Source organism: Pseudoclavibacter sp. CFCC 13796 (assembly GCF_008831185.1).
GTDB lineage: Bacteria > Actinomycetota > Actinomycetes > Actinomycetales > Microbacteriaceae > Pseudoclavibacter_A.
Window position 1 is genome coordinate 1718061 of record NZ_WBKD01000001.1, and the last position, 115343, is coordinate 1833403.

The following is a 115343-nucleotide window of genomic DNA, read 5'->3' on the forward strand; positions in this document are numbered from 1 at the left end:
GACCAGCACCGGCACCATGATGATGCCGCCGCCGACGCCGAAGAGCCCGGAGAGCACCCCGGCGAACGCTCCGAGCACAGCGCCCTTGACCATCAGCGATCGCGTAATCTTCACCGAACCAGCCTAGACCAGCCGACGGCGTCTCGAATCACTTCGCTTGGGTCGCACTCAGCCGAGCAGGGTCTCGCCGACGTAGCCGCCCACGTCGCAGCCTGGAGGAATCGCGAATGTGGCGGAGCCGATCGGCACGGTCCACTGGTTGAGCAGATCCATGTCGGCGAGCGACTGCTGCACCGGTACGAACTGCTGCATGATGTCGGCCTGCCAGGCACCGAACAGCAGACCGACGTCGGCGACGCCCTCGGCATCCACACCGTCGTCGTAGCTGTAGCCGCGACGCAGGATGCGCACCCGGCCGTCGGCCTGACGGGCGCGACGCATATGTGCGGCAAGGTCGATGACCGGAAAGCCGACGGAGTTCTTGGCGTCGAAGTCCGGCTCGTCGAACTCATCGGTGCCGGTCAGCGGGGCGCCCGAACCGAGACGGCGTCCGATGCTGTTCTCTCGGCCGACGGGGTCGACCTCGTCCCAAGTCTCCAGATTCATCCGAATCCGACGAAGAACGAGCGTGGTGCCGTTCTCTGCCCACGGGGCGAATCCTCCCGATGCGCCCCACACCTGCTGCTCGAACGCGTCGGTGCCGGGACGGGGGTTCACCGTGCCGTCTTTCTGCCCGAAGAGGTTGCGCGGCGTGGCCGTCGGCGGCTCGCTGTGCCGGGCGCGTTGAAAGCCCTGCTGACGCCAGGCCACCGTGGCGAAGAAGCGCATGTTCTTGATCATGACTCGTTCGGTGTGCGAGAGGGTGATCGGATCGTCGCTGCCGATCATCAGCAGAAGGTCTCCGCCGCTGAACTCCGGCCGCAGACGGTCGATCGAGAAGGCGGGCAGGCTGCCCACGCCGGGCGGCGGGGTACGACCTGCGAGTTCGAACACGCGCGCTCCGAAGCCGATCGTCACCGTGAGCCGCGCGGCAGGCGTCGCCAGATCGGGGTCGCTCATCGCCAGCGACGGCACGCCCCGAGTCAGACGAGAGGCGTCGTCGCTGATGATGCGCAGTGCACGCCGCAGCTGCTCGACGCCGGTCTCCGGACGCAGTGTGAAACCGAGGTAGCCGACGTGCGCCGGTGCCGGGGCCTCTACGGCCGCCTGTCGACGACCGTAGAAGGCGACCGTCTCGTCGCCGGTGACCACGGCATCCGCCGAGGGCGGCCCGGCGGGCATGAGACGCTCGCGAACCGCCCAGCCGCCCCCGGCGCCGACGACCAGACCTGCCGCAGTCGCCCCGGCGCCGGTCAGCAGACCGCGCCGGGTGAATCGACCGGCGCCGCCGGAGGGGTGAGTCGCCGAAGCCGACGAACCGTCAGACCTCGACGGCTCGCTCTCCACGGGGTCGTGGTCAGCCATGGTGGTGCTCCGACATGCCGTCGCCGTTCGTGGCAGTCGGCCCGTCGTCGTCCATCTTCATGTTCGGGTCATCGGTGTAGCTCTCTTTGGCGCCGGTGTACTGACGCACCGGTGCCGCGAACTGTGCTGAAGTCCCGTCTTCGAAGTGCAGAGTGATCGAGACGCTGTCACCAGGCTGCAGAGACTTCTGCAGCGACATGAGCATGATGTGGTTGCCGCCGGGCTGCAGATCGAGCGCACCGTCGGTCGGAACCATGAAGCCGCCCTCTTTCTCGCGCATCGTGGTCGAGCCTCCGTCGGCGACGGTCTCGTGCAGCTGGGTCATGCCAGAGGCATCTGACTCCGCAGAGACCAGATGCAGGCTCTGCGGAGTCGTCGAGTGCAGAGAGGCGAATGCGGCCGTCATCGGATGCGCGTCGCCCTCAGCGTCGACCGCTTTCACCCAGGGATCGCAGATCTGCACCTCACCCGCGGTCTCGCACTGCTGTGCGGCCGCCGAGCTCGAGGCACTGTCGGAGGCGTTCGAGCTGTCCGAGCTCGACGAGGCCGCGCAGCCGGAGAGCATGCCGGCGGCCAGCGCGAGGCCGCTCACGGCCACGCCCCACCGCCTGCCGAGGCCGCCGCGATGCAGCGTCTCCGCCGTCTCGATCGCACGCTGATCTGCCGTGATGCGTCGGGTCTGTGCCGACGACTGTAGGTTGTCGTTGTTCTTCATGATGAGTTCTTTCGGGTTCGCGGAATGCGCGAACCGCAGTTCGCCCGTTCCGCTGTGTCTGTTTCTGAGGGAGGCGGAGCCGAGAGTCGCTCGACCCCACACCGTCACTTCTTGGTGCGGCGGCTGCGCCGAACGCCCAGCACGATCGCTGCCACGCCGATCACGACGACGATGCCGGTGATCACCCAGGCGACGATCGCGCCGCTGTGGTCGACGTCGTCGCTCTGGCCGTCGGCCTGCGCCTCGGCTGATGCGCTTGGTGCGGCGGATGCGCTGCTCGCGCTCGCCTGACCGCTCGCGTCGGGTGTCTCGTCGGCTGCTGGGGCGTCTGGCGACGCGAGGTCGAATGTGAACGTTCCTTCGACGGGATGCCCGTCACTCGAGACCACATGCCAGGCCACGGAGTAGGTGCCGTTGGCCGTGCTCGTCACCGGCACGGTCACGACCCTTCCCTCGACGGCCGCCAAGCCGTCGCCGGCGACCGAGGCGCCGTCCGGTCCGTGCACCTGAATCTGGTTCGCGACGCCGGTGAGCACATCGTTGTTGAAAGTCAGTGCGACCTGAGTCGGCGCGGTCGTCAGCGCCGCTCCGGCTGCCGGGTCAGACGACACGAGAACGTCATGGGCGTGTGCGCGGCCTGTCGCCCACGGCTGCAGTGTGAGCAGCAGACCGACGAGCAGCGCGATCGCCGCAGTGAGCGTGGTTCGCGTGCGCGCAGGCGCGATGAATTGATTGTGCATTGAGTGGGTCTTTCGTCTGAGTTCTGAGAACCGATGCCGCATCTCACCAGGAGGGAGCGGGCTGACGCGCGAGACGGCGTCAGCGTGCGGCGCGGCGATGTGCTGAATTCAGAGAAAGACGGGTGGTCCGCGCAGCGTGCGCACACTGCCGAAGCAGCGACGGCGCAGGGTGTGTGCAGCGTCGGCGAACGACACCTGCAGCAGGCGCGCTGTCGCACCCGCAGGCTGCAGGGCGAGCGTCAGCCAAGCGACGACGCCGCTGAGCAGTCGAGTCACGAGGCGTTCCGTGCTGGGCAGCATGCCGAGCCAGAGCAGACAGAGAACGACGGCAAGACCGTGGGCGACCAGCATGGTGGGATCCATCGCATGAGCCGGCACGGATGCGATCGAATGCGAGAGTGCCGTGCCCGACATCGACGTCGTCAACGCCGAACCGGCACCGTGATGGTGGGCGCCAGCCACGGCGACAGCCGGCGGCAGCCCTCCCCCTGAGAGACTCGAGGCGCTCTGATCGAGGCTGAGCAGCACATGAAGGATGCCCTGCCCGAGAGCGACTGCGAGCACGGCGGAGCCCCATTGGCCCACGCGCCGCAGAGCGAGCAGCAGAATGGGCGCCGTGAGCACGACGGCAATGACGAGGGTGAACGCAGTCGGGGCACGGTGTTCGACCGCTGTGTGGGCAAGCCACCCCACAGAGACCGAGAACACGGCACTGAGGTAGGCGCGCAGCACTCTGTGCGCGCTCGACTGCCTCTGCCTGTGCATGATGGGCTCAGTCTATCGGTTCTCACGGATGATGTGAGCGGCGCAGGCGGAGACAGGGGCGTGAGCCGTACCCGGCGCACGCCCCTGTCGTCCAAGGTGCTGCTGTGCGGATCAGTCCTGCTTCATCGATCCGGTGTCGAGGAAGCGCTGGTGCCAGCTGAGCGCCTCGGGCAGGATGTGCGGCGTCTGGCCCGCGTTCGGCTGTGCGTTGGCACGGTCAAAGTAGTCGCGCAGCTGGTCGCGGTAGTCGGGGTGCGCGATCGCGATCATGGCCTCCGCGCGCTGACGAGGCGTCTTGCCGCGCAGATCAGCGAAGCCGAACTCCGTGACGACCACCATGGTGTCGTGCTCGGTGTGGTCGATGTGCGACGCGAACGGAACGATCGCCGAGATATTGCCGTTCTTCGCCGTCGAGGGGCTCAGGAAGATCGAGATGTAGCCGTTGCGAGCGAAGTCTCCCGAGCCGCCGATGCCGTTCATCATCTTGGTGCCCATGATGTGAGTCGAGTTGACGTTGCCGTAGATGTCGGCTTCGAGCATGCCGTTCATCGCGACGACGCCGATGCGACGAATGAGCTCGGGGTTGTTCGAGATCTCTTGAGGCCGCAGCAGAATGTGCTTGTTGTAGAAGTCGATGTTGTCACGGAACTCGTCCACTGCATCGGGGCTCAGTGAGAGCGCCGTCGCAGAGGCGAGCTCGACGGTGCCTGACTTGATGAGGTCGAGCATGCCGTCCTGGATCACCTCGGAGTAGCATTCCAGCCCTTGGTATCCGGCGCGCTCCAGACCGGCGAGCACGGCGTTGGCGACGTTGCCGATGCCCGACTGCAGCGGCAGCAGCCGCCCCTCGGGCAGATGACCCGCGGCCTCCTCCTGTTTGAAGAACTCGACCACGTTGTCGCCGATGGCCTTCGAGCATTCGTCCAGCGGAGTGAACTTGGTGTTGCGGTCGCCGCCCTCGGTCTCGATGACCGCGACGACTTTGTCAGGGTCGACCCGAAGACGACCGATACCGATGCGATCGTGCGCCGTGTTGAGCGGAATCGGCTGACGATTCGGCGGAGTGCCGATCGAGTAGTAGACGTCGTGCACGCCGTCGAGCTGCTCGGGCTGCCACTCATTGACCTCGAGGATCACCTTGTCGGCCTGCTCGATGTAGGTCTTGTTGTTGCCGAGCGAAGTCGAGGGAATCAGGTCGCCGTTCTCGTCGATGCCCGAGATCTCGATGACCGCGAAGTCCAAGTGGTCGAAGAACCCCTCTTCGACCTGCTGTGCCAGATGTGAGAGATGCGTGTCGATGTAGCCGACCTCGCCCGAATTGATCTGCTTGCGCAGAGCGCCGTCGGTCGAGAAGGGGGTGCGAAACGAGATGGCCTCCTCTTCTGCGAGGATGCCGTCGAGCGCATGGTCGGTCGATGCCCCCGTGTACACCTTGATGCTGAAATCCTGCTCGTTCGCATGCAGTGCATGCGCCCGCTTTGCGAGAGCCTCGGGAACCGCCTTCGGATACCCGGCACCCACGAAGCCGCTGAATCCGACGGCAGCGCCATCGTGAATCAGGGCCGCAGCGTCGTCGGCCGTAACGATCTTGCTGCGGAAGATCTCGCTACGGATACGGTCTGTGTTCTTAACGTCATTGGTAGCCACGCTTCTCATGCTAGCCCACTGGGATGAGGGTCCCCGACCGCCGCAGAGGAATCGTATACAGAGTCTGCGGATACACTGTTTTCGGCTCATTCAGGATCGTTCGTCCAGAGTCGAGCGACGGACGCGCGTGCGGCGGGAGGCGAGGAAGGTGCTCATGAATACGACCCTGTGTCTGGTCAGACACGGAGAGACCGACTGGAATGCGGAGCACCGCATCCAGGGAGGCACCGACATTCCGCTCAACGACACCGGCCGTGCTCAGGCGCTCACCGCGGCACAGAGCCTCCGGCGCCATTCGTGGACCGGGATCTACTCCAGCCCGCTGTGCCGAGCCTTCGAGACCGCCGAGATCATCGCGGCCGAGCTCCGTCTGCCTGCACCGCTGCGCATCCCTGCAGTGCATGAGCGCAGGTTCGGCGAGATCGAGGGGCTCACCCTCGAGGAGCGCATCGCCCGCTTCGGCGACGAGACCGAGGTGCCCGGACTCGAGAGCCGTGCGGACGTCGTCGCTCGCGCACAGCCAGCGCTCACGGCGCTCGCTCACCAGCACCCCGGCGAGCAGCTGCTGATCGTCTCGCATGGCGGCGTGATCGGGTCGCTGATGCGCTTCGTGACGGATTCTCGGCGCCCCCGCCCACAGGAGTACATTCACAACGGAAGTGCGAACGAGTTCAGCGTCTCACCGACCGGTCACTGGTCGCTGAGCCGCTATGACGCCCGCCCAGGACGCACGGAGTACCGCCCGGTTCCCTGAACCTCCACACCCGAGAAGATGAGAACGGCCCCTGCAGATCGTATGGATCCGCAGGGGCCGTTCACCTCACCGCTGCTCAGCCGCTCATGCAGCAGCAGCCTCACCCGCACCGTCGAAGAGGATGACTTGACGCACGGCACGGCCGTCGGCGAGTTCGTCCATCGCTTCGTTGATCTGGTCGAGCGTGATGATTCGAGAGATCAGCTTCTCGACGGGCAGCTTGCCGCTGCGCCACCAGTCCGCGAACTTCGGGATGTCGCGTGAGGGCACTGCGGAGCCCAAGTAGCTGCCGATGATCGTACGGGCCTGACCGGTGATCACCGTCGGCGAGACCTCTGAGCGCGCGTCAGGATGCGGCAGACCGACCGTCACGGTGCGTCCGCCCGGCTTGGTCGCCCAGAACGCCGTCTCGAATGCCTTGGGGTGTCCGGCGCACTCGATGACGTGGTCGGCCTTGATCCCCTGCTCGGCGACCTCGGCCGGCGTGTAGGCCGCCGTCGCGCCGAGCTCCAGAGCGCGCTCGAGCTTGTCGGGCAGAGCGTCGACGGCGAGCACGTCGCCCTTGCCGACCGCGAGCGCCGAGATGAGCGCCGACATGCCGACGCCGCCAAGTCCGACGACCATGACGCTGTCACCGTCATCAGGCTGCACGGCGTTGAGCATGGCTCCTCCGCCGGTCAGCACGGCGCAGCCCAGCACTGCGGCGATCTCGGGCGGCACGTCGTTGCCGACCGGCACGACCGAAGCGCGGTCGACGACGGCTCGCGTGGCAAACCCGGAGACTCCGAGGTGGTGCTTGACCTCTTCGCCGTCTCGGGTCAGATGATGTGTGCCGTGCAGCAGCACGCCGGCTTCGTTCGCCGCAGTGCCCGGAACACAGGGCAGACGCCCGTCAGTGGCGCATCCCTCGCACTCGCCGCAACGAGGCAGAAAGGTGAGCGTCACTCGGTCGCCGATGCGCAGGTCGGTCACCTCGTTGCCGAAGGCCTCGACGATTCCGGCTGCCTCGTGTCCGAGCAGCATCGGCACCGGGCGGGGGCGATTGCCGTCGACGACGGAAAGGTCTGAGTGGCAGATTCCTGCGGCCTCGATGCGCACGAGCACCTCGGTGGGCCCCGGATCGGTGAGTTCGAGTGTGCTGACCGTGATGGGCTTCGATTCGGCGTACGGACGGCTGCGTCCGATCTCTTCCAGCACTGCTCCGGTGATCTGCATGATGGTGCTCCTCTGCTCGCCGTGACACTGCACGCTGGCAGTTCAGGGGACTCCGTTGTCTTGGTGTCGGTCTGCCCCACTGGGGAAGCAGATCACTACTGACAGTACGAAGATCGAAGAACTGCAGCGATGGCAGGCAGACCATATTTGAGGCAGAATCATATGCGTGACGCACAATCTTGCGCAGGGCAGAGAACAGTTGCAGCAGGTGCTGCTCGACACCGCGGCAGATCTCACCGAGCTGCGCGATCTGGAGGCGGTGCTGCAGGCGATCGTGCATCGCACACGGGTGCTTCTCTCGACCGATATGGCCTATATCAGTCTGACCGATTTCGAACACAGTGAGACGTACATCCGTCATGCCGAGGGGGTGATCACGCAGGCCTATCGAACGATCCGACAGCCGTTGGGCACCGGCGTGCTCGGGCAGGTCGCCACGGGTCTCGCACCGGTCCAGTCCTCGAACTACGCCGAAGACCCAGAGATCGAGCATCTCGCCGAGATTGACGAGATCGTGCAGGGCGAGGGCGTCCAGGCCGTCATGGGCGTGCCCCTCACCGTCACCGGACGCGTCATCGGCGCTCTGCTCGTGGCCGAACGGCACAGTCGTCTCTTCTCAGCCGCTGAGATCGCGGCGGTGGACTCACTCGGACGGTACGCCGCGATCGCGATCGACAACTCCATGCGTTTCGAATCGCTGACCAGGCTCGTCGAGCAGCTCTCCAGCAGACAGCGCCGCGACGCCGACGAGCTCGCCCTGACCACTCACGTGCTCGATCTGGATCGGCGGCTCATGGAAACGGTCATGGGCACGCCGGACGCCGAACACCTGCTCATGATCGGCCGGTCGGCTCTGGCAGTCGATCTCGCCTTCTACGACGCTGACGGCTCGATGGTCGCCGCCACTTCTGGCCGTGCGCCCGAGGCTGACGCGCAGTCGTACGTCTCCGTGGTCGCCGCAGGTGAGACGCTGGGACGAGTCGTTGCAGATCGACTGCTCAGTGAGACAGAACGCACTCTGCTCGAACGGGTCGCCGTGCACCTGGCCCTCGCGGTGCTCTTCGAACGGGCCGAAGAGGATGCCGACCTCCGTCGTCAGTCTGAGGTCGTCGAAGACATCATCGACGGTCGCGAGCACTCCCGTGAGCGCATCGAACGCCGTCTGAAGCACTGGGGCATCCGTTCTGGGGAACCGCTGCTGTGCGTCGCGATCGAAGTGCCCGACCAAGACCGTCGCCGTCTGCTGCAGCTGCTGAGCGGCCTGCGAATGCGCTGCGTGCTGATGTCGTCGCATGCGGGCCATGTCTGCATGGTGACGGTCGACACGCAGTGGGAGCAGCGCGTCCGCGACCTCTTCGCAGCACGCGGTTGGACGCTGAGAGCCGGCGTCGAGGGCCCCTTCGACGACCCGCGGCTCATCGGCAGCGGGCACGAGCGAGCTGAGCTGGCATTGCATTCCTTGGACACTCTGCAGCGCGACGGCATCGTGCACGGCGAGCAGCTGGGGCTGCTGGGCGTCGTCCTCGGACTGGCTCGACGCGGGCAGACGCCGCAGTCGCTGACGGCGCCGATCGACGGCTTGATCGCCTACGACCACACGCACCACACAGATCTCACGAACACGGCGTACGTCTATCTGGAGTCCGAGGGCAACACGGCGCTCACCGGTGAACTCCTCAGCGTGCACCGCAACACCGTTCGCCAGAGGCTCGAGCGCATCAGCACGGTCCTCGGCGCAGGTTGGGACGCCTCGCCTCGCAGGCTCGGAGTGCATCTGGCCCTGCGCATCCGTGACGCCCAGGTGACGCTCGATCGCTGACCGATCAGGCTCACGCCGGTGCGCACACGAACGGTCGAACCCAGCTGTCAGCCTGGCGCCAGGCCTCATAGTGAACAAGATGACCGACGCCCTCGACGACCTCAAGACGAGCGTTCGGGAGAGCCTCGACGAACGTGCGCTGCGACGTGAGCGGCACGATGTCGTCGCGGTCGCCGGCGATGACGAGCACAGGCATGGTCAGTTTGTCGGCATACTCCCCCGTGTCATGTGTGATCGAGGTGTGGAAGGCCTCGAGCAGACCCGACGGAGAGTCGAACACCGAGAAGTACGCCTGGTGCTGAGCATGGATCCACGCTCGCAGCCGAGGGTCATGCGTCTTCGCCATGATCTCACTCATAACCCGCACGACGAGTCGCATCGAGAGCACCCGACGCGCGGCGCCCTCGGGGAGCAGTGCGGTGAGCCGGTAGTAGCCGAGCGCGGCAAGGCTGCCGAGGCGCTGCGGCCCCTGCAGCGCCGGCTGACTGATGGGGTTGATCAGCACGACTCGGCTCGGCTGCAGACCGGATGCGACGGCGGCGCAGACCACGATCGACCCGAACGAGTGACCCAGCACCGGCGCTTCGGGCAGTCCGATGGCAGCGGTGAAACGTCTCAGCCAGGTCGCATACGCATCGATCGTGTTGCCGGCGGCGAGATTCTCGGACTGCCCGAAACCGGGCAGATCCGGCGAGATGACCCGCGTGTCGGGCGCGAGGCCCTTGGCGATCAGGTCGAGGCCTTCATGGGTGCCGCGAAATCCGTGCACAAGCACGATAGTGGGCGTATCCGTGCTGTGCGCGCGCGACTGGTCATTCGACCGGTCGGATGCCGTCTCGCCGTAGACCCAGTACGTCGTGGTCGTGCCGTCGATCACCGTCTGCTTGCGCTCAGCCATCCGCTCAGTCTACGTCGCACCCGCGGGCGTTCCGCTCATGTCACAGGTCGCCGCTAGACTTCAGCACATGGAAAACACCCCGAAACTGCCTGAGTGGGCACGCGACCTCTTTGTCTTCGACACCGAGACGACAGGGGTGAACACCGACACCGCGCGCATCGTCAGCGCCTATATCGGCAGACTCGACGCATCTGGAGCCGTCACCGCAGAACGCTCATGGCTGATTGATCCAGGAGTCGAGATCCCCTGGCAGGCTCAGAAGGTGCACGGCATCAGCACCGAACAGGCTCGGGCCGAGGGTCAGCAGGCCGCCGAAGCCGTGGCCGAGATCGTGGCCGCTCTCCGTGCGGCACTCGAACGGGGGCCGGTGGTGGCGTACAACGCCCCGTATGACTTCTCGATCGTGCACAGCGAGGCGCTGCGCTACGGCATCGCCCCGTTGGTCAACCCGAGCCCCGTCATCGATCCGCTGGTCATCGACAAAGCCGTCGACACGTATCGCCGTGGCAAGCGCACACTCACAGTCACGACCGAGCACTACGGAGTGCGGCTCGACGATGCGCATCATGCCTCCGCCGATGCGCTCGCCGCCGGCCGTCTTGCGCAGGCCATCGCCCAGGCATACCCGGAACGGCTCGATGTGAGCGCCCAGCAGCTGCACACCGACCAGATCGGCTGGGCTCAAGAGCAGGCCGACAGTTTCATCGACTACATGCGCAAGACACGCGGAATGACCGACTTCTGGACGAGTGGCAGCTGGCCCGTCCGTTGACTGCAGCCGACGCCTGGGGCGCACCGGGCAGACAAGTGTGGAAACACAGCTTGCAGCCCAGAAGACACAGAAAGAGGGACGCCATCTCTGGCGTCCCTCTTTCTGCTATCGCGTGCGAGTGGCTCAGGAAAGCTTGCCGAAGCCCTTGTACCGCGAGTTGAACTTCTCGACGCGACCGGCCGAGTCCATGATGCGCTGCTTGCCCGTGTAGAACGGGTGCGACACCGACGAGATCTCGACGTCATAGACCGGGTAGGTCTTGCCGTCGGTCCACTCGATGGTCTTGTCCGACTTCACCGTCGAGCGGGTGAGGAAGGTGTCGCCGCTCGCCAGGTCGCGGAACACGACCGGAGCGTAGTCGGGGTGAATGCCTTTTTTCATTGAGTGATCCTTTTGTTCGTACTCAGACGATTCTGCACGCGATGCGCATAAGCCAAGCTGACACTATACCAGATTCGCGCGCGCTGCGTAGCGTCCCTCGTTCTCGGTCACAGTCAGCGGCAGCCCGTACAGCTCGCTGAGCCTCTCGCTGATGACGACCTGGTTGATGGGCCCCTGCCGCATGACCTTGCCGTCTTTCAGCAGCAGAGCGTGCGTGAAGTTGCGCGGAATCTCCTCCACGTGATGTGTCACCGACACCAGGGCGGGCGCGCCGGGGGCGACGGCGTACTCCCCGAGTAGCTGCAGCAGCTCTTCGCGTGCGCCGAGATCGAGATTGGCCGTGGGCTCGTCGAGCAGCAGCACCTCAGGGTCGCTCATCACCGCTCGAGCGATCTGCACACGCTTGCGCTCGCCATCGCTCAGCGAGCCGAAGCGACGGTGGCTGAGCGGCTCGAGCTGCCAGTCGCGCAGCATTGAGTGCGCACGGTCGAGATCGAGTTCGTCGTACTTCTCGTTCCAGCGCCCGGTCACGCCATAGACGGCCGTGAGCACGGCGTCGAGCACCGATTCATTCGCCGGGATGCGCGCTCCAGTGGTCGACGATGCGACGCCGATGCGGGGTCTGAGGTCGAAGACGTCGACACGCCCGAGCTGCTCGCCCAGCACGCGCACCTCCCCCTTGCTGGGGTGCAGCTGAGCGCTCGCCACGTTCAGCAGCGTGGTCTTGCCTGCGCCGTTCGGGCCGAGCACCACCCAGCGCTCGTCGCCTTCGACGCGCCACGAGACGTCGTCGAGCAGGGCACGGCCAGAGCGCCGCACGCTGACATGCTGAAGATCGAGCACTGTAGTCATGGGCTCCAGCCTAGAACATGCCTTCGACTTCTTGGAACGCCGCACCGTGCGTTGACGTCACCCGACGAGCCTGGGGTGACGTCCTGCCGGTAGACTGAGCCGGTGACCGTCTCAATGCTCGTCGTGACCGATGTCGACTCCACGCTCATCCAGGACGAGGTGATCGAGCTGCTCGCCGATGCGGCCGGCGTCCGTGCCGACGTCGCGGCCGTGACCGAACGGGCCATGCGCGGTGAGATCGACTTTCGTGAGAGCCTGACCGAGCGTGTCGCCACTCTGGGCGGTCTGCCCGAATCTGTGGTCATGGATGTGGTCCGCCGCGTGCGGGTCAGCCACGGCGCCGAGCAGCTCATTTCGGCAGTGCATGCGCACGACGGCCGCATCGGGGCGGTCTCCGGAGGCTTCAGCCAGATTCTCGAGCCGCTGGCCGACCGTCTCGGCCTCGACCTCTGGGCGGCCAATGTGCTCGAGATCGTCGACGGGCGACTGACCGGGCGGGTCAGCGGTGAGATCGTCGACGGTCAGCGCAAGGCCGATCTGCTGACCCAGTGGGCCGCGGAGCTCCAGGTTCCGCTGGCACGTACTGTGGCGATCGGCGACGGCGCCAACGATCTGGTCATGATGCGCACGGCCGGCACCTCGATCGGCTATCGCCCGAAGCCGGTGGTGGCGGCGCGGGCCGACCATGTCATCCTGCCGCCCGCCGGGCTGGACTCAGCCGTGCCGTACCTGCCGATCGGCGACTGACTCCCGCCGCTGCCGCAGAAGGCCGGAGCCGCGGGGCGTCAGTGCCCCATCCCGAGGCCGCCGTCGACCGGGATGACCGCCCCGCTGATGTAGCCGGCGTCGTCTGAGGCCAGCCAGGCAATCGTGCGCGCCACGTCGTCGACCGAACCGAAACGCCCCGCAGGAATCGCTTTCAGGTACTCGGCCCGCTGCTTCTCATTGAGCTCTGCCGTCATGTCTGTCTCGATGAAGCCCGGGGCGACCACGTTTGCCGTGATGCCGCGTGCCCCCAGCTCGCGCGTCACCGAGCGTGCGATGCCGATGAGGCCGCTCTTGGCCGCGGCGTAGTTCACCTGGCCGGCTGAGCCGTAGAGGCCGACGACGCTCGACAGCAGGATGATGCGCCCCCAGCGCGCCTTGATCTGCCCCTTGACCACGCTCTTGATCGAGCGGAACACCCCGGTGAGGTTGGTGTCGATCACCGATGAGAAGTCGTCCTCGCTCATCCGCAGCAGCAGCGTGTCGTGCGTGATGCCCGCGTTGGCGACCAGAATCGCCACCGGACCAAGCTGCTGCTCGACCTCGGACACCGCCGTGTTCAACGACGCCTGATCGGTGACGTCCGCATGCACTGTCAGTGTGCCCTCGGGCCCGGAACCGTGCCGAGCGGTGACGGCGACGGGATACCCGCGGCGCACGAACTCCTCGGCGACCGCTCGGCCGATGCCGCGATTGCCTCCGGTGATCAGAACGACGCGTGCTTCGGCTGCAGACATGAGGGGCTCCTTGTGATGATCGATTCGGCGAGAGGGATGCGACATGGCCGAGACTGATCGGCCCATGCCCGCTGCATCCGTCTTAGACTATAGTCACGGGCGTGTGTACGCTCGCGTCACCGGCTTCTCAGGTCGGTGCAGCGCAACGGGAGCATCTCTGACCCGATGCGTTCGTCAAGCCCGCAGGAGGTGATCGACATGCCGAACCGCCAGGTCGCCGTCGTCACCCACGCCCCGAACTCTCCCAGAGACGACCGCGTGCGACGCATGGTGCACTACTCGATCGCCATGGGCATTCGCATCGTCTGCCTGCTCGCACTCTTCGTCGTACCGGGCTGGTGGAAGCTCATCCCTGCGTTCGGTGCGGCGTTTCTGCCCTACTACGCAGTGGTCATCGCGAATCTGCCCAAGCGCGTCAATGACGACGGCTTTCAGTCGATCGTGCAGCAGGCCATCAGTCAGGACACGCACGCGCACAGTGCAGCCGCCGATCGCGCCGAGACAATCACCGTCGACGAGCCCACGTTCGCCGGCGGCGACACGGCGTTCGACTCCAGCCAGGACGGCTCACGGTCGCACTCCGATTCCGTTCGCTCAGACTCACGGGCACTCCGTTCGGTGCCGTCAGGCGTCATCTCATCAGCGAGTCAGCATGATCAGCTGACGCTGCATCACGCATGAGTGCGGCGAAGACGCGGCCACCTCTGCTGGCGGCGCTGGGCAAGCTGCGCCCGTGGGAATGGATCGGCTATCTCGCCGGCGTCGTCGTCTTCGCCGTCATCTGCGTGATGCTGTCTCGCTGGCAGTTCGATCGCCGTGATCAGGCTGTTGCCGAGATCGCCAAAGTCACCAACAACTGGTCGGCGCCGGCTGCAGAGCTGCCCGATCTGGTTCCCGGCCTCGACGACTTCGACGATGCCGACGAATACCGAAAGGTGTTGCTGCACGGCACGTATCTGACCGACGAGCAGCTCCTGGTGCGCAATCGGCCCCTGAACGGGCAGCCCGGGTTCGAGGTGCTTGTTCCGTTGCGACTCGACGATGACCCGGCGTCTGCTGACTCGACGACGACCACAGCCGGCCGCGTCTTCTTTGTGAATCGAGGATGGCTCCCCACGGGGTCTGACGGTGACGCCCCCGCCGACGTGCCCGCGCCGCCGTCGGGTGAGGTCGAGGTGGTCGCCCGGCTGCGTCCGGCACAGCCTCAGGTCGACCGCTCGGCTCCCGACGGGCAGATCGCCAGCTTCGCTCTTCAGCAGGTCGTCGACCGATTCGACCTCTCCCCCGCTTACACGGCGGCCTACGGACAGATGGAGTCTGAGTCGCCTGCCACGGCCGATCGACCGCAGATCATTCCGCAGCCCAGTCTCAGCGAGGGCAGCCACCTCTCGTATGCCCTGCAGTGGATCGCCTTCGCCGTACTCGCCTTCGTCGGATTCGGCTACTCGATCAGGCAGACGCTGCGCCGAATCGAAGAGACCGGCAACGACGAGGTCGTCGCGCAGCAGCGCCGCCGTCAGGGCAGCCGTCGACACGACGACGACACCGACTACGAAGACGCGCTGATCGATGCCGCAGCACGACACAGGGGCACTCCGGGCGAGTGATGCCGGTCGCTGCTGTCGGGCCGCCCAACGCGACAGCAGCGACCGGATGCCGCCGCGAACCGCGGCTTCAGGCCAGCGAGATCAGATCGGCGTACTCGGCGGTCCAGATGTCTTCAGTCGCCTCAGGCATGATGACCACACGCTCTGGGTCGAGCGCGAGCACCGCGCCTTCGTCGTGGCTGACCATGATGACGGCGCCCTCGTAGTGCGAGAGCGCATCGAGGATCTGCTCTCGACTGGCCGGATCGAGGTTGTTGGTCGGCTCGTCGAGCAGCAGCACGTTGGCGCTCGAGACCACCAGTCGGGCGAGTGCGAGTCGCGTCTTCTCGCCGCCGGAGAGCACACCGGCAGGTTTCAGCACGTCGTCACCGGTGAACAGGAACGAGCCGAGCACGCTGCGCGCCTCGCGTTCACTGAGATCGGCGCCGTCGAGCATGTTCTGCAGCAGCGTTCTGTCGCCGTTCAGCGTCTCATGCTCCTGCGCGTAGTACCCGAGCTTGGCGCCGTGGCCGAGCTCGACCACACCGGAGTCCGGCTTGTCGACCCCGGCGAGGATGCGCAGCAGCGTCGTCTTGCCCGCACCGTTGAAGCCCAGAATGACCACGCGCGACCCTCGGTCGATCGCAAGGTCGACCGAGGTGAATATCTCAAGCGACCCGTAGCTCTTCGAGATGCCCTTGGCCATGAGCGGCGTCTTGCCGCAGGCGGCGGGCTTCGGAAAGCGGATGTTCGCGACCCGATCGGCCTGGCGCGGGCCTTCGAGCCCTTCGACCAGTTTCTCGGCGCGCCGCTGCATCTGATGCGCCGCCGCGGCCTTGGTGGCCTTCGCACCGAAGCGAGCCGCCTGCTGCTGCAGCTGGGTGGCCTTCTTCTCGGCATTGGCCCGTTCGCGCTTGCGTCGCTCTTCGTCGGCGATGCGCTGCCTCTGGTAGAGCTTCCAGCCCATGTTGTAGATGTCGATCGTCAGGCGGATCGCATCGAGATAGAAGACACGGTTGACCGTCTCTTCGATCAGTCGCACATCGTGGCTGATCACGATGAGCGCACCCTGATACTTCTGCAGAAACCCGCGCAGCCACATCACCGAGTCGTGGTCGAGATGGTTGGTCGGTTCGTCGAGCACCATGGTGTCGGCGTTGGCGAAGAGAATGCGTGCGAGATCGACGCGGCGTCGCTGGCCGCCCGAGAGCGTGCCCAGAGGCTGGGCGAGCAGACGATCGTCGAGGCCCAGATTGTTCGCGATCACGGAGGCGTCGGCCTCGGCCGAGTAGCCGTCGAGCGCCTCGAAGCGGTCGGTCAGTCGACCGAATCGAGCCATCGCCTTCTCGGCGACCTCCGGGTCGGGCGACCCCATGTCGTCCTGCGCCTGTTTGAGCTGGGCAGAGAGATGCCCGAGCTCACGGGCGTCGAGGATGTGATCGAGCGCCTTCTGATCGGGATGCCCGGCTTTTGGATCCTGCGCCAAGTAGCCGAAAACACCTCTGCGCTCGACCTCCCCGTGAGCCGGCAGCAGCTCCCCGGCCAGCACTTTGGTGAGCGTGGTCTTGCCTGCGCCGTTGCGCCCGACCAACCCTACTTTGTCGCCCTTGTCGACGCGGAAGTTCACTCCGCTCATCAGGGTGCGGGCACCCACTCTGATCTCAAGATCTTTAACGGCGAGCACTCGCGGTCCTTCTTCTGCTGTGATTCTGCGCGGCGTCTGATGCGCAGTGATTCGTTCGCGGTTCTGTGCGGCGGCCGACAGGTGACGTCTGCACGGCTCGGGCGCACGGCGTGTCTGCGCCGACCCGATCAGTCAGTATACGGTACCTGCCTGGCTCCGCGTCAGATGCGCATGACGGGCCGTCTGTCACAGATGCGCCGCAGAGCGGGTCTGGGCGCCCTGCGGCGCCCACGAGACGCGAAGAGCGCGGCCGACGTGAACTGCTCCACGCCGGTCGCGCTCGTTCGAGGGGATGCTGCGGTCGTCAGATCGAGAAACCAAGCGCCCGCATCATGTCGCGTCCCTCAGGTGTGATGCGCTCTGGGCCCCACGGCGGCATCCACACCCAGTTGATGCGAAAGGACGGCACGACGTCTTTCAGCGAGGCGGTGATCTGCTCCTCGAGCACGTCGGTCAGCGGGCAGCCGGCCGAGGTGAGCGTCATGCTGATCACCAGTTCGCCGTCCTCGTCGAACGAGAGGTCGTAGACGAGACCGAGGTCGACGATGTTGACGTCGAGTTCGGGGTCGACGACTTCGCGCAGCGCGTCTTCGATCTCGTCGTACTTCTCTGGCGAGGGCTCAGCCATCAGACCAGGGCCTCGTTGGGATCGAGGAAGCGATCGTAGCCTTCGTCCTCAAGACGGGTGGCGAGCTCAGGGCCGCCTTCTTCGGCCACCCTGCCCTTGACGATCACGTGCACGAACTGCGGTTTGATGTAGCGCAGGATGCGGGTGTAGTGCGTGATCAGGATCAGACCGGTGTCATTGTTCTCATGCACGCGGTTGACGCCCTCTGAGACGATGCGCAGGGCGTCGACGTCAAGGCCGGAGTCTGTCTCGTCGAGCACGGCGAACTTGGGCTTGAGCAGCTCCATCTGCAGAATCTCATGACGCTTCTTCTCTCCGCCCGAGAAGTTCTCGTTCACGTTGCGCTCGAGGAAGTCGTCGCTCATGCGCAGCTCTTTCATCGAGCCCTTGACCTGCTTGACCCAGTCGCGCAGTTTCGGTGCCTCGCCGTCGATGGCCGTCTTGGCGGTGCGCAGGAAGTTGCTCACCGTGACACCGGGGATCTCGACCGGATACTGCATGGCGAGGAAGAGCCCGGCGCGGGCGCGCTCGTCAGCGCTCTTGTCGAGCATCTCTTCGCCATCGAGCTTCACCGAACCGCTCTTGACGATGTAGCCGGGGTGACCGGCGAGCGAGTAGGCCAGCGTCGACTTGCCCGAGCCGTTGGGGCCCATGATGGCGTGCACCTCGCCCGTGTTGATGGTGAGGCTGATGCCGTTGAGAATCGGCTTCTCGCCTTGGTCGGTCTCGACGCTGACGTGGAGATCTCGGATTTCCAGTGATGACATGGTGTTTCTTTCTGTGAGGTTCAGTTGTTCCGAACGCGAGCTCAGCCTTGGGCGAGCGTGCCCTTCGGATCTATGTAGATGTCGCCGTCTCTGATTTCGACCGCGTAGACGGGAACCGGCTCGTAGGCCGGCAGTGTGAGCGGCTTGCCGGTCGTCAGATCGAACTTCGACCCGTGAGCCCAGCATTCCAGTGTGCAGCCTTCGACGAAGCCCTCTGAGAGCGAGATGTCTCCGTGCGAGCAGCGGTCGCCGATCGCATGCACTTCGCCCTCAGCGGTCTTGACCAGAGCGATCGGCTCGTCACCGATGGTGACGCGCAGCGGAGCCTCCGGGTCGAGCTCGTCAAGCGAGCAGACTCTGACGAGATGGTTGGTCTCGGTGTCAGACATGCTCACACCTCCGTATGCAGCAGCTCTGCCTCGACAGCCCGCTCCAGACGTTCCTCCAACGGGGCATAGCCGATGCGCTGGATGACCTCGATCAGGAACCCGCGCACGACCATCCGCTTCGCCTCGTCCTCGGTGATGCCGCGCGACTCGAAGTAGAACAGCTGCTCTTCGTCGAATCGGCCAGTGGCCGAGGCATGACCGGCGCCGATGATCTCTCCGGTCTCGATCTCGAGGTTCGGCACCGAATCGGCACGAGCCCCATCGGTCAGCAGCAGGTTGCGGTTGAGCTCATAGGTGTCAGTGTCTTCGGCGTCAGCCCGGATCAGCACGTCGCCGATCCAGACGGTGCGTGCGCCTTCGCCCTGCAGCGCGCCCTTGTACGTCACCCGTGACACGCAGTTCGACTCATTGTGGTCGACGTAGACCTGCTGTTCCAAGTGCTGATGCGCGTCGGCGAAGTAGATGCCGTCGAGCTCGACGTTGGCGCCCGGCCCGTCGAAGCGAGCCGACGGGTTCACCCGCACGACGCCTCCGCCGAGGTTGACCACGACGTGTCGCAGATGAGCCGAGCGGCCGATCGTGATGAAGTGCTCGGCATCGTGCACTGCCGTGTCGTTCCACTCCTGCAGCGTGATGACGGTGAGATCTGCCTCAGCCTCGACCACGATTTCGACGTTCTCGGCCAGGTTCGCATCGCCCTGGTTCTCAAGCACGACGATCGCCTTGCTGTGCGGCTTGGCGGTGATCACCGTGTGAGCCGCGCGAGGAACGTCGCCCAGCTGGCCTCGCGTGACGAACACCGGGTCGGCGAGCTCTGCGTCGGCCGGAATCGTGATGCTCAGCGCCTGGGCGAAGCCGCTCCAGGCCGCTGCCGAGACGTAGTCTTCGGGCAGCGTCTGCGACGATCCGACGACTTTGTCTGTGCGAGCCACCCACACAGCGGTGACGCCCTCAGGCGCGGTGAACGTATAGTCGTACGTGCTGCCGTCGAGTTCGCCGAACAGCGCGGCAATGCGATCGAGCGGCGTGTTCTTCCACACCAGCTCGCGATTGCTCGGCTTGCTGAACTTCGAGACATCGGTCGAGGCGAAGCGCTGGGAGCGAGTCTGCACCGGCACGTCGTACCCGTGGCTGTGCTCTTTCAGTCCTTGCTGTGTCACTGTGTCAGTCACTTCCTAGCCCACTGATCCTTCCATTTGCACTTCGATGAGCTTGTTGAGCTCGAGGGCGTACTCCATCGGCAGCTCGCGCGCGATCGGTTCGATGAATCCGCGGATGATCATGGCCATCGCTTCGTCTTCTGGCATGCCTCGACTCATCAGGTAGAAGAGCTGCTCTTCGCTCACTTTGGAGACCGTCGCCTCGTGCCCCATGGTGACGTCGTCCACACGGATGTCGACAGCCGGGTAGGTGTCGGACCGGGAGATGTTGTCGACCAGCAGCGCGTCGCAGCGCACCGTGTTCGCCGAGTGGTGAGCGTTCTCGCCGAAGCGCACCTCGCCACGGTAGCCCGCACGACCGCCGCCACGGGCGATCGACTTCGAGACAATCGACGACTGAGTGTACGGCGCGAGATGAATCATCTTGGCGCCCGGGTCCTGATGCTGTCCCTCGCCGGCGAAGGCGACGGAGAGCGTCTCACCGCGAGCGTGCTCGCCGACCAGATAAATGCTGGGGTACTTCATCGTGACCTTCGAGCCGATGTTGCCGTCGATCCACTCCATCGTCGCCCCCTCTTCGGCGATGGCACGCTTGGTGACGAGGTTGTACACGTTGTTCGACCAGTTCTGAATCGTCGTGTAACGCACGCGTGCGTTCTTCTTCACGATGATCTCGACCACTGCGGAGTGCAGCGAGTCCGTCTTGTAGATCGGCGCGGTGCAGCCTTCGATGTAGTGCACGTAGCTGCCTTCGTCGGCAATGATCAGGGTGCGTTCGAACTGCCCCATGTTCTCGGTGTTGATGCGGAAGTATGCCTGCAGCGGAATCTCCACATGCACACCCTTCGGCACGTACACGAACGAGCCGCCTGACCAGACGGCGGTGTTGAGCGCAGCGAACTTGTTGTCGCCAGCCGGGATGACCGTGCCGAAGTACTCTTCGAACAGGTCGGGGTGCTCACGCAGCGCAGTGTCGGTGTCCAGGAAGATCACGCCCTGCTCTTCGAGATCCTGGCGAATCTGGTGGTACACGACCTCGGACTCGTACTGTGCGGCCACACCGGCGACCAACCGCTGCCGCTCGGCCTCGGGGATGCCGAGCTTCTCGTACGTCTTGCGGATGTCTTCGGGCAGCTCTTCCCATGACTCGGCCTGCTTCTCGGTCGAGCGCACGAAGTACTTGATGTTGTCGAAGTCGACGCCGCTCAGATCTGCACCCCACATCGGCATGGGTTTGCGATCGAACATCTGCAGACCCTTGAGCCTGCGCTTCAGCATCCACTCAGGCTCGTTCTTGAGCTTGGAGATGTGGCGAACGACTTTCTCGCTCAGGCCGCGCTGGGCATGTTCGCCGGCGGCATCGGGGTCGGCCCAGCCGAATTCGTACTGACCCAGGCCTTCGAGCTCGGGGTTCTTCTCGAGAATCTCGCTCACGGTAGTGTTTCCTCTCTCGCCCTCGTTCAGCGGTTGTTGCCGCCGGGCACGCTCACTCCTCACAGCGAGCAGTCTCCACTCTAGTCTGTGGTTCTCTTACTGCAACGGATATCTCGGGTGTCGCATTCCTCCGCACCGACGAGGTGCGAGATAATGGAAAACATGCATGCCCACGACCGCACAGACGGAGTCGCAGACGCTGCTCAGACAGCCGATTCCTCCGCTGAGAAGCGCCACTCCCCCGAATCACGCTCTTCCGTCGACCCTCTTCTCCGAGTTCCCGGCGTCGGTGTTCGCGCCGCAGCCATAGCCGCGCTGATCGCGAACGTCGTGATCATCGCGACCGGCGGTCTCGTGCGCCTGACCGGCTCAGGTCTCGGCTGCGACACCTGGCCGAAGTGCACTCCAGACGCGTTCACCACCACACCCGAGCAGGGCATCCACGGCCTCATCGAATTCGGCAACCGCACGCTGTCAGGTGTGATGCTGATCATCGCTCTGTGGGGACTCATCGCGGTCTACCGCGGCGCGAGACGCCGTCGCGATCTGATCACCTTGGCCTGGGTTCAGGCGGCCGGCATCATCGTGCAGGCAGTGGTCGGCGGCATGGTGGTGCTGTTCCATCTCACCTGGAACCTCGTCGGCTTCCACTACCTTCTGTCGATCGTGCTCGTCGCGTTCATGGCGGTCTTCGCTGTTCGCGCGCATGCTCCGGGCGGCCCCCGCGCTCGAGCAGTGCGCCTGCCGACCCTGATTCTCACGCACGTCATGACCCTGGTGCTCGCGGTGACGGTGGTCGTCGGCGTCTTCGCCACGGGCTCAGGGCCGCACTCGGGCGATCCGTCTGAGGTCGTGCGCACCGGGTTCGACGCCGAGTTCGTCTACCACGTGCATGCCTGGTCAGGCTACGTGCTCTTCGCCCTGACGCTCGTGGTCGTCGTGCTCTCGCTGCGCGAGTACGTCGGATTCCGCAAATGGGTGGTCGCTCTGGTCTGCGTGCAGATCGTGCAGATCGTGGTCGGCGTCACGCAGGCCAGACTGCACCTGCCGGGCAGTCTGGTTCTCGTGCACATGGTGCTGGCCGCCGTGCTCACGGCCGCCGCCGTCGCGACCGTACTGGCGCTGAAACGACCGACCTCCGAGGTGGACGGGGATGCCGCAGGCAGGCCCGCGGGAGCCATCGCCTAGCGCATCCTCGATCTGACGTCCCGTCAGACCCGTGTCAGATCGTGGCCGGGATCGGCGCCGTTCAGTCGCCCTTCTGCCACTGGAGCCGCCACGGCTGCCGCCTCAGGGGCGCCACCGGGCTGCGGCAAGGTCGACCGTGCCGTTCGCACGCATCGGTGTCTGCTCCCGTTTATAGTGCAGCCGAGCCCGTTCTTCGAGTTCCGCAGGAAGAGAGCCCGTCGACGAGACGACACGCCACCACGGCAGGTCGGCTCCGCTGTCGCGCATGACCCGGCCGACGGCCCGAGAGGCGCGGGATCCGAGCAGCGCAGCGACGTCACCGTATGAGAGGGCCCGACCTGTCGGGATCGTCGACACCAAGGCGAAGACCTGTTCAGAGAACGGCAGCGCCTCGAGGTCACGAGTCACGCCCGACATCGGTGAGCTCACCCGCCTCAGAATGGCAGGTACAGCAGCGGATCGACCGCGACGGCGAGAAAGAGCAGGCTCAGGTAGGCGATCGAACCGTGGAACACGGTCATCGATCGGCTGCCGTCGCCGCGCAGGCTCTCGGAGTACAGCGCGTGCGTCTGCCACATGAACCAGCCGCCGCTTAGCACCGCGGTCACAGTGTAGATCCAGCCCATGCCGCCGATCGGGACGAGCAGCAGCGAACAGGCCACCAGAGCCCACGTGTACAGGACGATCTGCAGACCGACGACGCTGCGGCCGCGTACGACGGGAAGCATGGGCACGTCTGCGGTCGAATAGTCGTCTCGGTATTTGACCGCCAACGGCCAGTAGTGCGGCGGCGTCCACAGAAAGATCAGCCCAAACAGAATCAGCGATTCCCAGCTGAGCGACTCAGTGACCGCGGCCCAGCCGATGAAGACCGGCATGCAGCCTGCGATCCCGCCCCAGACGATGTTCTGCGAGGTGCGGCGCTTCAGCAGCATCGTATAGACGACCACGTAGAAGAAGATGGCGAAGGCCGACAGAAACGCGGCGAACCAGTTCGTGGTGGCCCAGAGCCAGCCGATCGAGATCAGACCGGCGATCCATGAGAAAGCGAGCGCCTGGCGGTCGGTGAGTTCGCCGGTGACGAGCGGACGATGCTGCGTGCGCTTCATCAGCCGATCGATGTCGCGGTCGAGGTAGCAGTTGAAGGCGTTCGCACTCGCAGCGCTCAGCGTGCCGCCGATCAGGGTGTTCAGCACGAGCCAGATGTTCGGGATGCCGTGGGCAGCGAGAATCATCGTGGGCACGGTCGTGACCAGCAGCAGCTCGATGATGCGCGGCTTGCTCAGTGCGAGATAGGCATGGAACCGACCGGCGAACCAGTCACGCCGCGTGCCGCCGGCGGCGAGCGCGGCCTTCAGACTGTGGTCGGCGGCAGGATGCGCTGTCTGGGGCGCGTCAGACGCTCTCGCCACGACGTCTGCACCGGTCTCGTCTTCGACCACAGCTGCGGGCTTGGACTCTACCTCGGACATACACCCTCATTCGGCAATCGTGGGAACGTGCACTCAGGACCCGCTGGGCAGGCGCAGACGCACAGGTTCTTTACAGTCTAAAGCAGGCGCCTGACAAGCGCCATGCTCGCTCCGCGCGCGTTGCGGGGCTCGCCGCGCGGGGCGTGCAGGCCTCTCGGCTCGTCGACGAGGGCTTCTCTATACTTGTTGCTGTCGTGCGTGCACGGCCGGGTCTGTGCCCGCGCCGGTGTCAGCACATCTGTATCCCGAGATACCGAGGAGACCCCGAGTGGCGACTTTGCAGTGGAATGACACGGACCGAAAGGCAGTCGACACCGCGCGCGTGCTCGCCGCCGATGCCGTTGAGAAAATCGGATCAGGGCATCCGGGCACGGCGATGAGCCTCGCCCCCGTCGCCTATCTGCTCTATCAGCAGTTTCTGCGGCACGATCCGTCAGATCCGAACTGGATCGGCCGTGACCGGTTCGTTCTTTCACCCGGGCACACCTCCCTCACGCTCTACACGCAGCTCTTCTACTCCGGCTACGGCCTCGAGCTGAAAGACCTCGAACAGCTGCGCGCACCGGGGTCGCTGACTCCCGGTCACCCCGAGTACGGTCACACGCCGGGCGTCGAGATCACCACCGGCCCCTTGGGCCAGGGGCTCGCCAGCGCCGTCGGCTTCGCCTACGCGCAGCGCTACGAACGCACTCTGTTCGACCCTGAGGCTCCGGCTGGTCAGAGTCCCTTCGACCATACGATCTGGGTGATCGCCTCGGACGGCGACCTGCAGGAGGGCGTGACCAGCGAGGCCAGCTCGCTCGCCGGCAGCCAGGAACTCGGCAACCTCGTGGTCATCTATGACGACAATCACATCTCGATCGAGGACGACACGAACATCGCCTTCAGCGAAGACGTCCTCGCCCGCTACGCCTCGTACGGCTGGCACACCCAGCGTGTGGACTGGACCGCTACGGGCGAGTACCGCGAAGACATGCCCGCGCTCTTCGACGCGCTGACCAGTGCCAGAGCCGAGACGAAGCGCCCGTCGATCATCGCGCTGCGCACCATCATCGGCTGGCCCAGCCCGAACAAGCAGAACACGGGCGGCATCCACGGTTCGAAGCTCGGCACCGCCGAACTGCGTGCGCTGAAAGAGCACCTTGGATTCGATCCCGAGCAGCATTTCGTCGTCGACGACGACGTGCTCGCTCACGTTCGAGAGGTTCGCGACCGCGGCGCTGAACTGCATCGTCGGTGGAACGCCGACTTCCAGGCCTGGCAGCAGCGCGAGCCAGAACGCGCCGCTCTGCTGCAGCGGCTGCAGCAGGGGCGTCTGCCCAGCGAGCTGCAGCAGGCGCTGCCGGAGTTCGAGGCCGGCACGTCGCTGGCCACCCGCGCCGCCAGCGGCAAGGTCATCAACGCATTGGCTCCTCTGCTCCCCGAGCTGTGGGGCGGTTCCGCCGACCTCGCAGGCTCGAACAACACCACGATCACCGGCGCAGACTCCTTCGGCCCCGTCGATCGCGGCACCGACACCTGGCACACGTCGCCCGGTGGACGAGTGCTGCACTTCGGCATCCGCGAGCACGCCATGGCCTCCATTCTCAACGGCATCGTGCTGCACGGCCCGACTCGGCCGTTCGGTGGCACCTTCCTCATCTTCAGCGACTATCAGCGCCCCGCACTCCGGCTGGCCGCGCTGATGGGCGTGCCGTCGATCTTCGTCTGGACACATGACTCCATCGGCCTCGGCGAAGACGGCCCGACCCATCAGCCGGTCGAACAGCTCGCGTCGCTGCGTGCCATCCCGGGATTCACCGTCGTGCGTCCCGCCGACGCCAACGAGACCGCCTATGCCTGGCTCGGCATGCTCGGCCAGCGCAGCGGCCCGGCAGGCATCGTGCTCACCCGCCAGGGCGTGCCCACGTTCGAACGCGCCGAGAGCCCCGTCGGCGATCGGCTGGCCCCTGCTCGCGGCACGCTGCGCGGCGCTTATGTGCTCGCCGAGGCGCGCAGCGGCAGCCCCGAGGTGATCCTCATCGCCACCGGCAGCGAGGTGCAGCTGGCTCTTGAGGCTCGCCTGACACTTGAAGACGAGGGCATCTCGACGCGAGTAGTGTCGGCCCCCAGCCTCGAATGGTTCGAGAACCAGGACGACGACTACCGCGAGAGCGTGCTGCCCGGCAGCGTGCGTGCACGCGTCTCGGTGGAGGCCGGCACGGCACTCACATGGCGCGGCATCGTCGGTGACTTCGGTCGCAGCGTGAGCCTTGAGCACTACGGCGCCTCGGCCGACGCCAAGACGCTGTTCACACAGTTCGGCATCACGGCCTCGGCGGTCGTCGAGGCCGCCCACAGCTCGCTCAACGCCGCACACGCCGGCCTGCATATCTCAGGCGCTGCCGGCGACGAGCAGAATCAGGAGAACTGACATGACCGCATCCTCTGACGCATCATCAGTCGACGCACCGCTCTCGGCGCTCGGCGACCTCTCTGCAGCTGGCGTGAGCGTCTGGCTCGACGACCTCAGCCGATCGCGCATACGCACCGGCGATCTGCAGCGGCTGATCGACACCCGTGACGTCGTCGGCGTCACGACCAACCCCAGCATCTTCGACGCCGCACTGGCCGACGGGGCTGCCTACGCCGATCAGCTCGATCAGCTGGCTGCCGCCGGAGCATCCGCAGACGAGGCGGTGCGGCAGCTGACCACGGTGGACGTCGCCGAAGCGGCCGAGCTGCTGCGCCCGATCTACGAGCAGTCGAACGGAGTCGACGGCCGGGTCTCGATCGAGGTCGACCCGTTTCTCGCGCACGACACCGAGGCGACGCTGACGCAGGCACGAGACCTCTGGCGGGAGATCGCCCGCCCGAACCTGATGGTCAAGATTCCCGGCACCGAAGAGGGTCTGCCCGCAATCGCCGATGCGACGGCGGCGGGCATCAGCGTCAACGTCACGCTGATCTTCGGGGTCGACCGGTACCGCGAGGTCATCAACGCCTACCTGACCGGCCTGGAGCGCGCACACGCCGACGGCATCGACATCTCGAGCATCCACTCGGTCGCCTCGTTCTTCGTCTCTCGCGTCGACGTCGAGGTGAACAAGCGCCTCGACGCGTTGGGCGTCAGCCACGACGAAGGCCTGCACAACACCGCCGCTCTCGCCAATGCCCGGGCCGCCTATCAGGCGTTCACCGACTCGCTCGACACCGAACGCTGGCGCACACTCGCTCAGCGCGGCGGCAACCCGCAGCGTCCGCTCTGGGCCTCCACCGGCGTGAAAGACCCCGAGCTGCCAGACACCACGTACGTGACCGGGCTGGTCGCAGAGCACACCGTGAACACGATGCCCGAGAAGACCCTCGAAGCCACCTTCGACCACGGAGTCATCGGCCCCGAGCGCATTCCCGACCAAGTCGAAGCCGCGGTCGAGCAGCTCGATCGCCTCGCTGCCGTCGGCATCGATCTGCACGACGTGACCACGGTGCTCGAAGCCGAAGGGGTCACAAAGTTCACCGATGCGTGGACGCATCTGCTCGAAACCGTCGATACCGCTGTCAAGGAGCGCCGATGACCACCGAACCCAGCACACCAGCCGCAACGCCGACCCAGCATCCGCTGCGCGTCGTCACGCCCGGGGCACTCGCCGACCGGGCGCAGCCCGCCCTGCGGCGCCTGATCGACGAGCGCTTCGCTTCTCGTCTCGCCGCAGGCGACGCCACTATCTGGGGTGCCGACGCTCAGCCGGAGGCCGCCAAGCGGCTTGGCTGGGTGCACGCTGACGCCGTCAGCGCGCCCTTGGTCGACGAGATCATCGCACTGCGCGACCATCTGCATGCGCAGGGCGTCGACCGAATCGTTCTCGCTGGCATGGGGGGTTCGTCGCTGGCTCCCGAGGTGATCACCATCGCCGCCGACGTCGCCCTGCACATTCTCGACACGACCGACCCGCAGCAGCTGCGTCGCGTACTCGATCACGACATCGAACGCACCGCACTGGTCGTCTCGTCAAAGTCGGGGTCGACGCTCGAGACCGACTCACAGCGTCGTGCCTTCGCCGCGGCGTTCACAGCTGCCGGCATCGACCCGGCCGATCGCATCGTCATCGTGACCGACCCCGGTTCGCCGCTCGACGCGCTGGCCCGCCAGGCCGGGCACCACGTCTTCAACGCAGACCCGAACGTCGGCGGTCGATATTCGGCACTGACCGCGTTCGGCCTCGTGCCGTCGGGCCTCGCCGGAGCCGACATCGCAGGTCTGCTCGCCGACGCGCATGCGGCACTCCCCGCACTGCTCGCCGATGCCGAGTCGAACCCGGCTCTGCAGCTCGCGGCTGCTCTCGCCGCCGATCCTGAGCATGTCGACAAGTTCGCGGTGGCCTGCGAGGATGCCGGCCGACTCACCGACCTGCCGGCATGGATCGAGCAGCTGGTCGCCGAGTCGACGGGCAAGCTCGGTCGCGGGGTGCTGCCGATCGCCGTGGACACCGGAGAATTCGAGGTCGCCGCCGGAGACCGGCGTGACTCGACGGCCGCTGCGCGACTGGCCGAGCTCACCGGAGCCCCCAGGCCGAACCGCCCGGCCGACGTCGTGCCTGTCGCCGTGGTGGACGCCCTGCCGGATGCCCCTGCCGACCATGCGGTCTGGGTGGCCGGCTCGCTGGGCGCACAGTTCATGACCTGGGAGATCGCTACGGCTGCGCTCGGTCTGCTGCTCGGCATCAATCCCTTCGACCAGCCCGACGTCGAGAGCGCGAAGGCCGCGGCTCGCGACCTCCTCGAGCACCCCGTCGAAGGCGGCGCTCCGCTGCTGGTCGACGACACGCTCGCCCTCTTCGTTCCGGGCACCGACGAGGCGACCTCGGCCATCGCATCCGCCAGCACGCTCGAAGGGGCGCTGCGACGGCTGCTCGGCCAGGTCGACCCGGCGCTCGGCTACGTCGCCGTGCAGGTCTATGCCGACCGTGAGGGGCTGGCCGACCTCGGCGAGCGTCGCGGGCGTCTGGCCGCCGCGCTGCGCCGCCCCGTGACCTTCGGCTGGGGGCCGCGCTTTCTGCACTCGACCGGGCAGTACCACAAGGGCGGCCCCGCTCAGGGCGTCTTCCTGCAGCTCACCCGTGTGAGCGACGATCCGCTCCCCATTCCCGAGCGACCGTTCGGCTTCGCCCAGCTCATCCGGGCACAGGCGACCGGCGACGCCCAGGTGCTCGCAGCACACGGTCTGCCGGTGCTGCGCATCGAGGCGTCCGACGACGCCGGGCTGGCCCGTGCGCTGGACGTCGCAGTACGGGTCGCATCGCAGGTGACGGACGCCCGTGACTCCTCCGGCGCCGGTCTCTCGGGGCGCGACACGAACTCGCAGTCACGATGACCGCCGGTTCTCGGGGTCCGTTCGAGCAGCTGGCGATGCAGCCCGCTGATCTGCAGCTGAACCCGTTGCGCAGCAGCAACGATCGTCGGCTGCTGCGCATCGCGGGGCCGGCCGCCTTAGTGATCTTCGGCGTCACCGGCGACCTCGCCCAGCGCAAACTGCTGCCGGCGATCTACGACCTCGCCAACAGAGGCCTGCTCTCGCCGGCGTTCAGTCTGGTCGGCTTCGGGCGTCGCGAGTGGAGCGATCAGCAGTTCGCCGAATTCGTGCTGACAGCGGTCAGGAACGGTGCTCGCACGCCGTTTCGTCAGAAGGTGTGGGATCAGCTGGCTGCCGGCCTGCGGTTCGTGACCGGTGCCTTCGACGACCCGGACGCCTACATCGCCCTCGACGACACGCTCTCGGAGCTGGCGCGCACGCGCGGCACTCGAGGTAACGCGGCGTACTATCTGTCGATCCCGCCGCGCCACTTCTCGGCCGTCTGCGACCACCTGGCTCGTCAGGGGCTGGCCAACCACGACGACCAGACCTGGCGTCGTGTCGTCATCGAGAAGCCCTTCGGGCACGACCTGCGCAGTGCTCAGGCACTGAACGCGGTCGTCGAGCGGGTGTTCGCGCCAGACGACATCTTTCGCATCGACCATTACCTCGGCAAAGAGACCGTGCAGAACATCCTGGCGTTCCGATTCGCCAACTCGATCTTCGAGCCGCTCTGGAACGCCAACTACGTCGATCACGTGCAGATCACCATGGCCGAAGACATCGGCATCGGCGGCCGTGCGGGCTATTACGACGGCATCGGCGCAGCGCGCGACGTCATCCAGAACCACCTGCTGCAGCTGCTGGCTCTGACAGCGATGGAAGAGCCCACGTCGCTCACCCCGTCTGCCCTGAGAAGAGAGAAGATCAAGGTGCTGGGCGCGCTCGGTCTGCCCGACGATCTTGCGGTGCACACCGCACGCGGGCAGTACTTGGGCGGGTGGCAGGGCGGCCGACAGGTGCGCGGCTATCTGGACGAGGAGGGCATCGCGCCCGACTCCGTCACCGAGACCTACGCCGCCTTCCGCGTCGACGTGCACACGCGCCGCTGGGCCGGTGTGCCCTTCTACCTGCGAGCCGGCAAACGACTCGGCCGCCGCGTGACCGAGATCGCCCTCGTCTTCAAGCAGATTCCGCAGCAGCTCTTCGGCACCCATCAGACCGCCGCGCTCGGCCCGAACGCCCTGGTCATCCGCGTGCAGCCCGACGAGGGCATCACGCTGCGCTTCGGCTCGAAGGTGCCCGACACCAACATGACGGTGCGCGACGTGAGCATGGACTTCACCTACGGCCACTCGTTCGCCGAGGCCAGCCCTGAAGCCTACGAACGGCTGATCCTCGACGTGCTGCTCGGCGACCCGCCCCTGTTTCCGCGACACCGCGAGGTCGAACTCGGCTGGCAGGTGCTCGACCCGATCGAGCAGTTCTGGGCCTCGAACGGCCGCCCAGAGGGCTACCGAGCCGGCACATGGGGGCCCTCCAGTGCCGATCGCATGCTGGCCCTCGACAACAGAGAGTGGCGTCGCCCATGATCATCGATCTCACTGACACAGACACGCCGTCGATCTCGAAGCGGCTGAGTCGGGAGCGCGAGGCCACCGGCTTCAGCGCTCTAGGACGCGTGCTCACACTGGTCGTGATCGCACGAGCCGACGACGAGGCACGAGCGATCGCCACCGCGGTCGCCGCGTCTCAGGAGCATCCGATGCGGGTGCTCGTGCTGATCCCGCAGCCCGAGGCCGACGCCGACCGGCTCGACGCACAGCTGCGCCTCGGCAACGACACCGGCGCCAGCGAGGTCATCGTGATGCGCGCCCTCGGTGCGGTCGCCTCGGCCCTTGACACGATCGTGATCGGTCTGCTGCTGCCCGACGCCCCGGTCGTGCTCTGGCTGGCCAACGGCGATGTGGATGCCCCGCTCGGGTCGCTCGCAGAACTCGCGGCTCGGCGTGTCTCAGACGTCGGCCGCTGCAGCGATCCGGTCGGTTCTCTGCTCGACGCCGCCCGCGCCTATCGACCGGGCGACACCGACCTGGCATGGTCGCAGATCAGCGTGCTGCGCGCCCAGCTCGCGGCGACTCTCGACCAGCCTCCGCATCTGACCGTGACAGCCGCTGCGCTCACCGGCAGCCCGAACTCGCCGGAGTTCCTGCTGCTCTCGGCGTGGCTGGCGCTGCGTCTCGGCGTTCCCGTCGCCATGCACGACTCGACGTCGTCACTGCCGGTGTCCGAGGTCCGACTCACCCGCCCCGACGGAGACATCGTTCTCTGCGGCGATCCGGCCGCAGGCATGAGCCGGCTCACGCTCCCGGGGCTCCCCGAGCAGCAGCTGCCCCTCACCCAGCGCACCGAAGCGGAGTGTCTCTCTGAGGAGCTGCGCCGACTCGACCAGGACCGCGTCTTCGGCGAAGTGCTGCGCTCAGGACTGCCGCTGATTCTCGAAGCACAGGGCGACGATGATGACGCCTGAGCCCGAGTCAGCAGCCGGCGTCACGCGACCGCCGCTCACCCATCTGCAGGTGCCGAACGTCCAGGCGGGCGTTTCCGCGGCCGTCGAAACGGTGCTGCAGCGTCTCAGCGCGTTCGCAGCGAGACGCCGCACCGAGAATCCCTTCGCCGACTCACCGGGGCTGTCCGGCGAACAAGCGGTGTCGGCTCGTGCGTTCAATCTGGCGCTGACCGGCGGCGGATCGGGCTCGGCTGTGACTCAGGCACTCGCCGAGCACGCCGAGATCGACTGGTCGATGGTGCACCTCTGGTACGGAGACGAACGGTGGGTCGACCGAGGCTCGGCCGATCGCAACGACGTGGTGGCGCTCGACGCACAGCACCGTCGAGCAGCCTTCGCCGAAGCCGAGCTGCATCGCATCGCCGCTGCAGACGACGGGATCTCCGTCGAGGCCGCCGCCTCGGCCTATGCCGTCGATCTCGCCACCAATGTGTCGCAGCGCGATCCGGAGTCAGCACTGCCGGCGCTCGACCTCGTGCTGCTTGGTGTGGGCCCCGACGGACACGTCGCCTCGATCTTTCCCCACCATCAGAGCGCTGTTGCGGGTTCGAGCGACAGCCCCGCCAGCACCATCGCCGTGCGCAGCAGTCCGAAGCCTCCCCCGACTCGGGTGTCGCTGACGCTCAGCACGATCCGCGCCGCCAGCCATGTCGTGCTCATCGCCTGCGGCGACGAGAAGCGTGCGGCCGTTCGCGAGATCCTCGCAGGCGAGCCTCTGCCTGCAGAATTGGCCCGGGGGCGTCGTTCGACTCTGCTCATCAGCACTCCACAGTGCTGACGCGGCTGTACTCCGGCTGATGCGGCTGTACTCCGGCTGACGCGTCGTGGCTCGGTCAGCCGAAGTGCAGGGTGCGGGACTCCTTCGTGCAGAGCAACGCTGCGAAGGCAGCAACCAGCGCGCAGGCGAGCATGACCGCCACGACAGTGTGAAGCGAAATGCTCCCAGTGATCGTGACCATCGGGGTGACCGCAGCTGCCAGTGCATACTGCGAAGCGCCCATGAGCGCGGATGCGATGCCTGCGCCACGCCGCTGTCGGCCCAGTCCCAGCGCCGTGCTGTTGGCGATGATGACGGGGAACGGCGCCCCTGCGAGGCTGACCAGCACGAGCAGAGCCCAGAGAGCCGGCGCGCTCGATCCTGTGCCGGCATCCGTCGCCGACACGACGACGAACAGGACCACGGCGCAGCACGCCTGGAAGACGACGGCGGTCACCAGCAGACGCCACATGCCCAGACGGCGCACGAGGCGCGTATTGAGCACGCCGGAGGCCAATGTGCCGACCGCGAAGATCGCCATGCAGAGAGAGAACTGGCGTTCGTCGAGGCCGTAGACGAGCTGAAGCACGACAGAAGAGCTCGAGATCCAGGTGAAGAGCACGCCGAAGCCGAAGACCTGCATGAGGGTGAACCCGATGAACGACCGGTCGCGCATGACAGAGCCGAGCATGCTGCCGACCTCTCGGAGCCCGCCACGCACCCGTCCGGTGGCCGGCAGAGACTCCCCCAGCACGAAGACACTCGCGAGCAGCATCAGCACGGCCACGCAGGTGAGCACCCACAGCACGCCTCGCCAGCCGATGTGAGGAATGAGCAGGCCACCGGCGACCGGAGCGAGCACAGGCGCGAGACCGTTGACGATGCCGATGAAGCCGAAGAGCCTCGCCAGCTGCACGCCGTGACTGACGTCACGAGCGATGGCGCGACCGATGACAACGCCGGCACACCCGCTGAACCCCTGGATGAAACGCCAGATGCAGAGCCACACGATGCTCGGTGACATCGTGGCGAACAGGCTCGAGACGACGAAGAGCGCTCCGGCCGCGAGCAGCGGCCGACGCCGACCGAGCATGTCACTGGCCGGCCCCCAGAACAGCTGCCCGCCGCCCATGCCGAGCATGAAGAGCGAGAGAGTGAGCTGCACCGACGCCTGTGAAGTCTGCAGGTCGCCTGAGACCAGGGGGAACCCCGGCAGGTACATATCGGTCGCCAGAGGTGCGACCATGCTGAGCAGGCCGAGGGCGCCGATCAGCGCCGGCCCGTACTTCGGGGTCGTTGTGTGGGTCACTGTGGAGCTGAGTGTGCGGTCAGATCTGGCCGAAACGAATCATCAGACCGATTCCGACGATCGAGACGAACCAGAGCACTGAGACCACGACGGTGATGCGATTCAGGTTGCGCTGGGCCACGCCCGACGCACTGAGGCTGCTGGTGGTGCCGCCGCCGAACATGTCGCTCAGGCCGCCGCCACGCCCCTTGTGCAGCAGGATGAGCAGTGTCAGCAGGATGCTGGTCACTGTCAGCAGCACATTGAGCACGATGATGAGAGCAGTCACGATGGCCTTTCGTCGTCAGGATGCCCAGCACGGAGCCGGGCAACATCCGCCAGTATACCGGGGATGTCACCCGACGGCATCTTCCGCACGGCGGCGGGTCGCCAGACGTCAGGCGGTGCGCACGTGACGACGAAACTGAGCGATGCCCGCAAAGCTGGCGGCATCGAGGCTCGCGCCGCCCACCAGGGCACCGTCGATGTCGGGCTGAGCGAGGAAGCCCGCGACGTTGTCGACGGCGACCGAGCCGCCATAGAGGATGCGCGTGGCCGCTGCGACGGCGTCGGCACGCTCGGCCCCCAGCGGCGCGCGCAGCGCCTCTCCGAGGGCTCCGCGCAGACGCCCGATGACTTCTTGGGCCTGCTGCGCAGTCGCGGCCTTCCCGCTGCCGATGGCCCACACCGGCTCGTAGGCGATGACGATCTCGGCCGTCTCGCCGGCATCCGCACGCTTGGCCAGTTCAGCTGCGAACTCGGCCACTGCCCCCTGAAGCTGCTGGACGGGAACCGCCGCCGGGCCCTTCGCCTCAAGATCGGCTGCCGTCTCACCGACGCAGATCAGCGGAACCAGCCCGTGGCGGATTGCCGCCAGAGCCTTGCGTCCGACCTGAGCGTCGTCTTCGTGGTGGTACGACCGTCGTTCAGAGTGCCCGACGATCGCGTACTTGGCGTCGAGGCGGTTCAGGAAGGCACCCGAGATGTCTCCGGTGAATGCTCCGTGGTCGTGTTCGGAGACATCCTGCGCGCCGAAGGTGATCGGCAGTTTGTCAGCCGCGACCAGCGACTGCACCGACCGCAGGTCGGTGAACGGCGGGAAGACGGCCACTTCGACGTCGTCGAAGTCGTGATCGGCGTCACGCAGCGTCCAGGCGACCTTCTGCACCAGCGCGATGGCGTGCAGATGGTCGATGTTCATCTTCCAGTTGCCCGCGATCAGCGGAGTGCGCTCCCCCACGGGGTGCGCTCCTGCGGAACGGTCCTCGGTTCGTTTGCTGTTGCGCAGACTCATTCGGCCGACCACCCCAGCACGTCGAGGCCGGGCAGAGCCTTGCCTTCGAGCAGTTCGAGGCCGGCGCCGCCGCCGGTCGAGATATGGCCGAAGTCACGCTCGGTGTAGCCGAAGGAACGCGCGGCCGCAGCCGAGTCACCGCCTCCGACGACGCTGTACCCCTCGGTCTCGGTCAGCGCACGCGCGACGGCACGGGTACCGCCGGCGAACGCCGCGAACTCGAACACGCCCATCGGGCCGTTCCAGAACACGGTCTTCGACTGCCGGATGACCTCGGCGAACTGTTCGGCGGTCTTGGGACCAATGTCGAGTCCCATGACGTCGGCGCCGAGATCGCTCGCTTCGATCGCATCGACCGCGGTCACGCGGTGGGCGGCGTCTTCTGCGAAGCGGTCGGCCACGATGATGTCGACCGGAAGCTGCAGGTGCACGCCGAGGCGCTCGGCCTCGTCGAGATAGCCGCGCACGGTGTCGATCTGATCTGCCTCGACCAGGCTCTTGCCGATCTTCTCGCCGCGTGCGGCCAAGAAGGTGTACACCATTCCTCCGCCGATGAGCAGGTGATCGACTTTGGGCAGCAGATTGTCGATGACGGCGAGCTTGTCTGAGACCTTCGCTCCGCCGAGCACGACAGTGTAGGGATGCTCCGGCAAGCCGAGCAGATGGCCGAGGGCCTGCAGCTCGGTCTCGATCAGCAGCCCCGCGGCGTGCGGCAGCAGGGTGGCCAGCTCGTACACGCTGGCCTGTTTGCGATGCACGACGCCGAAACCGTCTGATACGAACGCGTCGCCGAATGCGGCGAGCTGTGCGGCGAACGCACGGCGCTCCTCTGCGTCCTTCGACGTCTCAGCGGCGTTGAAGCGCAGATTCTCGAGCAGTACGACGCCGCCCTCTCCGAGCTCGCCGACCTGCTGACGGGCGGAGTCGCCCACGGTGTCGGTCGCGAACGCGACCTCCGTGCCCAGCAGCTCGCCCAGGCGCACGGCCACCGGCTCGAGTGAGAGCTCGGGAACGACCTGTCCTTTGGGGCGCCCCAGGTGGGCCACGATGATCAGGCTGGCACCGGCTTCGAGCAGCCGACGATACGTCGGCAGCGATGCACGGATGCGGCCGTCATCGGTGATGGCGCCGTCTTTGAGCGGCACATTGAGGTCGCTGCGCACGATGACGCGGCGTCCGGCGAGCGAGCCGAGCGATTCAATCGTCTTGAGAGACATGTGCAGGCTCAGCCCAGCTTCGATGCGACGAGCTTGGTCAGGTCGACGACGCGGCTCGAGTAGCCGAACTCGTTGTCGTACCAGCCGACGAGTTTCACCGTGCTGCCGACGACGCGAACCAGAGGGGCGTCGAAGACGGTCGAGTACTGGTTGCCGACGATGTCGCTCGAGACGATGGGAGCCTCGCTGTACTGCAGGTAGCCCTTGAGCGTGGTGGCAGCCGCCTCGCGGTAGACGGCGAGGATGTCGTCGACCGTGACCTGCTTCGACGACTCGATCGTCACATCGGTCAGCGAGCCGTCGGGCACCGGCACGCGCACGGCATAGCCGTCGAGCTTGCCCTTGAGCTCGGGGATGACGAGGCCGATGGCCTTGGCGGCACCCGTCGTGGTCGGCACGATGTTGATCGCGGCCGCGCGGGCACGGCGCAGGTCTTTGTGCTTGGAGTCGACGAGACGCTGGTCGCCGGTGTATGCGTGCACGGTGGTCATGAGGCCGCGTTCGATGCCGAAGGTGTCGAGGAACGGCTTCAGCAGGGGCGCGAGGCAGTTCGTGGTGCACGACGCGTTCGAGATGACGTCGTGTCGCTCGGGATCGTAGAGGTCGTCGTTGACGCCCATGACGAATGTGGCGTCTTCGTGCTTGGCCGGAGCCGTGATGATGACCTTCTTGGCCCCCGCCTCGATATGAGCCCGGGCGTTGTCGGCGTCGTTGAACTTGCCGGTGCCCTCGATCACGATGTCGACGCCCTGATCGCCCCAGCCGAGCTCGCGAGGATCGCGTGAGCTGAGCGCCGTGATCTCACGGCCGTCGACGATGAGCTTGCCTGGTGCCGTCTCGACGTCGTGGTCCCAGATGCCGTGCACGGAGTCGTACTTGAGCAGGTGAGCCTGGGTCTCCAGGTCGCGAAGGTCGTTCGCGGCGACGATCTCGAAATTGGTGTCCTGCTGGTCGAGAGCCGCACGCAGGACAGTCCTGCCGATGCGACCGAATCCGTTGATCCCAACCCGAACTGTCACGAGCGTTCTCCTTCGATGCTTCGATGCGTCACGTATTCGACGGGAGATGTCCCGCCACAGCCATTCTACTGAACTCCGTCAGGCTCCGCCGCTCGGGCGCTCGAAGAGGCCGAACGTCGCAGCGAGATCCATCCCCCGAAACGCAAAGCACCCCACGGCATCCGTCGGATGCGTGGGGTGCTCGGTCGACCGGGAGTGTCTCTCGGTCTGTGCGCTGAGGCGATCGTCCGCCTCTTCGGCCCGGGACGGTCAGAGGGTGATGATGCCCTGAGTGCCGTTCTTGGCGGCTGCGAAGCGCTCGGCGACGTTCTGCCAGTTCGCGATGTTCCAGATCGCCTTGACGTAGTCGGCCTTCACGTTCAGGTAGTCGAGGTAGAAGGCGTGCTCCCACATGTCGACCAGGAACACCGGCACGGTCGCCGCAGCGTGGTTCGACTGGTGATCGTGCAGCTGCTCGATGATGAGGCGCTGGCCGAGGCTGTCCCATGACAGGGCAGCCCAGCCCGAACCCTGGATGCCCAGTGCTGCGGCCGCGAACTGCGCCTGGAAGTTCTCGAACGAGCCGAAGAACTCGGTGATCGCGGCGTCGAGCTCACCCTCGGGACGCTGCGTGTCGGGGCCGAGGTTGGTCCAGAAGATGGTGTGGTTGACGTGGCCGGCCAGGTTGAAGGCGAGATCCTTCTCAAGCTGGTTGATGTCGCCGTAGCTGCCGCCCTCGCGAGCGGCCTCGAGCTTCTCGAGTGCGGTGTTGGCGCCCTTGACGTAGTTCGCATGGTGCTTGTCGTGATGCAGCTCCATGATCTTTCCGCTGATCGACGGCTCCAGCGCCGAGTAATCGTAGGGAAGATCGGGAAGGGTGTAGACAGACATGACAACTCCTCACAGTTCACAGATGTGACGGTCGAAACCGACCGCCCTGTGTGCGAGTGTACTCAGCTGTGGCGGCGAACGACGCAAGAGATGCGCAATGTCATACGACGTTCACTGACCGCGAAATGCTTGTTCGGTCAATTGACCGAAGACGCCGTGCGCACCTGCCCGAGGGTCGATCAGCGCACGCTGTCGGGCACGTTGGCCTCGGTGCCCGGCACTCCCAGCTCTTTCGCACGGCGATCGGCCATGGCCAGCAGGCGACGGATGCGACCGGCGACGGCATCCTTCGTCAGCACGGGATCGGCGAGGCGACCCAGTTCGTCGAGACTCGCCTGTCGGTGCTGCAGGCGAAGATCGCCCGCCTGACGCAGATGATCGGGGATGTCATCGCCGAGGATCTCGAGCGCCCGCTCGACGCGCGCGCTGGCTGCGACGGCTGCCTGAGCCGAGCGCCGCAGGTTCGCGTCGTCGAAGTTCACCAGTCGGTTGACGTTGGCTCGCACTTCACGACGGTGCCGCACCTCTTCCCACTCTTCGAGGGTGTGCGTCGCACCGAGCAGCCGCAGCATCGTCGCGATCGCCTCGGGCTCACGCACCACCACTCGGTGCGACCCGCGGATCTCGCGTGCCTTCGTGACGACGCCGACGCGACGGGCCGTGCCCACGAGGGCCATTGCCGCCTCAGCGACCGGGCACACCACTTCGAGTGCCGAGCTGCGCCCGGGGTCGCTCAGCGAGCCGGCCGCCAGAAACGCTCCCCGCCAGACGGCGCAGGAGATCTCGGGCGAACCGTTGACCAACGCGCTCGGCAGGCCGCGCACGGGACGATTGCGGGTGTCGGTCATCCCGGTCTGGCGGGCCAGAATCTCTCCCCCGCGCGGGATGCGCAGCACGTACTCGCCGGGTGCCCCCACGCTCTCGACGAGCTGTGCCGGGGCACCGTACAGTTCGGCCAGGCCGCGCCGCACCCGTTCAGTGAGTTCGGGAGAGTCGAGCACGACCTCGATGACGATATGACCGGAGATGTGATGCAGACCGCCCGCGAAACGCAGCAGACTGGCGAGCTCAGCTGCGCGCAGTCGACCGGTCGGGTATCGGTGCCTCATGAGCTCCTGTTTGACTTGGGCTGTCAGTGGCACCGCAGGTCATTCCTTTCCAAGGTCTCTGTGTGTGACTTCGACGATGAGATCTGGATGTTTGCGCAGTCTGCGCGCCATCTCGTTCGCCGTGGCCACCGAGCGATGTTTGCCCCCCGTGCACCCGAAGGCGAACATCGCGTGACGCTTGTTCTCACGCAGGTATCCGTCTATCACTGTGCCCAGCACACGCTCGTAGTCACTCAGGAACTCCTGTGCTCCTGGCTGGCCGAGCACATATTCTCTCACATCGTCGTCAGCACCGGTGTGCGCTCGAAGCTCTTCGACCCAGAACGGATTCGGCAGAAAGCGCATGTCTGCCACCATGTCGGCGTCGAGCGGAATGCCGTACTTGAAGCCGAAACTGGTGATCGTCACGGTGACGGTGTCGGCCTGGTCGCCGCCGAAGAGGTCAAAGGCACGGTTGGTCAGCTGATGCACGTTGAGACCGGTGGTGTCGATGATGGTGTCGGCACGACCGCGCAGTCCCGCAAGCAGCTGACGCTCAGCCCGGATGCGCTCGACCAGCGTGCCACCGCTCTGCAGCGGGTGCGGACGCCGCACCTTCTCGAACCGTCGAACGAGTTCGGCGTCGCTCGCCTCGAGATAGACCACCCGCATCGGCACGGCGAGGCCGTTGAGCGCATCGAGCTGCGCGTCGAGATCGCTGAACACCGTGCCCCCGCGCACGTCGATGACGACAGCCAGGCGACGGATGTCGTGCTCGCCGTCTTCGACGAAGTGCGCCAGCGGAACCAGCATCTTGGGCGGCAGGTTGTCGATCACGTACCAGCCCATGTCTTCGAGCGCGTTCGCAACGGTCGAGCGTCCGGCACCTGAGAGCCCGGTCAGGATCAGAAACTCGCTGCGCTCTGCGTTCGGCTGCGCGCCTGCGGACGTCGCAGAGTCCGTCTGCACGGGGTCACTCTGCACTGTCTCGCTCACGCTCGCCTTCATGATCATCAACCTTAGCCCGATTGCGGTGCTGCCATTCAGCGAGTCTCTGGGCAGTCGTCGCGCCGATGCCGGGCACGGCGCAGAGCTCTTCGACGCCGGCCTCGGCGACACGGGCCGGAGAGCCGAAGTGACGCAGCAGATCGCGTGCGCGACGGTCGCCGATGCCCGGCACTGCGGCGAGGTCGGTCTCATAGGCTTTCGTGCGGGAGTTGCGCTGATAGGTGATCGCGAATCGATGGGCCTCGTCACGGATGCGCTGCACCATGAACATCGCCTCGCTGTTGCGCGGGAGGATCACCGGGTAGTCGTCGTCCGGCACCCAGAGCTCCTCGAGGCGTTTGGCGATGCCGGCCAACGCGATGCGGTCGGCGAACCCGTGCTCTTCGAGCGCACGCTTCGCGGCCGCCACCTGAGGTGCACCGCCGTCGACGATGATGAGGCTCGGAAAGTACTGGAACGAGTTCTGCCGAGGATCTCGGGGAGCATCCGAGGGCGATCCCGCCGGACTCTGCTGCTCCCGCAGATGTGCGAGACGACGTGAGATGACCTGGTGGATCGAGGCGGTGTCGTCGTTGGTGCCCACGATCGAGAACTTGCGGTAGTCCCGCTTCTTCGGCAGGCCGTCCTCGAAGACCACCATCGAGGCCACGACATCGGTGCCGCCGAGATGTGAGATGTCGTAGCACTCCATGCGCAGCGGCGCTTCGCTCATGCCCAGCGCCCGCGCGATCTCGGTCAGAGCGCTGCTGCGCGCCACATAGTCGCTGGCACGCTTCATCTTGTACTGCCTCAGCGCCTCAGCGGCGTTCGTGGTGACCGTCTGCTGCAGCGAGAGCTTCTCACCGCGCTGCGGCACGCGAAGATGGACCGGACCGCCCCGACGACGTTCGAGCAGCTCGGTGACGGCCTCGGCATCCGCCGGCATCGCAGGCAGCAGAATCTGCACCGGCACGGTCAGGGGACGATCCGCATCATCGAGATAGACGTGCTGCAGCGCCTGAGCCAGGAACTCGGAGTCAGGCATCTCGAGCTCTTTGTCGATGAGCCAGGTGCGCACGCCGCGAATGCGTCCGCCGCGAACCATGAACACGTGCACGGCTGCGTGCAGATCGTCGTCGCTGATGCCGAGCACGTCGGCGTTCTCGTGGTCGGAGAGCACGACCGCCGTCGAGGCGAGCACGGAGTCCAGAGCCTGCAGCTGATCACGCAGCCGCGCCGCCTGCTCGAACTCGAGGTCGTCGCTGGCGCGCTGCATGCGCTGCCGCAGGTCACGAATATAGGCCTGATCCTGACCTGCCATGAAGCGGATCACGTGCCGAGCGGTCTCTCTGTGCTCGTCGATCGAGACCCGACCGACGCAGGGGGCCGAGCATTTGCCGATGTCGCCGAGCAGACAGGGCTTGCCGGTGCGCTGTGCGCGCTTCAGCGTGGAGGCCTTGCAGCTGCGCATCGGGAACACTTTGAGCAGCGAGTCGATGGTCGAGCGCAGGTCGTAGACCTTGACATACGGGCCGAAGTATCGATCGCCCTTTTTGTGCCGGCCCCGTGTGATCGTGACGCGAGGGATCTCTTCGGACATCGTGAGCGCGAGGTACGGGTACGACTTGTCGTCTTTGAACTGCACGTTGAACGGCGGATCGAACTCTTTGATCCAGGTGTACTCGAGCTGCAGCGCCTCGAACTCGCTGCCCACGATCGTCCACCGCAGCTCACGGGCGGTCGTGACCATGCGTCGAGTGCGCTCGTGCAGCGTGTGCAGCGGAGCGAAGTAGCTGCTGAGCCGTGCACGCAGGTTCTTTGCCTTGCCGACGTAGATCACGCGGCCGTTGGCGTCGAGCCACCGGTACACTCCCGGCTTCGACGGGATGTCACCCGTGCGCGGTCGCCACGAGAGATCTTCGGCCACAGTCAGCGGGCCTTCCCCGCCGAGCGCGTCGCTGCACCCTCAGCCTGCGACTTCGAGGCACTTCGGTCGAAGATCTCGGCCAGGAATGCTCCAGTGTGGCTCTCAGGCACCCGGGCGACCTCTTCCGGGGTGCCCTCAGCGACGACCGTGCCACCGCCGGAGCCGCCCTCAGGCCCCATGTCGATAATCCAGTCGGCGCTCTTGATCACGTCGAGGTTGTGCTCGATGACGATCACCGTATTGCCCTTGTCGACGAGTTCGCGCAGCACGATGAGCAGTTTGCGCACATCTTCGAAGTGCAGACCCGTCGTGGGCTCGTCGAGCACATAGACGCTTCGCCCGTTCGAACGACGCTGCAGTTCGGTGGCGAGCTTCACACGCTGCGCCTCTCCGCCCGAGAGCGTCGTGGCGCTCTGCCCCAAGGTCACGTAGCCGAGCCCGACGTCGACCAGCGTCTTCATGTAACGGTGGATACTGTTGATCGGCTCGAAGAACTCGGCGGCCTGAGCGATGGACATGTCGAGCACCTCGGCGATGTTCTTGCCCTTGTAGCGCACGGCGAGCGTGTCGCGGTTGTACCGAGCGCCGTGGCAGACCTCGCAGTCGACATAGACGTCTGGCAGAAAGTTCATCTCGATCTTGAGCGTGCCGTCGCCGTTGCAGGCCTCGCAGCGGCCTCCCTTGACGTTGAACGAGAAGCGACCTGGTAGGTACCCGCGCGCCTGAGCCTCGGGAGTCTGCGCGAAGAGCTTGCGAATCTGATCGAACACTCCCGTGTAGGTCGCCGGGTTCGACCTCGGAGTGCGGCCGATCGGGCTCTGATCGACGTGCACCACTTTGTCGAGCTGTGAGATGCCGGTGATGCGGGTGTGTTTGCCGGCCACGTTGCGCGCATGGTTGAGCTTCTGAGCGAGCACGCGATAGAGGATGTCATTGACCAGCGTGGACTTGCCCGAACCGCTGACCCCGGTCACCACGGTCATCACACCGATCGGGAAGCTCACGTCGACGTCGCGCAGATTGTTCTCACGAGCGCCCACCACCGAGATCTGTCGCTGCTTCGAGGTGCGGTGTCGCTTCTCGGGCAGCGGGATGCTGCGCCGCCCCGCCAGATAGTCGCCAGTGATCGAGTCACGATTCTGCAGCAGGGCCTCGTAACTGCCTGAGTGAATCACTCGGCCGCCGTTGACGCCCGCACCCGGGCCGATGTCGACGATCCAGTCGGCTGCCTGAATGGTCTCTTCGTCGTGCTCGACCACGAGCAGCGTGTTGCCGAGATCTCGAAGCTTGCGCAGCGTCGCGATCAGACGGCGGTTGTCACGCTGGTGCAGACCGATCGAGGGCTCGTCGAGCACGTACAGCACTCCGGTCAGACCCGATCCGATCTGCGTCGCCAGGCGGATGCGCTGGGCCTCACCGCCGGAGAGCGTTCCAGCAGTGCGCGAGAGCGAGAGGTAGTCGAGGCCGACTTCGAGCAGAAAGTCGAGTCGGGCGCGCACCTCGCGCAGCACCGGCTCGGCGATTGCCGTCTCACGCTGGCCGAGACGCAGGTGACTGAAGAACTCGGCGGTCTGGTCGAGCGGCATCTTGACGACGTCCCAAATGCTGAGGCCGTCGACTTTGACCGAGAGCACCTCTGGCTTCAGTCGGGCTCCGTGGCACACTGAGCAGGGCACCTCGCGCAGGTACGGCTCGTAGCGATCACGCTGCGCGTCGCTCTCGGCTTCGAGCCAGTGACGGTGCACGTAGGGCAGCACTCCTTCGAACCCGCTGGTGTACTTGATCTCGCGTCCGAAGCGGTTGCGGTAGCGCACCTTCACGTTGAAGTCTTTGCCGTTGAGCACCAGCGCCCGGGCCTTCGCGCTGAGCTTGTGCCATGGCGTGTCGAGCGAGAAGCCGTTCTCATCGGCCAGGCCTTCGAGCACGTGCTCGAAGAAGTGCGAGAGCCCTTTGCTCTGCGTGCTCCACGGCAGAATGGCTCCATCATGAATCGACGCCTCGGGGTCGCCGATGACCAGTTCTTCGTCGACGCTCATCGCCGTGCCGAGGCCGGAGCACTCGGGGCAGGCGCCGAAGGGTGCGTTGAACGAGAAGGTCCGCGGTTCGAAGTCGGTGACCGTGATGGTGTGGCCGTTGGGGCACGAGAGGTCTTCGCTGAAGACCCGCTGACGCTCCCCTGTCTCGTCGTCATCGGAGCGATCGACGAAGTCGGCGATCACCAGTCCGTCCGCCGCTTTCAGGGCCGTCTCGACCGAATCGGTGAGCCGCGTGTCGATTCCCGGCCGCGCCACCAGACGGTCGACGACCACCGAGATGTCGTGTTTGAAGGTCTTCTTCAGCTTGGGCGCCTCTGAGAGCTGCACAGTGTCTCCGTCGACGACGGCACGTGCGAAGCCCTGGGCCTGCAGGTTGGCCAGCAGGTCGACGAACTCGCCCTTGCGCTGACGCACCACCGGGGCGAGCACTTGGAAGCGCGTGCCCTCTGGCAGTTTGAGCAGTTCGTCGACGATCTGCTGCACCGTCTGACGCTGAATCACCGCGTCGCACACCGGGCAATGCGGAGTGCCCGCACGGCTGAACAGCAGTCTCAGATAGTCGTAGATCTCGGTGATGGTGCCGACGGTCGACCGCGGGTTGCGGTTCGTCGACTTCTGATCGATCGAGACCGCAGGGCTCAGGCCCTCGATGAAGTCGACGTCGGGGCGGTCGACCTGCCCGAGAAACTGCCGCGCATAGGCAGAGAGGCTCTCGACGTAGCGACGCTGCCCCTCGGCGAAGATGGTGTCGAAGGCGAGTGACGACTTGCCCGAGCCGCTGAGCCCGGTGAAGAGCACCAGTGAGTCGCGGGGAAAGCTCACATCGATGTTGCGCAGGTTGTGCACCCGCGCGCCGCGCACCTCGATACGGTCGTTGGCTCGTTTCTGCATGCGAGCGGGATGTGCGCTGCGAGTCTCAGCGGATTCCGACTGGTCTGCCTCTGCCTGCTTCGAGAGGCGAGCCTGCGCCGTCGTCTCGCTCGCTGTGGGTGCTGCGCCGTTCTGCGCGGTGCTGCTGGCCTGGTGCGTCATGATGATCTTCTTCGTGAGGTCGTCGGTGCTGGGGGATGTCGGAGTCGTATGGTTCTGGCGTCGTACGCGCACTCATGCCGTGTTGCGCTGAGTGCGGATGCCGGAGCGGGTCGCACTCATCGGAGATCGGCTTTCTGCACACTGCGCAGTTCGCTCTTCACGTCTTTGAGCTCATCGCGCAGGCGTGCCGCCAGTTCGAACTGCAGCTCTTTGGCTGCCTGAAGCATCTGCTCGTTGAGCTCGGCCGCCAGCTTCGAGAGCTCTTCGACGCCGTGGGCGTCTTCGAATCGGGGGGCCGGGCCTGCGTCTCCGGTGGAGCCGATCGTGGTCTCGACCCCGACGGCGTCGGCGGTCTTCTGATGGCCGCGGCCGTGTTTTGCCGCCGCGCCTCGGCCTTTGCGACCGTGACCCGACATGAGCTCTTGGGTGTCTTGGTCTTCGCGGATGATCTGGTCGGTGATGTCGGCGATCTTCTTTCGCAGCGGCTGCGGGTCGATGCCGTGGTCGTCGTTGTACTGCTTCTGGATCTCGCGCCGCCGATTCGTCTCATCGATGGCTCGACGCATCGAGTCGGTGACGGTGTCGGCATACATGTGCACCTCGCCGCTGACGTTTCGTGCGGCTCGACCGATCGTCTGCACCAGTGAGGTGGTCGAACGCAGGAACCCCTCTTTGTCGGCATCGAGGATCGCTACGAGGCTGACCTCGGGAAGGTCGAGCCCCTCGCGCAGCAGGTTGATGCCGACGAGCACGTCGAAGGTGCCTCGGCGCAGTTCGGTGAGCAGCTCGACGCGGCGCAGCGTGTCGACGTCGGAGTGCAGGTACTCGACGCGCACGCCGTTGTCGGCGAGGAACTCGGTGAGGTCTTCGGCCATCTTCTTGGTCAGCGTGGTGACGAGCACGCGTTCGCTGCGGTCGACGCGCTGCCTGATCTGTTCGAGCAAGTCGTCGATCTGTCCCTTGGAGGGTTTGACCACGACGAGCGGATCGAGCAGGCCGGTGGGGCGGATGATCTGCTCGACGACGCCGTCGGCGTGCGACAGCTCGTACTGCCCTGGGGTGGCCGAGAGGTAGACGGTCTGCCCGACGCGGTCTTCGAACTCGCTCCACCGCAGCGGTCGGTTGTCCATGGCGCTGGGCAGGCGGAAGCCGTGCTCGACGAGCGTGCGCTTGCGTGAGGCGTCGCCTTCGTACATGCCCCCGATCTGCGGCACGGTGACGTGAGACTCGTCGATGACGGTCAGAAAGTCGTCGGGAAAGTAATCGAGCAGGCAGTGCGGAGGCTCTCCAGGGGCACGACCGTCGATATAGCGGGAGTAGTTCTCGATGCCGCTGCAGAACCCGATCTGCTCGAGCATCTCGAGGTCGTAGCTGGTGCGCATCTTCAGACGCTGGGCCTCGAGCAGCTTGTTCTGCCTCTCGAATTCGTGCAGTCGCACGTCGAGATCGTCTTGGATCTCGCCGATGGCGCGACGCATCGTCTGGTCGCTGGCGACGTAGTGCGATGCGGGGAAGATCGCGACTGCGTCTTCGCTCTTCAATATCTCACCGGTCAGCGGATGCAGCGACGAGAGCGACTCGATCTCGTCGCCGAAGAGCTCGATGCGCATCGCCTGCTCGTCATAGACCGGGATGATCTCGATGGTGTCACCGCGCACGCGGAAGTTGCCGCGCACGAACTCGACGTCATTGCGCTTGTACTGCATATCGAGAAATCGATGAATCAGCTCGTCGCGGTCGATGCGGTCGCCCACGTGCAGCGACAGCATCGCCTGCAGGTATTCGTCAGGGGTGGCCAGACCGTAGATGCACGACACCGTCGAGACCACGATCACGTCACGCCTGCTCAGCAGTGAGCGCGTGGCCGAGTGACGCAGACGTTCGACCTCGGCGTTGACCGATGAGTCTTTCTCGATGAAGGTATCGGTCTGGGGAACGTAGGCCTCAGGCTGGTAGTAGTCGTAATACGACACGAAGTACTCGACGGCGTTGTGCGGCAGCAACTCGCGAAACTCGTTGGCGAGTTGAGCGGCCAGCGTCTTATTGTGCGCAAGCACGAGTGTGGGACGCTGCACTCGTTCGATGAGCCATGCAGTCGTCGCCGACTTGCCCGTACCGGTCGCGCCGAGCAGCACGACATCGCGCTCGCCATCGCGAAGACGATGCTCGAGCTGATCGATCGCCTGAGGCTGATCGCCGGAGGGCTGATAGGGGCTGACGACCTCGAACGGTCGTACTTCACGGGTCGGCTGCACGGTTACAGTCTAGTCGCAGAGTCGCCTGATATCGAACCTATGTTCGAATGGACGTCCTCAGTCGGCGAGAATCGAATTCCACTCGGGATGTCGCTCGAACCACCGCGCCGCATACCAGCAGGTGGGTCGGATGCGCAGCCCGCCCTGCTGGCTGATCAGGGTGACGGCCTGTTCGACTGCCTGGCCCGCATAGCCATGACCGCGCAGCGCCGGCGGCGTGAAGACATGGGTCAGCGCGATGACGGACTGTCGGTTGATGGAATAGTCGACTGCGCTGAGCAGTGCACCGTCTTCATCGCGCAGAACGAAACGCTCGGCCTCGATGTCTTGTGTGAATGTGGTGCTCATGGCCTCAATGGTAGCGGAGCCCTTCTGCTTTGTCAGCGACGATGCCGCCGACCGATCAGAGGTATGCCGCTGCCATCTGGTGCCAGATCTGCAGAGCGTTGCGCTCGGTGTCGGCGATCGTTCCGGAGGCGTCGACCACGAAGTCGGCGATCGCCTCACGCTCTTCGTCGCTGACCTGTGCGGCGACCCGCTGAGACGCCTCGACGACGGTGTACGCACGTTCGGCGATCAGACGATCGATCCGAGTCTGCTCCGGAGCGCTGACGGTCACCACGGCGTCGAATGGCTGGGGCAGGTCGGCTTCGACGAGCAGAGGCACGTCGTAGATCACGATCGACTCGTCCGGAGCCCCGGCGATTCGCTCGGCCACGCGGTCGCGCACCCGTGGGTGCACGATGGCGTTCAGCTGCGCGAGCTTCGCGGGGTCGTTGAAGACCTGTTCGGCCAATGCCTTGCGGTTCAGGGTGCCGTCGGGGTTCATCACCTCGTCGCCGAACGTCTCGTGAATCTCGTGCAGAGCGGGCTGTCCGGGTTCGACGACCTCGCGCGACACCTTGTCGGCGTCGATCACACGGGCGCCTTGTCGGGCGAAGATGCCGGCCACAGTCGACTTGCCTGCAGCGATTCCACCAGTGAGTGCGATGACAGTTGGCATGTGTCCACTGTATCGCCCGCGACCCCAGCCACGGGCTCGAACACGGGCTCGACCAGGGGCGCATCCCATCCCTGCCGCCGCATGCGCACCGTCGCAGGACGCCCCTCGTCACAGTTCACGCGCCCGCACTCGCACACCGGAGCGACGGTCACCGCAGAGTGACGCCAGCGCGCAGAAGACCGCCCCGCACACCGAAGAACGGTATGCGGGGCGGTCTGTCAGAACTCTCGGAACATCTCAGTGCAACGGCACAGGCCGCTGCGTCTCAGACGCTCCGACGAACTCAGTGCTGCTCGAGCTGCTCCTTGAGCGCGGCGAGCGACGCGTCGTCAGCCAGCGTGCCCTCGTGCTCGTTCGAGCTGTACGAAGTCGCCGAAGTCGACTCGCTTGCGCCGAAGCCGGCCTCGGACTCCTTGGCGTTCTGCTCGGCGACCTGCTTCTTGTGGGCCTCCCACAGAGCCTGAGCCTTGGCGTACTCCTGCTCCCACTTCTCGCGGGCCTCTTCGAAGCCGGGCTTCCACTCGTTGGTCTCGGGGTCGAAGCCTTCGGGGTACTTGTAGTTGCCCTGCTCGTCGTACTCGGTCACCATGCCGTACAGCGCGGGATCGAAGTCGGTCGACTCGGGATCGATGCCCTCGTTGGCCTGCTTGAGCGACAGCGAGATGCGACGACGGTCGAGGTCGATGTCGATGATGCGCACGAAGACCTCCTGGCCGACCTGCACGACCTGCTCGGCGAGGTCGATGTGGCGGTTCGAGAGCTCCGAGATGTGCACCAGGCCCTCGATGCCGTCGGCGACACGCACAAACGCGCCGAACGGAACGAGCTTGGTGACCTTGCCGGGGGCCAGCTGACCGATGGCGTGGGTGCGGGCGAAGACCTGCCACGGATCTTCCTGCGTCGCCTTGAGAGACAGCGAGACGCGCTCGCGGTCGCGCTCGACGGAGAGCACCTCGACGGTGACCTCCTGGCCGACCTTGACCACGTCTGACGCGTGCTCGATGTGCTTCCAGCTGAGCTCCGAGACGTGCACGAGGCCGTCGACGCCGCCGAGGTCGACGAATGCGCCGAAGTTGACGATCGACGAGACGACGCCCTTGCGAATCTGGCCCGGGCGCAGCTCGTTGAGGAACGAGGTGCGGGTGGCCGACTGGGTCTCTTCGAGCAGGGCACGACGCGACAGCACCACGTTGTTGCGGTTCTTGTCGAGCTCAAGGATCTTGGCCTCGAGCTCCTGGCCCAGGTACGGCGTCAGGTCGCGCACTCGGCGCAGCTCGATCAGCGATGCGGGCAGGAAGCCACGCAGGCCGATGTCGACGATCAGGCCGCCCTTGACGACCTCGATGACCGTGCCCTTGACGACACCGTCGGCTTCCTTGATCTTCTCGACGTCGCCCCAGGCGCGCTCGTACTGCGCACGCTTCTTCGACAGGATGAGGCGGCCTTCTTTGTCTTCTTTCTGAAGAACCAGCGCCTCGACCTCGTCGCCGACCTTGACGACCTCGTCGGGATCGACGTCATGCTTGATCGAGAGCTCGCGTGAGGGAATGACACCCTCGGTCTTGTAGCCGACATCGAGGAGTACCTCGTCGCGGTCGATCTTGACGACGGTGCCTGTGATGAGGTCGCCGTCATTGAAGAATTTCAGCGTCTTTTCGACCGCTGCCAGGAAGTCCTCTGATGAGCCGATGTCGTTGACGGCGATCTGCTCGGGGGCCTTCTGGTCGATTTCAGTTGACATTGAGTGGGTACTCCAGTGCGTGTGCTGCTCAGGTCGGGCGAGCTCGGCATTGGCCGCACTCTACTGCTCCCGACGATGGATGTTGGTGTGGACCGCACTCGGCTTGAGCATGATCCATTGTGCAACACTACCGGGTCTGATAAGCACCTGGCAAACACATCACTCGCGACACGCCGCAGTTCTCCAGGCTGACCTCAGCTGTGCCGAAAGTGGTCGAAGCCCAAGTACTCCGTGGGTCGACCGCTGAGCAGCACGCCGTGTTCGCCGCGTTCGATCACGGTGCCCACCGCCTCGAAGCCTTCGGGCAGCGCGGCGTCTGCCGCGAACGTGCCGAGCAGGCCGAAGTCCTCCCCTCCTGCCATGACGAGCTCCCACGGGTCGACCCCGAGAGTGTGCCGCGTCCAGCCGAGATCGGCGCAGCGCCCGGCCAGCGCGCCCGAGACGAAGTCGAGGGTGACGTCGGACGCAGCGGCGATTCTGGCGGCGTCGCGCGCGAGCCCGTCTGACACGTCGATGAGAGAGTGCGCGCCGTACGCAGCCGCACGCGCACCCAGCGAGACCGGAGGGTGCGGACGCAGCTGGGCATCCACCGCATGCTGAATCGCGCCGGTGCGCTCGAGGCCGCGCAGGTCAGGATCGTCTGTGCGCTCGCCCATCAGAATGCGCAGACCGGCGGCCGCGAACCCGAGCCGACCGGCATAGGCGACGACGTCGCCGAGCAGCGCGCCGCCGCGGGTCACGGGCTCAGCCACCTCGCCGTAGCTCGTCGCCTGCGAGGTGAACAGGCGGGCGTGTGAGAGGTCGCCGCCCCAGATCGACACCTGTGGAGCGAGTTCCTCCACAGCGTCGCGCACACCTCGCGCATACCCGATGAGGTCGGCAACGGTCGCATCGTGTCCGAGCCCCAGAGCCATCACCAGCCCGGTCGGCTGTGCGCCCATCGCCCCGATGTCCGAGAGATTGACCGCTGCGGTCTTCCAGCCGACGTCGTACGCGCTGAACTCAGGGAAGACGAAGTCTTCGTGCTCGATCAGCATGTCGCTCGAAGTGACCAGGCGCAGTCCGGGGGTCACCGTGATGACCGCGGCGTCGTCGTTCTCGACCTCGGTCGGGTGCTCCCCCGCCGGATACGCCTGACGCAGAATCGCGACGATCTGCTCTTCGGCGAGATCGCCGACACGAGTGGCGAGTGAGACCTTCATCAGTGCGCGGCCTTGTTCCAGCTGGTGCCGGTGCCGATGTGCACGTCGAGTGGAACATCGAGACTGGCCGCGTTCCCCATCGCGTCGGTGACGAGATCGCGGACGGCCTCCAGCTCGCCGTCGGCCACTTCGAGGATGAGCTCGTCATGCACCTGCAGCAGCAGCCGCGAGCGCAGCCCCTGCGTCGCGAGACGCCGGTCGACGGCCAGCATGGCGAGCTTGATGATGTCGGCGGCGCTGCCCTGAATGGGCGCGTTGAGAGCGGCGCGCTCGGCGTTGTCGCGCACCCGACGGTCACGCGAGTGCAGGTCGCCGAAGGGGCGACGTCGCCCATAGATCGTCTCGGTGTAGCCATCGACGCGAGCCTGCTCGACCACGTTGCGCAGATAGTCGCGCACGCCGCCGAACCGCCGGAAGTAGCCTGACATCAGATCTTTGGCCTCATCGCGCGTGATGCGCAGCTGGTTGGCCAGCCCGAAGGCGCTGAGCCCGTAGACGAGCCCATAGCTCATCGCCTTGACCTTCGAACGCATCTCGGGAGTCACTTCGTCGGGAGTCACGCCGAACACCTTCGACCCCACGTAGCGGTGCAGATCCTCACCGGAGTTGAACGCCTCGATCAGGCCTTCGTCGCGCGAGACGTGCGCCATGATGCGCATCTCGATCTGCGAGTAGTCGGCACTGATCAGCGTCTCGTACTCGGGAGCCGAGACGAACTGATCGCGAATGCGCCGCCCCTCTTCGGTGCGCACCGGAATGTTCTGCAGATTGGGGTCGGTCGAGCTCAGGCGGCCGGTCGCGGTGCCGGTCTGCTGATACGTCGTGTGGATGCGGCCGTCGTCTGCGACGGTGCGACGCAGACTGACCACCATCTGGGCGAGCTTGGTCGCGTCACGGTGTGCGGCGAGCAGCTCGAGGAACGGGTGCTGCGTCTGCTCGTAGAGCGCGGTGAGCGCCGCCTGGTTGGTCGAGTAGCCGGTCTTCGTCTTTCGGGTCTTGGGCATGCCCAGCTCGTCGAAGAGCACCTGCTGCAGCTGCTTCGGGCTGGCCAGGTTCGTCTCGTGCCCGATGACTTTGTAGGCCTCTGAGGCGATGTCGCGGGCTTTGTCGGCGAAGCTGTCGCCGAGCTGTTCGAGCCCGTCGACGTCGACTGCGATGCCGGTCGCCTCCATCTTCGCCAACACGGGCGAGAGCGGCAGTTCGATGTCGCGCAGCACCTGACCGCCGCGGGTGGTGTCGAGCGAGCGCACGAGCTCGCGCCCGAGTACGAGGGTCTGCCATGCGGCGAGCGCGGTGTCGCGGTCTGCCCCCGACGGCCCCGCTGAGCCGTCCGCGTTCGACGAAGCCTCCTCGTCTGCCTCGCCCGCAACGTCGAAGAGCGCGTCATCGGCGACCTCGTGCTCGAACTGCGAGGTGAAGAAGAGGTCTTCGCTCGCGCGCAGCGAGTAGTCGCTGCGCGTCGAGTCGAAGAGATACCAGGCCAGCTCGGAGTCGAGCACGATCCCACCGACGGCCTCCCCCACACTGCGCTCCGCCGCATCACGCGGCGCGGTGATGCCTGCACGGTCGAGCTCGTGCAGCATCTGCTTGAGGCCGTGCACCGCTTTGGGGTGCTCGCCTGCCAGCCACTGATGCAGAGATTCGCGGGTCGTCGTGTCAGAGCCGTCGGGCAGCGCGGCGACGCGCGACTCGTCTGCCGTGGCGAGCGCCATGGCGATGGGGCCGCCGTCTGCGATCTCGAATGCCAGGCCGACCGTGGCATCCGCCCCGAGTGACGCAGCCCAGGCGAGCAGCGCCGTCACCGAGGCGGCCTTGGTCGCTACTGGGGGTTCGGCCGTGATGACCGGCACCGGCAGACCGCCGTTGTGCGTCTGCCCGAACGAGGATGCCGTGGTCGCCTGAGCTGGCGCACTCGCGTTCGCACCGGCTCCGTTCGGTCCGGCGTCGATGCCGCTGACCGGCACCGCACGCTGCTTGACCTTGTGCAGCTGCCCGTCGAGCCCCTGCACACGCGCCTTCATGGTGCGCAGCTCGAGTTCGGTGAAGACCTGTTCGACGCGCTCGTGATCGACGCCACGCACTCTGAGGTCATCGAGGGTGACGGGCAGCTCGAGATCGCGGCGCAGCCGGTTCAGCCGACGGTTGCGCTCGACGTCGTCGATGTGTGCCCGCAGGCTCTCGCCCACCTTGCCCTTGATGGCGTCTGCGCTGGCGATGATGTCGTAGACGTCGCCGTACTTGTTGATCCATTTGGCCGCGGTCTTGGGCCCCACGCCGGGCACTCCCGGCAGGTTGTCGCTGGTCTCGCCGACCAGGGCGGCGATGTCTGGGTAGTGCTCGGGCGGCACGCCGTACTTCTCATGCACGGCGTCAGGAGTGAAGCGGGACAGCTGACTGACGCCTTTGACCGGGTAGAGCAGCGTCACGTTCTCGTCGACGAGCTGAAAGGTGTCGCGGTCGCCGCTGACGACCAGCACGCGCTCGCCGGCCTGCTCGGCGACGAGGCTCAGTGTGGCGAGGATGTCATCGGCCTCGAAGTTCTCTTTGGTGATGACCGTGATGTTCATCGCTTCGAGCACCTGCTGCAGGTGCTCGACCTGACCTTTGAACTCCTCTGGCGTCTCGCCGCGCGTGCCCTTGTACTCGGGGTACTCCTCGGTGCGGAACGAGTGACGCGAGAGGTCGAAGGCGACCGCGATGCGAGTCGGACGTTCTTTGTCAAGGAGGTTCAGCAGCATCCCAAGAAAGCCGTGGATGGCGTTGGTGTGCAGGCCCGACTCAAGCTGGAAGCTCTCGGGCGGCAGAGCGTAGAAGGCGCGGAAGGCGAGCGAGTGCCCGTCGATGACCATCAGGGTGTCTCGGGAGGTGTCAGTCACGCCCACCACCTTACCCGGCGAATCACGGAGCGGCCGTGCTCGTCTCATGCGGGCTACCGCGTCGGGTATCGTCTGCTGCACGAGCGATTCCACACGTCACAGACTCGAAGGAGTGCACATGTCGATCATCGATGCGGCCCGAACGGATGCGGCCCGGCGCCTGCTGGAGCAGCGGGGCACGCTGGGCGAGCTCGCCGAGAAACTGGGCATCGCGTTGGTGACCCTCTCAGCCGACGAGGCGGTGGCCACGATGCCCGCCGAGGGCAACCGCCAGCCCTATGGCGTCGTCAACGGCGGAGCCTACGTGACCCTCGGCGAGACCCTGGGGTCGTTCGCGGCGAACGTGCACGCGATCGATCGCGACAAGGTGGCGGTGGGCATCGAGATCAACGCGACGCACACCCGCTCGGTGCGCACCGGCACGGTGACCGGCACCTGCCGGGCGCTGCACCTCGGCGGAACGCTGACCACACACGAGATCACGATCACCGATGAGCAGGATCGTCTGATCTCGACGGTGCGCATCACGAACTTTCTGCGCAACGCGTGACCGGGGACGCGGACGGTGCGGCTGCCCAGCGCAGATGACAGACGCCACACCGGTGTATGTCGGTGTGGCGTCTGAACGGGTCTCTGTCTGATCTCTCTGTCTGATCTCTGTCTGAGACGGCGTCTGCGTGTCTCTGCGACCGTCAGCGGCTATTCGGCGTCGTCATGGTTCGGCTTGGGATGCTCGCTTTTCGAAGCGTGGTGATCGCCCTTGCCATGGTGGTCGCCTTTGCCGTGCTCTTTGCCATGGTCTGGATCGAGCTGCTGGATGACGGCCTGGGCGACCTCGCGCATCGTGGCGCGACGATCCATGCTGGCCTTCTGAATCCAGCGAAAGGCCTCGGGTTCGGTCATACCCATGCGCTGGTTGAGCAGGCCCTTTGCACGGTCGAGCAGTTTGCGGGTCTCAAAACGCTCGACGATGTCGGCGACTTCGTCTTCGAGGGCCTTGAACTGCGCGTGGCGCGAGAGGGCGATCTCGATCGCCGGAATCAGCTCTGCCGGGGTGAAGGGCTTGACCACATAGGCCATCGCGCCCGCCTCGGAGGCCCGCTCGACGAGTTCTTTCTGGCTGAACGCGGTCAGCAGCACGACAGGGGCGATGCCCTCGTCGGTGATGTGCTGAGCGGCGGTGATGCCGTCCATCTCGGGCATCTTGACGTCGAAGACGACGAGATCGGGCTTCAGCTCACGAGCGAGCTCAAGGCCCTTCGCGCCGTCGCCGGCCTCGCCGACGACGTCGAACCCGGCGTCTTGCAGGGTGTCGACGATATCCATGCGGATGAGCGACTCGTCTTCGGCGACGACCACGCGTCGCATCGGTTTGGGGGCTGCGGTTTCATCACTCACACGCCTAGCTTACGGTATGATGACGTCGGCCGTGTGTCGTTGGCCGACCACCGGTCGGTCTTCGATGATGCTGGCCCAAGTGGCGGAATGGCAGACGCGGGGCACTCAAAATGCTCTGCCCGAGAGGGCGTGTGGGTTCGACTCCCACCTTGGGCACTGTTTTCTCTATCTGCCACCGGTTTTCGGCGATGACGCGCCACGTCTACACTCGTGAGGTGACCACCACCCCGCGCCAGACGCTCACTCGAGTCGCGCAGCGGATCTTTCGAGTGCTCAGCAGCAACTTCGACCTCGTCGGTCTGGTCATCGGGCTGAACCTCTTCTGGGCGTCGCTCACGCCATCGCTCATGCCTCGCAGCTGGTACTGGCAGGGGCTGATCAGCGGCATCCTCGTCGTGATCGGCTACGGTCTCGGCGCGCTCCTGGGCCATATCGTGCGCGCACTGATCAGCTGGCGCCCGTCCAAGACCCTCGGGCAGCGCGTCTCGCTGGCATGCCTCACGATCGTGATGGTCGTGAACGTCTACTGGCTGTCGATCTATGTCTGGTGGCAGGACAGCGTGTATCCGCTCAGCGGCTTCACGCGCCCCCAGCTCAGCCTCGTGCAGATCATCGGTCAAACCGTGCTGATCGTGCTCATGACCATCGCCGTCGCCTGGGGCATCCTGCTGATCGTCCGAATCGGACGGCGTGCGATCGGCACGTTCTGGCGCGTCCTGATGCACCGCAGCGGCATACGTCGCATGCCTCCGTTCTTCGGCCGCACGGTGGCCTTCGTCGTGGTCGTCGTGGCGCTGGCCGTGGTGTTCGACACCAGCGTGCGCCCCACACTCCTCGGCGTCATGGACAGCTTCTACACCACGAAGAACGACCGTGACGCCGGGCTCGAACAGCCGACCGATCCGCTGCGATCCGGCAGCGACGCATCCCTCGTCTCGTGGAACTCTCTGGGCTGGCCGGGCAAGACCTTCGTGCAGAGCGGCCCGAGCACCGACGAGATCCAGTCGTTCAACCCGGGACAGCCGACGGTCGACCCCATTCGCGTCTACGTCGGCAAAGAGTTCTCGAACAACATCTCGGAACAGGCTCGCATCGCGGTCAAAGAGCTCGAACGCACCGACGCTTTCGACCGTCAGGCCCTGCAGATCGTGGTCACCACCGGCACCGGCTGGGTCGACACTCAGTCGACCAGACCGCTCGAATATCTCTACAACGGCGACGTGGCGACCGTGTCGATGCAGTACTCCTTTCTGCCCAGCGCGCTGTCATTCGTCTTCGACCGCGACCGCGTGGAGCAGACCGCACGCTCGCTGATCACCGGCGTTCGAGAGGCGGTCGACCGGCACGAGGCGCAGACCGGTCATCGCCCCAAGCTCTTCGTCTACGCGCAGAGCCTCGGTGCGTACGGTACGCAGAACGCCTTTCCCGACCTGAGCGATCTCGTGGCGGGCACTGACGGCATCGTCTTCGCCGGCACGCCCGGCATCAGCGAGACGCACCAGCGTATGACCGCCATGCGCAACGGATCGCCCTGCGTCGAGACCGAGGGCCAGTCGGTGCTGTTCGTCGAGCGTCGCGAAGACATCGACGCGAGCTGTGCGGGGCGGCCGCGCCTGATGTACATGCAGAACGTCTCAGACCCGGTGGTGAAATGGCAGAGCAGTCTGATCTGGCGTGAGCCCGACTGGGTGGCCGCCGAGAAGGCGAAGGGGCAGCTCACCCCGTATTTCACGTGGATGCCCGGGGTCACCTATCTGCAGATGACGCTCGACATGCTCATCTCGGGTTGGGCGCCGGCGCTCTACGGCCACAACTACGGATCGAGCGCCGTTCCGGCCTGGCAGCGTCTCTCCGGGGTGCAGTGGGACGACGCGCGCACCGACCGACTCATGGAAACCATCAGGTGAGTCGTCCGGGTCTCAGCGCATGCCCGCCCACGTCGGCACCGCGGCGACGAGCCACCCGACCGCCGGCCCGATGAGACACATCAGGCCTGCGTAGATCAGCATGCGTCGGTAGTACCAGTCACGGATTCTCTCATCCACGTTGGCCAGCAGCATCGCCCCGTTGGTGGAGAACGGACTGATGTCGACGATGGTGGCCGAGAAGGCCAGCGCCGCGACGAACCCGGCGATGCTCACCTCGCTCTGCTTCAGGAACGGAACGGCCAGCGCGATCACGACGCCGATGATGCCGAGCGACGAGGCCAGTGCCGAGACGAACCCTGCGAGGTAGAAGAGCAGCAGCGCCGCGATCAGCGGTATCGCGATCGCCTGGATCCCTCCAGACACCCACTCCACGGTGCCGGCCGACTCGAGCACGGCGATGTAGGTCAGCACCCCGGTGATCAGCACGAGCACCGACCATGAGACGCGTTTCAGCGCCTGCGTGCCCTCGGACGGGCTGATGCAGGCCAGCACGATCCCGACTCCGAGGCAGACCACGCCGATGTTGAGGTTGAAGATCAGAACCAGGACGACCATGATCGCCAGACCTGTCAGAGTGAGCAGCTGAGACCGGTTGAGGCGCCCGGAGCGGGTGACTGCCCCGGCTGCGGCAGCAGTGCTGCCCACAGCGGATGCGCGAGTCGCATGCTCTGTCATCTCGGGGTCGTCTCTCCCGCGCAGCACGAACCAGGTGACCAGCGCGAAGAGCACGTTGAGCACGAACGGAATGGCGAAGAGCGAGAGCGGAGCGGTCGGCAGACCCTGCTTCTCAAGGTAGCCGTTGATGAACACCCCGTAGACGCTGATCGGAGAGAAGGCTCCGGCCAAGGCGCCGTGAACGACCAGCAGGCCCATCATCAGCTGATTCATGCGGTTTCGCCGGGCCAAGCTCAGCGCCAGCGGAGTGATGATCGCGACGGCGAACAGCGCGCCGCATGCGATCAGCACGGCCGTGAGTGCGAAGAAGATCCACGGGGCCAGGTGGTGACGTCTGCCGATCAGCTTCATACAGCCGCCGACGAGCACTTCGATCGCTCCGTTGTTCTGCGCGAAGCCGAACAGGAACGTCAGTCCCAACAGCGACACGAACAGATCGACGGGGAACCCCGCCCAGATCTCTTTGACGTCCATGCCGAGCATGGTCGATCCGAGGGCGAACGCGGCGACGAATCCGAGCACGCCCATGTTGACGCCTCGCCACGTGGCGAGCACGAACATGACGGCGAGCAGTAGGATTGAGACGACTTCAGGGCTCATGGACGAGTGGCTTTCGGGGTGTCGCACGAGTGACAGGCGGTATCGCCAGCGTCACTGTGCGGAGGTTGGTCTGCGGCGGCTCGTGGCCAGGGCCCGGCGACCGGTGGTATCGGTCATCGGGCCGAGACGATGATACCGTGCTGACGGCCGATGCCGGTCATCCGCGCTGCAGGGCCTCGATGAACCGCCGCTTCAGCAGTTCGTTGCAGGCGAGGTACGCCAGCGAGATCACGATCACGGCGGCCATCAGCATCCCCGAGACCGCATCCAGCCCGAGCACGCCGGCCAGCGGCGAATAGGGCACCCACAGTGTGAACACGCCCACGATCACGCTCAGCACGACCAGCCCACGGCCCGGACGAGTGCGGAAGAGCGGCCGGGCCGAACGCATGGAGAAGAGCACGATGAGTTCGGTGATCGTCGATTCGAGGAACCAGGCGCTGCGGAACGTCACGTCGTCGGTGTGGAACACCTGCATCAGCACGACGAAGGTGATGATGTCGAAGGCAGCCGACAGCAGGCCGAAGACCAGCATGAAGTTGCGGATCGCCGCGATGTTCCACTGACCGGGGCGCCTGACCAGCTCGTCGTCGACGCGATCCGACGCGATCGCCATCGAGGGCAGGTCTGTGAGAAAGTTCAGCACCAGAACCTGACGGGGCAGCAGCGGCAGAAACGGCAGGAAGATGCTCGCGACGGCCATCGAGATCATGTTCCCGAAGCTCGCGCTGGTCGTCACACGCACATACTTCAGAGTGTTCGCAAACGTCTCTCGGCCGAGTCGTACGCCGTCGTTGACCACCCCGAGACTCTTGTCGAGCAGCACGACCGAAGCCGCGTCGCGGGCGACCGGATGCGCCGTGTCGACCGAAATGCCGACATCGGCTGCGTGCAGGGCGGGTGCGTCGTTGATGCCGTCGCCGAGATAGGCCACGCCGTGCTCTCCCCCGCTGCGCTGGTCGCCACGGTCGAGGTTCAGTCGCAGGGTGCGCACGATACGTGCTTTGTGGGCAGGCTCGACTTCGGCGTAGACGTCGGTGTCGGTCACGGCCGCCGAGAGTTCGTCGTCGCTCATGCGATCGATCTCGGGCCCGGTCAGCACGGTGTCGTCGTCGAGCCGAAGCTCACGGGCCACGTGGCCGGCAGCATAGCGGTTGTCGCCGGTGATGACTTTGACGCGCACGCCGGAGTCGCGCAGCGCGGCGATGTCCTGCTGCACATCGGCTTTGATCGGATCATGGAAGCAGAGCAGGCCGCGCAGGGTGAGCCCGTGCTCGTCGTCGGCGGTCATCCGGTGTTCACCCGGCTCAGCGGCATCGGCTCGACGCGTCGCCAGCCCCAGCACGCGGTACCCTTCGCCGCTCAGTGCGCGAAAGCGTTCGTCGAGTTCGCTGCGGTGGGCGTCGAGCGGCTCGTCTCGGCCGTCGATGCGCACGGTGGCGCAGGTGTCCAGCACTTTGTCGAAGGCCCCTTTACAGACCAGCAGCGGGCCGCGCGCCGTGCCTGCCGTGGCATCCGCCGCCGACCCGTCGTCGTCGACGCCGTCGACCAGCACGCTCAGCCGCTTGCGTGAGAAGTCGTACGGAAGCTCCCCCACGGCTCGCGCGCTCGGGGGCACGGTGGCCTGGGCGAGCACCGCCTGGTCGAGCGGATTCGCGAAGCCGGTCTGCAGCCCGGCGTTGAGCACGGCCAACCGGCCGACCGCCTCGTCAGAGCGCCCCGAAGGATCGGCCGCGAGGTCGAGGCCGGCCGACCCGATCGTCACGGTGCCCGTCTTGTCTGTGCAGAGAACCGAGACCGAGCCCAGATCTTCGATGGCGTCGAGCCGCTTCACGATCACTTTGCGGCGGGCCATCTTGCGTGCCCCCGTCGCCAGGCTGACCGAGGTGATGGCCGGCAGCATCTGCGGAGTCAGCCCGATCGCGAGCGCGACCGCGAACATCAGCGCCTCCAGCACCTCGCGACCGAGCACCCAGTTCACGACGAAGATGAATACGGTGAGCACGATCATGAGGCGCAGCAGCAGTGTGCCGAACTTCGTCATGCCTCGCTGGAACTGCGTCGGCCCGGTTCTGCCGGTCAGCTGAGCCGAGAGCCGGCCGAACTCCGTCTGCGTGCCCGTGTGCACGACGAGAGCACGTGCGGTGCCGCTCACGACGTGAGACCCCTGGAAGACGGCGTTGAGACGACCCGAGAGCGCGGCGTCTGCGGCCACGTCGGCATCGGCGTTCTTCTCGACCGGGAAGGTCTCTCCCGTGAGGCTCGACTCGTCGACCAGCAGGCTGTCGGCGTCAAGCAGACGGGCGTCTGCGGGAATGAGCGATCCGGCCGAGAGCACGACGATGTCTCCGGGCACGATCGACGCGACCGGCACTTCGGAGTCGCGCCCGTCGCGTCGGACGATCGCTGTGGTCGCGACTCGACTCATCAGCTCGCGCACGGCGTTGCCGGCGCGATGCTCCTGCCAGAAGCCGAGCAGACCTGAGGCGAGCACGATCAGTATCACGATGAAGCCGTCGACTGCGTCGGCCACGATGAACGAGATGACCGCGGCCACCAGCAGAATGAGCGTGATCGGGCTGCTGAACTGTCGCAGCACTGCCCGAACGACGGCGAATGCTCCCGTGTCTGCGCCGGTTGTGGTGTGTCGCGTGTCGAGACGCTGCGTGGCGGCCTCGGGGGTCAGCCCGGCAACGGGGTCGTCAGTGCCGAGACGCCGAAGCAGGTCTGGAACTGCCACCGCCCACCAGGTGTCTTTGGCCTGGGGAGCATTGGCGGGCGAGACCGAATGAGACCGAGTGCGCATGGCCCCAAGTCTAAGTGCGCTCTCTACCTCGCGGGTTCAGTGCTCGCTGGGCTGCTCAGAGCTTCTTGCCGGGGTTCAGTATTCCGCGCGGGTCGAACGCCGCCTTCACACGAATCTGCAGAGCCAGGAGCTCAGACGAGAACTCGGTGCCGAGCGCGCTGCGCTTGAGCGTGCCCACCCCGTGCTCGCCGGTGATGGTGCCGCCGAGCTCGATGGTGCGAGTGAGGATCTGCTCATAGGCGCGGTGCGCTCGGGCCAGGCTGTCGGCGTCGCCTGCGACATAGCCGACGATCGGGTGCAGGTTGCCGTCGCCCACGTGCCCGCCGGTCGCCACCGGCGCACCGGTCTCGGCTGCGGCCTGCTCGATCACGCGCAGCAGCTTCAGCAGCCGACCTCGCGGCACCGCGATGTCTTCGGTGAGCAGCGTGCCGAACTCCGCGTAGAGGGCCGGATGCAGCTGACGGCGGATCTCAAGCAGCGCATCGACTTCGGCCGCGTTCCGGGCCAGGTCGATGCGCACCGCATGATGGCTCTCGAAGATGCGCTGATATTCGGCGACGTCTTCGGTGGCGCGCCCGATCTCGTCGGATTCGACGATCAGCATGGCGGCGACGTCGTCGGGCAGCTTCGCGTTCGGGTTGAAATGGTTGATCGCCTGAATGGTGCGCTGGTCGAGCATCTCGAGTGCGCTTGGCCGGCGGGCGTTGGACGCCGTCTCGGCGGCTGCGGCGAGCGCGTCCTCCAGCGTGGGAAAGAGCGCTGCAGCGCCGGCGGCCTCACCGGGCAGCGGACGCAGCGCCAGGGTGGCCTGCGTCACGATGCCGAGAGTGCCCTCGGAGCCGACGATCAGACTCGTGAGATCGAGCCCGGCGACGCCCTTCACCGAGTCGTGCCCGGTGCGCACAACGGTGCCGTCGGCCAGCACCACCGTCAGGCTGCGCACTGAGTCGCCGGTGACGCCGTACTTCACGCAGCGCATGCCGCCTGCGTTGGTGACGATGTTGCCGCCGATCGAGCTGATGTGCACCGATCCCGGATCGACTGGATAGAACAGCCCCTGCTCACGCACGGCAGCCGCCAGATCACCAGTGATCACGCCTGGCTGCACGGTGACCAGCTGGTCGTCGACGTCGATGCGCAGAATGCGGTTCATCAGGGTGAGGTCGAGCAGGATCGCACCGGGAACCGCATCGGCACCGCCGACGACCCCGGTACGGGTGCCCTGTGGCACCACGGGAATCACCAGATCGTTGGCGATCGCCATGACGGCTGCGACCTCTTCGGTGCTGGTCGGCAGCACCAGTGCGAGGGCCAGCGCCGGGGAGTCATCGACGCCGGTGTCGTGGCCGTGGTCGAGCAGCTCGGCGCGGCCGGTGACGACGTGATCGGCGCCGAGAGCCTCGGTCAGGCGAGCGACTGCGCTGCGCTGCGCGTCGCTGAGCAGGACGCTGGAGGATGTTGCGAGTGGGTCTGTGGGTGCATCGGCTGCAGTGTTCATGATGGAGTCAAGCTTACCCTCGTCAGCTTCACGACCTGCCTGCGAACCGCTGGGAGCCGATCGAGCGTCCGAGGCGCCCGAGCCCGGCGGCCACGCCGCTGGGGCCGGAAGTGAACGGGTAGTATTGGGAATATTCTTCCCGACGCATACGTTTGAGACCCTGAATGCCCCCGATCTCGTGAGGTGAGTCCGTGCCCGTAGCCTTCGTCGCAGTACTGGTCGCCATGCTCATAGCCTGGCCATCTGTGCGACGTTGGGGATCACGCGGGTTCATGCCGATCGGCACTGTCGTCGCCGTCGCCTTCCTCGCCCTGCTCGCCGAAGCGCCGAAGGTACTCTCCGGAGCGGTTCCGGCGTTTGATCTGCCGTGGATTCCGCAGCTCGGGGTGAGCCTCTCGTTCCAGCTGGACGCCCTGAGCTGGGCGATGTCGCTGGTCGTCACTGGCGTCGGCGCGCTGGTGCTGTTCTACTGCAGCGCCTACTTCACCGACTCCGAGCCCTCTCTCAGCCGGTTCGCCACGCTGCTGACCAGCTTCGCCGCAGTCATGCTCGGTCTGGTCACCAGCGACGACATCGTCGTGATGTTCGTGTTCTGGGAGGTCACGAGCGTGCTCTCCTACCTGTTGATCGGGCACACCTCTGACCGACGGGAGTCGCGAGGCGCTGCGCTCCAGGCGCTGCTGGTGACGACCTTCGGCGGGCTGATCATGCTGGTGGGCGTGGCCATTCTGGTGATCGACAACGGCACGACCTCTCTGACGCAGATCGTCGCAGACCCCGCGATGAGCGCCGGCACGCCCTGGGCGGTGCTCATGATCGTGATCGGCGCACTGAGCAAGTCGGCGATCGTCCCATTCCACTTCTGGCTGCCATCGGCCATGGCCGGCCCCACACCGGTGAGCGCCTACCTGCACTCGGCGGCAATGGTCAAGGCAGGCATCTATCTGGTGCTGCGCTTCGCGCCCGGCTACGCCCAAGTGCCGGGGTGGCACGAAGTGCTGGTTCCGCTCGGCCTCGTCACACTGCTGATCGGCGGCTGGCGAGCCCTGCGTCAGTATGACTTGAAGCTGCTGCTGGCCTACGGCACCGTCAGCCAGCTCGGCCTGCTCATCACCGTCGCCGCGATCGGCACCCACGACGCTGCGGTCGCGGCTCTGGCTCTGCTCGTCGCCCACTCGCTGTTCAAGGCCAGCCTGTTCATGATCGTCGGAGTCATCGATCACAACTTCGGCACCCGGGATCTGCGAGCGCTGCGAGGTCTCGGGCGCGGCCATCCGCTGCTCGCGGTCGTCACCGCGCTGAGCGCGGCATCGATGGCAGGGCTGCCGCCGATGCTGGGGTTCCTGGCCAAAGAGAGCGCTCTGACGGCCATGCTCGACTGGCAGCACGGCTGGTCGGTCTGGGTGACGGCAGTCGCCGCACTGGGTTCCGTGCTCACCGTCGCGTACTCCGCCCGGTTCGCCTTCGGAGCCCTCAGCAGCCGCCCGCGCAAGACCGGATCGTCCAACGTCGACACCAGCACCGTGCACGTGCTCGTCGACTGCAGCCAGCCACAGGCGCACGGCAATGTGGGGCTCATCGGCCCGGTCATCCTCTTGGGGCTCTCGCTGCTGCTGGCGATCTGGCCGACCGGCCTCGACCATCTCGCGACGGCGACCGCCGCGGCGCTGCCCGCCGGTGAGCATCCGCTGCATCTCGCGCTCTGGCACGGCTTCACCCCGGCCCTGGGCATCAGTGTGATCGTCATCGCACTCGGAGCGCTGCTCTTCGTGCTGAGACGACCCGTGGCGAAGCTCCAGGCCAGGGTGCCGGACTGGATCGAACTCTCCCGGTGGTATTCGGCGACGCTCGCCGCAACCGACTGGATCTCGGCTCGGGTGACGCTGTTCGCACAGCGCGGCGGTCTGCCCGGCTATCTGGGCACCGTCTTCGTCGCCTTCGTCGCGGCGCTCGGACTGGCCCTGCTGCGCGTGCAGCTCTGGCCCGGCGAGATGGTGCCGTTCCACTCCGTCGCACAGCTCGGCATCGCCGCCCTGATGGCCGTCGCGGCCCTCGCCGCCGTCCGTGCCCGGCGCCGTCTGCTGGCCATGCTCTTGGTCGGAGCCACCGGCTACGGCATGGTCGCGCTCTTCACGCTGCAGGGCGCCCCCGACCTCGCGCTCACGCAGCTGCTGGTCGAGACCGTGACCCTCGTGATCTTCGTGCTGGTCGCGCGTCGCCTTCCGCGGCATTTCGAACGAGCCGAGGGAATCAAGCGGGTCTGGCCCAAGGCCGTCATCGCCGTCGCCGTCGGGGCGGTCATGGCCGGCGTCGCACTCGCCGTCGTGGGTGCGCGCAGCCAGACGCCGATCTCAGCGCAGATGCCCGATCTGGCATATCTCGAAGGGCACGGTCGCAACGTGGTCAACGTGCTTCTCGTCGATCTGCGTGGCTGGGACACCATGGGCGAGATCTCGGTGCTGGTCGCCGTCGCCACGGGTGTGGCCAGTCTGGTCTTCGTCACCCACCGCACCGGCAGAGTCCCCTCGATCAGCGCCCAGGGCCAGCGACGCCGTCGTCTGCAGCGTCTGGCACCCGTCGTCGAACCGGTCACCGGGGCCCTGCCCGTGGTCGACCCGAACACCGGCCGTCCCGTCAGTCAGACGGCGCTGCAGCGCACCATTGACGCGCACGACGAGGTCGACGACGACAGCACTCGCCGAAGCTGGCTGATGGCCGGCCGAACCTTGGCCCCCGATCATCGGTCGCTGATGGTCGAGGTCGTCGTCCGGCTGCTCTTCCTGCCGCTCATGCTGATCTCGGTGATGCTGCTGATCGCCGGGCACAACCAGCCCGGCGGCGGCTTCGCCGGCGGACTCGTCGCCGGTCTCGCCCTGGTGCTGCGCTATCTGGCCGCCGGCCGCTACGAGCTCGGGGAGGCCCTTCCGGTGCCACCAGGTGTCCTGCTCGGCACCGGGCTCGCCACAGCGGTCGGCACGGGAGCCCTCTCGATGCTCTTCGGCGAGCCGTTCCTCACCTCTCTGTGGTGGCAGGCGACGCTGCCGATCATCGGTGAGGTGAAGCTGGGCACCCCCACACTCTTCGACATCGGCGTCTATCTCGTCGTGCTCGGGCTGGTGTTCGACGTACTGCGCTCACTGGGCGCTGGCATCGACGAGCAGTCCGTCTCGGACGAATCGATCGTCGACGACTGGGCGGAGGGCGTGCGATGAGCGTCTCCCTCACTCTGATCGTCTTGATGGCCGTCATGTACGCCTGCGGCGTCTATGCGATGCTCGAGCGCAGCCTCAGTCGAATCCTGATCGGCTTTCTGCTCATCGGCAACGCGACGAACCTGCTTCTCATCATCGTCGCAGGCCCGCCCGGAGAGGCACCGATCGTCGAAGACGGCGTCACCAGCGACCAGATGGCCGATCCCCTGCCGCAGGCCCTCACGCTCACCGCCATCGTGATCACCTTCGGCATCACCGCGCTGCTGCTGGCGCTGATCTACCGAAACTGGCGGCTGTCTCGCCAGGAGCACACCGAGGAGCACACGGCAGTGCCCGGCACAGACCTGCATGCCGATGACGAGACCGCCGTGCTCGTGCGACAGGCCGCGGGCGACGATGCCGCGCTGCACCAGGCCATCGACGCCAGCGACGCGAACGACAGCCGCGACGATGTCTCCGACGCAGACGACTCGAGCACCGCATCCGCACCAAACCGCCACGATCGACAGAGAGGCCATCGATGAACATCGCACAGCTGCTGCCGATCATCGTCGCGCTGCCGCTCGCGGCTGCGGCGACCTCGCTGCTGCTCGGGCGGCGCCCCAAGACACAGATCGTGGTCACCCTCGGCACCCTGCTCGTCGTGCTCGGCATCGGCGTCGCCACTCTGGTGGCCGCCGATCATGACAACGTCGTGAGCATCGTGTTGGGCGGCTGGCAGGCGCCATGGGGCATCTCGCTGGTGGCCGACCGGCTCAGTGCTCTGCTCGTCGTCGTCGCCACGACCATGCTGCTCGGCGTCTTGGTCTACGCCATCGGTCAGGGCATCACCGACGGAGACGCCGAGACGCCCGTGACGATCTTCCAGCCGACCTACTTGGTGCTCGCAGCCGGTCTCTTCAACGCCTTTCTGGCCGGCGACCTGTTCAACATGTTCGTCGGCTTCGAGATCATGCTCGCGGCCAGCTATGTGCTGATCACCCTCGGCGGAACCGGCCCGCGCATCCGTTCGGGAGTCATCTACATCGTCGTCTCGCTGGTCTCGTCGGTGTTCTTTCTCGTCGCGATCGCGCTGCTCTACGGCGCGACCGGCACCGTGAACATGGCTCAGCTCGCACAGCGCATTCCCGAGCTGCCTGCCGAGACGCAGACCATCGTGCATCTGTCGCTGCTGCTCGGCTTCTGCATCAAAGCGGCGGTCTTCCCGCTGTCGTTCTGGCTGCCCGACTCATACCCGACCGCGCCGGCACCTGTGACGGCGGTGTTCGCCGGCCTGCTCACCAAAGTCGGCGTCTACGCGATCATCCGCACCGAGACGCTGCTCTTCGCCCATCACGACGTGAGCACGCCGCTGATGACCCTCGCCTTCTTCACGCTGCTGATCGGCATCATGGGCGCGATCGCTCAGGCGGACATCAGGCGACTGCTCTCGTTCACTCTGGTCAGCCACATCGGCTACATGCTCTTCGGCATCGCCCTGGGCACGCAGGCGGGCATCGCAGCCACGATTTACTACATGGTGCATCACATCACCGTGCAGACCACCCTCTTCCTAGCGGTCGGCTTGGTCGAACGAGTCGGCGGCACCACGTCGCTGACGCGGCTCAGCGGAGTGCTCAACGCCTCGCCGCTGATCTCGGCGCTGTTCCTGGTGCCCGCGCTCAACCTCGGCGGCATCCCGCCGTTCAGCGGGTTCATCGGCAAGCTCGCCCTGATCCTGGCCGGCGTGCAGACGGCCAACTGGCTGACTTGGGTGGTCATCGGAGCGATGATCCTCACTTCGCTGCTGACGCTGTACCCTCTGGCCCGGGTCTGGAACCTCGGTTTCTGGCGACCAGCGATCGACCCCGACCGCCGGCACAGCCGCATGCTCCGATCGCTGCAGGAGAACCCGTTGGCCCCGCCCCGCAGAGTCGCGCAGCGTGACGTGTCGAAGCTGATGATCTCGGCAACCGCAGGCATGGTCGTGCTCACCCTCGCGCTCACGGTCTTCGCCGGGCCTCTGCTGGGCTTCGCCGACCGGGCCGCGACCACCGTGGCAGACCCGCTCTGGATGATCGCCACCCTGCTCGGCCCGCTGAGCGGAGGTGCAGCATGAGACAGAGGCTCAGGGCCGGCTGGCAGGAGCTGCTCACCGTCATCGTGCTCACGGTGGTCTGGTGCCTGCTTTGGGGCAAGCTCGACGCGTTCACCGTGATCGGCGGGCTGGTGATCAGTTGGATGCTGGTCGCGATGTTCTATCTGCCGCCGCTCGAGATCACCGGGCGTCTGCATCCGATCTCGGCGGCCTACGCCTTCGTGCGACTGACCCTCGACATCGTCCGCGCCTCGATGATCGTCGCCGCGCAGGCGCTCTGGCCCTGGTGGCGGCCCACCGGTGCCGTGGTCAAATTCGATCTGCACACCACCGACGACCTCATCATCACTCTCACGGCTGAGGCGATCTCGCTGGTGCCGGGCTCGCTGGTCGTCGAGATCGACCGCAACAACGGAGTGCTGTACGTGCATGCCTTCGGTGTGCGGACTGCGGCCGACATCGAACGCGCCCGCTGTCAGGCGCTCGACCAGGAGGCTCGCATCATCATGGCGTTGGGCAGCTCCGCCGAGCGGCAGGCGGTGCGAGGTCTGGCCGCCCGTCGGCGTGCGGATGCGCGAAGGGGCCCGCATCACGAGAGCGGCTCCGACTCGACGCCGGCTCACACATCACCCGTCGATCTGTCGACGCCGACGTCACGAGAGGAGCGCTGACATCATGCCCACCTGGCTCACGATCCTGCTGGTGGTCGTCTACGGGGCGACTGCTGCACTGTGCATTCTGCGCATCGTGCGCGGACCGAGCGTTCTCGACCGCATCGTCGCCTCAGACGTGCTGCTGGTGACGCTGATGTGCGCTCTCGGCACCGAGATGGCCGTGACCGGACACACGCACACCATGCCGATTCTGATCGTGCTCGCGATGTTCGGGGTGATCGGGTCATTCGCCGTGTCACGCTTTCTGGTCACGGCGAAAGATCCGCTGCGCGACGAAGCACCGGAGGAGGCCGCAGATGGACGGTGACACGATTCGCTTCACGATCGCCGGCGTGCTGCTCGGCCTGGGCGCGCTGCTCTCGCTCTCGGCCGCGGTCGGCCTGCTGCGCTTTCCCGATCTGCTCTCGCGCATGCATGCGGCCACCAAGCCGCAGATTCTCGGGCTCATCTGCGTCACCGCGGCGATCGCCGTGCTGAACCCCACTCCCCTGGTGATCGGCACCGCGATCGTGCTCATCACTCTGCAGATGCTCACCGCCCCCATCGCCGCCCATATGGTCGGGCGCGCTCACTATCGCAGCGACGATCTGCGAGACGATCTGCTCGTGGTCGACGAGCTCGCCGAGCACATCGCCGAGGCCGACGATGAGCACAGCGGCTCCCCGAACGTGCGCTGAACGGTGCCGCGGGGCGATGATCAGCGGATGATCGTCTCGCGACTCTCGGCGACTGCGCTCTGCATCATCTGTGCCGTGGTCTGCCGGTACCCCGGCGCGGCCTGTCCGACCGCCTCGCCGACGGTGAGCACCCGCAGGTCGTTGGTCGACCCGGGGATGCCGGGCGGGCTCCCGGCGGCGACGATGACCCGCTCGCCCGGTTTCGCCCGCCCCGAGTCGATCAGGTAGGTGTCGACGCTCAGCACGATCTCGTCCGTGGTCTGCAGAAACGGCACGAGCACCGACTCCACGCCCCAGATCGGCGTCATCGCACGCCGAGTCGAATCGTCATAGGTGAAGACCAGCAGCGGCAGCTCGTCGCGCAGGCGCGAGACCCGACGTGCCGTGTTGCCGCTGGCGGTGAAGACGCACAGATACTTCGCATCGACATGGTGCGCCACCTCGACGGCCGCGCGGGTGATGGCGCCGGCCAGCGTGTGCGGCTGAGTGCCGAGCGGCGGAATGCGATGAAGGCCGTGCTGCTCGATCGACTCGATGATGTTCGACATCGTCTGCACCGTCTCGACCGGGTGGGCGCCCACTGAGGTCTCGCCGCTGAGCATGAGCGCGTCGGCGCCGTCCAGTACCGCGTTCGCGCAGTCTGACGCCTCGGCGCGGGTCGGGCGTGCGCTGGTGATCATCGATTCGAGCATCTGTGTGGCGACGATCACGGGGCGGGCACACTGGCGCGCGAGCTCGATGGCGCGCTTCTGCACGACCGGCACCTGTTCGAGGGGCAGTTCGACCCCCAAATCGCCGCGAGCCACCATCACCATGTCGAACGCCTCGGTGATCGCGTCGAGCACCTCGACGGCCTGGGGCTTCTCGATCTTGGCGATCACCGGCAGCCGCACGCCATGGGCGGCCATCACCTCGCGCACCGCGGTGACATCGTCGGGGCTGCGCACGAACGAGAGTGCGATCAGGTCGACGCCGAGGTCCAGCGCCCAGTGCAGGTTCTCTTCGTCGCGATCGCTCAGTGCGGGAACATCCACCGCCACACCGGGCAGGTTGATGCCCTTGTGGTCTGAGACACGGCCGCCCACGACCACCTCGCAGGTGACGTCTGTGGCGTCCACAGCGGTGGCGCGCAGCGAGATGTTCCCGTCGTCGATCAGCAGCTGGTCGCCGACGCTCACGTTCTTGGGCAGGTCGGCGAAGGTGGTGCCCACGATGTCGGCGTCACCCGGCACATCGCGCGTGGTGATTGTGAACGTGTCGCCGACGGCGAGGGTCTGCGGCCCCGCAGCGAACTGCGCCAGCCGGATCTTCGGCCCCTGCAGATCGACCAGCACGCCGACCGGTTTGTGCAGTCGAGCGGCGACTTCGCGCACCGTCTCGATGTAGCGCCGGTGCTGCTCATGGTCGCCGTGGCTCATGTTGATGCGGGCGACGTCCATGCCCGCACGAATCATGCTCTCGATGACCTCGGCGTCGTCCGTCGACGGCCCCAGTGTCGCGATGATCTTCGCTCTGCGTCGCATGCCACTCCAATCGGTTCGACAGTTCGTTCTGCCGAGTCAATTCTAGGCCGCTGCGTTGAACGTGAGACGAACGTCGCGGGTCACCGCCGATGTCGGGTCATCGCACGCTCATCGCACGCTCATCGCTCGGTCGTTGGCCGCGACCGGCCGCGGAAGCACGGTCTCGCCCTCGAGGTACTGGTCGACCTGCGCGGCGGCGGCCCGGCCCTCTGCGATCGCCCAGACGATGAGCGACTGTCCGCGTCCGGCGTCGCCCGCGACGAACACGCCGTCGACGTCGGTCGAGTAGTCGTTCTCGCGCTCCAGCGCGCCCCTGCCCGTCGTCGACAGGCCGATCTGCTCGTCTGCGCCGTTGACCTCGGGACCGGTGAAGCCCATCGCGATGAAGACCAAGTCAGCCGGCAGATCGCTCTCGGTGCCGTCTTTCGGGCCTCGCGAACCGTCGGCGCGGTACTCGGTCTCGGCGATGCGCAGTGCACGTACGTGTCCGTCATCGTCGCCGACGAACGCCTCGGTGCAGGCCAGGAACCTCCGCTCGCCGCCGTGTCCGTCGGCCTCTTCGTGCGAGGTCGAGACCTCGAAGAGCTTCGGCATGGTGGGCCAGGGCTCGTGATTCGACCTGGTGATGCCCGGCTGGCGGCCGATGGCGAGGTTGGTCACCGATGCCGCCCCCTGCCGGATCGCGGTGCCGATGCAGTCTGAACCGGTGTCGCCGCCGCCGATGACGATGACGTGCTTGCCACGCGCGTCGATCTGGTCGGCGACCTCGTCGCCGGCCACGACTCGGTTCGCCTGGGTGAGATAGTCCATCGCGAAGTGGATGCCGTGGAGCTCCCGCCCCGGCATCGGCAGGTCTCGCGGCGTGGTCGCGCCCGTGGTCACGACGACGGCGTCAAAGCGCTCACGCAGCTGCTGCCACGAGATGTCGGTGCCGACGCTCACGCCGCTGCGGAAGCGGGTGCCCTCAGCCATCATCTGGTTCAGTCGGGCGTCGAGCACTTTCTTCTCGAGCTTGAAGTCGGGAATGCCGTACCGCAGGAGCCCTCCGATGCGGTCGTCGCGTTCATAGACGACCACAGTGTGCCCGGCACGAGTGAGCTGCTGCGCCGCGGCGAGTCCTGCCGGGCCTGAGCCGACGACGGCCACGCTCTTGCCGCTCAGACGCTCCGGCTGGTGCGGCTCGACCCAGCCGCGATCGTAGGCCTGGTCGATGATCGAGACCTCGATCTGCTTGATCGTGACCGCCGGCTGGTTGATGCCGAGCACGCAGGCCGACTCGCAGGGTGCCGGGCAGAGGCGTCCGGTGAACTCGGGAAAGTTGTTGGTCGCGTGCAGCCGTTCGATGGCATCCTTCGGATGCTGGCGCCAGACGAGATCGTTCCATTCCGGGATCAGATTGCCGAGGGGGCAGCCGCTGTGACAGAAGGGCACGCCGCAGTCCATGCAGCGCGACGACTGCTCCTGCAGCTGCAGCGGATCCTGGCGCTCGTAGACCTCTTTCCAGTCCATGATGCGCACGTCGACCGGACGCCGCTTGGGCAGGGCGCGATTGCGAACGGTGAGAAAACCATGTGGGTCAGCCACGAGTGACCTCCAAGATCGTGTTCCAGACCTCGGCGCCGTCGGGGTCAAGCCCCTGCGCCTCGGCGTCCGACCGGGCACGCAGCACACGAGCGTAGTTGGTCGGCAGCAGTTTGGTGAAGTGCGTGACCGTCTCGTCGAAGTCGGCGAGCATGCGCTCGGCGACCGTCGACCCGGTCTCGATGCGGTGACGTTCAAGCAGGTCGTGCAGCAGCGCGATGTCGTCGGCGTCCAGCTCGAGCAGCTGCAGCTCGTTGCCCGCCAGCGCTTCGACGTTGATGCGATCGCGCTCGAGATCATGCACCAGAGCGATGCCGCCCGACATGCCGGCGCCGATGTTCCGGCCTGTGCGGCCGAGAATGACGGCCACGCCGCCCGTCATATACTCGAGCGCGTGATCGCCCACGCCCTCGACCACGGCGGTCGCTCCCGAGTTGCGCACCAGAAAGCGTTCGCCGACGAGCCCCCGCAGCAGCATCGTGCCGCTGGTCGCCCCGTAGCCGATCACGTTGCCGGCGATGACGTTGTGCTCGGCGACGAAGCGGGTGCCGGCAGGCGGGTACAGCACGAGCTGTCCGCCGCTGAGACCCTTGCCGACATAGTCGTTGCTGTCGCCTTCGAGACGCAGCGTGACGCCGTGCGGCAGAAAGGCGCCCAGTGACTGCCCGGCCGAGCCGTGCAGGGTGACGTCGATCGTGCCGTCGGGCAGCCCTTCGGCTCCGTGTGCCATCGTCACGTGGTAGCCGAGCATGGTGCCGACCGCACGCTCCGTGTTGCGGATACCCAGGTCGATGTGCACTGGTTCGCCGGTCTCGATCGCGGCCTGAGAGAGTGCGATGAGCTGATTGTCGAAGTGCTGCTCGAGCTCGTGATCCTGGTTGACGAGATGTCGTCTCGGTGCGTCGGCGGGCAGTTCCGGTCCGTGCAGAATCGGGTCGAGATCGAGCCCCTGTGCCTTGAGCTCTGTAGCGGCCGGGGCCACATCGAGCAGATCTGTGCGACCGATCAGCTCTTCCATGGTGCGCACACCGAGCTCGGCCATGTACTCGCGCACCTGCTGGGCGATGAACTCGAAGAAAGTCACCACGTGCTCGGCCTTGCCGGTGAAACGCGAACGCAGCTCAGGGTTCTGCGTCGCGACGCCGACCGGGCAGGTGTCTTTGTGGCAGACGCGCATCATGATGCAGCCCTCGACGACCAGTGCCGTCGTGGCGAACCCGAACTCCTCGGCCCCGAGCAGTGCGGCGATGATCACGTCGCGTCCGGTCTTGAGCTGGCCGTCGGCCTGCACGACGACGCGGTCGCGCAGCCCGTTGAGCTGCAGCGTCTGCTGCGTCTCGGCCAGGCCGATCTCCCACGGAGTGCCCGCATGCTTCAGCGAGTTCAGCGGGCTGGCGCCGGTGCCGCCGTCATGGCCTGAGACCAGCACCACGTCGGCCTTGGCCTTGGCGACGCCCGCGGCCACGGCGCCGATGCCGTTCTCGCTCACCAGCTTCACATGGATGCGCGCCTTCGGGTTGGCCCGCTTCAGATCGAAGATGAGCTGTTTGAGATCTTCGATCGAATAGATGTCGTGATGCGGGGGCGGCGAGATCAGTCCGACTCCCGCCGTCGAGTGCCGCGTGCGCGCGATCCACGGGTACATCTTCGCTCCCGGCAGCTGGCCGCCCTCGCCGGGCTTGGCTCCTTGGGCGAGCTTGATCTGCAGGTCGTCGGCGTGCGCCAGGTACATGCTGGTCACCCCGAAGCGCCCCGAGGCCACCTGCTTGATGGAGCTGCGCCGTTCGGGGTCGAGCAGCCTTTCGAGGTCTTCGCCGCCCTCACCGGTGTTGGACTTGCCGCCGATGCGATTCATCGCGATCGCGAGGGTCTGGTGGGCCTCCTGCGAGATCGAGCCGTAGCTCATCGCGCCGGTCGAGAACCGCTTGAACAGCTCGCTGGCCGGTTCGACCTCGTCGATGGGGATGCTCTGGCCGGGCTCGGTGCGCAGACGGAAGAGCCCGCGAATGGTCTTGAGCTCGCGCGACTGGTCGTCGACGAGATCGGTGTACTCCTTGAAGATGTCGTAGCGACGGGTCTTGGTGGAGTGCTGCAGACGGAAGATCGTGTCGGGGTTGAAGAGGTGAGCGGAGCCGTCGCGGCGCCACTTGTACTCTCCGCCGACCGGCAGCTGCTGATGCACGGTGGCCGCAGGTTCGAGAGGGTACGCCAGTGCATGGCGTCGGGCGTTGTCGTGCTCGATCTCGAGCAGGCCGATGCCGCCGAGCTTCGAGACGGTGCCGGTGAAGAACTCGTCGATGACCTCTTGGGAGATGCCGACCGCTTCGAAGGTCTGCGCACCGACGTAGGAGGCCACCGTCGAGATGCCCATCTTCGACATGATCTTGAGCACGCCCTTGCCGAGCGCCTTGATCAGGTTGCGCACCGCGGTGTCGGCCGAGACGCCCTGCACCAGCCCGGAGCGCACAAGATCCTCTGCACTCTCCATGGCCAGATACGGGTTGACTGCACTCGCGCCGTAGCCGAGCAGAGTCGCGACGTGGTGCACCTCGCGCACATCGCCGGCTTCGGCGATCAGACCGACTCGGCGGCGACACTCCTGTCGCACCAGGTGGTGGTTGATCGCGCCGATGGCCAGCAGCGAGGGAATCGGGGCCTGTTCGGCTGTCGAGTCGCGGTCGCTGATCACGATGAACTCGACGCCGCGCTGCACGGCGGCAAGCGCTTCGTCGCACATCTCGTCGAGGCGACGGCGCAGACCGGTGACGCCGTCGTGCACCGGGTAGGTCGAGCGCAGCGTGACGGTGCCGGTGAAGCCGCTGCGGCGACCGACGTGCTGGATCTTCGCGAGCTGGTCGTTGGTGATGACCGGGAAGTCGATCCGCACCTGACGAGCCGAGGCCGGTTCGAGGCTGAGCAGGTTCTGCTCTGGCCCGATGCCCGCAGAGAGCGCTGTCACCAGCTGCTCACGGATCGAGTCGAGCGGCGGGTTGGTGACCTGGGCGAAGGTCTGGGTGAAGTAGTCGAAGAGCAGGCGCGGCTTCTCGCTGAGTGCGGCGATCGGCGTGTCGGTGCCCATCGCGCCGAGCGGTTCGGCGCCGGCCTTAGCCATGGGGCCGATCAGCATGGTCAGGTCTTCTTCGGTGTAGCCGAAGGTTCGCTGACGACGGGACACCGAGGCACGGGTGTGCAGGATGTGCTCGCGCTCCGGCAGATCCTTCAGAGAGACCTGCACGTCGTCGAGCCATTTCTTCCACGGCTTCTGCTCGGCGAGCGTCTGCTTGACCTCGCTGTCTGGAACGATGCGACCGGCCTTGGTGTCGACCAGGAACATGCGACCGGGCTGCAGCCGCCCGCGGCGCATCACGTTCTCTGGTGCGACGTCGATGACGCCGGTCTCGCTGCCGACCACGACGAGCCCGTCGCGGGTGATCACGTAGCGTCCCGGGCGCAGGCCGTTGCGGTCAAGCGTCGCGCCGACGAGCGTGCCGTCGGTGAACGAGATGGCCGCCGGCCCGTCCCAGGGCTCGATCAGGGTGGCATGGTAGGCGTAGAACGCCTTGAGCTCCGGGTCCATGTGCTCGTTGTGCTCCCACGCCTCGGGCACCATCATCAGCACCGCGTGCGGCAGCGAACGACCGCCGAGGTGCAGCAGCTCGAGCGTCTCGTCGAACGACGCGGAGTCGCTGCCGCCGTCGGAGACCAGCGGAGTGAGACCGCTGAGGTCGCCGAGCAGCGGGCTGGAGATGTCCGCCTGACGGGCTCTCATGGAGTTGCGGTTGCCCTTCACCGTGTTGATCTCGCCGTTGTGCGCGATCATGCGGAACGGCTGCGCGAGGGGCCACGACGGGAAGGTGTTGGTCGAGTACCGGGAGTGCACCAGCGCCAGTTCGGTCTCGAAGCGTTCGTCAGAGAGGTCGGGAAAGAAGGGCTCGAGCTGCAGCGTCGTGACCATGCCTTTGTAGACGATGGTGCGGCTCGACAGCGACGGGATGAAGACGTCTGTGGTCTTGCTGGCACGGCGCCGAAGCCGGTAGACGATGCGGTCGAGTTCGATGCCGCGAGCGGTCGGCCCGTCGACTCCCAGTCGAGCCACGAAGATCTGCTCGAAGGCCGGCATCGTCTCCCGCGCCTGGGTGCCGATGGCGCTGTCGTCGGTGGGCACTTCGCGCCATCCGAGCACGGTCAGCCCCTCTTCGCGGGCGATGAGATCGATGGTGCGCTTCGCGCGTTCGCGCTGCACCTGATCGAGCGGCAGATAGATCATGCCGGCGGCGTACTCGCCTTTGTCCGGCAGGGCGAAGTCGACGACCTCGCTGAAGAAGCGATGCGGAATCTGCAGCAGAATGCCGGCGCCGTCACCTGTGCCGGCGTCAGATCCGACGGCACCGCGGTGTTCGAGGTTGCGCAGTGCGTTGAGCGCGTGATCGACGATGTCGTGGCCGGGTGCTCCGCGCAGGGTGGCCACCATGGCCAGCCCGCAGGCGTCTTTCTCGGCTTCACGTCGGTAGAGACCGGCATCGCCGGGGATGTGACTGAACCGGGTGAATTCGGAGTCGGGCGCTGTGCCCGAATGGCGATGCTCTGCAGTGGATGCGGAGTGACTCTGCATTGTAGGACTCCTTCATGCGCGCCGGCTCAGAAGCGTCTGCTCGTATGCGCTCATGGTCACGAGAGCTCGTGTTCATGACGGCCGTGTTACGGCGCCATGACATCGCATGCTGATCCAGCGAGGAAGTCCAACTTTATCCGGCTATTGTTACCGGAATCTCACATTGTGTTACAGGCACGTTACAGAACCTGCGCCGATGTCAGCTGCGCTCGCTGGCTTTCGAGTCTGCTGCGGAGGCGACCTCGGCATCCGCCGAATCGGCGTCGACGGCAGCAGACGAGACGGCGACCTGCTCGAGCGCCTCGAGCCGGGCCAGATGCTCCGGCCGGTACGGGCTCGGCTCGGCACCGGGGTGACGGCGCGCCTGCACGAACATGATGACCAGGCCGATGACGACGACGGCGACGGCGCCCCACTGGTTCAGACGCGCTCCGAGGAAGACGGCGATCGGGTCGAGGCGCATGCCCTCGACGAAGAATCGGCCGATGCCGTACCAGACCAGGTAGAGACCGAAGAGACGGCCCCACTGCAGCGCGAAGCGGCGCCCGGCCCAGAGCAGCACGAGCACGCCGATGAGGTTCCACAGCGATTCGTAGAGAAAGGCCGGGTGGAAGAGCGTGCCTTCGGGCAGTCCCACCGGGAAGGCGCTGTTGCTCGCCGGGATCTGAATGCCCCACGGCAGGTTCGTCGGGGTTCCGAAGAGCTCGTTGTTGAAGTAGTTGCCCCACCGGCCGAGTGCCTGCGCGAGCAGGATGCCGGGGGCCGCCGCATCGAGCAGCGTGGTCAGCCGCAGGCCGGCGAGATGCGTGCCGATGACGGCTCCCACCACGCCGAGCAGCAGTGCGCCGAAGATCGCCAGACCGCCCTCCCAGATGTAGAGAAAGCGCAGCGGGTCGCCGGTGCCGGTGAAGTAGTCGGCCGGGTGCGTGAAGACGTGGTAGAGGCGCCCGCCGATGATGCCGAACGGCACCGCCCACAGCGCCACATCGAGCACGGCCCAGCCGTCGGCCCCACGGTGTTTCAGGCGCACACCCGTGACCCAGCAGGCGAGCACGATGCCGATGGCGATGATCACACCGTAGTAGTGGATGGTGAGCGACCCGATGGAGAACGCTCCGGTGCCGGGGGTGGGAAAGCTGGCGAGATTCACGACTCGTATCCTAGTCTCTTCTGCTCGAGCGGCGGTCTAAGCGGTCGCTCGGGATGTCTTGCCGTCAGCGAGCTGCTCGGCGAGCGTCGCGACGGCGGACGCTCCTCCGTCTCGCAGAGCCCGCACGAACGCCGACCCCACGATGGCGCCGTCGGCGTAGCCGAGCACGTCGGCGACCTGATCGGGGCGCGAGATGCCGAGGCCGACCGCAAGGGGGCGGTCGGTGAACGCACGCAGTCGGGCGGTGAGCTTGCCTGCGCGCTCGTCGACCTCGGTGCGGGTGCCGGTGACGCCCATGGTCGACACCACGTAGACGAAGCCGCGCGAGGTGTCGGAGATCAGCCGCAGTCGTTCGTCCGACGACGTCGGAGCAGCGAGAAAGACGTGGTCGAGATCGTGCGCTTCAGCCGCGGTGATCCAGTCGGCGCCCTCGTCGGGCACCAGGTCGGGAGTGATGAGCCCGGCGCCGCCCGCCTGCTGCAGGTCTCGGGCGTACTCTTCGACGCCGTGCTGCAGAACGAGATTCCAGTACGACATGACCAGCACGGGCACGTCGACACGACGGCGGATCGCCTCGATCGCACGAAAGACGTCCGAGACGCGGAAGCCGCGCTCAAGCGCCGCACCGGTGGCCGCTTGGATGACCGGGCCGTCCATGACGGGATCTGAGTACGGCACGCCCAGCTCGATCACGTCGACGCCGTGCTCGGCCATTGCGACCACGGCGTCCACACTCGCGTCGAAATCGGGGAAGCCGACCGGCAGGTATCCGATCAGGGAGCCATGAGCACCATCGTCACCGGATTCGGCACGGGTGCGCAGCAGCGGTTCGACGCTCATCGGCGTTCCTCCTTGGTCGCGGACTGATTCGTGTCGGCGGGCCTCTGCTCGCCGGGTCCGGCCATCTGCTCGGGGTCGGTGATGTACCCGAAATAGCGTGCCGCGGTCTCCATGTCTTTGTCACCGCGGCCGGAGAGCGAGACCAAGAGCACGGCGTCGGGTCCGAGCCGGCGGCCCTCACGGATGGCACCGGCGACGGCGTGTGCGGATTCGATCGCCGGAATGATGCCCTCGGTGCGCGACAGGTCGCGGAAGGCGCTCATGGCCTCGTCGTCGGTGACCGCCTCGTAGCGGGCACGTCCGATGTCAGAGAGCCATGAGTGCTCCGGGCCGACGCCCGGGTAGTCGAGGCCGGCAGAGATCGAATGGCTCTCGATGGTCTGGCCGTCGTCGTCCTGCAGCAGATAGCTCTTGGCACCGTGCAGGGTGCCGGAGCGGCCGCGCTCGATCGTCGCCGCATGGTGAGGTGTGTCGATGCCTTCGCCGCCGGCTTCGATGCCGAGCAGTGCCACTTCGGGGTCGTCGAGGAACGCGTTGAAGATGCCCATGGCATTCGAGCCGCCGCCGACGCAGGCGATGACTTCGTCGGGCAGCCGACCGATCTTCTCTGACAGCTGCTCGCGTGCCTCGTCGCCGATGACCTTCTGCAGATCGCGCACGATCTCGGGGAAGGGATGTGGCCCGGCGACGGTTCCCATCAGATAGTGCGTCGTGTCGAGGTTGGCGACCCAGTCGCGCAGCCCCTCGTTGATGGCGTCTTTCAGCGTGCGCGAACCGGTGCGTGCAGGCACCACCTCGGCTCCCAGCAGCTCCATGCGAGCGACGTTGAGCGCCTGGCGCTCGATGTCGACCTCGCCCATGTAGATCTGGCATTCGAAGCCGAACACCGCCGCAGCGGTCGCCGTGGCGACACCATGCTGGCCAGCCCCGGTCTCGGCGATCAGCCGTGTCTTGCCCATGCGTTTGGCGAGCAGCGCCTGCCCGAGCACGTTGTTGATCTTGTGCGCGCCGGTGTGGTTGAGGTCTTCGCGTTTGAGCCAGATCTTCGCGCCCCCGGCCAGCTCGCTGAGCCGCGGGGCGAAGGTGAGCAGCGACGGCCGACCGGTGTAGTCACGGGCGAGCCGTTCGATCTCGGCCTGGAACTCAGGGTCGGCCTGGGCCTCATGCCAGGTGCGATCGAGCTCGTCGAGTGCGGTGATGAGCGGCTCGGGCACGAACCTGCCGCCAAAGGCGCCAAAGTACGGCCCTGTCGTCTCGCTGAGCTTCGTCATGCGTTCCTTCCACACTGTTCGTTCACCCACACAGATTGTCCTCTGTGTGCAGGAGTGCCACAAGAATTTGTTCGGCCGGGCCGGCCGCACGAGCGAGGTGCCGGCGGAGGCTGATCGGTCGATCGCCTGCCTGTGACCTGGTCGGGATGTGCGGCCGACTCGGTCGAATCGACTTCAGACCCCGGTGAACTGCGGCAGCAGCTTTGCCGGGTCTCCCGTGACCAAGGCCTGGCCCACCAGCACGGCGTCTGCGCCGGCGGCGCGATAGTCGCGCACGTCTTCTGCGGTGCGCACCGCAGATTCGGCGACCTTCACGACGTCGTCGGGAATCTGTGCGGCGAGGGCGGAGAACCGCGACGGATCTTCGGCGAAGTCTTTGAGGTCACGCGCGTTGACTCCGATGATGCGTGCACCGCTGGCCACGGCTGCCCGCACCTCGTCGTCATTGTGCGTCTCGACCAGTGCGTGCATGCCCAATGACTCGGCCAGCTCGCGCAGAGTGCGCAGCCGGCTCTCTGAGAGACCGGCGACGATGAGCAGCACCAGGTCTGCGCCGGCGGCACGCGCCTCGACGATCTGGTACTCAGTGGCGATGAAGTCTTTGCGCAGCACCGGCACGCGAACGCGCTGACGCACCGCGCGCAGGTCGTCGAGCGACCCTTTGAAGCGCGTGCGCTCGGTGAGCACAGAGATGACTGAGGCCCCGTTGGCGGCGTAGGTCTCGGCGAGCAGCGCCGGATCGGGGATGTCGGCGAGATCGCCGCGCGAGGGGCTGGCACGCTTCACCTCGGCGATCACGTGGATGTGATCGCTTCTGGTCAGCGCCGCATAGCCGTCTCGTGCGGGAGGCTGGGCCGCAGCCAGCGACTGCACCTCTGCGAGCGGCGTCTGCGCCTCGCGCACTGCGGCATCGCTCAGCGCAGCCTCATACAGGCTGTCGAGAATGGTCATCGGTCAGTGCGACTTGTGCGCATACCTCGGGCTGTGCGCACCGAACCCTGCCTTCGAGAGCACGACGCCGACGATCACACCCACGGCAGCGACGATCGCAGCGACGAGCACGCCCACCGGATGACCGGCCACGAACGCGATGGTGCCGATGATGAAAGCCGCCAGCACGATGATCACCGCCGTCCATGCGGCCGGCGAGTTGCCGTGGCCGGGATTGATGATTTCTTCGCTGATCTCGCTCATTGCTCTCCTCGAGGTCTCGGATTCTGTTCAAGTGTACCCGGATCGTCCGGGCCGCCGTTGAGCCTGCGCGCTCGGTCGCCAGCCCCGTCGTCGAGGTCGTCGTCGTTCTCGGTCGGGTCGATTCCCACGGAGAAGGCGTCCCAGGTCTGGGCCGACTCGGCCGCATCCACCGGGCTCGGGCCTGAGACCGACGCTGCGGTCGGCTTCTGAAAACGACGCACGGTGCGCTTCCAGCGTCCGGCGACGACGAAGACCCACACCGCATGCACCACGATCAGCGCTGCTGCGGCCAGCGCCACCCAGACCCAGCCGGTCGACGTCGGCTCGCCCACCAAAGTCGCCAGTGTGCGGGGGCCGGAGACACCGGTCGCCTCGGCCAGCTGGTTCAGGCTGACGGCCAGCGGTTCCCTCCACACGGTCTGCACCGACCAGATCGTGACCGCTCCGATCACGCCCTCGATCACCGCGAGCACCCGCGTGAGCACGACGCCGCTGAGCCCCATCACAGCCGTCACGGCCAGCGCTGTGAGGCCGTAGGCCTGCACCGCTCCGACGGCCTGCTGCCCGGTGACGTGCACGGCTCCGTGGGCCGACCCCACCGACCAGTCCAGCCATGGCTGTGATGCGGACAGGGTCAGCACCCCGGCCAGAGCCAGCCCGATGACGACGACTCCGCCCCGGCCACTTCCCCGTGATCGGGTCGGCTGCTTTGCCGTGGCCGCTGCGGGATGCTCGCTCATGCCCGACCCGTTCGCTCGCGTCGATCGGCGGCGGGTCGCACGGTGGATGCGATGGCCACGGCCCGAAGCGGAGCGGCCGCCTTGTTGCGCGACTCCTGGTACTCGCTCTCAGGCACCGAGTCAGCGACGATGCCGGCGCCGGCCTGCACCGTGGCTCGGCCGCCGCTCAGCACAGCGGTGCGGATGGCGATGGCCAGATCGGCGTTGCCGGCGAAGTCGAAGTATCCGACCACTCCCCCGTAGACGCCGCGCCCGACGGGCTCGAGGTCTTCGATGATCTCAAGCGCCCTCGGTTTGGGGGCGCCGCTGAGCGTGCCGGCCGGAAAGGTGGCCGCCAGCACGTCAACGGCGTCGACGCCTGCGCGGGTGACGCCCTCGACCGACGAGCTGATGTGCATGATGTGGCTGAACCGCTCGATGATCATGAACTCGCTGACCCGCACGCTGTGCGGCTCGCAGACTTTGAGCAGATCGTTGCGCGCAAGGTCGACGAGCATGAGATGTTCCGAGCGCTCTTTCTCATCGGCCAGCAGTTCGTCGGCCAGATGTGCGTCGCGCTCCGGGGTCGTGCCACGAGGCCGCGAGCCTGCGATCGGATGCGAGACGACGGCCCCGTCGGTCACCTTCACGAGCGCCTCGGGCGACGAGCCGACCACATGCAGCAGCTCTCCGTCGGTGCCGCGGTGCGTCTGCAGATACATGTACGGGCTGGGGTTCAGCGTGCGCAGCACCCGATACACGTCGAGCGGGTCGGCCTGCGTCTCGAGGTCGAAGCGCTGGCTGATGACCACCTGGAAGATGTCGCCTGCGACGATGTGCTGCTTGGACTGTTCCACGGCGGCGAGGAAGTCGCCTCTCTCGGTGCGGTGGGCGGCCTGCGGCTCGACGTCGAAGTCCACGTCGTCGATTGTGGCCGGCGTGGGCTCGGCGAGCTCTGCGACCAGCGAGCCCAGGGCATCCTGCGACTCCTGCCACAGTGCGTCAAGATCGCTGTCAGCGTCTACCAGCGCGTTGTGCACCAGCCAGATCGTGCCGTAGCGATGGTCGATCGCGACCAGATCGCGCACGAACGACAGGCTCACCACTGGGGCGTTCGTCTCGGGCGGGTTGCGTCGCTCGATGTGCTCGAGTTCGCGGATGGCGTCCCAGGCGACGAATCCGACCAGGCCACTGGTCAGCGGCGGGACTCCGGGCACCGGTGCGGTGCGCCAGCGGCGCACGATGGTCTGAATCGCGTCGAACGCACGCTCCGGCGTGTCGCCGCCGAATGCACGCTCGGCGCTCAGTGACTCGTCATTCCACCGCGGGCGTCCGGCGGCATCCGTCGTCAGCGTGCCATAGGACGACGCGCCGACGAACGAGAACCGCCCCCACTCGCCGGCGCTGTCGGCCGACTCCAGCAGGAACGTGCCCGGGCGCGAGTCGGCGATCTTGCGGTAGACGCCCATCGGGGTCTCAGAGTCGCCCAGGACGCGACGCACCACCGGGACGATCGCATGGCTCTGGGCGAGTTCGCGGAACCGCTCACGAGTGGTCGCGGCCGATCCGAATGCGGTGGTCATCATGACTCCTCGATCTCGCTCCACAGACGACGGCCTGTGAAGCAGGTTCGCGTGCCGGTGTGGCAGGCCGCGCCGATCTGATCGACGCGTGCGAGCAGGGTGTCGCCGTCGCAGTCGGCGTCGAGGGTGACGAGGCGCTGGGTGTGACCGCTGGTCTCGCCCTTGCGCCAGATCTGCTGTCGCGAACGCGACCAGAAGACGGTGCGTCCCTCGGCCATGGTGAGTCGCACGGTCTCGGCGTTCATCCACGCCATCATGAGCACCTCGCCGGAGTCATGCTGCTGCACGACGACGGGCACGAGCCCCTGGTCGTTGTAGCGGATGTCGTCGAGCGTGGTCATGGTCATTCCTGATTCTGAGACGCTGCTGCGGCCTGCGTCGCCTCGGTGACGGAGAAATCGGTGGTGCCCAGTCCGTCATGAGCGTCGGGCACGGCCCGCACTTCGAAGCCTGCGTCGGCCAGAGCCTGTTTAACGTCGGGGATGGCGACCTGCTGCCGGTGGAAGACGCTCGCGGCGAGAACGGCATCGGCACCTGCATGGGCGGCTTCGACGAAGTGCGCGACGGTGCCGGCGCCCCCGGAGGCGATGATCGGTGCAGCGACCAGCCCCCGCAGCCGAGCGATCAGGTCGAGGTCGAAGCCGTTCTGAGTGCCATCAGCGTCGATCGAATTGACCAGGAGCTCGCCGGCCCCCAGGTCGACGGCCCGCTGAGCCCACTCGAGTGCGTCGACGTCGGTCTCGGTGCGGCCGCCGTGCGTGGTGACCACGAAGCCGGATGCGGTACGCGGACTGCGCTTGATGTCGAGTGAGAGCACGGTCACCTGCGCACCGAATCGGTCGGCGATCTCGGTGAGCACCTCGGGACGGGCGATCGCCGCCGAGTTGATGCCGATCTTGTCGGCGCCCGACGCCAGCAGCCGAGCGACCTGGTCGACGCCGCGCACGCCCCCGCCGACGGTGAGCGGAATGAACACCTGCTCGGCGGTGCGCTGCACCACGTCATACATCGTCGCCCGGTTCTCGACCGTGGCGGTGACGTCGAGGAAGGTCACTTCGTCGGCGCCCTCGCGGTAGTAGCGCGCCGCCAGTTCGACCGGATCGCCCTCGTCGCGCAGATTCCTGAAGTTGACGCCTTTGACGACTCTGCCGTCTGCGACGTCGAGGCAGGGAATGACCCGGATCGCGAGCGTCATCTAGATTCTCGCCGTGTTCAGGGTGCTGACCAGAATGGCGCGGGCACCGGTCTTGTAGAGCTCGTCGACGGCGTCGTTGATGTGCTCACGCGGAGCCATCGCCCGCACCGCCACCCAGTCGGCGCGCGCCAGCGGCGAGACCGTCGGCGACTCAAGCCCCGGGGTGAGCCGGATGGCTGCGTCGAGCTCGGTCTTCGGCACGTCGTAGTCGAGCAGCACGTACTCGCGCGCGACGCGGACACCCTGCAGACGCTCGCTGAGCACACGTGCTTCGTCTATCAGACGGCCGTCCGTCAGAGACTGAGGTGCTCCGATGAGCACCGCGGACGACGCCAGGATGATCGGCCCGAAGATGTGCAGCCCGGCGTAGCGCAGGGTCGTGCCCGTCTCGACCACGTCTGCGACGACATCCGCCACACCGAGACGAATGGCGTTCTCGACGGCTCCGTCGAGGTGCACGAGCTTCACCGTGATGTCGTGCTGGGCGAGGAAGTCGGCCAGCAGCTTCGGGTAGCTCGTGGCGACCCGAAGACCATCGATGTCTTCGAGGGTGCTGTACTTGCCCTCAGGGCCGGCCAGACGAAACTTCGAGCGGCCGAACTGCAGGTTGTCGACCTCGGTTGCCTCGGTCTCGGAGTCGAGCAGGAAGTCACGACCGGTGATGCCCACGTCGAGCGCGCCGGCACCCACGTAGGTGGCGATGTCACGGGGGCGCAGGTAGAAGAACTCGACACCGTTGTGCTCGTCGAGCACATAGAGGTCTTTGGTGTCGCGGCGGGTCGCATACCCAGCCTGTCTCAGCATGTCGAGGGCTGCCTGACTCAGCACGCCCTTGTTCGGAATCGCTACACGCAGCACTTTCTGTCTTTCTCGAGAGACGAGGCTCAGGCTCAGACGGGGCGAACCGAGGCCTCTAATCAGGTTATCGGGGAGTGAGGTCTGGGCGCGATCCGATCACACCGGACGAAGGTGCGACCGGGTGCCGCCCGACTCGTGTCGGAGCGTCTGACTCAGAGTTCGCGGTAGACGTCTTCGAGGCTGATGCCCTTCTTGATGAGCATGACCTGCAGATGGTAGATCAGCTGGCTGGCCTCCATTGCGAGCGCCTGATCGGTCTCGTGCTCGGCGGCGAGCCACACTTCGGCGGCCTCTTCGACGATCTTCTTGCCAATGGCATGCACGCCCGCGTCGAGTTCGACGACGGTCTTCGACCCCTCAGGGCGGGTGGCGGCCTTTTCGGTCAGTTCGCTGAACAGCTCTTCAAACGTCTTCATCGTGGTCAAGCCTACCCCGTGAATCCGTCCTGTGCGCATCCCGGCGCATGCTCGGCGCAGACCGCGCTCGCCGGCTGCGAGCAGCACCGGCGACGCGGTCAGCCTCGGCGAGCCAGCTCGGCAGCGGCGCGCAGCTCGGCGATCGCGACCCGCGCATCCGCCGCGGCGAAGACGCTCGAACCCGCAACCAGCGAATCCGCACCGGCAGATACCGCGATGGCGCCCGTATGCGCGTTGACTCCCCCGTCGACCTGCAGCACCAGATCGTCGAGTCCCTGCCGATCGGCGCGTTCGCGAAGCATCCGCAGCTTTCTCGTCGTGCCCGCCTCGATGTACGACTGACCGCCGAACCCCGGTTCGACGGTCATCACGAGCACCCGGTCGAAGTATTCGAGCAGATCGATGATTGTCTCGACCGGGGTGGCCGGCTTCAGCGCGATGCCGGCCTGGGCACCGAGCGACCGCAGCGTGCGTGCCACGCTCAGAGGCGAGGTCGCGGCTTCGAGGTGAAACGTGACCGCGGATGCGCCCAGTTCGGCATAGGACGGCGCCCACCGGTCGGGGTCATCGATCATCAGATGCACGTCGAGCGGAATCGGCGAGTACTGCTGGATGTACTTCACCACAGGTGCGCCGAAGGTGAGGTTCGGCACGAAGTGGTTGTCCATCACGTCGATGTGCGCGGTGTCTGCCGTGGCGATCTGCTGCAGCGTGCCTTTCAGGTCACCGAGGTCTGCATTGAGGATGCTGGGGCTGATCTGCACGGGGCGGGTGGCGGTCATATGGTCAAGTCTAGGCTGCTGCAGCCCGGCTCAGCGTTCGCGCCGGTGCAGACGCAGACCTGTCACCGCTGTGCCGATCTGCCAGGCCGCGCGGCCACACCGCGAGCGAAGATCGCCTCGGTCTGCTCGAGCGCAGCGCCCTTCGTCTCCGGAATGCGCCGCAGCACGAAGAAGAACGAGAACAGTGCGACCAGCGCGTAGATTCCGTAGGTGGTCGGCAGCGACCACGCACCCATCGAGGGAAACGACACCGTCACCAAGAAGTTCGCCACCCACTGCGCCGCGGCAGCGAGGCCGAGCGCCCGACCGCGAATGCGGCTCGGGAAGATCTCGCCGAGCAGCACCCACACCAGCGGCCCCCACGAGGCCCCGAACCCGATCACGAAGAGGTTGGCTGCGACGAGCGCGATGACGCTCCACGGTGCCGGCAGGCTGGGTGCGCCGTTCACGTCGACCGCGAACGAGAAGCTCAGCGCCATGGCCCCCAGCGACACCGCCATCAGCACCGACCCGCTCAGCAGAATCGGCCTCCGACCCACGCGGTCCACCAGCACGATCGCGATGATCGTCACCAGCACATTCGTCACCGAGGTGATCACACTGATCGTCAGCGAGTCGCTCTCGGTGAACCCGACCGCCTTCCACAACGTGGTCGAGTAGTAGAAGATCACGTTGATGCCGACGAACTGCTGCAGCACCGACAGCACGATGCCGATCCACACGATCGGCTGCAGCCCGAGCCGGGGCCCGCGCAGCGACGCCTTCGACTGGCTGCGATCGGTGGCGATAGCCGCCTCGAGCTCGCCGATCGTGCCCTCCAGCGCACGACTCGGGGTCAGCCGCGCCAGCACCGCTCGCGCAGCCTGCTCACGACCCACCGCCACCAGATAGCGCGGCGACTCCGGCAGCACCACCGCGAGCACGCCGTAGACGGCGGCCGGAATTACGCCGACCAGCAGCATCCACCGCCAGGCCGGCATGCCGAGCCACAGCGCCTGCGACGCGCCGCCCGCCCCATGTGCCAGCAGCGAGTCAGAGAGCAGCGCCGCGAAGATGCCGAGCGTGACCGCGAGCTGCTGCAGCGACCCCAGGCCGCCGCGAATGCGCTGCGGAGCGATCTCGGCGATGTACGCCGGCGCCACCACCGACGCGATGCCCACACCGACGCCGCTCATCACCCGCCACAGAATCAGATCGGGCACGCTTATCGTGAACGCCGCACCGATCGAGCTGACGAAGAACATGATCGCGCCGATGCGCATCACCCACAGACGCCCCCAGCGGTCGGCGAGCGCACCCGCGAACATCGCCCCTGCGGCCGAGCCGAGCAGTGCGACCGCCACCACGAACCCGGTCAGCGCGTCTCCGAGAGCGAAGTGATGATTGACCGAGTCGACCGCACCGTTGATCACCGAAGAGTCGAACCCGAAGAGAAAGCCGCCCATCGCCGCGGCAGAGGCGAGTGCCACCGCCCGTCGCTGAAACCGAGGCTCGATCTCTGGCGCCGATGCGGCGGGGGCTCCGTCGCCTCGTCGCTCGCCGATCTCGCCGGTCTGGTGCTGGTTCTCGGGCAGCGGGCTCACTGGTCTGTCAGGCACGGGCTCTGAGTCTAGCAATGCGATGCCTGCGGCCCTGCATGAGGCCGTCGATGATGAGCAGCACGATCGAAGCCCAGATCAGCATGAAGCCGATCAGGCGACTCGCCGGCATGGGCTCGTGCAGCACGGTGACGCCGATGACGAACTGCAGCGTCGGGCCCAGATACTGCAGAAAGCCGATCCAGCTGAGCGGCAGTCGGCGCGATGCCGCCGCGAAGGTGATCAGCGGAACCGCCGTGACCACACCGGCCGAGGCCAGCAGCAGCGAATGGCCCAGGCCGGTGCGCCCGAAGGTGAGACCTGTTCCGACGAACTCGACCAGCAGCAGCACGACCACGGCGACCGGCAGCAGCAGCGTGGTCTCGATCGTCAGGCCGCTGATCGCGTCGACGCGCTCGCCGACCTTCGACTTGATCAGTCCGTAGAACCCGAAGCTGAACGCCAGTCCGAGTCCGATCCAGGGCATCTGCCCATAGGCCGCCACCAGCACGACCACGGCGACCGCACTCAGCGCGACGGCGATCCACTGCATCCTGCCGAGACGGTCGTGCTGAACGAACACCGCGAGCAGAATCGTCACGATCGGGTTGATGAAGTAGCCGAGCGAGGCCTCGAGCACGTGCTCGGTGGTCACCGCAATCACGTACAGCTGCCAGTTCGCATAGATCAGCAGCGCGGCGGCGGTGAGCGTCAGCAGCACACGCGCGTCGCGAAACAGCGCGATGAGATGACGCCACTGTCGGGTCGCGGTGACGAGCAGCGCGCAGAACACGGCAGAGAAGACGACGCGGGCGGCCACGAGCTCGAACGGCCCGGTCGGCGACATCAGCACGAAGTAGAGCGGCAGCGATCCCCAGATCAGATAGGTGCCGATGCCGAGCATCAGGCCGCTGCGTCGCGGCTGTCGCGACAACCGCTTCGAGCCGTCGACGCCTTCGGGCAGCGCGATGGGGCCCGTCGCCGTCTCTGGCGAGCTGTGCGGAGCCATCAGCGCCTCCTCAGCACCGAGACGAACATGCCGTCGCTCGCGTGCACATGCGGCCAGAGCTGCAGCCCTGGAGCTCCTGAGCCGACCAGAGGTCTGTCACTCGCTCCGAGACCGGACGCTGCTCCGGAGCCGAGCCCGGCCTCAGCGTCGACGAGTATGCCCGCGGTGTCGAGCACGTCGAGCGCGCCCGCGTGCCGCGACAGCAGCCCGTCGATCTGTCTGCGGGTCTCGGCCAGATGCGGCGAGCAGGTCACATAGGCGATCAGCGCCCCAGAGCGTGCCGAGGCGACGGCCGAGTCGAGCAGCCGCTGCTGCAGCACGGTGAGATCGCGCAGATCGGTCGGCTGTTTGCGCCAGCGAGACTCGGGCCGACGTCGCAGCGCTCCCAGCCCGGTGCACGGTGCGTCGATCAGCAGCCGCTGCCACTGCCCTGACACCCGTTCGAGCTCGGTGGCGCCGTCGTGCTGGTCGACGGTGACGGCGCCGAACCCGGACTCCTCCAGCGCCCGCCGCACCAGATCGGCGCGGTGCGGCACCGGCTCGTTCGCGCGCAGCGCCGCCCGCGGGTCGCGCTGAGCGGCGAGAGCGGCGAGCAGGGCGGTCTTGCCGCCGGGCCCGGCGCACAGGTCGAGCCAGCGCTCGCCCTCGTCGTCGGCGGATGCACCGGGTCGGTCGGCGCCGTCGGATGCGGCCGCGAGCGCGAGGGCCGCCAGCTGAGAGCCGACGTCCTGCACTCGCACGCCGCGTCGACACAGCTCGATCGGATCGCCGTGTTCGAGCACTGCGCCGAACGGCGACAACGGGCTCGCCGTGGTGCCCGGAATGTCAGCGCGATCGGCGACGCCCGGCAGTGCGACGAGGTTGACGGCCGGTGCGGCGTTGTCGGCGGCCAGCAGCGCTTCGAGGTCTCCGTCGCGTCCGTCGGCGGCGAGCGACTTGCGCAGGGCGCGCACGATCCACTCGGGATGCGACCAGCGCACGCTCAGGTACCGGTCGGCGGGCAGTTCGGCCTGCAGCACGCTCACCCACTCGTCGAGGCTGCGCTCGGTGAGTCGACGCATGACGGCGTTGATCAGGCCCGCAGCCTTCGCCTCGCGTGTGCGCTTCGCCAGTGACACCGTCTCATTGACCGCGGCGTGCCCGGGCACCCGCATGTGCAGCGCCTGATGGGCGCCGAGACGCAGGATGTCGCGCACGCGTCGGTCGAGTTCGCTCGCGTCGCGACGTGCGGCGCGGCTGATCAGCTCGTCGTAGAGCGCTCGCCAGCGCAGGGTGCCGTAGACGAGTTCGGTGACGAAGCCGCGGTCTCGCGGTTCGAGGCCGCTGTCTGCCAGGCGGGCCGGCAGCAGCAGGTTCGCATAGGCGTCGTTGGCGTCGACCTCTTCGAGCACGCCGAGCGCGAGCCGGCGCGGGTCGGCTCGACGCTGCTGCGGGCGGTCGCCGCCACGCTCATTGCGGTCGGAATCGTGTCGGCGGCCCTGAGGCCGGTCTGATCGGCGATCGTTCCGGCTCATGCGAACACCGCCAAAGGCTGGTCGGCCGCGGCGCCCTGCTGGCGCAGACCGTTGGCCCAGTCATGGGCCGCCATGCCGCGTCTGCCGGCGGGCTGCACCTCGAGCAGTTCGAGCCAGCCGTCGGCTGCCGCCACGAGCACACGGCGCTGCCACAGCACGACGCTGCCGGCCGGCTGAAGCGACGGCGTCTGGGCCGCCGGATCAGGTCGTCCCAGACGCAGGACCTTGCAGGTGTCGCCGTCGAGGGTCGTCCACGCTCCCGGCTCGGGCGTCGCTGCGCGCCAGCGGTCGAACACCTGAGCGACAGGCTGCGTCCAGCTCAGGCGGCCGAACTCCCGATCGAGCTTGGCGGCCACGGTCACTTCGCCTTTCTGTGCGACAGGATGCGCGGTGCCGGCGGCCAGGGAATCCGCCACGGCCACGACGCTCTCTGAGCCTTCGACGCCCATGCGCCGCAGCACCTCGCCGGCTGTCGCGTCGTCGAGACCCGCTACCGTCTGCTGCTCGTAGACGTCGCCGGCGTCGAGTTCGCTCGTCACGCCGATGACCGAGAAGCCGAGCGGGGCATCCCCCGCTGCGATCGCCCGCTGCACGGGGGCGGCGCCGCGCCAGCGCGGCAGCAGCGAGACGTGCAGGTTGATCCAGCCGTGCGCCGGCAGGTCGAGCAGGTCGTCAGGCAGAATCGCGCCGTAGGCGACGACGACCCCGAGGTCGACTGAGCCGGCGGTCTCACGGATCTCGTCGAGCGCCTCGGCGGTGATGCGCGTGGCACGGACGACGGGCAGGCCCTCGGCCTCTGCCAGCGCGGCCACAGGGCTCGGCGTCAGACGGCGGCGGCGCCCCTGCGGGGCGTCCGGGCGGGTGACCACGGCGGCGATCTCGTGGGGTGAGTCGATGATTCGGCGCAGCACGGTGGCTGCGATCTCAGGGGTTCCGGCAAAGATGATGCGCACCGCACCAGTGTACGTGGCGCGGTGCGCATCGGGTCATGCGCGCAGCGGATGCGCGTCGGCGAGCTGACCGCAGACGCCCGTGCCGCGGTCGATGCTCGTCGGTCAGGCCGGGAAGCGGCGCAGCGCGACGACCGGCCCCGTCCAGTAGTCCTGGTCGAGCACGGCTCCGCGCACGGCCACGACCTTTCCGCCGAGACGCAGCACGGTCAGCGCGATCTCTCCGAGCACGTCGTCAGAGCCCTCGTCCAGAGCCAGCGTGCCGGTCTCACCGTCGTAGTTGCCGTGCACGTGGCTGGTGATGTCGTAGTAGAGCGTATCGATCGCGCCCTGTGCTGCGGCGCGCCCCACGGCGGCGAGGTCGCGCTCGACGCGTGACCCGTCGCTCTCACCGAGGCTGCGCAGCGCCGCATCGACGGTCTCGACGTTGTAGCGAGAGAGAAAATGGCGGATGCGCTCGTCGACGGCGGCGGCCTGCAGATGGTCTGCCGCCTGCTCGATCACGGTGACGTCGCGTGCGGTGCTGTCGCTCGCCGCGAAGTGCTGTGGAAACATCTCGGCCAGCGGGCTCACGGCGAAGACCACCAGCGGCACCCGGCCTTTGGCGTCGACGCGCTGCAGCTCGGCTGCAGTGGCACGGGCCACCTCGCGGGCGTAGGCCGCGTAGTAGAGCGAGCGGTGGTTCTCGATCTTGCTCGGCCGACTCGCCCGATCTTTGCCACCATCGAGATCGGGGCTGCCGTTCGCCTCTTCGGCATCGGCCGGCCAGTCGCCCTCGGGCACGATCCGCTCGGCCCGGGTCTCCGGCGTGGCATGCCACAGCGACCAGCCCTTGGCCGAGAGCGTCAGCGCGTAGGCCTCCTGCAGCTGGCTGACCGCACGCAGCAGCGGCCCGACGGCGAATCGATTGCTCACGAAGACGGCGTCGTCGATGCGACTGGGCAGCACGAAGACGTCGCTGAAATCGGGCGAGACGAAGATGGCGAGCGATCGTGCGAGGTCAGCCCAGACGTCGTTCTCGGCGAGCACTTCGTCACGACGCGTCTGAATCGCGTCGATGACGCTCTGCGACTCACCGGCCACTTTCAGCTGCGATACGGCTTCGTCGAACAGGCTCTTCACGGCGGTCTGCGCACGTTCGCGCTCCGTCACCGTCGGCTGAGCGTCGACGTAGACCGTCACTGACGCCGGGCGCTCACCGGCGAGCTCCTGCAGAATCTCAGTGGTGGGAAGGGTGTACCGAATGGCCATGATCGCAACCTTTCACGCTGCGCGAAGCAGCGATGTTGGACGACGACGGCCGGTCACAGGTTTGCGCTGGCCGCGCATCGTGTGTGCACACCCCATGGTACCGGTCTGGCGCCCGTCGGCCACCGCGACGGTCTGATCAGCTCGTCTGCAGCATGCGCACGTCGTCGGCGTGCACCCGCAGGCGACGCTGTCGGCGCACCGGACCGGTGGTGGCGCGCACCACTGCCGCCTTCAGCGCCCGTGCCGTGGCGGCACCGACCGAGTACGGCACCCGCAGCAGCGTCACCTCTTCGAGCGTGGGCTCGCCCTCGCCAGGCTCGCTGGGCAGCAGCTGGGTCTGAATGACTTCGACGCTCTCGGGCAGCTGCGCGTCGTCGAGCGCCTCCTGTGTGCCGCCCTGGGCCGTCGAGATCGAGAAGAAGCGCACGGCCGGCGGAAACCCCAGCGCGACGCGCTGAGCCAGCTCGTCGTGGGCGAACTGCGCAGCATCCCACTGCACCAGGGCATCGGCGAGTCTGCCCTGCACGCCGGTGAGCACGACCGTGGCGTCGGATCGTGCCAGTGCAGCCGCGGCGAACCAGTGCCGCATGGCGTCTTCGCTGGCCGTCAGCCCCTCACGCGAGACGATGGAGAGCGCGTCGAGCAGCAGCACGGCTCCGTACCCGTTCGGGCACCGCGGTTCGCTGCCTGCGGTGGCCACGACGAGCGCCGGGCTCGCGCTCACCTGCTCGCGAGGCTGCTCGGCGGTGGCCACGATCACCGGCACCTCGCTGAACGCCCGACCGAGTTCGTCGGCCGTGCGCCCGGCGCCGGCCAGCTGCCGTGTGCCTTCGTCTGTGGTGACTTCGCGCTGGTAGCCGGCACGGGCCACCTGTACGAGCACCGGCCCGCTGGCCAGGGCCCGGCGCGCGATCGTATAGGCGATCTGCGGAATGCGCGCGAGTTGCAGCATGGGGTCGTCTCCCCAGATCGCGGCAGCGGGAATCACCCGCGGATGCCCCACCGGCACGCCCGGTTCGACATAGCCGATATCGACGAGACGCTGCACCGCGACCGACCGCGACGAAGAGAGGAACACCAAACGGCACCCGCTCTGCTGCTGTCGGATCAGGGCCACGTCGCGCAGATGCGCGTACGGGGCGTGCGGCTCGAGATACGAGGGGTCGCCGTCGTCGACGACGATCAGCTGCCCGAGGTGCTGGGCCGGCGCGTAGGCAGCGGCGCGCGTGGCGACGACGATGCGTGAGATCCCACCGAGCACATCGAGAAACGACCGATACCGGGTGTCGTCATCGACGGCTCCGTCGAGCCTCGCGACCGTCTCGTCGGGAAACCGTTCGACGAGCGCGCCGTGCGCCTGAACGACGTCGCGCTGGTCGGGAACCGCGACGATCGTCGACTCCCCACGCGCGAGCGCTTCGCGAACCAGGCCGACCACATCGGTGACCCAGGCAGAGACCACTCGGTTGTTCGAGATGAGGTCGCAGCCCACATGCGGCTGCTGATGCACTCGGGGATGCTCCCACGAGGCCACAGGATCGGCTGTCGACGGTGCGGTGCCGGGTGTGTCTTCGGCGACGCGTTCGCCGGCTGCGCCGGGCTCGGTCTCGTCGTCGGAGTCGACGTCTGAGCTCTGCAGAGGCTCACCGGTGAGGCGTACGGCGACCCCGGGATGCTTCGTCATCCACGTGCGTTCGGCTCTGGCATGACGTGCCGGCAGTGCGAGTCGCAGCACATCGGCTGCGGTGCCCGCCTGCCGGTCGGCCACCGCACGGGTGAGCGACCAAATCGCGGGGTCGAGCGGCGGAACGCTGCCGACCACTTTGCGAATCGGCTGCAGCTGCCCGTCATAGGAGGCGCTGGCAGTGAGCGACGTCACCCATCCGTCGAGCTGCCGACGATGGCCGAACGGCACTTTGACTCGGCTGCCGACGCGAATGCGATCAACGAGATCGTCGGGAACGGCGTACTCGAAGTCGCGATCGAGATGCGGAAGCGGTGAGTCGATGCAGACGTGCGCGATGCGGGGCGTCGCGTCTGAGGTCATGCTGTCACACTACCCGACCCTGCAGACACGACCTCGCCGTCATCCGGGGCGAGCACGTGGTGCTCTGCAGGCAGGAGTGCTCCTGTTCAGAGACCGGCGGCCTCGCGCAGCTGATCGACCTTGTCGAGACGCTCCCAAGTGAACCCGGGCTCGTCACGACCGAAGTGCCCGTAGGCGGCCGTGCGCTGGTAGACGGGCTGACGCAGTTCGAGGTTCTCGAGAATCGCCTCAGGGCGCAGGTCAAATACCTCGAGCAGCGCATCGGCGATGCGCCGATCGCTGCCGAGCGTGCCCGTGCCGAACGAGTCGGCGTAGAGTCCCACCGGACGCGCCTTGCCGATCGCGTAGGCCACCTGGATCTCAAGGCGCTTCGCCAGCCCCGCCGCGACCGCGTTCTTCGCAGCGTGGCGCAGGGCGTACGCGGCGGAGCGATCGACCTTCGACGGGTCTTTGCCGCTGAAGGCGCCCCCGCCGTGGTGAGCCGCTCCCCCATACGTGTCGACGATGATCTTGCGGCCGGTGAGCCCGGCGTCAGAACCCGGGCCGCCCTCGACGAAGCTGCCGGACGGGTTGATGTACGCCGTCATGCCCGCGGCGTCCAGCCCGCTGTCTGCGAGCACCGGGTCGATCACATGACGACGCACGGCCTCGTGGATCTCAGCGGTCGTGCGATCGGGATCATGCTGCGTCGAGACGACCACGGCATCCACCGTGCGCGGTACGGCGCCTTCATAGCCGAGCGTGACCTGGGCCTTGCCGTCCGGGCGCAGCCAGGGCAGCTCGCCGCTGTGCCGCAGCTCGGCCAGCCGACGGGTGAGCTTGTGCGCCATGGCGATCGGCGCCGGCATGAACTCGGGGGTCTCGTCGGTCGCATAGCCGAACATGATGCCCTGGTCGCCGGCACCCTGGCGATCGAACGGGTCGGTCGAGCCGAGCTCGCGCACCTCGTACGAGGTGAGCACGCCGTCGCGAATCTCCTGCGACTGCTGTCCGATCGACAGCGAGACGCCGCAGCTGCGACCGTCGAAGCCGACGTCGCTCGAGGTGTAGCCGATGCCGGTGATGACGTCGCGAACGATCTGCGGAATCTCGACGTACCCCTCGGTCTTGATCTCGCCGACGACGTGCACGAGCCCGCGGGTCGCCACCGTCTCGACGGCCGTCAGCGACTGATCGTCGACTTCGAGCAGGGCGTCGAGAATCGCGTCTGAGACCTGGTCGCAGACTTTGTCGGGGTGTCCCTCTGTGACCGACTCACTGCTGATCAGTCGCAGTTCACTCTCACTCATGCGTCGTCCTCTACATTCGTTCGTCTTGCTCAGGTTCTCGTGTGCTCGCTCATGCGCGCGCAGACGCGGCCGATCGTCGCCGTCAGATTGCTCATCATCGCTGCAGCGTCGAAGCTGCCGCGCCAGGCGATCCCGTCGCCGGGATCGAGCACACCGCAACCAGTGTGCGACACCCGGTCGCAGAACGCCAGTGTGTGTCGCCGCGCGTCAGATCGACAGGGCGACCTGATTCATCAGCACCTCGGCGACCTCGCGCTTGGGGCCGTTCACCTCGGCGACGATCTGCCCCTTGGCGTCGAGAATGGTCACGTCGGTGTCGTCAAAGCCGAAGGTCTTGCCCTCGCCGACCTCGTTGACCACCAGCAGATCGCAGCCCTTGCGCGCGATCTTGGCCCGGCCCAGCTCGAGCAGCCTCTCACCCGACGCAGTCTCGGCGGCGAAGCCGACGATCAGGTTGCTGCGCCCCGAGCGGTGCGAGATCTCACTGAGGATGTCGGGGTTGGCGATCAGCCGCAGGTTCAGCTCGCTGCCCTCCTGCGCTTTCTTCAGCTTCGCGCTGGCCGGGTCGGCAGGTCGGTAGTCGGCGATGGCGGCGGCCATGATGATGCAGTCGGCCTCGTCGGCGAGCGACTCAATCGCCTGCCGCATCGACTCGGTGTAGCGCGCCTTGATGACCTCGGCCCCACACGGGGTGTGCACGTCGAGGTGCCCGGCCACGATGATGACCTCGGCCCCGCGGGCGAGAGCCTCTTCGGCGATGGCCACGCCCTGCTTGCCCGACGAGTCGTTGCCCAGAAAGCGCACCGGATCGACGCGCTCTCGGGTGCCGCCGGCGCTGATCACGATCGTTCGGCCGACCAGGTCTTTGGGGCGCAGACTGCGTTCGACGGCCTCGGCGATGATCTCGGGTTCGACCATGCGGCCGATGCCCTGATCGTCACCCGTGAGCTGACCGACGTCTGGCCCGAGAATGCTCACTCCCCGATCGCGCAGAGACTGGATGTTGGCCTGCGTCGCCGGGTGCCGCCACATCTGCGAGTGCATGGCCGGAACGAAGATGACCGGCGCCTCGGCGACCAGCAGCGACGAGGTGAGCAGGTCGTCCGCCTGGCCCTGCACGGCGCGTGCGATGAGGTCGGCCGTCGCCGGGGCGACCACGACGAGATCGGCCTGCTCGCCGATCGAGACGTGACGCACCCGCGACACCTCGTCGAACAGCTCGGTCGAGACCGGGTTGCGCGAGATCGCCTCCCACGTCGGCAGGCCCACGAAGCGCAGCGCGTTCGCAGTCGGCACGACGTGCACGTCATGGCCGGCCTTCACCAGCAGACGAACAGCCTGCACGGCCTTGTACGCGGCGATGCCGCCGGCCACGCCGAAGAGGATGCGCACGGTGGTTAGTTCGCGGTGGTGTCGGCGGCAGCCGAATCAGCGGAGTCAGCGGTGCTGTCGAGCGCCTCGCCGGCGACCGCGTCTGCGGCCGCTGCGTCGAGGGCGGCCTGCTTGGCCGCAGCCTCTTCGGCCGGGTCGATCTTGGTGAGCTCGAGCTTGTCTTCGGCGATCTCGCGCAGGGCGATCGAGAGCGACTCGTCTTCGACGTTCGCGTCGACCAGCGGGCCGACGTTGTTGAACAGGCTGCCGTCATGCAGATCTGAGTAGTAGTCGTTGATCTGGCGCGCCCGCTTCGAGGCGAAGATCACCAGCCCGAACTTCGAGTCGACGCGCTTCAGCAGCTCGTCGATGGGCGGGTTGATGATGCCTTCGTACGTGTTTGCCATATTCAGCGGGTCTCCTTCTGGGGATGAATTCCCATCAAGTGTACGACTTCGTTCGCGGCGCGTGCCACGGAGTCGTTCACAACTTCGTCATCGAACTCGCTTCGTGCGTCGAGTTCGACCTTTGCGGTCTCAAGTCTGCGCCGCTGCTCCTCGGCGGTCTCGGTGCCACGCCCGACGAGGCGTCGCACCAGTTCGTCCCACGACGGAGGCGAAAGAAAGACGAGGCGGGCGTCAGGCGCGTTGCGACGCACTTGGCGTGCACCCTGCAGATCGATCTCGAGCAGCACGGGTCGGCCAGCGGCGAGCGCTTTGCGCACGGGGGCCTCGGGCGTGCCATAGCGGTAGGAGTTGTGCACGGTGGCGTACTCGAGCAGCTCGTGCTGCGCGATCATGCGATCGAACTCGGCGTCGTCGACGAAGTAGTAGTGCACCCCGTCGATCTCGCCCGGCCGCGGCTTGCGCGTGGTCGCCGACACCGACAGACACACCTGCGGGCAGTGCTCGCGAATGTAGGCGGCGACGGTGCCCTTGCCGACGGCGGTGGGGCCGGCGAGCACCGTCAGTCGCGCAGGGGTGATCTCGGATTCTGCAGCGGTGGTCATGCCTGCAATTCTCCCACAGCCTCGGCGATGCGGTCGGCCAGCCCCTCGGAACCACCGCGCAGCACCGACCGCGAGACGTTTGCGACGACGCGATGGCGAGCGCCGGGAAACAGTGTGTCGAGCTGGCTGAGCTGCGCGCCCTGCGCCCCGAACCCGGGCACGAGCAGCGGCAGCGTCGTCGGAGTCTCACGGATGTCGAGCCCGCGTGACACCGGAGCGTGCGTCGCGCCGAAGACGATGCCGAACGAGCCGAGCTCAGCAGCGGCGGTGACGTCGGTCGCGTTCCAGCCGGCCACCGCATCTGCCACCGACTCGGCGACCGTGCGCTCTTCTGCGATCACCGTCGCCGACTGCAGCGCCTCGGCCTCGGGATTGCTCGTCGCCGCGAGAACGAACAGCCCTGCCCCCTCGGCGCGGGCCAAATCGACCAACGGCGTCAGAGCGTCCACGCCTAAGTACGGCGAGATGGTGAGCGCATCGCTCGCCAGCGGCGCCTCGGCAGCGAGCCACGCTGCCGCATAGCCCGCATTGGTCGAGCCGATGTCGCCGCGCTTGGCGTCTGCGATCACCAGCAGCCCGGCCGTCCTGGCTGCGGCGATCACACGCTCCAGCGCAGCGATGCCGCTCGACCCGAAGCGCTCGAAGAGCGCGACCTGCGGCTTGACGATGCCGACACGGCCGGCGGCAGCCTCCACCACGGTCAGGCCGAAGCGTTCGAGCGAGGCCGCGTTGTCGACGAAACCCCACTGCTCGATGAGCGCGGGGTGCGGGTCGATGCCCACGCACAGCCCGCCGAGACGCGTGATGGTCTCGGCGAGCCGTGCGCCGAACGGGCGCCGACCGGCGACCGGCAGGTCTGACTCGGTCACTGTGCTGCGGCCTCGGTGCGCAGCTGGTCGAACTCCTGCAGCGAGTGCACCTCGAACGGCCCGTCGACGACCTCGAGCGAGGTCACCAGCGCATTGAGCGCGGCGATCGTGGTGAACACCGGCACACCGTGTGCGGTCGCCGCGGCACGAATCTCATACCCGTCGGTGCGTCCCGTGCGCCCCTCAGGCGTGTTGATCACCAAGGCGATCCTGCCCGCGGTGATCAGGTCGACGATGTCCTCCTGCGCGTCGTTCAGCTTGTGCACGAGCGACGCCTCGATGCCGTTGCGGCGCAGCACCTGCAGAGTACCAGCGGTCGCGACGATGTCGTACCCCATGGTCTGCAGACGCAGCACCGGCAGAACGACGTTGCGCTTGTCGTCGTCTGCGACCGAGACGAACACGGTGCCACGGCGCGGCAGCGGGCCGTTGCTCGCGGTCTCGGCCTTGGCGAAGGCGACCGGGAAGTTCCAGTCGATGCCCATGACCTCGCCCGTCGAACGCATCTCGGGGCCGAGCAGCGAGTCGACGACCTTGCCCTCAGGCGTGGTGAAGCGGTTGAAGGGCAGCACGGCCTCTTTCACCGAGATCGGCGACGAGGCGGGCACGAAGGTGCTGTCCTGCTCGGGCAGCACCCCCTGCTCACGCAGGTCGGCGATCGACTGTCCGGCCATGATGAGGCTGGCGGCCTTCGCCAGGGGCAGCCCCAATGCCTTCGACACGAACGGCACCGTACGGCTGGCACGGGGGTTCGCCTCGATGACGTAGAGCACGCCTGCCGCGATCGCATACTGCACGTTCAGCAGCCCGTCGACGCCGATGCCCTTGGCGATGCCCAGGGTCGCCTGACGCACGGCGCGCAGGTGCGACTCGCCGAGGCTGACCGCGGGCAGCGAGCAGCTCGAGTCGCCGGAGTGGATACCGGCCTCCTCGATGTGCTCCATGATGCCGCCGATGAAGAGCTCCTCGCCGTCGTACAGCGCATCGACGTCGAGTTCGACCGCGTCGTCCAGGAAGCGGTCGACGAGCAGCGGGTTCTCGGCGCTGACCAGCGCCTGATCTCCGATGCGCTCGAAGTAGTCGATGATCGACTCTCGGTCGTAGACGATCTCCATGCCGCGACCGCCGAGCACGAACGACGGGCGCACGAGCACGGGAAAGCCGATGTGCTCGGCCACCGAAAGGGCTTCGTCGACGTTCGTCGCGATGCCGTTGCGCGGCGCCAGCAGGTTCGCCTGTTCGAGGATCTCGGCGAACAGGCCGCGCTCCTCGGCCAGGTCGATCGCCTCTGGCGTGGTGCCGAGAATCGGCACGCCAGCCGCCTTCAGCCCCTTCGCCAGCCCCAGCGGGGTCTGCCCGCCGAGCTGCACGATCACACCGACGAGTTCGCCGGCCTCGCTCTCGGCATGGATGACCTCGAGCACGTCTTCGAGCGTGAGCGGCTCGAAGTACAGACGGTCAGAGGTGTCGTAGTCGGTCGACACGGTCTCGGGGTTGCAGTTGACCATGATGGTCTCGTAGCCCGCGTCGTGCAGTGCGAACGAGGCGTGCACGCACGAGAAGTCGAACTCGACGCCCTGACCGATGCGGTTCGGGCCCGAGCCGAGAATCACGATGCGCTTCTTGCCCGACTTCGCGACCTCGGTCTCCTGCTCATAGGTCGAGTAGTGATAGGGCGTTCGTGCGGGGAACTCACCGGCGCAGGTGTCGACCGTCTTGTAGACCGGGCGCAGCCCGAAGCCGTGCCTGGCATTGCGCACCTGCTGCTCGGTCAGGCCGCGCAGCTGCGCGATCTGCACGTCGCTGAAGCCCTCTTCTTTGGCGATGCGCAGCACGTGCTCGTCGAGCTCGACCGCCTCGGCGATCCAGTCGGCGGTCTCGTTGATGTGCTGGATCTGCTCGAGGTACCACGGATCGATACCAGTCGCCTCGTGGGCCTGCTCGATCGACGCACCGGCGCGCATCGCCTGCTGCAGAGTGACGATGCGGCCGTCGGTCGGGCGCTTCGCGATGCGCAGCAGCTCGTCGACAGTGCTGGGCCGCCCGTCGGCGTCGGTCGGCAGCTCGCCCCAGTGGAAGGTCGAGCCCTTCTTCTCGACCGAGCGCAGCGCCTTCTGCAGTGCCTGTGTGAAGGTGCGGCCGATGGCCATGGCCTCGCCGACCGATTTCATCGTCGTGGTGAGCGTGTCGTCGGCGGCGGGGAACTTCTCGAACGCGAAGCGCGGCACCTTGACAACGACGTAGTCGAGCGTCGGCTCGAAGCTCGCCGGCGTCACCTGCGTGATGTCGTTGGGAATCTCGTCGAGGCGGTAGCCGATGGCCAGCTTGGCCGCGATCTTGGCGATCGGGAAGCCGGTCGCCTTCGAGGCCAGCGCCGACGAGCGCGACACGCGGGGGTTCATCTCGATGACGATGATGCGCCCGGTCTCGGGGTTGATCGCGAACTGGATGTTGCAGCCTCCGGTGTCCACGCCCACGGCGCGGATGATGTCGATGCCGATGTCGCGCATCTTCTGGTACTCGACGTCGGTGAGCGTCAGCGACGGGGCGACCGTGATCGAGTCTCCGGTGTGCACGCCGACCGGGTCGAAGTTCTCGATCGAGCAGACCACCACCGTGTTGTCGGCGTTGTCGCGCATCAGCTCGAGCTCGTATTCCTTCCATCCCAGAATCGACTCTTCGAGCAGCACCTCGGCCGTCGGCGAGTAGTCGAGCCCGGCCCCGGCGATGCGACGCAGGTCGTCTTCGTCGTAGGCGAAGCCCGAGCCGAGCCCACCCATGGTGAACGAGGGGCGCACGACGACCGGGTAGTGCAGGTCTTCGACCGCCTCGAGGCAGTCTTCGAGAGTGTGGCAGATGTGAGAACGAGCCACGTCGGCGCCGCACTCGACCACGAGCTCTTTGAAGATCTCGCGGTTCTCGCCGCGTTCGATGGCATCGACCTTGGCGCCGATCAGCTCGACGTCGTACTTCTCGAGGATGCCGGCCTTGTCGAGCTGGATGGCCGCGTTGAGCGCCGTCTGGCCGCCCAGCGTGGGCAGAATCGCGTCGGGCTTCTCTTTCGCGATGACGGTCTCGAGCACCTCGGTGGTGATCGGCTCGATGTAGGTCGCGTCGGCGAAGTCGGGATCGGTCATGATCGTGGCCGGGTTCGAGTTCACGAGGATGACGCGGATGCCCTCGGCGCGCAGCACACGGCACGCCTGGGTGCCGGAGTAGTCGAACTCGCAGGCCTGGCCGATGACGATCGGGCCCGAGCCGATGACGAGCACACTGTTGATGTCTGTTCTGCGTGGCATTACTTGTCGTCTCCTTCCAGGCCCGAAGCCTGAACGTCTGTGGCTGCGCCCTGCCCGCTGAGCACCAGCTTGCGGAAGCGATCGAAGAGGTAGCTCGCATCGTGCGGGCCGGCGGTGGCCTCGGGGTGGTACTGCACCGAGAACGCGGGGATGTCGAGGCAGCGCAGCCCTTCGACAACCTGGTCGTTCAGACCGATGTGGCTGACCTCGACGCGGCCGAAGCCCTCAGGCGAGTCGATGACGCCCTCGGTCTCGGCCTGCACCGCGAAGCCGTGGTTCTGCGCGGTGATCTCGACCCGGCCGGTGGCCTTGTCGAGCACCGGCTGGTTGATGCCGCGGTGACCGAACGGCAGCTTGTACGTGCCGAGGCCGAGCGCGCGGCCGAGCAGCTGGTTGCCGAAGCAGATGCCGAAGAAGGGGATGCGATGGCCCAGCACCTCGCGCAGCGTGCCGATGACGTCGTCGCTGGCTGCGGGGTCGCCCGGGCCGTTCGAGAAGAAGACGCCGACCGGCTCGAGCCGCTGGATGTCTGCGAAGGTCGCCATGTAGGGCAGCACATGCACGTCGAAGCCCTGTGCGGCGAGCTTGCGCACTGTCGCACGTTTGACACCGAGGTCGATGATCGCGATGTTGCCGTGCGACTGGCCGACCGCCGGCTCGACATAGGCCTCAGGCGTGGTCACCTGGGCTGACAGGTTCTGCCCGGCCATGTGCGGCGAGGCGAGCACCTGCTTCAGCTGCTCGTCCGGCGACAGTGCGGCGGCGTCTCCCGAGAAGATGCCGGCGCGCATCGCGCCTTTGTCTCGCAGGTGACGGGTCAGCGCACGGGTGTCGATGTGCGAGATGCCGATGATCCCCTGGCGCTCCAGCTCCTCGTCCAAGCTTGAGGTGGCGCGCCAGTTCGACACGATGCGGCTGGGCTCGCGAACGGCATAGCCGGCGACCCAGATGCGACGCGACTCGTTGTCTTCGTCGTTCACGCCGGTGTTGCCGATCTGCGGCGCCGTCTGAATGACGATCTGCCCTGCGTACGACGGGTCGGTGAGAGTCTCTTGGTAGCCGGTCATGCCGGTGGCGAAGACGGCCTCTCCAAAGGTGGTGCCCTGTGCTCCGTAGGCGCGCCCGGTGTAGCGGGTGCCGTCTTCGAGCACGAGAATTGCTGGTTCAAACACTGGTGAGTGCTCCTTGCTCTGAATGGTCTCTGTGACGTTCGTGACGTCGTCGGTCTGATGGATGCTGGTGCAGGCTGCGGGGGATGTGCCGGAGAGCTGCGGTCTCGGTCTGCGTCTGATCAGAACATGAGATCGCGAGCCCTCCGTGCCGCAGACTGCGGTGGGGCGATGGTCCGGACGGCCGTGACGATGGCAGGGCCGTCCTGGGGTCGTCGCATGCGGAAGAACGAGGTGACCTCGCGGTCGCCCCACCGCCAGTCGATGCCGGTGAGGCCGCCCTTCTCCACGCCCTTGTCGACCGCGTAGCTTTCGAGTCCGGCACCGTCGAGGCTCGGCTGTGCGATGAACAGCGGCTGAGAGCCGTCGCGCTCGACGACGACGCCCTGCGCATAGACGTGCACGGTTGCGCGTGCGCGGAACCCCAAGTCGCCTGCGGTGATGCGATTCAACGGGTCGTCGGCCTCGGTCGTCGCGACGTAGAGCCCGCTGCCGGCGGCCATCGGCTCGCCGAGCTGCTCGGTCGACGGCGCCGGCTCGAGCCCGGGCAGCTCGGCCTCCTGCTGGCGGGTGCGTCGTCGCCAGCCGAGCCACATGCCGACGAATGCCGCGATCACGACGAGCACGGTCACGACGGTGGGAAGGACTTTGGGGTCTAGATCCACGTGCGCACCGCCTCGGGTGTGCACAGCGAGCCGTCGAGCACGGTCGGCACGCCACGACTGATCGTGGCCACGATTCGACCGGGCAGCTGCTCCCCCAGCCAGGGCGAGTTCCATGACAGGCTCGCGATGTCGTCGCGCTGCAGCGTCGTGCTGCCCAGCGGATCGACCAGCACGAGGTTGGCGATCGCATCGGCGGTGAGCTGCTGCCCCTGTTCGGCGTCGCCGGCGATGGCGGCAGGGGCGCTGCTCAGGACACGGGCGAGATCGCCCCAGCTCAGCACGCCGGTGTCGACCAGCGCCGCCTGGGCGACGTGCAGGGCGGTCTGCAGCCCCAGCATCCCCGGTTCGGCGTGAGCCCATTCGCACTCTTTCGCCTCGGGCGGCTGCGGAGCGTGATCGGTCGCGATCGCGTCGATAGTGCCGTCGGCCAGACCCTCGTGCAGTGCCTCGACGTCGGCCTGAGCGCGCAGCGGCGGGTTGACCTTGTAGCGGGGATCGTAGCCGGCGATGAGCTCTTCGGTCAGTGCGAGGTGATGCGGGGTGACGTCGGCGGTCACGTCGATGCCCCGCTGCTTCGCCCAGCGCAGCACGTCGACGCTGCCCTTCGCCGAGACGTGGCGCACGTGCAGTCGCGCCCCGACGTGGTCGGCGAGCAGCACGTCACGGGCGATGACCGAGGCTTCGGCGACGGCGGGCCAGCCGTGCAGCCCGAGACGGCTTGAGAGCTCGCCCTCGTTCATCTCGGCGTCTTTGGTCAGCAGCGGATCCTGCGCATGCTGCGCGATGACGCCGGCGAAGGGCTTCACATATTCGAGTGCGCGACGCAGCAGTAGCGGGTCGGTGATGCCGGTCTCACTGTCGCTGAAGACCCGTACCTGTGCGGTGGAGTGCGCCATCGCACCGATCTCGGCGAGGCGATCGCACCGCATGCCGACGGTGACGGCGCCGATCGGACGCACGTCGACGTAGCCGGCGTCCAGCCCAAGCCGGTGCACCAGTTCGACGTTGCCTGCCGTGTCTGCGACAGGGTCGGTGTCGGGCAGAGCGTGCACGGCGGTGAAACCGCCGAGTGCGGCTGCCTGCGACGCCGAGGTCACGGTCTCGACCTGTTCGAGACCGGGCTGGCGCAGGTGCGCGCCGAGATCGACAAGACCGGGCAGTGCGATGAGCCCCGAGCCGTCGATGACGAGATCGGCGTCACGACCGCTCTCGCGATCGGCGGCGGATGCCGTGGTCGCGCCCGTCGGCTCGACCGACACGATCTGCTGACCTGAGACGCGGATGTCGACGGCATCGCGACCGAGCAGCCGTGCGTTGGTGATGACGATGTCGCGGCTCATGCGAGACCTCCGTTCGTTTCGCCGAGGCCGGCTCCCATGCCCGTTCCGAGCAGCGAGTAGAGCACGGCCATGCGCACAGAGACGCCGTTGGCGACCTGCTCGCGCACGGTGGCCTGCACCGAGTCCGCGGCGAACGAGCTGATCTCGAGGCCGCGGTTCATCGGCCCGGGATGCATGACCAGCGCCTGCTCGCCGAGACGGCGCAGGCGCTGCTCGCCGAGACCCCAGAGCCGGGTGTACTCCTCGCTGGTCGGGAAGAATGCGTCGTGCATGCGCTCCAGCTGGATGCGCAGCATGATGACGACGTCGAACCCGGCGGCGATCGCCTCGTCGAAGTCGTCGTACACACGAACCGGCCAGCCGTCGATGCCGAAGGGAATGAGCGTGGGCGGGCCGGCGAAGGCGACCTCCGCTCCCAGCGTCGTGAGCAGCCACAGATCGCTGCGCGCGACTCGGGAGTGGTCGATGTCTCCCACGATCAGCACGCGCACGCCGTCGAGAGCGAGACCGCGTGAGGCGTCGCCGTGCAGGCGTTTGCGAATCGTGAAGGCGTCGAGCAGCGCCTGAGTGGGGTGTTCGTGCGTGCCGTCGCCCGCGTTCACGACGCTGGCGTCGATCCAGTCTGTCTGCGCGAGACGGTGAGCCGCCCCGTCGGCGCTGTGTCTGATGACCACGCCGTCGGCGCCGATGGCCGTGAGCGTCTGGGCGGTGTCTTTGAGAGACTCGCCCTTGGTGACGCTCGAGCCCTTCGCAGTGAAGTTGATCACGTCGGCCGACAGCCGTTTCGCGGCTGCCTCGAACGAGATGCGCGTGCGAGTCGAGTTCTCGTAGAAGAGGTTGACCACGGTGCGACCGCGCAGCGTCGGCAGCTTCTTGATCTCGCGACGATTGACCGCATCCATGTCTTCGGCGATGTCGAGCAGGCCGACGGCGGTCGACTGGTCGAGGTCGCGTGTGCTGAGCAGATGCTTCACGAGATCACCACCTCGTCGGTGGCGTCGAGCGGCTCGAGGTGCACCTGCACCTGTTCGCTGCGCGAGGTCGGCAGGTTCTTGCCGACGAAGTCCGCCCGAATGGGCAGCTGACGATGCCCGCGATCGACCAGCACCGCGAGGCGGACGACCTCTGGCCGCCCCAGCTCGCCCAGCGCATCCAGCGCCGCGCGCACGCTGCGACCGGAGTAGAGCACGTCGTCGACCAGCACCACGGTCTTGCCGTCGATGCCGCTCAGCGGCACCTGCGTGGGCTGGGGATGCTTCAGCGGCTTGGCGCGAAGATCATCGCGATACATGGTGATGTCGATCGAACCGACGAGCGCGTCGGGATCGGGAAGCGACTCGGTCTTCGCGATCTTGGCCGCGAGACGTTGAGCCAGGGGCACTCCCCTGCTGGGAATGCCGAGCAGCACCAGATTGTCTGGGCCTTTGTTGCCCTCGAGGATCTCGAAGGCGATGCGTGTCAGGGCGCGATCGATGTCGCCCGCCTGCATCACAGTTGTTGCCACGGGTTTCTTCCTTTCCCGCCTCACAGGACGGTCGTTAAAGGATGTTCAACCGAGTGTAGCACTGGCATCAGGCTCTGCGATCGGCAGCGCGGTGCCCGAAACGATGATGCCGCCCGACCGCGGGATGCGCACGGCGAGTCGGCTGGGACGGCCGACGTGTCTGCCCTGCAGCACGGTCACGTGGCCGGGCACCGGGGCCTGGCCCAGCGCGCGCAGGTAGCCGCCGAACGCAGCTGCCGCCGAGCCCGTCGCCGGATCTTCGACGATCTGGCCGACCGGAAACAGATTGCGAGCCTCGAACAGGTTGGCCGTCTGCCGATGCATCACGGTCACGGTGCCCGGCCACCCCTGCTCGTCCATCAGTGCCCGCACCGCCTGCGGATCGAAGGAGAACTCGTCGAACACCGCAGCGTCGGCGATGGTCAGCATCGGATGGTCATTGCCCGCATAGGCGACCCGCGGTGGCAGCTGTCGGTCGAGATCGTCGGTCTGCAGACCGAGCAGCTGCAGCAGCAGCTGCAGCACCTCGGCCTCAATCGGCCTCACGACGGGCTCGACGCTCGTGAACGAGGCGACCGTGCCGGAATCACTGCGCACGGTGTCGACCGTGAGCGGACCGACCGCGGTCTCGAAGACGTAGCGGTGACGATCGCCGGTCGGCTCGCGCTCGGCAAGCGCCACAGCCGTCGCGATCGTCGCATGCCCGCAGAACGGCACCTCGGCCTCAGGTGAGAAATACCGGATGCCGATCTCACCCGGGGCCCGCTCGGTCGCCGGGCGAGTCACGAACGCGGTCTCCGAGAACCCGACCTCGCGGGCGATCGCGAGCATCGCATCAGCGTGGAGCTTCGAGGCGTCAAGCACGACGCCGGCGGGATTGCCGCCGCCCGGTGCGTCGGCGAAAGCGGCGAGGCGGAGCACATCGGCTGATTCGATCATGCGGTCATTGTGTCACGACGGCCGAGAGCACCTCGCCGCTGACCGATCGACGGACTGCGACGGGTCGCTCACTCCGTGGCGGCGAGCTGCCCGCAGGCACCGTCGATCTCTTTGCCACGAGTGTCGCGCAGCGAGGCGGCGACACCGGCTGCTTCGAGACGCCGGATGAACTCGCGGGTGGCGGCGGGCGTCGACGCCGTCCAGACTGAGCCCGGCGTGGGGTTCAGCGGGATGGGATTCACGTGTGCCCAGCCCTGCCCGCGCTCGTTGAGCTTCTCTGCGAGCAGATCGGCGCGCCAGCCGTGATCGTTCATGTCTTTGATGAGTGCGTACTCGATCGAGACTCGTCGACCGGTCACCTCGTAGTAGTGGTACGCGGCGTCGAGCGCCTCGTCCACCTTCCAGCGGCTGTTGACGGGGATCAGCTCGTCACGCAGCTCGTCGTCAGGTGCATGCAGCGACAGCGCGAAGGTCACGGGGACGCCCTCGTCGGCGAGCTTGCGGATGGCCGGGGCGAGCCCGACCGATGACACCGTGATCTGACGCGCGGCCATGTTCATGCCCTCGGGCTCGGGGTCGACCATGCGGTGCACGGCGCCCATCACCCGTTTGTAGTTGGCGAGCGGCTCACCCATGCCCATGAACACCACGTTGCTCACACGCTCGTCGTCGCGCGTGCCGCCTTTGAGCGCACCGCTTGCGATGACTGCGTTCGCCGCGACGATCTGGGCCACAATCTCGGCAGTCGAGAGGTTGCGAGTGAGCCCTGCCTGGCCCGTGGCGCAGAACGGGCAGTTCATGCCGCAGCCTGCCTCGCTCGAGACGCAGAGCGTGATACGCCCGGGATACCGCATCAGCACCGACTCGACGAGCGCGCCGTCGAACAGCTTCCAGAGAAATTTGATCGTGTCGCCGCGGTCGGTGACCAGGCGACGTTCCTCTGTGAGGAGCTGCGGCAGCACCGTGGCCACCAGCTCGTCACGGCCCTCTTTGGGCAGATCGCTCATCTTCGCCGGGTCGGCTGTGTGATGCACGAACCAGTGCTTCGAGAGCTGCTTCGCTCGAAAGGTCGGCACGCCGAGTTCTTTGAGCCATTCTTTGCGCTCGGCCAGGGTGAGGTCGGCGAGGTGCTTCGGCGGCTTCTTCACCCGTGGCTTCGCGGCGAACTGCAGCACTGGACGGCCGTCGGCCGCCACCTGCTGAGTCCAGCCTTCGGTGCGCGGGCGCACCTGTCTGTGCGCGCGCGCTGCAGGCTGCTGCTCGGTCACTCCGCCTCGGCAATCGCGTGCAGCACACCGCTCACGAAACGCGGCGAGCTGTCGGTGCTGAGCTCTGCGGCAAGCTTCGACGCCTCCGAGATCGCGATTGCAGCCGGAACCTCGTCGTTGTAGAGCACCTCCCACACACCGACTCGCAGAATGGCCAGGTCGACCTTGGGCAGGCGGGCCAGCGTCCAGTCCTTGGCGTAGCTCTCGATGAGCTCGTCGATGCTCGACTGGTGGTCGCCCACACCGGCGGCGATCTGCCGAGCGTAGGTGTACGTGTCGAGATGGTCGAGTTCGCGCTCTGCCTCGAGCTGTCGCAGCCCTGCCGACTCGCTCTGCGGGCGGCTGTTCGCGAGGTTGTCTCGCGCGTTGCTCAGCCAGGCCTCGATCGCCTCGGCGACGGACTGCCCGCGCAGATCGGCGGCGTACAGCACATCGACGGCGCGCTGACGAGCCAGCGTGCGCCCGCTGAATGGGCGACGCGTGCTGTCTTCGGTCTGGTCGGTCACGGCCATCAGTCGGTCACGCGGCCGAGGTACTCGCTGGTGCGGGTGTCGACCTTCACCTTGGTGCCGGTCTCGAGGAACAACGGCACCTGGATCTCGTAGCCGGTCTCGAGTGTGGCGGCCTTCGTGCCGGCGCTCGAACGGTCGCCCTGCAGTCCGGGCTCGGTGTAGGTGACCTCGAGGGTCACCGATGCGGGCAGCTCGACGTAGAGCGGCGAGCCCTCGTGGAAGGCCACGGTGGCCTCCTGGTTCTCGAGCAGGAAGTGCTCGGCATCACCGACGACGTTGGCCGGCAGGGTGATGAGCTCGTAGTCCGAGTTGTCCATGAACACGAAGTCTTCGCCGTCTTTGTACGAGAACTGCATGTCGCGCTTGTCGACGGTCGCAGTCTCGACCTTGGTGCCCGCATTGAAAGTACGGTCGACCACCTTGCCGGTGAGCACGTTCTTCAGCTTGGTGCGCACGAACGCCCCGCCCTTGCCCGGCTTCACATGCTGAAACTCGATGACGGTCCAGAGCTGGCCGTCGATCTTCAGCACGAGTCCATTCTTCAGGTCGTTGGTGGTTGCCACAGTCTTCCGTTCGTTCAGTCGTCTTCGGTCACGTGACGGGGATGCTGCACTCACTCGCGCTGCGTCGACATCCGTCGCGCCGGTGTCGCTCATCCGGGGAGCAGACACACTCTGCCAGTCTACTCCCTCACCTGCCGGTGATGCGATCCACGTCGTGGCTCAGCGGCCCTGCAGCCGTGCGATCGCCTCGAGCGCGAGCACATACGAGTCGAAGCCGAAACCGGCGATCGTCCCGGTAGCCACCGCTGAGATCACGCTGCGCTGCCGGAACCGTTCCCGCCCGGCGGGGTTCGAGATGTGCACCTCGACCAGCGGCAGGCCAGCCTCGGGAACCTGCACCGCAGCATCCGCGAGCGCGTACGAGTAGTGGGTGAACGCAGCCGGATTCAGCACGACCGGGCTGCGCTGCTCGATGGCCTCGAAGAGCCAGCCGATCAGCTCCGCCTCGTCGTCGCTCTGCCGAACGTCGACCCGCAGCCCGAGTCGCGCGCCCTCGGCGCCAAGCTCGCGGGTCAGGTCGTCGAGGGAGGCTGTGCCGTAGACCTCGGGCGTGCGGGCGCCCAGCCGACCCAGGTTCGGTCCGTTGAGCACCAGCACTGTCGGTGCCTCGGTCGTCCGCTCGGCCGCGGCGGTCATTCGGCGATCTCCTGGTACGCGGTGAAGAGCAGATCGGGTTCGGGCCCGGTGAGCACGATCGGGCGGCCGATGCCGTCGAGAATGATGAAGCGCAGCACGTCGCCGCGGGCCTTCTTGTCACGGTGCATCACGGCGAGCAGCTGCTCCCAGGCGCCCCGACGGTAGGTCGTCGGCAGCCCCAGCGACTGCAGCACGCTGTAGTGCCGGTCGAGGTCTGCGTCGCTGAGATGGCCGGTGAGGTGCGAGAGATGCGCGGCGAAGACCATGCCCACCGACACTGCTGCTCCGTGGCGCCACTGGTAGCGTTCGGCATACTCGATCGCGTGCCCGAGCGTATGCCCGTAGTTGAGGATCTCGCGTCGCCCGGCCTCGCGCAGATCGCCCTCGACGACGTCGGCCTTGAGCGACACGGCCTGGGTGAGCGCGTCGAGGAACACCGGCGACGCGGGATCGACCGCCTGGTCGCCGTGCTGCTCGATCAGGTCGAGAATCGAGTTCTGACCGATGAACCCGCACTTCGCGACCTCGGCGTAGCCGGTGAGCAGCTCGTTGCGCGGCAGCGTCTCGAGCGTCGTCGTGTCGGCGAACACCGCCGCCGGCGTGTGGAACGCACCGGCAAGGTTCTTGCCCTCGTTGGTGTTGATCCCGGTCTTGCCGCCGACGGCGGCGTCGGCCATGCCCAGCACCGAGGTGGGCACCTGAATGACTTTGATGCCGCGCAGCCACGTCGCCGCAGCGAATCCGGCGATGTCGGTGACCGCTCCCCCGCCCACGCCGATGATCAGATCGGTTCGGGTGAAGTCGGCCTTGCCGAGCACCTGCCAGAGAAATCCGATCACTTCGATGCGCTTGCCCTCTTCGGCGTCGGGCACCTCGGCGGTCATCGCCTGCACCCGTCCGTCGAGCTGGGCGCGCAGCCGTTCGGCGAGCGCCTGCCCGGTCGGCTGGTGCACGATCAGCACTCGCGTGACCCGGTCGTCGATGGCCTCGGCAAGCTGGTCGAGCACGTTCTCGCCGATGAAGACGTCATACGGGTGCTGCCCGCCCACGTGCACGGTGCGAGGTTCGAGCCCGCTTCCCTGCGTCACGGTCTCGTCTGCCTGCTGCATTTGTCTCCTCTGTGCGATCGCCTGTTCGACCTCGTCGGCTACCGACTCTCGATCGAGATCGCGCGTGTCGACGGTGTGGTCCGCCAGGCGTGCGTAGGTGTCGAGTCTCTGATCGTAGAGTCGCTGCCATGCGTCGATGCCGCCGGCCAACAGTGGTCGGGCCGTCTGCTGGTCGCCTGCGCCGGGTCCGGCGTCGGCCTGCGAGGGCAGGCTGCCGTCGATGCGATCACCGACGTGTGCGGCGTCGACGTCGAGAAAGACGACGAAGTGCTCGGCGAGCAGCCGCTGGGTGGTCGCTGAGAGCGGAGCCCCGCCGCCGAGGGCGACGATGGCGTCCGGGTCGTCGTCTGCGAGCGCCTGTGCGACCATACGCTCCTCTTTGCGGCGGAACTCGGCCTCGCCGTCGTGCAGGAAGATCTCGGGGATCGGCCCGTACTGCTGCGAGATGAGCACATCGCTGTCGACGAAGGGAGCTCCGAGGCGCGCCGCCACGGCTCGACCGATGCTCGACTTGCCGACTCCGGGTGGGCCGATCAGCACCGTCACCATGCGGAGTTCACCTCATGGCTGGTGCGCAGTGCGTCTGGCACGCCGGCCTGGAAGCTCTGCAGATTGCGTCGCGTCTCGGCGATCGAGTCGCCGCCGAACTTCTCGAGCACGGCCTCGGCGAGCACGAGCGCGACCATCGCCTCGGCGACGACGCCGGCCGCCGGCACCGCACAGACGTCTGAGCGCTGGTGGTGGGCGCGGGCTGCTTCGCCGGTGCTGACGTCGACGGTGCGCAGCGCGTGCGGCACGGTCGCGATCGGCTTCATGGCGGCGCGCACCCAGAGTGGCAGCCCGGTCGACATGCCGCCCTCGAGACCGCCGGCGCGATTCGATGCGCGAGTGATGCGCTGCCCGGCGGGCGTCTCGACGGCCCCGATCTCGTCGTGCGCCTGCGAACCGGGCACCGCTGCGAGACCGAACCCCTGACCGCATTCGACCCCCTTGATGGCCTGAATGCCCATCAGCGCCTGGGCGAGACGGCCGTCGAGGCGGCGGTCCCACTGAATGTGCGAGCCGAGGCCGACCGGCAGACCGTAGGCCACGACCTCGACGACGCCGCCGAGTGTGTCGCCGTCTTTATGAGCCTGGTCGATGCGCTCGACGATGCGCTGCGAGGTCTCGGGATCGAAGCATCGTACGGGATCGGCGTCGAGGCGCTCGACGTCGTCGGGCGTCGGGTGCGGCTCGTCGTCGGGTGCTGCGACGCCGCCGATGGCCGTGGTGTGGCTGACCAGTCGGATGCCGAGCTCGCCGAGGAACGCTCGGGCGACGGCGCCGAGCGCCACGCGTGCCGCAGTCTCACGTGCACTGGCGCGCTCGAGGATCGGTCGTGCCTCGTCGAAGCCGTATTTCTGCATGCCGACCAGGTCGGCGTGGCCGGGCCGAGGTCGGGTGAGCGGCGCGGCTCGACCGCCGGTGAGCGTCTGGGGGTCGACCGGGTCGGGGGTCATGACCTCCTGCCACTTCGGCCACTCGGTGTTGCCGATGCGCAGCGCGATCGGCGAGCCGATGGTGCACCCGTGCAGAATGCCGGCCGAGAGCGTGATCGCGTCCTGCTCGAACTTCATCCGGGCGCCGCGGCCGTAGCCCAGTCTCCGGCGGGCCAGATCGGCAGAGATCTGCTCTCTCGTGATCGGAACGCCCGACGGAAGGCCCTCGATGAGTGCGATCAGTTCTGGACCATGAGACTCGCCTGCAGTCAGCCAACGCAACATGTGCTCCATCTTTCCATAGGGTCGAGGGTCAAACTCGTTTCGGTGCCGAAGCCGAGGCGTCAGGGCCGCGGCAGATCACCCGGCGGCATCCCGTTC

Annotated in this window: 99 protein-coding genes, 1 tRNA gene and 3 pseudogenes (2 of these 103 cut by a window edge); 22 read left to right on the forward strand and 81 right to left on the reverse strand. The window is 66.7% G+C overall.

From position 1 onward, the window contains the following. From F8O07_RS07735 to F8O07_RS07760, 6 genes are all read right to left on the reverse strand, one after another. On the reverse strand, window positions 1–114 hold the 5' portion of the coding sequence (locus F8O07_RS07735) for a sulfite exporter TauE/SafE family protein (protein ID WP_158031491.1). Its footprint begins 654 nt before the window's first position; the window shows 114 of its 768 coding nt (coding positions 1–114); its start codon is at window positions 112–114; its stop codon lies beyond the left edge, outside the window. Between the two features lie 54 nt (window positions 115–168). Next, window positions 169–1464: a Dyp-type peroxidase gene (locus F8O07_RS07740; RefSeq protein WP_158031492.1), complete on the reverse strand. Its 1296-nt coding sequence runs from the start codon at window positions 1462–1464 to the stop codon at window positions 169–171. Continuing rightward, window positions 1457–2179 carry a copper chaperone PCu(A)C gene (locus tag F8O07_RS07745; RefSeq protein ID WP_158031493.1) on the reverse strand — a complete coding sequence of 241 codons (723 nt, stop codon included), beginning with the start codon at window positions 2177–2179 and terminating at the stop codon, window positions 1457–1459. The genes F8O07_RS07740 and F8O07_RS07745 overlap by 8 nt, the downstream gene beginning before the upstream one ends. A 104-nt stretch (window positions 2180–2283) precedes the next feature. Further along, window positions 2284–2919, reverse strand: a complete 636-nt coding sequence (locus F8O07_RS07750; protein ID WP_192496702.1) for a copper resistance CopC family protein — start codon at window positions 2917–2919, stop codon at window positions 2284–2286. Window positions 2920–3027: 108 nt separating this feature from the next. After that, window positions 3028–3684 (reverse strand): hypothetical protein, encoded by a 657-nt coding sequence (locus F8O07_RS07755; RefSeq protein WP_158031495.1) that lies wholly within the window; start codon window positions 3682–3684, stop codon window positions 3028–3030. Between the two features lie 111 nt (window positions 3685–3795). Then, complete coding sequence (locus F8O07_RS07760; protein WP_225733222.1) at window positions 3796–5331, reverse strand: acetyl-CoA hydrolase/transferase family protein; 1536 nt, start codon at window positions 5329–5331, stop codon at window positions 3796–3798. A 154-nt stretch (window positions 5332–5485) separates the two neighbouring features. Between F8O07_RS07760 and F8O07_RS07765 the strand changes: the two genes are divergently transcribed. Further along, complete coding sequence (locus tag F8O07_RS07765) at window positions 5486–6085, forward strand: histidine phosphatase family protein (RefSeq protein ID WP_192496703.1); 600 nt, start codon at window positions 5486–5488, stop codon at window positions 6083–6085. An 84-nt stretch (window positions 6086–6169) separates the two neighbouring features. On the opposite strand, the gene F8O07_RS07770 is transcribed toward F8O07_RS07765, so the two are convergent. Beyond that, the gene (locus tag F8O07_RS07770) at window positions 6170–7300 is read right to left on the reverse strand and encodes an alcohol dehydrogenase catalytic domain-containing protein (protein WP_158031498.1); all 1131 of its coding nucleotides are present in this window, start codon (window positions 7298–7300) and stop codon (window positions 6170–6172) included. A 166-nt stretch (window positions 7301–7466) separates the two neighbouring features. Here F8O07_RS07770 and F8O07_RS07775 point away from each other — a divergent pair, with 166 nt between their 5' ends. Then, entirely contained in the window at window positions 7467–9119 is a 1653-nt protein-coding gene (locus tag F8O07_RS07775) for a helix-turn-helix domain-containing protein (RefSeq protein WP_158031499.1), read from the forward strand. Window positions 9120–9129: 10 nt separating this feature from the next. Here F8O07_RS07775 and F8O07_RS07780 read toward each other — a convergent pair whose 3' ends face one another. Next, on the reverse strand, window positions 9130–10017 hold the full coding sequence (locus F8O07_RS07780; RefSeq protein ID WP_158031500.1) for an alpha/beta fold hydrolase: 888 nt from the start codon (window positions 10015–10017) through the stop codon (window positions 9130–9132). Window positions 10018–10084: 67 nt separating this feature from the next. Here F8O07_RS07780 and F8O07_RS07785 point away from each other — a divergent pair, with 67 nt between their 5' ends. Further along, window positions 10085–10789, forward strand: a complete 705-nt coding sequence (locus tag F8O07_RS07785; protein WP_192496704.1) for an exonuclease domain-containing protein — start codon at window positions 10085–10087, stop codon at window positions 10787–10789. Window positions 10790–10912: 123 nt separating this feature from the next. On the opposite strand, the gene F8O07_RS07790 is transcribed toward F8O07_RS07785, so the two are convergent. Continuing rightward, complete coding sequence (locus F8O07_RS07790) at window positions 10913–11170, reverse strand: type B 50S ribosomal protein L31 (protein ID WP_158031502.1); 258 nt, start codon at window positions 11168–11170, stop codon at window positions 10913–10915. Window positions 11171–11233: 63 nt separating this feature from the next. After that, on the reverse strand, window positions 11234–12022 hold the full coding sequence (locus F8O07_RS07795) for an ABC transporter ATP-binding protein (protein ID WP_158031503.1): 789 nt from the start codon (window positions 12020–12022) through the stop codon (window positions 11234–11236). 102 nt (window positions 12023–12124) lie between these two features. Here F8O07_RS07795 and serB point away from each other — a divergent pair, with 102 nt between their 5' ends. Continuing rightward, a complete protein-coding gene (serB, locus tag F8O07_RS07800) occupies window positions 12125–12769 on the forward strand; it encodes a phosphoserine phosphatase SerB (protein ID WP_225733223.1) in 645 nt (214 codons plus the stop codon). Between the two features lie 38 nt (window positions 12770–12807). Here serB and fabG read toward each other — a convergent pair whose 3' ends face one another. Then, the gene (gene fabG, locus F8O07_RS07805) at window positions 12808–13524 is read right to left on the reverse strand and encodes a 3-oxoacyl-ACP reductase FabG (RefSeq protein ID WP_158031504.1); all 717 of its coding nucleotides are present in this window, start codon (window positions 13522–13524) and stop codon (window positions 12808–12810) included. 198 nt (window positions 13525–13722) lie between these two features. On the opposite strand from fabG, the gene F8O07_RS07810 reads away from it, so the two are divergent. Next, the gene (locus F8O07_RS07810) at window positions 13723–14205 is read left to right on the forward strand and encodes a DUF3099 domain-containing protein (RefSeq protein ID WP_158031505.1); all 483 of its coding nucleotides are present in this window, start codon (window positions 13723–13725) and stop codon (window positions 14203–14205) included. After that, window positions 14202–15131, forward strand: a complete 930-nt coding sequence (locus F8O07_RS07815) for an SURF1 family protein (protein WP_158031506.1) — start codon at window positions 14202–14204, stop codon at window positions 15129–15131. The genes F8O07_RS07810 and F8O07_RS07815 overlap by 4 nt, the downstream gene beginning before the upstream one ends. Before the next feature lie 67 nt (window positions 15132–15198). On the opposite strand, the gene F8O07_RS07820 is transcribed toward F8O07_RS07815, so the two are convergent. From F8O07_RS07820 to sufB, 6 genes are all read right to left on the reverse strand, one after another. Next, window positions 15199–16794, reverse strand: a complete 1596-nt coding sequence (locus F8O07_RS07820) for an ABC-F family ATP-binding cassette domain-containing protein (protein ID WP_158031507.1) — start codon at window positions 16792–16794, stop codon at window positions 15199–15201. 304 nt (window positions 16795–17098) lie between these two features. Continuing rightward, the gene (locus tag F8O07_RS07825; protein WP_158053680.1) at window positions 17099–17422 is read right to left on the reverse strand and encodes a metal-sulfur cluster assembly factor; all 324 of its coding nucleotides are present in this window, start codon (window positions 17420–17422) and stop codon (window positions 17099–17101) included. Beyond that, complete coding sequence (gene sufC / locus F8O07_RS07830; RefSeq protein WP_158031509.1) at window positions 17422–18189, reverse strand: Fe-S cluster assembly ATPase SufC; 768 nt, start codon at window positions 18187–18189, stop codon at window positions 17422–17424. The genes F8O07_RS07825 and sufC overlap by 1 nt, the downstream gene beginning before the upstream one ends. A gap of 41 nt (window positions 18190–18230) precedes the next feature. Then, on the reverse strand, window positions 18231–18578 hold the full coding sequence (locus F8O07_RS07835) for a non-heme iron oxygenase ferredoxin subunit (RefSeq protein ID WP_158031510.1): 348 nt from the start codon (window positions 18576–18578) through the stop codon (window positions 18231–18233). A 2-nt stretch (window positions 18579–18580) separates the two neighbouring features. After that, a complete protein-coding gene (gene sufD / locus F8O07_RS07840; protein WP_225732798.1) occupies window positions 18581–19738 on the reverse strand; it encodes a Fe-S cluster assembly protein SufD in 1158 nt (385 codons plus the stop codon). Between the two features lie 15 nt (window positions 19739–19753). After that, entirely contained in the window at window positions 19754–21172 is a 1419-nt protein-coding gene (sufB, locus tag F8O07_RS07845) for a Fe-S cluster assembly protein SufB (protein WP_158031512.1), read from the reverse strand. 162 nt (window positions 21173–21334) lie between these two features. On the opposite strand from sufB, the gene F8O07_RS07850 reads away from it, so the two are divergent. Further along, window positions 21335–22360, forward strand: coding sequence for a COX15/CtaA family protein (locus F8O07_RS07850; RefSeq protein WP_192496705.1), 1026 nt, complete (start codon window positions 21335–21337; stop codon window positions 22358–22360). Between the two features lie 102 nt (window positions 22361–22462). Here F8O07_RS07850 and F8O07_RS07855 read toward each other — a convergent pair whose 3' ends face one another. Together F8O07_RS07855 and F8O07_RS07860 are read right to left on the reverse strand one after the other, a co-directional pair. Further along, window positions 22463–22777, reverse strand: coding sequence for an MGMT family protein (locus tag F8O07_RS07855; RefSeq protein WP_158031514.1), 315 nt, complete (start codon window positions 22775–22777; stop codon window positions 22463–22465). Between the two features lie 17 nt (window positions 22778–22794). Beyond that, window positions 22795–23832 carry a heme o synthase gene (locus tag F8O07_RS07860; protein ID WP_158031515.1) on the reverse strand — a complete coding sequence of 346 codons (1038 nt, stop codon included), beginning with the start codon at window positions 23830–23832 and terminating at the stop codon, window positions 22795–22797. A gap of 268 nt (window positions 23833–24100) precedes the next feature. On the opposite strand from F8O07_RS07860, the gene tkt reads away from it, so the two are divergent. The 6 genes from tkt to pgl are packed head-to-tail and all read left to right on the forward strand — an operon-like array spanning window position 24101 to window position 32511. After that, window positions 24101–26245, forward strand: a complete 2145-nt coding sequence (tkt, locus tag F8O07_RS07865; RefSeq protein ID WP_158031516.1) for a transketolase — start codon at window positions 24101–24103, stop codon at window positions 26243–26245. A gap of 1 nt (window position 26246) precedes the next feature. After that, complete coding sequence (gene tal / locus F8O07_RS07870) at window positions 26247–27389, forward strand: transaldolase (RefSeq protein WP_158031517.1); 1143 nt, start codon at window positions 26247–26249, stop codon at window positions 27387–27389. Then, window positions 27386–29185, forward strand: a complete 1800-nt coding sequence (locus F8O07_RS07875; protein ID WP_158031518.1) for a glucose-6-phosphate isomerase — start codon at window positions 27386–27388, stop codon at window positions 29183–29185. The genes tal and F8O07_RS07875 overlap by 4 nt, the downstream gene beginning before the upstream one ends. Window positions 29186–29220: 35 nt before the next feature. After that, window positions 29221–30756 (forward strand): glucose-6-phosphate dehydrogenase, encoded by a 1536-nt coding sequence (gene zwf / locus F8O07_RS07880; protein ID WP_158031519.1) that lies wholly within the window; start codon window positions 29221–29223, stop codon window positions 30754–30756. Then, on the forward strand, window positions 30753–31694 hold the full coding sequence (locus tag F8O07_RS07885; RefSeq protein WP_192496706.1) for a glucose-6-phosphate dehydrogenase assembly protein OpcA: 942 nt from the start codon (window positions 30753–30755) through the stop codon (window positions 31692–31694). The genes zwf and F8O07_RS07885 overlap by 4 nt, the downstream gene beginning before the upstream one ends. Then, on the forward strand, window positions 31684–32511 hold the full coding sequence (gene pgl, locus F8O07_RS07890; protein WP_192496707.1) for a 6-phosphogluconolactonase: 828 nt from the start codon (window positions 31684–31686) through the stop codon (window positions 32509–32511). The genes F8O07_RS07885 and pgl overlap by 11 nt, the downstream gene beginning before the upstream one ends. A gap of 55 nt (window positions 32512–32566) precedes the next feature. Here pgl and F8O07_RS07895 read toward each other — a convergent pair whose 3' ends face one another. The 16 genes from F8O07_RS07895 to polA form a co-directional block, all read right to left on the reverse strand. Then, a complete protein-coding gene (locus F8O07_RS07895) occupies window positions 32567–33799 on the reverse strand; it encodes a multidrug effflux MFS transporter (RefSeq protein WP_158031522.1) in 1233 nt (410 codons plus the stop codon). Window positions 33800–33818: 19 nt separating this feature from the next. Beyond that, window positions 33819–34067 carry a preprotein translocase subunit SecG gene (gene secG / locus F8O07_RS07900; protein ID WP_158031523.1) on the reverse strand — a complete coding sequence of 83 codons (249 nt, stop codon included), beginning with the start codon at window positions 34065–34067 and terminating at the stop codon, window positions 33819–33821. Between the two features lie 108 nt (window positions 34068–34175). After that, window positions 34176–35072, reverse strand: a complete 897-nt coding sequence (gene tpiA / locus F8O07_RS07905) for a triose-phosphate isomerase (RefSeq protein ID WP_158031524.1) — start codon at window positions 35070–35072, stop codon at window positions 34176–34178. Beyond that, window positions 35069–36289, reverse strand: a complete 1221-nt coding sequence (locus F8O07_RS07910) for a phosphoglycerate kinase (RefSeq protein ID WP_158031525.1) — start codon at window positions 36287–36289, stop codon at window positions 35069–35071. The genes tpiA and F8O07_RS07910 overlap by 4 nt, the downstream gene beginning before the upstream one ends. Before the next feature lie 8 nt (window positions 36290–36297). Continuing rightward, window positions 36298–37308 carry a type I glyceraldehyde-3-phosphate dehydrogenase gene (gap, locus tag F8O07_RS07915; RefSeq protein ID WP_158031526.1) on the reverse strand — a complete coding sequence of 337 codons (1011 nt, stop codon included), beginning with the start codon at window positions 37306–37308 and terminating at the stop codon, window positions 36298–36300. Between the two features lie 249 nt (window positions 37309–37557). Then, window positions 37558–38178, reverse strand: coding sequence for a superoxide dismutase (locus tag F8O07_RS07920; RefSeq protein WP_158031527.1), 621 nt, complete (start codon window positions 38176–38178; stop codon window positions 37558–37560). 179 nt (window positions 38179–38357) lie between these two features. Continuing rightward, the gene (gene whiA, locus F8O07_RS07925) at window positions 38358–39320 is read right to left on the reverse strand and encodes a DNA-binding protein WhiA (RefSeq protein WP_158031528.1); all 963 of its coding nucleotides are present in this window, start codon (window positions 39318–39320) and stop codon (window positions 38358–38360) included. A 6-nt stretch (window positions 39321–39326) separates the two neighbouring features. Next, window positions 39327–40274 carry an RNase adapter RapZ gene (rapZ, locus tag F8O07_RS07930; protein WP_158031529.1) on the reverse strand — a complete coding sequence of 316 codons (948 nt, stop codon included), beginning with the start codon at window positions 40272–40274 and terminating at the stop codon, window positions 39327–39329. Further along, entirely contained in the window at window positions 40240–42180 is a 1941-nt protein-coding gene (uvrC, locus tag F8O07_RS07935; RefSeq protein ID WP_158031530.1) for an excinuclease ABC subunit UvrC, read from the reverse strand. The genes rapZ and uvrC overlap by 35 nt, the downstream gene beginning before the upstream one ends. 2 nt (window positions 42181–42182) lie before the next feature. Continuing rightward, complete coding sequence (uvrA, locus tag F8O07_RS07940) at window positions 42183–45107, reverse strand: excinuclease ABC subunit UvrA (RefSeq protein ID WP_158031851.1); 2925 nt, start codon at window positions 45105–45107, stop codon at window positions 42183–42185. A 257-nt stretch (window positions 45108–45364) separates the two neighbouring features. Continuing rightward, window positions 45365–47503, reverse strand: a complete 2139-nt coding sequence (gene uvrB, locus F8O07_RS07945; protein ID WP_158031531.1) for an excinuclease ABC subunit UvrB — start codon at window positions 47501–47503, stop codon at window positions 45365–45367. 57 nt (window positions 47504–47560) lie between these two features. Continuing rightward, window positions 47561–47851 (reverse strand): GNAT family N-acetyltransferase, encoded by a 291-nt coding sequence (locus tag F8O07_RS07950; RefSeq protein ID WP_158031532.1) that lies wholly within the window; start codon window positions 47849–47851, stop codon window positions 47561–47563. Window positions 47852–47906: 55 nt separating this feature from the next. Beyond that, the gene (coaE, locus tag F8O07_RS07955; RefSeq protein ID WP_158031533.1) at window positions 47907–48506 is read right to left on the reverse strand and encodes a dephospho-CoA kinase; all 600 of its coding nucleotides are present in this window, start codon (window positions 48504–48506) and stop codon (window positions 47907–47909) included. A gap of 283 nt (window positions 48507–48789) precedes the next feature. Next, complete coding sequence (gene rpsA / locus F8O07_RS07960; protein ID WP_158031534.1) at window positions 48790–50247, reverse strand: 30S ribosomal protein S1; 1458 nt, start codon at window positions 50245–50247, stop codon at window positions 48790–48792. Window positions 50248–50441: 194 nt separating this feature from the next. After that, window positions 50442–51449 (reverse strand): thiamine-phosphate kinase, encoded by a 1008-nt coding sequence (locus F8O07_RS07965; RefSeq protein ID WP_158031535.1) that lies wholly within the window; start codon window positions 51447–51449, stop codon window positions 50442–50444. Continuing rightward, window positions 51449–54325 carry a DNA polymerase I gene (gene polA, locus F8O07_RS07970; RefSeq protein ID WP_158031536.1) on the reverse strand — a complete coding sequence of 959 codons (2877 nt, stop codon included), beginning with the start codon at window positions 54323–54325 and terminating at the stop codon, window positions 51449–51451. The genes F8O07_RS07965 and polA overlap by 1 nt, the downstream gene beginning before the upstream one ends. 118 nt (window positions 54326–54443) lie before the next feature. Between polA and F8O07_RS07975 the strand changes: the two genes are divergently transcribed. Further along, on the forward strand, window positions 54444–54875 hold the full coding sequence (locus tag F8O07_RS07975; protein WP_158031537.1) for a PaaI family thioesterase: 432 nt from the start codon (window positions 54444–54446) through the stop codon (window positions 54873–54875). A gap of 149 nt (window positions 54876–55024) precedes the next feature. Here the strand turns inward: F8O07_RS07975 and F8O07_RS07980 are convergent, their stop codons facing one another. Next, entirely contained in the window at window positions 55025–55693 is a 669-nt protein-coding gene (locus F8O07_RS07980; RefSeq protein WP_158031852.1) for an ANTAR domain-containing response regulator, read from the reverse strand. A gap of 103 nt (window positions 55694–55796) precedes the next feature. On the opposite strand from F8O07_RS07980, the gene F8O07_RS07985 reads away from it, so the two are divergent. Both F8O07_RS07985 and F8O07_RS10595 read left to right on the forward strand, forming a co-directional pair. Continuing rightward, window positions 55797–55879: transfer RNA gene (locus F8O07_RS07985), tRNA-Leu, on the forward strand. A 59-nt stretch (window positions 55880–55938) separates the two neighbouring features. Continuing rightward, window positions 55939–57630, forward strand: coding sequence for an alpha/beta-hydrolase family protein (locus F8O07_RS10595; protein ID WP_192496708.1), 1692 nt, complete (start codon window positions 55939–55941; stop codon window positions 57628–57630). A gap of 12 nt (window positions 57631–57642) precedes the next feature. Here the strand turns inward: F8O07_RS10595 and F8O07_RS08000 are convergent, their stop codons facing one another. The 3 genes from F8O07_RS08000 to F8O07_RS08010 all read right to left on the reverse strand — a co-directional run bounded on the left by F8O07_RS08000 (window position 57643) and on the right by F8O07_RS08010 (window position 63230). Continuing rightward, window positions 57643–58926 (reverse strand): SLC13 family permease, encoded by a 1284-nt coding sequence (locus F8O07_RS08000; protein WP_158031539.1) that lies wholly within the window; start codon window positions 58924–58926, stop codon window positions 57643–57645. A gap of 157 nt (window positions 58927–59083) precedes the next feature. Then, complete coding sequence (gene mgtA, locus F8O07_RS08005) at window positions 59084–61732, reverse strand: magnesium-translocating P-type ATPase (RefSeq protein ID WP_158031540.1); 2649 nt, start codon at window positions 61730–61732, stop codon at window positions 59084–59086. Window positions 61733–61787: 55 nt separating this feature from the next. Then, window positions 61788–63230, reverse strand: a complete 1443-nt coding sequence (locus tag F8O07_RS08010) for an FAD-binding oxidoreductase (protein ID WP_158031541.1) — start codon at window positions 63228–63230, stop codon at window positions 61788–61790. 191 nt (window positions 63231–63421) lie between these two features. Between F8O07_RS08010 and F8O07_RS08015 the strand changes: the two genes are divergently transcribed. The 6 genes from F8O07_RS08015 to mnhG are packed head-to-tail and all read left to right on the forward strand — an operon-like array spanning window position 63422 to window position 69870. Next, the gene (locus F8O07_RS08015) at window positions 63422–66442 is read left to right on the forward strand and encodes a Na+/H+ antiporter subunit A (RefSeq protein WP_225733224.1); all 3021 of its coding nucleotides are present in this window, start codon (window positions 63422–63424) and stop codon (window positions 66440–66442) included. Next, entirely contained in the window at window positions 66439–66966 is a 528-nt protein-coding gene (locus F8O07_RS08020; RefSeq protein WP_158031542.1) for an NADH-quinone oxidoreductase subunit K, read from the forward strand. Before F8O07_RS08015 ends, F8O07_RS08020 begins: the two co-directional genes overlap by 4 nt. Then, window positions 66963–68540 carry a Na+/H+ antiporter subunit D gene (locus F8O07_RS08025; RefSeq protein WP_158031543.1) on the forward strand — a complete coding sequence of 526 codons (1578 nt, stop codon included), beginning with the start codon at window positions 66963–66965 and terminating at the stop codon, window positions 68538–68540. The genes F8O07_RS08020 and F8O07_RS08025 overlap by 4 nt, the downstream gene beginning before the upstream one ends. Further along, a complete protein-coding gene (locus F8O07_RS08030) occupies window positions 68537–69190 on the forward strand; it encodes a Na+/H+ antiporter subunit E (RefSeq protein WP_158031544.1) in 654 nt (217 codons plus the stop codon). Before F8O07_RS08025 ends, F8O07_RS08030 begins: the two co-directional genes overlap by 4 nt. Before the next feature lie 4 nt (window positions 69191–69194). Then, window positions 69195–69500, forward strand: coding sequence for a monovalent cation/H+ antiporter complex subunit F (locus F8O07_RS08035; RefSeq protein WP_158031545.1), 306 nt, complete (start codon window positions 69195–69197; stop codon window positions 69498–69500). Beyond that, entirely contained in the window at window positions 69490–69870 is a 381-nt protein-coding gene (gene mnhG, locus F8O07_RS08040) for a monovalent cation/H(+) antiporter subunit G (RefSeq protein WP_158031546.1), read from the forward strand. Before F8O07_RS08035 ends, mnhG begins: the two co-directional genes overlap by 11 nt. A gap of 20 nt (window positions 69871–69890) precedes the next feature. Here the strand turns inward: mnhG and pyk are convergent, their stop codons facing one another. From pyk to F8O07_RS08240, 42 genes and pseudogenes are all read right to left on the reverse strand, one after another. Beyond that, window positions 69891–71393, reverse strand: a complete 1503-nt coding sequence (pyk, locus tag F8O07_RS08045; RefSeq protein ID WP_158031547.1) for a pyruvate kinase — start codon at window positions 71391–71393, stop codon at window positions 69891–69893. A 108-nt stretch (window positions 71394–71501) separates the two neighbouring features. Then, entirely contained in the window at window positions 71502–72977 is a 1476-nt protein-coding gene (locus tag F8O07_RS08050; RefSeq protein ID WP_158031548.1) for a glutamate synthase subunit beta, read from the reverse strand. Next, window positions 72970–77586 (reverse strand): glutamate synthase large subunit, encoded by a 4617-nt coding sequence (gene gltB / locus F8O07_RS08055; RefSeq protein WP_158031549.1) that lies wholly within the window; start codon window positions 77584–77586, stop codon window positions 72970–72972. Before gltB ends, F8O07_RS08050 begins: the two co-directional genes overlap by 8 nt. 199 nt (window positions 77587–77785) lie before the next feature. After that, window positions 77786–78736, reverse strand: a complete 951-nt coding sequence (gene lgt / locus F8O07_RS08060; RefSeq protein WP_158031550.1) for a prolipoprotein diacylglyceryl transferase — start codon at window positions 78734–78736, stop codon at window positions 77786–77788. 36 nt (window positions 78737–78772) lie between these two features. Further along, window positions 78773–79576, reverse strand: a complete 804-nt coding sequence (gene trpA, locus F8O07_RS08065; RefSeq protein ID WP_158031551.1) for a tryptophan synthase subunit alpha — start codon at window positions 79574–79576, stop codon at window positions 78773–78775. Next, entirely contained in the window at window positions 79573–80847 is a 1275-nt protein-coding gene (gene trpB / locus F8O07_RS08070) for a tryptophan synthase subunit beta (RefSeq protein ID WP_158031552.1), read from the reverse strand. The genes trpA and trpB overlap by 4 nt, the downstream gene beginning before the upstream one ends. A 174-nt stretch (window positions 80848–81021) precedes the next feature. Next, complete coding sequence (gene trpC, locus F8O07_RS08075; protein ID WP_412973613.1) at window positions 81022–81792, reverse strand: indole-3-glycerol phosphate synthase TrpC; 771 nt, start codon at window positions 81790–81792, stop codon at window positions 81022–81024. A gap of 9 nt (window positions 81793–81801) precedes the next feature. After that, on the reverse strand, window positions 81802–82032 hold the full coding sequence (locus tag F8O07_RS08080) for a DUF6704 family protein (RefSeq protein ID WP_412973462.1): 231 nt from the start codon (window positions 82030–82032) through the stop codon (window positions 81802–81804). 5 nt (window positions 82033–82037) lie between these two features. Further along, window positions 82038–82781: a Trp biosynthesis-associated membrane protein gene (locus tag F8O07_RS08085; RefSeq protein WP_158031555.1), complete on the reverse strand. Its 744-nt coding sequence runs from the start codon at window positions 82779–82781 to the stop codon at window positions 82038–82040. Further along, window positions 82778–84343 (reverse strand): chorismate-binding protein, encoded by a 1566-nt coding sequence (locus F8O07_RS08090; RefSeq protein ID WP_318655643.1) that lies wholly within the window; start codon window positions 84341–84343, stop codon window positions 82778–82780. The genes F8O07_RS08085 and F8O07_RS08090 overlap by 4 nt, the downstream gene beginning before the upstream one ends. Beyond that, window positions 84343–84690 (reverse strand): phosphoribosyl-AMP cyclohydrolase, encoded by a 348-nt coding sequence (gene hisI / locus F8O07_RS08095; RefSeq protein WP_192496709.1) that lies wholly within the window; start codon window positions 84688–84690, stop codon window positions 84343–84345. Before hisI ends, F8O07_RS08090 begins: the two co-directional genes overlap by 1 nt. After that, a complete protein-coding gene (hisF, locus tag F8O07_RS08100) occupies window positions 84687–85538 on the reverse strand; it encodes an imidazole glycerol phosphate synthase subunit HisF (RefSeq protein ID WP_158031558.1) in 852 nt (283 codons plus the stop codon). The genes hisI and hisF overlap by 4 nt, the downstream gene beginning before the upstream one ends. Beyond that, window positions 85539–86396 (reverse strand): ATP phosphoribosyltransferase, encoded by an 858-nt coding sequence (hisG, locus tag F8O07_RS08105; RefSeq protein ID WP_158031559.1) that lies wholly within the window; start codon window positions 86394–86396, stop codon window positions 85539–85541. A gap of 152 nt (window positions 86397–86548) precedes the next feature. Then, a complete protein-coding gene (locus F8O07_RS08110; RefSeq protein WP_158031560.1) occupies window positions 86549–86812 on the reverse strand; it encodes a phosphoribosyl-ATP diphosphatase in 264 nt (87 codons plus the stop codon). 98 nt (window positions 86813–86910) lie between these two features. Then, window positions 86911–87594, reverse strand: a complete 684-nt coding sequence (gene rpe / locus F8O07_RS08115; RefSeq protein ID WP_158031561.1) for a ribulose-phosphate 3-epimerase — start codon at window positions 87592–87594, stop codon at window positions 86911–86913. Window positions 87595–87656: 62 nt separating this feature from the next. Then, window positions 87657–89039, reverse strand: coding sequence for a sugar porter family MFS transporter (locus tag F8O07_RS08120; RefSeq protein WP_158031855.1), 1383 nt, complete (start codon window positions 89037–89039; stop codon window positions 87657–87659). 145 nt (window positions 89040–89184) lie between these two features. Beyond that, window positions 89185–90180 (reverse strand): EamA family transporter RarD, encoded by a 996-nt coding sequence (gene rarD, locus F8O07_RS08125; RefSeq protein ID WP_225733226.1) that lies wholly within the window; start codon window positions 90178–90180, stop codon window positions 89185–89187. Further along, window positions 90180–91694, reverse strand: coding sequence for an RsmB/NOP family class I SAM-dependent RNA methyltransferase (locus F8O07_RS08130; RefSeq protein WP_158031562.1), 1515 nt, complete (start codon window positions 91692–91694; stop codon window positions 90180–90182). Before F8O07_RS08130 ends, rarD begins: the two co-directional genes overlap by 1 nt. Continuing rightward, window positions 91691–92647: a methionyl-tRNA formyltransferase gene (fmt, locus tag F8O07_RS08135; RefSeq protein ID WP_158031563.1), complete on the reverse strand. Its 957-nt coding sequence runs from the start codon at window positions 92645–92647 to the stop codon at window positions 91691–91693. Before fmt ends, F8O07_RS08130 begins: the two co-directional genes overlap by 4 nt. Before the next feature lie 102 nt (window positions 92648–92749). Next, entirely contained in the window at window positions 92750–93895 is a 1146-nt protein-coding gene (locus F8O07_RS08140; protein ID WP_158031564.1) for a hypothetical protein, read from the reverse strand. 136 nt (window positions 93896–94031) lie between these two features. After that, entirely contained in the window at window positions 94032–95942 is a 1911-nt protein-coding gene (locus F8O07_RS08145; RefSeq protein WP_158031565.1) for a hypothetical protein, read from the reverse strand. Window positions 95943–96028: 86 nt separating this feature from the next. Then, window positions 96029–97231 carry a methionine adenosyltransferase gene (gene metK / locus F8O07_RS08150; RefSeq protein WP_158031566.1) on the reverse strand — a complete coding sequence of 401 codons (1203 nt, stop codon included), beginning with the start codon at window positions 97229–97231 and terminating at the stop codon, window positions 96029–96031. Window positions 97232–97260: 29 nt separating this feature from the next. Next, window positions 97261–97383: a hypothetical protein gene (locus F8O07_RS10770; protein ID WP_263969997.1), complete on the reverse strand. Its 123-nt coding sequence runs from the start codon at window positions 97381–97383 to the stop codon at window positions 97261–97263. 55 nt (window positions 97384–97438) lie between these two features. Further along, window positions 97439–98623: a bifunctional phosphopantothenoylcysteine decarboxylase/phosphopantothenate--cysteine ligase CoaBC gene (gene coaBC, locus F8O07_RS08155; protein WP_158031567.1), complete on the reverse strand. Its 1185-nt coding sequence runs from the start codon at window positions 98621–98623 to the stop codon at window positions 97439–97441. A gap of 134 nt (window positions 98624–98757) precedes the next feature. Next, window positions 98758–99009, reverse strand: a pseudogene (gene rpoZ / locus F8O07_RS08160) (DNA-directed RNA polymerase subunit omega); the annotation flags it as partial. Between the two features lie 2 nt (window positions 99010–99011). After that, window positions 99012–99578: pseudogene (gene gmk / locus F8O07_RS08165) on the reverse strand (guanylate kinase); the annotation flags it as partial. A gap of 29 nt (window positions 99579–99607) precedes the next feature. Next, entirely contained in the window at window positions 99608–100480 is an 873-nt protein-coding gene (pyrF, locus tag F8O07_RS08170) for an orotidine-5'-phosphate decarboxylase (RefSeq protein ID WP_225733227.1), read from the reverse strand. Next, window positions 100477–103779, reverse strand: a complete 3303-nt coding sequence (carB, locus tag F8O07_RS08175) for a carbamoyl-phosphate synthase large subunit (RefSeq protein ID WP_158031570.1) — start codon at window positions 103777–103779, stop codon at window positions 100477–100479. Before carB ends, pyrF begins: the two co-directional genes overlap by 4 nt. Next, on the reverse strand, window positions 103779–104951 hold the full coding sequence (gene carA, locus F8O07_RS08180) for a glutamine-hydrolyzing carbamoyl-phosphate synthase small subunit (protein WP_158031571.1): 1173 nt from the start codon (window positions 104949–104951) through the stop codon (window positions 103779–103781). The genes carB and carA overlap by 1 nt, the downstream gene beginning before the upstream one ends. A gap of 119 nt (window positions 104952–105070) precedes the next feature. Beyond that, a complete protein-coding gene (locus F8O07_RS08185) occupies window positions 105071–105613 on the reverse strand; it encodes a transporter (protein WP_158031572.1) in 543 nt (180 codons plus the stop codon). Beyond that, window positions 105604–106953, reverse strand: a complete 1350-nt coding sequence (locus F8O07_RS08190) for a dihydroorotase (protein ID WP_158031573.1) — start codon at window positions 106951–106953, stop codon at window positions 105604–105606. The genes F8O07_RS08185 and F8O07_RS08190 overlap by 10 nt, the downstream gene beginning before the upstream one ends. Next, on the reverse strand, window positions 106950–107927 hold the full coding sequence (locus tag F8O07_RS08195; RefSeq protein WP_158031574.1) for an aspartate carbamoyltransferase catalytic subunit: 978 nt from the start codon (window positions 107925–107927) through the stop codon (window positions 106950–106952). Before F8O07_RS08195 ends, F8O07_RS08190 begins: the two co-directional genes overlap by 4 nt. Next, a complete protein-coding gene (gene pyrR, locus F8O07_RS08200; protein WP_158031858.1) occupies window positions 107924–108442 on the reverse strand; it encodes a bifunctional pyr operon transcriptional regulator/uracil phosphoribosyltransferase PyrR in 519 nt (172 codons plus the stop codon). Before pyrR ends, F8O07_RS08195 begins: the two co-directional genes overlap by 4 nt. A 60-nt stretch (window positions 108443–108502) precedes the next feature. After that, window positions 108503–109396 carry a PhzF family phenazine biosynthesis protein gene (locus F8O07_RS08205; RefSeq protein ID WP_192496710.1) on the reverse strand — a complete coding sequence of 298 codons (894 nt, stop codon included), beginning with the start codon at window positions 109394–109396 and terminating at the stop codon, window positions 108503–108505. Window positions 109397–109464: 68 nt separating this feature from the next. Further along, window positions 109465–110664, reverse strand: a complete 1200-nt coding sequence (gene rlmN, locus F8O07_RS08210; RefSeq protein ID WP_158031575.1) for a 23S rRNA (adenine(2503)-C(2))-methyltransferase RlmN — start codon at window positions 110662–110664, stop codon at window positions 109465–109467. Further along, window positions 110661–111170 carry a transcription antitermination factor NusB gene (nusB, locus tag F8O07_RS08215; protein WP_225733229.1) on the reverse strand — a complete coding sequence of 170 codons (510 nt, stop codon included), beginning with the start codon at window positions 111168–111170 and terminating at the stop codon, window positions 110661–110663. The genes rlmN and nusB overlap by 4 nt, the downstream gene beginning before the upstream one ends. Before the next feature lie 5 nt (window positions 111171–111175). Further along, entirely contained in the window at window positions 111176–111739 is a 564-nt protein-coding gene (gene efp / locus F8O07_RS08220; RefSeq protein ID WP_158031577.1) for an elongation factor P, read from the reverse strand. A 159-nt stretch (window positions 111740–111898) separates the two neighbouring features. After that, window positions 111899–112375, reverse strand: coding sequence for a type II 3-dehydroquinate dehydratase (locus F8O07_RS08225; protein ID WP_158031578.1), 477 nt, complete (start codon window positions 112373–112375; stop codon window positions 111899–111901). Then, on the reverse strand, window positions 112372–113484 hold the full coding sequence (gene aroB, locus F8O07_RS08230) for a 3-dehydroquinate synthase (protein WP_225733261.1): 1113 nt from the start codon (window positions 113482–113484) through the stop codon (window positions 112372–112374). Before aroB ends, F8O07_RS08225 begins: the two co-directional genes overlap by 4 nt. Before the next feature lie 27 nt (window positions 113485–113511). After that, window positions 113512–114033: pseudogene (locus tag F8O07_RS10720) on the reverse strand (shikimate kinase); the annotation flags it as partial. After that, window positions 114027–115247 carry a chorismate synthase gene (gene aroC / locus F8O07_RS08235; RefSeq protein ID WP_158031580.1) on the reverse strand — a complete coding sequence of 407 codons (1221 nt, stop codon included), beginning with the start codon at window positions 115245–115247 and terminating at the stop codon, window positions 114027–114029. The gene aroC and the pseudogene F8O07_RS10720, both read right to left, overlap by 7 nt. Window positions 115248–115306: 59 nt before the next feature. Then, on the reverse strand, window positions 115307–115343 hold the final stretch of the coding sequence (locus F8O07_RS08240) for a shikimate dehydrogenase (RefSeq protein ID WP_192496711.1). Its footprint extends 872 nt past the window's final position; 37 of the gene's 909 nt are visible here — the last part of the coding sequence; its start codon lies beyond the right edge, outside the window; the stop codon is at window positions 115307–115309.

What these genes read in the sequence shown, in the direction of transcription:
- F8O07_RS07740 (WP_158031492.1), bottom strand. Translation starts at nt 1,464, where the DNA reads ATGGCTGACCACGACCCCGTGGAGAGCGAGCCGTCGAGGTCTGACGGT.
- F8O07_RS07745 (WP_158031493.1), bottom strand. Translation starts at nt 2,179, where the DNA reads ATGAAGAACAACGACAACCTACAGTCGTCGGCACAGACCCGACGCATC.
- F8O07_RS07750 (WP_192496702.1), bottom strand. Translation starts at nt 2,919, where the DNA reads ATGCACAATCAATTCATCGCGCCTGCGCGCACGCGAACCACGCTCACT.
- F8O07_RS07755 (WP_158031495.1), bottom strand. Translation starts at nt 3,684, where the DNA reads ATGCACAGGCAGAGGCAGTCGAGCGCGCACAGAGTGCTGCGCGCCTAC.
- F8O07_RS07765 (WP_192496703.1), top strand. Translation starts at nt 5,486, where the DNA reads ATGAATACGACCCTGTGTCTGGTCAGACACGGAGAGACCGACTGGAAT.
- F8O07_RS07770 (WP_158031498.1), bottom strand. Translation starts at nt 7,300, where the DNA reads ATGCAGATCACCGGAGCAGTGCTGGAAGAGATCGGACGCAGCCGTCCG.
- F8O07_RS07780 (WP_158031500.1), bottom strand. Translation starts at nt 10,017, where the DNA reads ATGGCTGAGCGCAAGCAGACGGTGATCGACGGCACGACCACGACGTAC.
- F8O07_RS07785 (WP_192496704.1), top strand. Translation starts at nt 10,085, where the DNA reads ATGGAAAACACCCCGAAACTGCCTGAGTGGGCACGCGACCTCTTTGTC.
- F8O07_RS07790 (WP_158031502.1), bottom strand. Translation starts at nt 11,170, where the DNA reads ATGAAAAAAGGCATTCACCCCGACTACGCTCCGGTCGTGTTCCGCGAC.
- F8O07_RS07795 (WP_158031503.1), bottom strand. Translation starts at nt 12,022, where the DNA reads ATGACTACAGTGCTCGATCTTCAGCATGTCAGCGTGCGGCGCTCTGGC.
- fabG (WP_158031504.1), bottom strand. Translation starts at nt 13,524, where the DNA reads ATGTCTGCAGCCGAAGCACGCGTCGTTCTGATCACCGGAGGCAATCGC.
- F8O07_RS07810 (WP_158031505.1), top strand. Translation starts at nt 13,723, where the DNA reads ATGCCGAACCGCCAGGTCGCCGTCGTCACCCACGCCCCGAACTCTCCC.
- F8O07_RS07815 (WP_158031506.1), top strand. Translation starts at nt 14,202, where the DNA reads ATGAGTGCGGCGAAGACGCGGCCACCTCTGCTGGCGGCGCTGGGCAAG.
- F8O07_RS07825 (WP_158053680.1), bottom strand. Translation starts at nt 17,422, where the DNA reads ATGGCTGAGCCCTCGCCAGAGAAGTACGACGAGATCGAAGACGCGCTG.
- sufC (WP_158031509.1), bottom strand. Translation starts at nt 18,189, where the DNA reads ATGTCATCACTGGAAATCCGAGATCTCCACGTCAGCGTCGAGACCGAC.
- F8O07_RS07835 (WP_158031510.1), bottom strand. Translation starts at nt 18,578, where the DNA reads ATGTCTGACACCGAGACCAACCATCTCGTCAGAGTCTGCTCGCTTGAC.
- F8O07_RS07850 (WP_192496705.1), top strand. Translation starts at nt 21,335, where the DNA reads ATGCATGCCCACGACCGCACAGACGGAGTCGCAGACGCTGCTCAGACA.
- F8O07_RS07855 (WP_158031514.1), bottom strand. Translation starts at nt 22,777, where the DNA reads ATGTCGGGCGTGACTCGTGACCTCGAGGCGCTGCCGTTCTCTGAACAG.
- F8O07_RS07860 (WP_158031515.1), bottom strand. Translation starts at nt 23,832, where the DNA reads ATGTCCGAGGTAGAGTCCAAGCCCGCAGCTGTGGTCGAAGACGAGACC.
- tal (WP_158031517.1), top strand. Translation starts at nt 26,247, where the DNA reads ATGACCGCATCCTCTGACGCATCATCAGTCGACGCACCGCTCTCGGCG.
- F8O07_RS07875 (WP_158031518.1), top strand. Translation starts at nt 27,386, where the DNA reads ATGACCACCGAACCCAGCACACCAGCCGCAACGCCGACCCAGCATCCG.
- zwf (WP_158031519.1), top strand. Translation starts at nt 29,221, where the DNA reads ATGCAGCCCGCTGATCTGCAGCTGAACCCGTTGCGCAGCAGCAACGAT.
- F8O07_RS07885 (WP_192496706.1), top strand. Translation starts at nt 30,753, where the DNA reads ATGATCATCGATCTCACTGACACAGACACGCCGTCGATCTCGAAGCGG.
- pgl (WP_192496707.1), top strand. Translation starts at nt 31,684, where the DNA reads ATGACGCCTGAGCCCGAGTCAGCAGCCGGCGTCACGCGACCGCCGCTC.
- tpiA (WP_158031524.1), bottom strand. Translation starts at nt 35,072, where the DNA reads ATGAGTCTGCGCAACAGCAAACGAACCGAGGACCGTTCCGCAGGAGCG.
- F8O07_RS07910 (WP_158031525.1), bottom strand. Translation starts at nt 36,289, where the DNA reads ATGTCTCTCAAGACGATTGAATCGCTCGGCTCGCTCGCCGGACGCCGC.
- F8O07_RS07920 (WP_158031527.1), bottom strand. Translation starts at nt 38,178, where the DNA reads ATGTCTGTCTACACCCTTCCCGATCTTCCCTACGATTACTCGGCGCTG.
- rapZ (WP_158031529.1), bottom strand. Translation starts at nt 40,274, where the DNA reads ATGAAGGCGAGCGTGAGCGAGACAGTGCAGAGTGACCCCGTGCAGACG.
- uvrA (WP_158031851.1), bottom strand. Translation starts at nt 45,107, where the DNA reads ATGCAGAAACGAGCCAACGACCGTATCGAGGTGCGCGGCGCGCGGGTG.
- F8O07_RS07950 (WP_158031532.1), bottom strand. Translation starts at nt 47,851, where the DNA reads ATGAGCACCACATTCACACAAGACATCGAGGCCGAGCGTTTCGTTCTG.
- coaE (WP_158031533.1), bottom strand. Translation starts at nt 48,506, where the DNA reads ATGCCAACTGTCATCGCACTCACTGGTGGAATCGCTGCAGGCAAGTCG.
- rpsA (WP_158031534.1), bottom strand. Translation starts at nt 50,247, where the DNA reads ATGTCAACTGAAATCGACCAGAAGGCCCCCGAGCAGATCGCCGTCAAC.
- F8O07_RS07965 (WP_158031535.1), bottom strand. Translation starts at nt 51,449, where the DNA reads ATGAAGGTCTCACTCGCCACTCGTGTCGGCGATCTCGCCGAAGAGCAG.
- F8O07_RS07975 (WP_158031537.1), top strand. Translation starts at nt 54,444, where the DNA reads ATGTCGATCATCGATGCGGCCCGAACGGATGCGGCCCGGCGCCTGCTG.
- F8O07_RS07980 (WP_158031852.1), bottom strand. Translation starts at nt 55,693, where the DNA reads ATGCGACGCGTGGTCGTCGCCGAAGACGAGTCGCTCATCCGCATGGAT.
- F8O07_RS08000 (WP_158031539.1), bottom strand. Translation starts at nt 58,926, where the DNA reads ATGAGCCCTGAAGTCGTCTCAATCCTACTGCTCGCCGTCATGTTCGTG.
- mgtA (WP_158031540.1), bottom strand. Translation starts at nt 61,732, where the DNA reads ATGCGCACTCGGTCTCATTCGGTCTCGCCCGCCAATGCTCCCCAGGCC.
- F8O07_RS08010 (WP_158031541.1), bottom strand. Translation starts at nt 63,230, where the DNA reads ATGAACACTGCAGCCGATGCACCCACAGACCCACTCGCAACATCCTCC.
- F8O07_RS08020 (WP_158031542.1), top strand. Translation starts at nt 66,439, where the DNA reads ATGAGCGTCTCCCTCACTCTGATCGTCTTGATGGCCGTCATGTACGCC.
- F8O07_RS08025 (WP_158031543.1), top strand. Translation starts at nt 66,963, where the DNA reads ATGAACATCGCACAGCTGCTGCCGATCATCGTCGCGCTGCCGCTCGCG.
- F8O07_RS08030 (WP_158031544.1), top strand. Translation starts at nt 68,537, where the DNA reads ATGAGACAGAGGCTCAGGGCCGGCTGGCAGGAGCTGCTCACCGTCATC.
- F8O07_RS08035 (WP_158031545.1), top strand. Translation starts at nt 69,195, where the DNA reads ATGCCCACCTGGCTCACGATCCTGCTGGTGGTCGTCTACGGGGCGACT.
- mnhG (WP_158031546.1), top strand. Translation starts at nt 69,490, where the DNA reads ATGGACGGTGACACGATTCGCTTCACGATCGCCGGCGTGCTGCTCGGC.
- pyk (WP_158031547.1), bottom strand. Translation starts at nt 71,393, where the DNA reads ATGCGACGCAGAGCGAAGATCATCGCGACACTGGGGCCGTCGACGGAC.
- gltB (WP_158031549.1), bottom strand. Translation starts at nt 77,586, where the DNA reads ATGCAGAGTCACTCCGCATCCACTGCAGAGCATCGCCATTCGGGCACA.
- trpA (WP_158031551.1), bottom strand. Translation starts at nt 79,576, where the DNA reads ATGAGCGTCGAACCGCTGCTGCGCACCCGTGCCGAATCCGGTGACGAT.
- trpB (WP_158031552.1), bottom strand. Translation starts at nt 80,847, where the DNA reads ATGACGAAGCTCAGCGAGACGACAGGGCCGTACTTTGGCGCCTTTGGC.
- F8O07_RS08085 (WP_158031555.1), bottom strand. Translation starts at nt 82,781, where the DNA reads ATGAGCGAGCATCCCGCAGCGGCCACGGCAAAGCAGCCGACCCGATCA.
- F8O07_RS08090 (WP_318655643.1), bottom strand. Translation starts at nt 84,343, where the DNA reads ATGACCACCGCATTCGGATCGGCCGCGACCACTCGTGAGCGGTTCCGC.
- hisI (WP_192496709.1), bottom strand. Translation starts at nt 84,690, where the DNA reads ATGACCATGACCACGCTCGACGACATCCGCTACAACGACCAGGGGCTC.
- hisF (WP_158031558.1), bottom strand. Translation starts at nt 85,538, where the DNA reads ATGACGCTCGCGATCCGGGTCATTCCCTGCCTCGACGTCGCAGACGGC.
- F8O07_RS08110 (WP_158031560.1), bottom strand. Translation starts at nt 86,812, where the DNA reads ATGAAGACGTTTGAAGAGCTGTTCAGCGAACTGACCGAAAAGGCCGCC.
- rpe (WP_158031561.1), bottom strand. Translation starts at nt 87,594, where the DNA reads ATGACCGCCACCCGCCCCGTGCAGATCAGCCCCAGCATCCTCAATGCA.
- F8O07_RS08120 (WP_158031855.1), bottom strand. Translation starts at nt 89,039, where the DNA reads ATGGGCGGCTTTCTCTTCGGGTTCGACTCTTCGGTGATCAACGGTGCG.
- rarD (WP_225733226.1), bottom strand. Translation starts at nt 90,180, where the DNA reads ATGGCTCCGCACAGCTCGCCAGAGACGGCGACGGGCCCCATCGCGCTG.
- F8O07_RS08130 (WP_158031562.1), bottom strand. Translation starts at nt 91,694, where the DNA reads ATGAGCCGGAACGATCGCCGATCAGACCGGCCTCAGGGCCGCCGACAC.
- F8O07_RS08140 (WP_158031564.1), bottom strand. Translation starts at nt 93,895, where the DNA reads ATGGCCATTCGGTACACCCTTCCCACCACTGAGATTCTGCAGGAGCTC.
- F8O07_RS08145 (WP_158031565.1), bottom strand. Translation starts at nt 95,942, where the DNA reads ATGACCTCAGACGCGACGCCCCGCATCGCGCACGTCTGCATCGACTCA.
- metK (WP_158031566.1), bottom strand. Translation starts at nt 97,231, where the DNA reads ATGAGTGAGAGTGAACTGCGACTGATCAGCAGTGAGTCGGTCACAGAG.
- carB (WP_158031570.1), bottom strand. Translation starts at nt 103,779, where the DNA reads ATGCCACGCAGAACAGACATCAACAGTGTGCTCGTCATCGGCTCGGGC.
- F8O07_RS08190 (WP_158031573.1), bottom strand. Translation starts at nt 106,953, where the DNA reads ATGAGCCGCGACATCGTCATCACCAACGCACGGCTGCTCGGTCGCGAT.
- pyrR (WP_158031858.1), bottom strand. Translation starts at nt 108,442, where the DNA reads ATGCAGGCGGGCGACATCGATCGCGCCCTGACACGCATCGCCTTCGAG.
- F8O07_RS08205 (WP_192496710.1), bottom strand. Translation starts at nt 109,396, where the DNA reads ATGATCGAATCAGCCGATGTGCTCCGCCTCGCCGCTTTCGCCGACGCA.
- F8O07_RS08225 (WP_158031578.1), bottom strand. Translation starts at nt 112,375, where the DNA reads ATGACCGCCGCGGCCGAGCGGACGACCGAGGCACCGACAGTGCTGGTG.
- aroB (WP_225733261.1), bottom strand. Translation starts at nt 113,484, where the DNA reads ATGCAGCAGGCAGACGAGACCGTGACGCAGGGAAGCGGGCTCGAACCT.
- aroC (WP_158031580.1), bottom strand. Translation starts at nt 115,247, where the DNA reads ATGTTGCGTTGGCTGACTGCAGGCGAGTCTCATGGTCCAGAACTGATC.